This window comes from Nocardioides perillae (assembly GCF_013409425.1).
GTDB lineage: Bacteria > Actinomycetota > Actinomycetes > Propionibacteriales > Nocardioidaceae > Nocardioides > Nocardioides perillae.
Genome location: NZ_JACCAC010000001.1, coordinates 113,142 through 226,446 on the forward strand (window position 1 = coordinate 113,142; position 113,305 = coordinate 226,446).

Genomic DNA, 113,305 nt, shown 5'->3' on the forward strand with positions numbered 1-113,305 from the left:
CCGCCGCGCGGCCCTCGTCCCCTAGACTGACCGCGCGCCGGCCGGGGGCCGGGGCACACCTACCCGCGCGGCGCGCGGCGAGCGAGGGGACGAGACCCAGTGGTCGGCATCGAGCGCACCGACGACGTCCTGCGGCTCCGCGCGACGCTCGCCTCGATCGCGCCGGGCACCGCCCTGCGCGACGGCCTCGAGCGCATCCTGCGCGGCCGCACCGGCGCGCTGATCGTGCTGGGCAACGACCGCACGGTCGAGGGCATCGCGACCGGCGGCTTCTCCCTCGACGTGCCCTTCACCGCGACGGGGCTGCGTGAGCTGGCCAAGATGGACGGCGCGATCATCCTCGACCGCGACGTCACGCGCATCCACCGCGCCGCGGTGCACCTCATGCCCGACCACACGATCCCGTCGGAGGAGACCGGCACCCGCCACCGCACCGCCGACCGGGTCGCCAAGCAGACCGGCTTCCCCGTCATCTCGGTCTCGCAGTCGATGCAGATCATCGCCGCCTACGTCGGCGAGACCCGCTACGTCCTCGAGGACTCCGGGCAGATCCTGTCGCGCGCCAACCAGGCCCTGGCGACGCTCGAGCGCTACAAGCTGCGCCTCGACGAGGTCTCCGCGACGCTGTCGGCCCTCGAGATCGAGGACCTCGTGACCGTCCGCGACGTGGCGGTGGTCGCCCAGCGCCTCGAGATGGTCACCCGCATCGCGCGCGAGATCGAGGACTACGTGCTCGAGCTCGGCACCGACGGCCGCCTGCTCTCGCTGCAGCTCGAGGAGCTCGTCACCGGCGTCGACGTGGAGCGCGAGCTCGTCATCCGCGACTACCTGCCCACGGGCGGTCGCCGCACCACCTCGCCCGAGTCGCTGCTCGCCAAGCTCGAGGGCCTCTCCCCCACCGACCTGGTCGACGCCGCCTCGGTCGCGCGCAGCCTGGGCCTCGGCACCGGGGAGCACCTCGACGGCGCGGTCGCCCCGCGCGGCTTCCGGCTGCTGGCCAAGGTCCCCCGGTTGCCGGCACCCGTCGTCGACCGCCTCGTCGAGCACTTCGGCACCCTGCAGAAGCTGCTCTCGGCCGGCATCGACGACCTGCAGGCAGTCGAGGGCGTCGGCGAGCTGCGCGCGCGCAGCGTGCGCGAGGGCCTCTCGCGGCTGGCCGAGTCGAGCATCCTCGAGCGCTACGTCTGAGCCGGACGCGCCCAGGACCTCCGCGGCACGCGCGGCACCCACGGCGCGGCGTCAGCCGCGCGAGCCCCGACGTCCCGTGCCCCCGCCTCGCTTCCCCGAGGGCGACGGCGGCACCGTGCGCTCCACGACCGGCCGCTCGGGCGCGGTCAGCCGGAACTGCAGGTCGCTGGGCTCCCCGGAGAGCGCGGCGGCCTCGACGTGGTACCACCCGGGCAGGGCCCACGCGGTCAGGCGGGAGCACTCGTCGTCGGAGCGGCGGGCCGACCAGGTCACCTCCAGCACCGTGTCGACCGCCCGGCGCACCACCACCGACTCGCGCGGCAGCGCCCGGGGACACTGGCGGCTGCTCCAGATCTCGTCGTCACCGGAGCGGATGCGCAGGGTGAGCGAGTCGGGCGAGGCGTACCACCAGCACGCCTCCGACACCGTGGTGCGCAGCAGCAGCCGCACTGTCACCGGCGAGCCGCCCACGGCCTGCGGCACCTCGGGCACGACGCGCACGTCGGCGTCCTCGCAGCGACCCTCCGGCGCGGCCAGCGGCGCGGGCCGGCGCGGGCGCGCCTTGCCGCGGCCCTCCGCGGCCGTGCCGGCGCCCGCACGCTCCCGCGGGCCGCGCACCGCGGCGGGGGCGGTCGCGCTCGTCGGGCCGGGGGACTCCTGCGTCGTGGCCGACGCGGGGCGCGCGGCCTCGCGCGCCGTGTCCGCCCCGTCCGCACCGTCGCCGCCAGCGCCGAGCAGGCGGGTCAGGCCCACCACGAGCAGCACGACCGTGCCGAGCAGCACCAGGCGGCGCGTCCAGTAGACCCGGGCCGGCAGCGGGCCGCGGGGGCGCAGGCCGCGCGCGGGTCGGGGTCGACGCGTGGCAGGCATGGCCCCGACCGTAACCAGCGGGGGCCGCTCGGCGGCGGTGCCACTCCGGTGGGACCCGGTGCCGCTGCCTGCCTCTCCCGGGCGACGGCAGCCGCCTGCCTAGGATCGCCCTCGTGGAGCAGCCGCCGGACCTCGTCGAGCCGGTCCTGGCGTGGTACGACGTGCACGCGCGCGACCTGCCCTGGCGACGGCCGGAGGCCTCGCCCTGGTCCGTCGTCGTCTCGGAGTTCATGCTGCAGCAGACCCCGGTCGCGCGCGTCCTGCCGGTGCACGAGGCGTGGCTCGAGCGGTGGCCGGCGCCCGCCGCCCTCGCCGCGGCACCGACCGGCGAGGCCGTCCGGGCCTGGGGACGCCTCGGCTACCCCCGGCGGGCCCTGCGGCTGCACGCCGCGGCGACCGCCATGGTCGAGCAGCACGGCGGCGAGGTGCCGCGGGACCGCGAGGCGCTGCTCGCGCTCCCGGGCGTGGGCGACTACACCGCCGCGGCCGTCGCCAGCTTCGCCTTCGGCCAGCGCCACGTCGTGCTCGACACCAACGTGCGGCGCGTGCACACCCGCGTCCTCGGCGGCGCAGAGTTCCCCGGGCCGTCGGTCACCCGGGCCGAGCGCGACCGCGCCGCTGCCCTGCTGCCCGCCGACGAGGCCACGGCCGCCACCTGGTCGGTCGCGGTGATGGAGCTCGGCGCCCTCGTCTGCACGGCGGCGGACCCGTCGTGCCCCCGCTGCCCCGTGGCCGAGCACTGCGCGTGGCTGCGGGCCGGGCGGCCCCCGCACGCCGGGCCGCCGCGTCGCGCCCAGGCGTGGGCCGGCACCGACCGGCAGTGCCGCGGGCGGCTCCTCGGCGTGCTCCGAGACGCCGACGGCCCGGTCCACCGACAGCGGCTGGAGGCCGCGTGGGACGACGACGTGCAGCGCGAGCGGTGCCTCGCCGCACTGGTCGCCGACGGCCTGGCGGTCGCGACGTCGGGTGCGACGTACGCCCTGCCGGGCTGAGCCCGCGGACCGGACGGTGCCGGGCAGACCGGCCTCAGCGCCGCCAGGGCAGGCGGGAGCGGGAGCCGGCGTCGCCGGTGTCCCCGGCGGCGGGGACGGCCGCCTCGACGGCCGCGCGGACGGCGTCGGCGTCGGCACCCGGGCCGGGCTCGAAGACGCGCTTCGGGGCCTCGGCCAGCGCCGCGAGCCCGTCACGCAGCCGGGCGAGGCCGTCGCCCGGCACCTCGCGAGGCGCGAGGCCCCACGTCATCGGGTCGTGCTCCTCGAGCAGCCCGAGGTCGCGCAGCGCCTCGAAGTCGTCCTGGGTGGTGCGCTCGAAGATGCGCATCAGCCAGGGCCGGGCCTGCTCGGCGCTCAGGCCCTTCGCCAGGAGGGCGCGCAGCGCCACCGCGGTGGGCTCGCGCCCCGGCCGCAGGCTCACCTGCGGACCCGCCTCGAGGATGGCGGTCCACTTGCGCACGAACTCCTCGCCGTCGACCGACTCGTAGTGGAGCACGCGCAGCCAGTCGGCCTCGAAGGTCTCCTGCCGCTCGCGCGCGGCGTCGACCACCTGGTGCAGCGCCAGCCACGGCTCGACCGCGGGGCGCATCCCGACCTTGCCGTCGGTGTGGCCGTGGAAGTACGCCCCCGGCTGGGGTCGGTCGACCAGGCCCAGGGTGTGCAGCAGCACCAGGTCGTCGTGGGGCAGCTGGCGCTTGAAGTGGGTCACCTCGCCGTCCCAGCGCGGGCGGCTGACCGCCTCGAGCGTCGAGAGCCGCACGGCGCACACCTCGTCGGGCAGCGCCGCGAGCCGGTCGCGGTCGACCTGCACCACCTCGTCGGCGTCGACGTGGAAGACCCACGTCGCCCACGGCAGCCGCGAGAGCAGCGCCTTGGCGACGTTGGCGTTGATGCGCTGGCGCACGTTGAGCATGGCCGGGCGGTCACCGCGCCACCACGTCGCGTCGGTGCGCACGCAGGTGACGTGCGGGTGGGCGTCGAGCCAACCCTGCACCTCGGGGTCGTCGGCGTCGAGGAAGACGAGGAGGTGGTCGACGCCGCCGGCGAGGTTGCGGGCCACGAACCGCTCGAGGCGGGGCAGCGTGTCCTTGACCGTGCTGGCGGTGACGAGCATGCGCCGAGGGTAGCGAGACCGGCGGGCCGGCCTGGTCGGGGACGACGGAGGGGGACGACGGAGGGGCCCGCCCGCGCGCTGCGGTCAGGCCCCTCCGGGTGGTGCGGGTGCTGCGGGGTGGTGCGGGTGCTGCGGGGTGGTGCAGGTGCCGGGTCGTCCCGGTCAGTCGTCGCCGCGCTCGCGCGGGACGTCGGACGGGCCTTCGGTGCCGAGCTCTTGGCCGTCGCCCAGGTCGACGCCGCCGAGGTCGACACCGGCGCCCTCGAGGGGCGGGGCGTCGGGCAGCGCGCCGACCTTCTGGCCGTGGAAGGTGAAGGTCGCCGTCGGACCCTCGCCCTCGACGTCGACCAGGATGATCTGGCCGGGCCCGACCTCGCCGAAGAGCATCTTCTCGGCGAGCACGTCCTCGATCTCGCGCTGCACCGTGCGGCGCAGCGGTCGGGCGCCGAGCACCGGGTCGAAGCCGCGCTTGGCGAGCAGGTCCTTCGCGCCCTGGGTGAGCTCGATGGACATGTCGCGGTCCTTCAGGCGCAGCTCGACGGCGGCGATCATGTTGTCGACCATCGCCACGATCTGCTCCTGCGAGAGCGGCGGGAAGACGATGATCTCGTCGACGCGGTTGAGGAACTCGGGCCGGAAGTGCTGCTTGAGCTCCTCGGAGACCTTGCCCTTCATCCGCTCGTAGGAACCGGCGGCGTCACCGAGCTGGCTGAAGCCGAGGTTGACCGACTTGGCGATGTCGCGGGTGCCGAGGTTGGTGGTCATGATGATGACGGTGTTCTTGAAGTCGACCACCCGGCCCTGGCTGTCGGTCAGGCGACCCTCCTCGAGGATCTGCAGCAGGGAGTTGAAGATGTCGGGGTGGGCCTTCTCGACCTCGTCGAAGAGGACCACCGAGAACGGCTTGCGCCGCACCTTCTCGGTCAGCTGACCGCCCTCCTCGTAGCCGACGTAGCCCGGGGGCGAGCCGAAGAGCCGCGAGACGGTGTGCTTCTCGCCGAACTCCGACATGTCGAGCTGGATGAGGGCGTCCTCGTCGCCGAAGAGGAACTCCGCGAGCGTCTTGGACAGCCACGTCTTGCCGACGCCCGAGGGGCCGGCGAAGATGAACGACCCGCCGGGACGCTTGGGGTCCTTGAGGCCGGCGCGGGTGCGGCGGATCGCCCGGGAGAGGGCCTTGACGGCCTCCTCCTGACCGATGACCCGCTTGTGCAGCTCCTCCTCCATGCGCAGCAGGCGGGAGGACTCCTCCTCGGAGAGCTTGACGATCGGGATGCCGGTCGCGACCGCCAGCACCTCGGCGATCAGCTCCTCGTCGACCTCGGCGACCTCGTCCATGTCGCCCGAGCGCCACTGCTTCTCGCGCTCGGACTTCTTCAGGATGAGCTGCTTCTCCTCGTCGCGCAGCGACGCGGCGGCCTCGAAGTCCTGGCCGTCGATCGCGGCCTCCTTGCGCTGGCGCACCTCGGCGATCTTCTCGTCGTACTCGCGCAGGTCGGCCGGCTGCGTCATCCGGCGGATGCGCAAGCGCGAGCCGGCCTCGTCGATGAGGTCGATCGCCTTGTCGGGCAGGAAGCGGTCGGAGATGTAGCGGTCGGCCAGCGTCGCGGCCGAAACCAGCGCTTCGTCGGTGATGGTGACGCGGTGGTGCGCCTCGTAGCGGTCGCGCAGGCCCTTGAGCATCTCGATGGTGTGGGCGATCGAGGGCTCCGCCACCTGGATGGGCTGGAAGCGGCGCTCGAGGGCGGCGTCCTTCTCGAGGTACTTGCGGTACTCGTCGAGGGTGGTCGCCCCGATGGTCTGCAGCTCGCCGCGCGCCAGCATCGGCTTGAGGATGCTGGCGGCGTCGATCGCGCCCTCGGCCGCACCGGCCCCGACGAGGGTGTGGATCTCGTCGATGAACAGCACGATGTCGCCGCGGGTGCGGATCTCCTTGAGCACCTTCTTCAGCCGCTCCTCGAAGTCGCCGCGGTAGCGCGAGCCGGCCACCAGGGCGCCGAGGTCGAGGGTGTAGATGTGCTTGTCCTTGAGCGTCTCGGGCACGTTGCCCTTGACGATGTCCTGGGCGAGGCCCTCGACGACCGTCGTCTTGCCGACGCCGGGCTCGCCGATGAGGACGGGGTTGTTCTTCGTGCGGCGCGACAGGATCTGCATGACGCGCTCGATCTCCTGCTCGCGCCCGATCACCGGGTCGAGCTTGCCCTCGCGGGCGGCCTGGGTGAGGTTGCGCCCGAACTGGTCGAGGACCAGCGAGGACGACGGCGCGTCGCCACCGGAGGTCGAGGACGACGCCCCGGCCGCGGCGCTCTCCTTGCCCTGGAAGCCCGAGAGCAGCTGGATGACCTGCTGGCGCACGCGGTTGAGGTCGGCGCCGAGCTTCTGCAGCACCTGGGCGGCGACGCCCTCGCCCTCGCGGATCAGGCCGAGGAGGATGTGCTCGGTGCCGATGTAGGAGTGGCCGAGCTGCAGCGCCTCGCGCAAGGACAGCTCCAGCACCTTCTTGGCGCGCGGGGTGAAGGGGATGTGGCCGGAGGGCGCCTGCTGGCCCTGGCCGATGATCTCCTCGACCTGGGCGCGCACCGCCTCCAGGGAGATGTCGAGGCTCTCGAGCGCCTTCGCCGCGACGCCCTCGCCCTCGTGGATGAGGCCGAGCAGGATGTGCTCGGTCCCGATGTAGTTGTGGGAGAGCATGCGGGCCTCTTCCTGGGCCAGCACGACCACCCGACGGGCTCGGTCCGTGAACCGCTCGAACATGTGCGCTCCTCCAGCTGCGGGACTCCTGCGCGCGGCCCCGGGACGGGTCACGCGCACGGTCGGTCCAACTGGCTTCCCACACTACGTGTTCCCCTGTCGCGACCCCCGTCCGTCCGCTGACGGCGAACACGCCCCCCACCCGGGCGGGCGGAGGGCGTGCCGGTGCTGCGGGGTCGCGCCGGTCGGGGCGCGCCAGCGCGCGTCAGCGCGCGTCGGTGGGCGTCAGTGCGCGGCGTCGTACGCCTCGCGCACCTCGGCGGCCACGCGGCCGCGGTCGGGCACCTCCCAGCCGTTCTCGCGGGCCCAGTCGCGGATCTCCTTGGCGCTGGGGCCGCCGTTGCCGCCGCTGCTGCTGCTCGACGACGAGCCGGCCGAGGAGCGGCGGCCGCCGCCACCGCCGCCGGAGCGGCGGCCGCCCGCCTTGCGGGCGTGGCCGACGTAGGGCGCGAGGGCGTCGCGCAGCTGCGCGGCGTGCTCGTCGTTGAGGTCGATCTCGTAGGACGTGCCGTCGAGGCCGAAGGAGACGGTCTCGGTCGCCTCGGTGCCGTCGAGGTCGTCGACGAGCTGGATGTGCACCTTCTGTGCCATTGCGTTGTGCCTTTCTTCGCGCATTCTCAGCGCATCCGTCCGAATGTGCGGGAACGGAATTCCCTCCCCCGGTCAGAGAAATCCCGACGTGAGTGTGGCAGAGAATGCGCCGGCGCGCACGCGGGTGCATTCTGAGCACCCACTCCGTCTCGGGTCTTCTCGGATTTCTCCGGGGGATTCGCGAGAGCGGGTTCAGGAATTGCGCGCGAAGACCAGCTCAAGCCCGCGCAGCGTCAGCCACGGCAGGTGGTCGGTGAAGCAGCGGCACTCGTCGAGCACCCACGGGGCGAGGTAGCCCGTGGCGACCACCCGCACGTCGTCGGGGTGGGCGCCGAGCTCGTCGACCATGCGGGCCACCAGGCCCTCGACCTGGGCAGCGGTGCCGAAGAGCATCCCGGACTGCACCGCCTCGACGGTGTTGCGGGCGACGACCGAGCGCGGCCGCACGAGCTCGACCTTGCGCAGCTGGGCACCACGGCGCCCGAGCGCCTCGAGCGCCACCTCGACGCCCGGGGCGATGGCGCCGCCGACGTACTGACCCTGGGCGGTGACCACGTCGAAGGTGGTGGCCGTGCCGCCGAAGTCGACGACCACCGCGGGCCCGCCGACGTCGGTCGCGGCCGCGAGCGCGTTGAGGATGCGGTCGGCGCCGACCTCGCGCGGGTTGTCGGTGAGGATCGGCACGCCGGTGCGCACGCCGGGCTCGACGACGACGCGGGGCAGGTCGCCGAAGTGGCGCACCAGCATCTCGCGCCACTCCTGCAGCACGGCGGGCACGGTGGAGCACACGGCGATGCCCTCGGGGTGCGGCGCGCCCGAGTCGGCGAGCAGCCCGCGCAGCAGCACGGCCCACTCGTCGGCGGTGCGGCGCTCGTCGGTCGACACCCGCCAGTGCGCCAGCGGCTCGGCGTCGCGCATCAGCCCCAGCACGGTGTGGCTGTTGCCGATGTCGGCGCACAGCAGGCTCACGCGGGCCCCCCGAGGGGCGTCTCCTGCAGGTCGAGACCGAGGTCGAGGACCGCGACGGAGTGGGTGAGGGCGCCGACGGAGAGGAAGTCGACCCCGGTGGCGGCGACCTCCCGTGCCCGGTCGAGCGTGAGCCCGCCCGAGGCCTCGAGGGTGGCGCGGCCGGCGGCGACCCGGACCGCCTCGACCATGGTCGCGGTGTCCATGTTGTCGAGCAGCACGTGGTCGCAGCCGACCTCCAGCAGCGCGCGCAGCTGGTCGAGGTCGGTGACCTCGACCTCGACCCGCAGGTCGGGCCACGCCGCCCGCACCGCCTCGTAGGCGGGGACGACCCCGCCGGCGGCCACGACGTGGTTGTCCTTGACCATGACCATGTCGGAGAGCCCGAGCCGGTGGTTGACGCCACCGCCGCAGCGCACGGCGTACTTCTGCAGGGCGCGCCAGCCGGGCAGCGTCTTGCGGGTGTCGAGCACCCGCGCGCCCGTGCCCGCGACCGCCTCGACCCAGCGGGCCGTGGTGGTGGCGACGCCGGAGAGGTGGCTGGCGTAGTTGAGCGCGGTGCGCTCGGCGGTCAGCAGGCCGGGCACCGGACCGGACGCGCGGAGCACGACGTCGCCGGCGGCGACGCGGGTGCCGTCGGGCACCCGCTGGTGCACCTCGACGTCGTCGCCGAGGACCGTGCGCAGCACCAGCTCGGCCACGGCGAGGCCCGCCACGGTGCCCGGCTCCCGGGCGGCGAGGTCGGCGGTGCCGCGCTGGGCCGGGTCGAGGGTGGCCGCGCTGGTCGCGTCGACGCCCCAGGTGCCCGCGGGCGAGCCCTCCGGCGCGGGCAGGTCCTCGGTGAGCGCGTCGAGCACCTGCGCGTGCAGGCGCTCCGGGTCGAGGCCGGCGGCGGTCAGCTCGTCGAGCAGCGGCCGCGGGAGCGCGGCGTACGCCGTGGGGGTCCAGCCGGTCGCGACGGCGGCGGCTCGCGTGGTGGAGCCGGGCTCGGGGTAGGGGCTGCGGCGTCCCTCGGCGGCCGCGGCGGGGCGGGCGTCGCTCACGGGACCAGCACCTCCGGCTCCTCGGGCTCCCCGGCGGGCGCGGCCGGGCGGTCGGTCGCCGGCGCGGGGGTGAAGACGTGGGTGAGCGCGCCGCCCGCCCACCGGGTGTCGACGTGGCCCGCCCAGCGGGCGTCGTCGCGATCGGGGAAGTCCTCGCGCCAGTGGGAACCACGGGTCTCCTCGCGCAGGCCGGCGGCGGCCGCGAGCGCGGCGGCGAGCTGCACGAGGTTGGTCGTCTCCCAGGTGTCGACGCCGGGCACGGGCTCGTCGCCCCCGCCGGGGCCACCGGCGGCGAGCAGGCCCTGCAGCCGCTCGCCCGCCTCCAGGAGGCCGTCGGCCGTGCGCAGCACGCCCACGAGGCGGGTCATCGTCTCCTGCAGGTCGCGGCGCCGCTCGCCCGACACCAGGCCGGCGGGGCGCGCGTCGGCGGCGGGCTCGGACCAGGGCCGCAGCTCGCCGGGCAGCACCTCGGCGATGCGGCGCGAGAAGACGAGGCCCTCCAGCAGCGAGTTGGAGGCGAGCCGGTTGGCGCCGTGGACACCCGAGCAGGCTACCTCCCCGGTGGCGTAGAGGCCGGGCACGGAGGTGCGGCCCCACAGGTCCGTCGCGACCCCGCCCGAGGCGTAGTGGCACGCCGGGGCGACCGGCAGCAGCTCGGTGGCCGGGTCGACGCCGTGGCGCCGGCAGGTGGCCAGGATCGTCGGGAAGCGCCGCTCCCAGAAGTCGGCGCCGAGGTGGCGGGCGTCGAGCCACACGTGGGGGCGCCCGGTCTCGAGCATCCGTCGGGTGATGGCCTTGGCCACCACGTCGCGGGGCGCGAGGTCGGCGAGCTCGTGCACCCCGGCCATGATCCGCTCGCCCGCGTCGTCGACGAGGAAGGCACCCTCGCCGCGCACGGCCTCGGAGACGAGCGGCTGCTGGCCGCGCGACTCGGGCCCGAGCCACATCACCGTCGGGTGGAACTGCACGAACTCGAGGTCGCGGAGCACGGCCCCCGCCCGGAGTGCCAGCGCCATGCCGTCGCCGGTGGCAACGGCCGGGTTGGTGGTCTGGCGGAAGACCTGGCCCAGGCCCCCGCTCGCGAGCACCACCGCCCGGCACAGGACGGCGCCGACGCCGTCGCGCTGCCCCTCGCCGATGACGTGCAGCGTCGTGCCGGCCACGGCGCCGTCGGCGTCGAGCAGGAGGTCGAGGGCCAGGGCGTGCTCGATGACCTCGATCTCGGGGGCGGCCTGCACCGCCGCCACTAGGGCCCGCTGGATCTCCGCACCCGTGGCATCGCCCCCGGCGTGCGCGATGCGGTCGCGGTGGTGGCCGCCCTCCCGCGTCAGCGACAGCACCCCGTCGTGGTGGTCGAAGACGGTGCCGAGGCCGATCAGCTCGCGCACCGCGTCGGGGCCCTCGGTGACCAGCGCACGCACGGCCTCGAGGTCGCAGGCACCGGCGCCGGCCACGAGCGTGTCGCGCTCGTGCTCGGCCGGGGTGTCCTCCGGGCCGAGGGCGGCGGCGATGCCGCCCTGCGCCCACTGCGTGGACCCCGCGCTCAGCACGTCCTTGGTCACCACCACGACCTTGACACCGCTGGTCGTGGGGTCCTCCCGCAGCGCGGCGTGGATGCGCAGCGCGGCGGTGAGGCCGGCGATGCCCGACCCGACGACGACGACGTCGGCCGGCGTGGTCCAGCTGTGCTCGGGCGCGCGCAGCCGGCCCGGGTGCTGGCCGGGCTGGCCGGGCTGGCCGCGGTGGGTGCCGGGGTCCGGCGCTGGTCGCTCCATCGGGTGCAGGCTAGCGCCGCGGGCGGCGCGGGCCTGTGGCCTCAGCGCGCCGCCGGAGCGGTGCGCGGGTCGCGGGGTGCGGTGAGGTCGCCGCGCACCAGGCCGGGGCCGTCGAAGGTCTCGGCGGGGTCGAAGCCGGTGGCGAGCACCTTGTTGTCGCCGTCGACGAAGACCACCGCCGGCTTCAGCTCCCTCGCCTCGGCCGTCTCGAGCTGGGCGTAGGCGATGAGGATGACGACGTCGCCGGGGTGCACGAGACGGGCGGCGGCACCGTTGATGCCGATCACCCCGGAGCCGCGCTCGCCGGCGATGGTGTAGGTCTCGAGGCGCGCGCCGTTGGTCACGTCGACGATGTGGACCAGCTCGCCGGGGAGCAGGTCGGCCGCGTCGAGCAGGTCCTGGTCGACGGTGACCGAGCCGACGTAGTGCAGGTCGGCCTGCGTCACGGTCGCGCGGTGGATCTTGCTCTTCATCATCGTGCGCAGCATCAGCTGTCTCCCTCACGGGTGGTGCGGACGTCCGCGGCGGTGGTGCCGAGGACGAGCGGCAGGTTGTCGATGAGCCGGGTCGTGCCGACCCGGGCGGCGACGAGCACGCGGCCCTCCAGGGGGACCGTCGGCAGCTCGTCGAGCGAGGCGGTGGCGGTGAGGTCGGCGAGGCCGACGTCGGTGACCGCCAGGTAGTCGAGGTCGACGCCGTGGGCCTCGCGCAGCTCGGCGCGCGCGGCGGCGAGCGCCGCGGGCACACCCTGCGAGGCCGCCCCGGCCGCGGCAGCCAGCACCCGGTGCAGGGCGGCGGCCTGCTCACGCTCGACGGCGTCGAGGTGGCGGTTGCGCGAGCTCATGGCCAGGCCGTCGGCCTCGCGACGGGTGGGCGCGCCGACGACCTCGACGCCGAGGCAGAGGTCGGCGACCATGCGGCGCACCAGCGTCAGCTGCTGGTAGTCCTTCTCGCCGAAGACCGCGACGTCGGGGCGCACCAGGCCGAAGAGCTTCGCCACGACGGTGAGCACGCCGGCGAAGTGGCCCGGGCGCGAGGCACCCTCGAGCACGTCGGCGAGCGGGCCGGGGTGCACGGTGACCTGCGGCGGGCCGCCGGGGTAGACCTCGTCGACCGCCGGGGCGAAGACCACGTCGGCGCCCTCCCGGGCGCACACTGCGAGGTCGGCGTCGAGCGTGCGGGGGTAGCGCTCGAGGTCGGCTGCGTCGTCGAACTGCAGCGGGTTGACGAAGACCGAGACCACGACGGCGCCGTCGGGGCCGACGACCTCGCGGGCGAGGCGCACCAGGCCGGCGTGACCGTCGTGCAGCGCGCCCATCGTCGGCACGAAGGCGACGCGGCCACCCGAGGACCGCACAGGTGCGAGCACCTCGGCGAGCGCGGCGCGGGTGGCGGCGAGCGCCGGGGTGGTGCCGCCGCTCACGACACGTCCGACGGAGCCGGCGCCGCGACCGGGACGGCCGCGTCGAGGACCTCGAGGATGCGCGCGGCCCTGATCGGCAGCAGCCGGCCGTCGGTCACGACCCGGTCGAGCGTGGCGCGCCCCAGGGCGGCGTACGCCGGGAGGGCCTGCGGGGCGCGCGCCCGCAGCTCGGCGACGTGGGCGGCGACCGTGCCGACGTCGCCGCGCACGATCGGCCCGGTGAGGGCCGCGTCGCCCTGCGCCAGGGCGTTGTCGAGGGCGGCGTGCAGGAGAGGTCGCAGGGTGTCGGCGGGTGCGTCGACCCCGGCGGCGGCGAGCATCTCGCAGGCCTCCGTCACCAGGGTGACGAGGTGGTTGGCGCCGTGGGCGAGCCCGGCGTGGTAGAGCGCGCGGCGCTCCTCGGCCACCCAGGTGCAGCGTCCGCCGAGGTCGGCGACGAGGGCGGCGGCCTCGCCGCGCTCCGCGGGGCCGGCGGTGACGCCGAAGACGCAGCCGGCCAGCCGGGGCAGGTCGACCGCCGTGCCGGTGAAGGTCATCGCGGGGTGGAGCGCGACCGTGCGGGCGCCGACGGCGGCGGCGGGCTCGAGCACGGCCAGGCCGTGGCGCCCCGAGGTGTGCACCACGAGCTGGCCGGGCCGCAGCGCGCCGGCGCTCGCCAGCACGCGCACGACGTTGGGCAAGGCGTCGTCGGGCACGGTGAGGAGCAGCAGGTCGCAGCGGCGCGCGACCTCGCTGGGGCGCTCGACCGGGGTGCCGGGCAGCAGCGCGGCCACCCGGGCGCGGGAGGCGTCGGACTCGGCCGCCGCAGCGACGACCTGGTGGCCCGCGCCGCGCAGCGCGGCCGCGAGGACGGCACCGACGCGACCGGCGCCGACGACGCCGACGGTCGGCAGCGCGGTCGGGTGCGCGGGGGTGCCCGTGGTCGTCGCCGGTGGGCAGGCAGGACGGGACGCAGGGTGGGACATGGACCAGACCTCCTCGTTCCAGTCCCTCCGACCACCCCTCGCGGGGCCGGTGTGGGTACCGGACGGTTGCCCTAGCACGTGTGACGCTTGATCAACGCCGACGCTACGCCGCCGCTTCCCGCCCCGCCAGCCGAACCCCGGGTGACGAAGCGCACGTCGACGGCGCCTAGGGTGGGCCGCCATGAGCCCGTCCGGGACGCCGCTGGGGATGCCGTCGCTGCCGCCGCCCGGCGAGCCGACGTGGAAGCAGGCGTGGGACGCCGCCCTCTACGGGCCGCGCGGCTTCCTGCGCCGCCACCCGCCGGCGCTCGACCGCGACCCGGCCGCACTGGTCGCCCTGGTCGCCGCCGAGGCCCCGGAGGCCGTCGTGCTCCTCGGGTCGGCGGGGATCCTCGCGCCCGCCGTGGCGGCGGCGCTGCCGGGTGCCGACGTGCGCTTCGACCTGCCGGACGCCTTCGACGGGGTCGTGCTCGCGGTCGACTGGCTGTGCCACGTGCCCGCGCACGTCGTGGCGGTGGACGAGGCGGGCTACCCGCGCTTCGTGCACGTCGACCCCGTGTCGGGGCGCGAGCGGCTGGGGTCGCGGCTCAACGAGACGTCGGTGCCCCAGAGCATCGGGCTGTGGCTGACCGAGTGGTGGCCCGTGGCGGAGGGCGGGCCGGGCGCCCGCGCGGAGGTCGGGACGGGTCGCGACGCGGCGTGGCGCGACGTGTGCCGGCGCCTCGCGGGCGGCACCGCGCTGGCGGTCGAGCGCGGCCACACCGCGGCCGCACGACCGCGCGGCGGGTCGCTGCGCTGCCCGTCGGCCAGCCCGGACCGGGTGCCCGTGCCCGACGGGGAGCGCGACCTCGTCGCCGACGTGGCGCTCGACGCGGTCGCGGCGGCCACCGGCGGGCGGGTCGTCCTCGACGGCGAGCTGACCCGGGTCGTCTCGCGCTGAGGCCCGGGGCGGGGGCCTAGCCGAAGAACGGCCGGGGTCGCCCCGGCAGCCAGGTCTCGCGCACGTGGTCGACGACGTGGACGCCCGGCGGGGCGGTCACCTCGACCACGTGGTCGGGCACCACCCCGTCGCGCAGGCCGGTGAAGACCGCCCACTCGCGCCGCTTGCGGGCGGTGCGCACGCTCGTGGCGAAGGAGTCGCGGTCGGTCCAGTGGGAGAACTCGTCGCTGTCGAGCCACTTGAGCTCGACCACGAGCCCGTGCGGCAGGCCGATGCGGGCGTAGTGCTCCGGCGTCGTCTGCACCTCCCACTCGAAGCCCTTGGTGAAGGTGAAGTCGGGGTGGACGGGGTAGCCCCACTCCTCGGCGTTGAGCAGGCCGACGTCGAGGAAGGCGGTCTGCTCGTCGCGCACGTAGAGGCCGTGGCGCGAGACCCGGGTGACGACCGGGCGCGACCCGACCTGCCACGACAGCGCGGCCATCGAGGTCACCGCCTCGTCGGTCAGCACCATGTCGCCGTCCCACTTCCAGGAGTAGCGGGTGCGGACCTGGCTCAGGCACCAGTTGTAGTAGTAGGCCAGCGAGTGCACCGAGTGCTCGTGGACGCCGACGTGCTCGCGCCCCGCCCGCGCCACCCGGAAGGGGTAGGAGAGGGAGCGCAGCCGGTGGGAGAGCCCGCACCGCTCGGCGGTGGCCGCCGCGACCTCGGGGGTGCCGTCGGTCGAGCCGTTGTCGACGAGCACCACCTCGTCGACCGCGCGCAGCAGCGGCGGCAGCACGAAGGGCAGCGAGCGGGCCTCGTCCTTGACCCGGACGACCGCGGTCGCGCCGCTGCGTAGCCGCTCGCCCCGTGCCCAGGGCCAGGTCACGTCGAAGTCGTCGTGGCCCTCGAGGTTGCGCAGGCCCGTCGGGGTCACCCCGGCCCGGGGAGTCGCCGCCACCCGGCTCACCGGCCGCCGGGGCCGGCAGGGCCGCCGGGGCCGCCGGGGCCGCCGGGGCGCGCCTGTCCGAGGGCACGGCGTACGCCGCGGCGCACGGCGGGCGGCACGGCGGCACGGACGCCGTGGGGCACCCGGTCGACGACCGAGGTCGGGCGGGCGGTGGCTGCCGCCTCCCGGCGGGCCCGGTCGGCGGCGGCGACCGCGGTGCTGCGCGCGATGGCCTCGGACTCCTCGTAGAGCTCGGTGTAGGCCTCGAGCAGCTCGTCGAGGCCGCGGCGGGCCTCCTCGGTGTCGCCGTCGGGCTCGGCCAGGGCGCTCAGCTGCGACCAGGTCTCGCCGACGAGGGCGTGGAGGCGGCGGGGCAGCGCGAGGTCGTCGAGGTCGGCGCTGACGCGGCGCAGCCCGGGGTCGACGAAGCGGTGGACGTCGCGGATCTGCTCGTAGCCCGTCTGCTGCACGTGGCGTAGGTCGAGGTCGCGCCCGAGGCGGTCGAGCACCTTCGTCCAGTCGTCGAGCAGGTCGTGGTAGCGCACGAACACCCGGCCGTCACCGCCGCGGGTGGCGCGCTCGGTGTGCAGCAGCATGTTGACCCACGAGGCCGCGAGGTGGGCGGAGCCGAGGCGGTTGGCGTAGTACTTCTGCTTGCTGCCGACGACCTCGGCCGGCGGGCGCAGCATGGTCGCGAAGACCGAGCGCGCCCCGGCGCGGGCGGCCGCGATCTGCCACAGCGGCAGGAACCAGCTCAGCCGCGGGTCCTTGACGACGAGCTCGCGACGCTCGGCGAAGTGCGGCTCGAGCCACTGCGCGCAGCGGATGCGCTCGGGCTCGCGGGTCGCCACGCGGCCGGTCTCGAACCACGCGGTCGGGCGGGCGTCGGAGACCGTGACGCCGACCTCGGCCAGCCAGCGGTCGTGCTGCTCGACGACCCAGCGCGGCTCCCCGAAGCCCTTGGGGTTGGTCTCGTCGGCCTCCACCTCCGGCTGCGGCACGTGCAGGCCGAGGAGGGAGGCGATCCCGGCGAGCGTGCTGGTGCCGCTGCGGCCCGCGCCGGCGATGAAGAGCACCGAGCGCGGGTAGGTCGCAGGGTCCGGCGCGTCGACCTCGCGGGCGTCGGCCGGCAGGGGCGGCGGGGCGTCGGGACGGGGAGCGCTCACGGTCGGGCAGCCTAACGGCTCTGCGATACTCCGGCGGGTGACGCGGGTGGTGCTGCACGTCGGCTTGCCGAAGACCGGCACGACCTGGCTGCAGGCCCTCCTGGGCGAGCACCGCGACGTGCTGCGGGAGTCGGGGCTGCTCTACCCCTTCGTCGCGCGCGACGCGATGTTCCACGGCGCGCTCGAGGTGCGCGAGAGCCGCAACTTCTACGGCCTGCGCGCCGCCGAGGTCGCGGGGTCGTGGCAGCGCCTGTGCGACCGCGCGCGGTCGTGGCTCGACGAGCGGCAGGCCGCCGGGCTGCCCGCCACGGCGGTGCTCAGCCACGAGGTGCTCGCCGGCGCGACGCCCGCCCAGGTCGAGGGCGCCCTGCGCCCGCTCGCCGACCTCGAGGTGCACGTCGTCGTCACGGCGCGCGACCTCGGCCGCCTGGTGACGGCGCAGTGGCAGGAGCGGGTCAAGCTCGGCGACACCCGGTCCTTCGCCGCGTGGCGGGCCGAGTCGGTCGACGGTCCCTGGCGCGCCGACGCGGCGCGCTCGGCCTTCTGGCACCGCGTCGACCCCGCCGACACCCTGACGCGCTGGACCGCCGCCCTGCCGCGCGGCCGCGGCCACCTCGTCGTCGCCCCGGCACCGGGTGCGGCGCCCGGTGAGCTGTGGCGCCGCTTCGCGGAGGCGCTCGCCGTCGACCCGGCGCTCGCCCCGTCGCTGCCGCCGCCCGCCAACCGCTCGCTCGGGACGCTCGAGACCGCCCTGGTGCGCCAGGTCGGCGACGCCGTCGGCCGGCGGCTGCCTCCCGACGTGCGTCGCCGGGTCGTCAAGCGCGGCTGGGCCGAGGGCGAGCTCGCGGCCGCCCCGCCCGACCCCGCCTCGGCCCCGCTGCGCTGCCCCGCCGACCTGCTGCCGCGCCTGCTGGAGGCGACCGAGGCGTGGCTGCGGCAGGTCGAGGGGGCCGGCCACGCCGTGCACGGCGACCTCGGCGACCTCGCCCCCGTCGTCGCCGACCCGGGCGACCCCGCCCCCGACGAGGTGCCCCGCGGGCCGCTCGCCGCCCGCGGCGCCCGCGGCACCGCCGAGCGGCTCGTGCTGCGCGGCCTCGGCACCGCGCCCTCGCCTCCCCGCCCGTCGCTGGCCGACCGGGTGCGGCGCCGACCGCTCCTGAGCGTCGTCGTGCCCGCCTGGGGCACCGAGGCGTGGCTGCCCGCCTGCCTCGACTCCGCCCTCGCCGCCCGCCACCGCCACCTCGAGGTCGTCGTCGTCGACGACGGGTCACCCGACCGCTGCGGCGAGGTGGCCGAGCAGTACGCCGCGCGCGACGGCCGGGTGCGCGTCGTACGCGTGGAGAACGGCGGCCTGGGGGCCGCCCGCAACGTCGGCACGGCGCACACGAGCGGCGACTACCTCGCGTTCCTCGACTCCGACGACGTCGTCCCGCCCGACGGCTGGGCACGCCTGGTCGACTCCCTGGAGCGCAGCGGGTCGGACTTCGCCGTCGGGTCGGTGGCGCGGTGGGAGGCGGGCTCGCTGCACGAGCCGCCGTGGATGCGGCGCCTGCACGCCGAGGAGCGCCGGGGTGCCGTCGTCGGCGAGCACCCGGAGCTGCTCGGCGACGTCTTCGCGTGGGACAAGGTCTTCCGCCGCGCGTGGTGGGACGCGCAGGGGCTGTGCTGGCCCGAGGGCATCCGCTACGAGGACCAGCCGACGACGACCGAGGCCTTCCTGCGGGGGCGCTTCGACGTGCTGCGCGAGGTGGTCTACCACTGGCGCATCCGCGACGACGGCACGTCGATCACCCAGCAGCGCGCGAGCCTGGTCGACCTCGAGGACCGGTGGGAGACCAAGCGGATGTCGTGGGCGTCGGTGCGACGTCGCGGGGACGCCGCGACCCAGCAGGTCGCGCTCGACCGGGTGCTGCCGGGCGACCTCCACCGCTACTTCGCCGAGCTGCCCGGCGCGCCCGACGCGTGGTGGGAGCTGCTGCACCGGATGGTGCGGGAGCTGTGGGGCGAGCGGTCCCTGGTGCACTCCGGCCTGCTGCCCGCCGACCGGCTCGTGGGCTGGCTGGTGGAGCAGGGGCGCCGCGACGACGCGGTCGCGGTCGTCGAGCACGTCGCCGCGCACCGCGCGGCCGCCGGCGGGCCGCTCCCGCGCGCTGTCGACCCGGCGGGCCGGGTGCGGCTCGACCTGCCGGCCTCGGTGCTCGACGTCTCGACGGTCGCCCCGGCCGCCCTGGCCGTACGCCCCCACGAGGTGTGAGGGCGCACGGCGGGCGAGCCCGGTCAGGCGGGGGTCAGAGCAGGCCCTCCTGGGTGAGGAAGTCCTCGGCGACCGCCTCGGGGGTCTCGCGGTCCACGCTGACGCGGACGAGCAGCTCGGCGAGCGTCTCGTTGTCGAGCGCGGCCATCAGCTGCTCCAGCGGCTCCTGCACGGCCGGGTTGGCCTCGAGGAACTCGGTGCTGACCATCGGCACGAGGTTCTGCGCGGGCTGGATGCCGCGGTCGTCCTCGAGCAGCACGAGGCCCTGCTCTTCCAGCGTGCCGTCGAGGGTGCCGGTCTGGCCGACCTGCGCCTCGCCCGAGATCACCGCCTCGTAGGTCTGCGGGCTGGCGTAGCCCAGCGGCAGCAGCTCGGTGACGTCGATGCCGTAGGTGTCGGTGAGGCCGCCCTCGCAGTCGGGGCGGTCGGTGCAGTCAGGCGCCGCGGCGAGCACGACCGACTCGCCCTCGAGGTCGGAGAGCGTCGTGACGCCCTCGGCCTCGCTGAACTCCTGGGTGACGAAGTAGGCGTTCTGGCTGGTCGCCTCGGACGGCTCGAGGAAGGTGACGCCCTTCTCCTCCAGCAGCGGCTCGGCCTGCGCCAGGGCCTCGTCGGTGTCGGCCGCCGCGACCTCGGTGCCGTCGGAGAGGAAGTCGACGACGCCGCCGACGTACTCCGGGACGACCTGCACGTCCCCGGGGATCTCCGACATGTAGACGTCGCGGGTGTCGACGGCGTTGACGGTGACGTCGAAGCCGGCGTCGGTGAGCAGCGCGTCGTACATCGCGGTGACGAGGTTGGCCTCGGGGAAGTTCTGCGTCGCGATCGTGAGGGGTCCGCCGCCGTTCGCGGAGGGGCTGTCGGAGCCCTCGCCCTCGGCGGCGAGGTCGTCGCTCGCGCACGCGGTCAGGGCCAGCGCCGCGGCCGCGAGGGTCGCGGTGAGCCGGCCGGTGGTGCGGAGTCGCTTGTGCATGTGCTGCCTGCCTTCTGTGTCCCGTGACCGTGGTTCGGTCACGCGTGTCCGGTGGTGCGAGTGTCACCTCGGCTCGGTCGCCACCTGGGCGGCCGCGGGCGAGGTCGCCCGAGTCTGGGGAGCGGTGCGGGCACCGCGGAGCGGGTCGAGGCGGCGCTGCACCCCGGCGGAGAGCAGCTCGAGCACGACCGCGACCGCCGCGACGACGAGCGCCCCGGCGATGCCCCGACCGTAGTCGGAGTTGGCGAACCCGGCCGTGATCACCCGACCGAGGCCGGGCCCCGCCACCAGCGCGGCGATGGTCGCGGTGGCCCAGACCTGCACCAGGGCCAGGCGCACGCCCGCGGCGACGAGGGGCACGGCGAGCGGCAGCTCGATGCGGCGGAAGACCTGCCAGCCGCTCATGCCCATCCCGCGCGCCGACTCGACCACCTCGGCCGGCACCTCCCGCACCGCGGTGTAGCCCTGCGTGATGATCGGCGGCAGCGCGAAGAGCGCCAGGGCGATCAACGTCGCGAGCCCGGCACGGCCGTAGGGCCCGAGCGTGTCGTTGCCGGGCCAGTCGGCGGCGACCAGCAGCGCCAGGAGCGCGAAGGTCGGCACCGCACGCCCCACGTTGGAGACGTTGACGGCGAGGAAGCCGCCGCGACCGAGGTGGCCCAGCCACAGCGCCAGCGGCAGTCCGACGGCGAGCGCGGCGGCGAGCGCGGTGACGGTGAGGAGCAGCTGCTGCACGAGCAGCTGCAGCATCCCGCCGCGACCGGTCCAGCTGTCGGCAGCGAGGAGGTAGGCGAGGGCGTCGGACAGCACGCTCACGTGCGCACCCCCCGGGTCCAGGGCGTGAGGGCGCGCTGGGCGAGCACGACCAGCGCGTCCAGGGCGAGCGCGATGAGCACGCACAGCACGGCCGCGGCCAGCAGCTGGGCCTTGAAGTCGGTGCTGACGCCGCTGCTGATCAGGTCGCCGAGCCCGCCCCACGACACGACGGTGCCGACGGTGGTGAGCGCGACGGTCGAGACCGCGGCGACGCGGAGCCCCGCCAGCATGACGGGCAGCGCGAGCGGCAGCTCCACGCGCAGCAGCAGCCGCGCCGGCGCGTAGCCCAGGCCGACCGCGGCCTCGCGGGTCTCCGCCGGCACCGAGCGCAGGCCGTCGAGCACCGCCCGCACGAGGATGGTGAGGGAGTAGAGCGCGAGCCCGATCACCACGGTCGTGGCGCTGAGCCCGGTGAAGGGGACCAGCAGCGGCAGCAGCGCGAGCGACGGGACGGCGTACAGGCTGGTGGACAGGCCCAGGACCGCCGCCTCCAGGCGCGGCGAGCGACGGGCGAGGAGCGCCAGCGGGAAGGCCAGCAGCACGGCCAGGACCAGGGCCGCCCCGGTGATGGCGAGGTGCTCCACGGCGGCGTCGCGCAGCTGGTCGCCGCGGTCGCGGAGGTAGTCGGCGCAGACCCACTCGTTGACGAACCGGCTGTAGCAGGCCGGGCCGGTGTCGGCCTCGGCCGCCCGCGGCGCCAGTAGGGTCACGGGCATGGACGCTACAGGGCCGGTCACGGACCAGCCGGCCATCCGTCTCGAGGGCGTCGGCAAGACCTACCCCGACGGGACCGTGGCGGTGCAGGCGCTCGACCTCGAGGTCCGGCGCGGCGAGCTGGTGTGCCTGGTCGGCCCGTCCGGCTGCGGCAAGTCGACGACGCTGAAGATGGTCAACCGGCTCATCGAGCCCACGAGCGGCCGGATCCTGCTCGACGGGCGCGACGTGACGCGCACCGACCCGGTGCGGCTGCGCCGCGAGATCGGCTACGTCATCCAGCAGGTCGGGCTCTTCCCGCACCAGAGCGTGCTCGCCAACGTCATGACCGTGCCGCTGCTCCTGGGCGAGCCGAAGCGGGTGGCGCGCGAGCGCGCGGCCGAGCTGCTCGAGACCGTCGGCCTCGAGGTCGCGACCTACGGCGAGCGCTACCCCCACCAGCTCTCCGGCGGTCAGCGCCAGCGCGTGGGCGTGGCGCGCGCCCTGGCCGCGAACCCGCCGCTGCTGCTGATGGACGAGCCCTTCGGCGCCGTCGACCCGGTCGTGCGGGTGCGGCTGCAGGACGAGTTCCTGCGGCTGCAGCGCGAGCTGGGCAAGACCGTCGTCATGGTGACCCACGACATCGACGAGGCCGTGCGGCTCGGCGACCGGGTCGCCGTCTTCGCCGAGGGCGGGCGACTGGCGCAGTACGACGTACCCGCCGCCGTCCTGGGCGAGCCCGCCGACGACTTCGTGGCCGGCTTCGTCGGCGCGTCGCGCGGGCTGCGCCGGCTCGCGGTCACCCCGGTCAGCGAGGAGCACCTCGAGCCGCTCGGCGAGCGGACCGCGGGAGAGCTCGCGGGCACGCTCGACCTGGCCTCCGCCTCGCCGACCCTGGAGGACGCCCTGGGCCTGCTGATGCGCGACGACCGGGCGGTCGTCGGCGTGCGGCGGGGCGCGACCTTCCTGGGCGTGCTCACCCCGGCCGGGGTGCACCGGGCGCTGCGCGCGAGCGTGGCCGAGGGTGCCGCGACGGCGGCGGGAGCGGCGGCGGGAGCGGCGGCGCCCGCCGAGTGACGCGGTGCGCACCCCTCAGGTGGCGGTGAGGGGTGCCGGACGCGTCACTCGACCGGCACGTCCTTGTGCCACGACTCCGTGACGTAGCGGGTCTGCCAGCCCATGCTCACGTAGAGCCCGTCGGCGCCGGTCGAGGAGCTCGCGTCGACCTCGAGGCCGACGCGGTCGCGGCCGCGCGCCGCGGCGTCGGCCACCACCGTGCGCAGCAGCCCCTTGGCCACGCCCCGCCCGCGGGCGGAGGCGAGCACGCCGAGGTACTCGACGTACGAGCCGTCGGGGCCGTCCTCGGACTCGAGGTGGGTGCCGACGAGCGCACCGCACGGCTCGGGGGTGCCGCCGTGGCCGGCGCGGGCCTCGTCGTCGACGCGCTCGGCGAGCCACCAGTGGTCCCAGCGGTGGCCCGGGTCCTCCCGCAGGCGGTGGACGAACTCGCCGAAGGTCTCCTCGCGGGAGTTGAAGTGGTCGGTGAACGCCCCCTCGAGCACCTCGTGGACCGCGCGGAGGTCGTCGACGTCGGGCATCCCGGTGCGCACCCCGTCGACCTCCTCGCGGCGCACGAGGCGGAAGCGCACGCCGCGGGCCTCCCACGTCACCGGGTCGGGCACCAGGTCGGCCTCGGCCGCCTCGACCGGGCGGCTCATCTGCCACCACTCGCGCACGCGCTCGAAGCCCGCCGCGGCCAGCCACCGGTGCTGCCGGTCGTCACCGGCGAAGGCACCGGTGTCGATCTGCTGCACCGGCAGGCCGCGCGCGGCGCCGACCTCGCGCGCCTGCGCCTCGGCCCAGGCGAAGAGCACCTCCGAGCAGCGCTGCGCGACGTCGTCGCGCAGGTCGCGGGCCACGACGTGGGAGTAGAGCATCCGCCCGGCCGCGCGGTCGTGCACGCTGCCCCACGCGCGGACGTCACCGCGCCGGTCGCGGACGAGGAGGTTCTCGCGGGTGCGCACGCCCACCTCGGAGATCTCGACCAGCACCGTGTCGTCGTCGGCCGAGGCCCACCCGCGGGCCGCCTCCTCGTGGGCGCGCAGCAGGTGCACGAGCGCCGCGACGTCGGCGGGGTCACCCGGGTCGGGCGCGGCCACGGACCACCCGTCCGGCAGCCCGTGCCCGTCGGGCAGCACCTCGTCGGGGTCGGACTCGAACCGGTTCTCCGCTGGGATCGCCACGACGTTCGAACCTACCCGGCGCGCCGAGCGCGCCTCCACCCGGTCGTGGGCGCGGCGCAGGTTCGGCGCGGGCCGGGCGGGGCCAGGCGAAGGGCCGAGCACGCCGCTTGTGGCCCGACTCCTGCACTGGTGGCCCGAGTTCTCGGGGCACAAGTGCAGGAGTCACCGGTCAGCCGGGGACCCCTGCACCGAGGAGGAGGGTCAGGCGTGCTTGCGCGCGGGCTCGGCGGCGGCGGCCTGCCAGGCCTGCAGCTCGGCCCGGACGGTGTCGCGCTCGGTGCGCACTGCGTGCAGCTCGGCCTCGAGGGCGGCGACCCGCTCGGCGCCGCGCGCGGCCTCGGCCTCCAGCTGCCGCTCGGCCTCGACCTCGAGGGCCTGCAGGTCGGCCAGCGACCGCGAGGCCCGCGCCTCGGCCTGCTCGGCGCGGCGGGCCTCGGCGCCCAGGCGGCGCCGGACGTCGGCGACGGAGCGCTGGGCCTCGCCCAGCTCGCCCTCGAGCTGGCGCAGCGCGGTCTCGCGCTCCTCGACCTTCAGGGTCATGGCCTCCGCGAACGCCGCGCCCTCGAGCGCCCGGCGCTCGGTGAGGATGCGGTAGTCCTGCGCCTGCTCCGCGCGGTCGCGGGCGGCGTCGCGGCGCGCCTGCGCCAGCTCGGTGTGGGTGATGCGGGTGGCCGCGGCGCCCAGCAGCACGGCCAGGGCGGCCGCCAGCGCGACCGCGGAGAAGGAGCCGGTGGGCACGCTCGCCGCGACGACCGCCGCGGCGAGCACGAGGAGGCCGGCGGCGACGGTCAGGCGGGTGCTGCGCTGCCGACGACGAGCCGAGGAGGCCGAGGAGGCCGAGGAGGTGGTGCGCGCCGGCCGGGTCTCGACCGGGCCGTCCTGGGGGGAAGCCATGCGCACCAGGCTAGGCGTCACGGTCCTCCGGAGGGACGCGACACGCGCGCTCGAGGAGCAGGGCGACCGCGACGAGGGCCACAGCGGCGGCCGCCGCCGCGAGCGAGCGCAGCAGCTCGCCGTCGGCCCGCTCCGAGGTGAGCCCGAGCCAGCTGACGGCGTAGCCGGTGTAGCCACCGGCCGTCAGGGCCCCGACGAGCGCCGACGCGCGGGCCAGGACGAGGCGGCTGACGGCCTGGTGCGGCTCGAGCCGCTCCCCGCGCACCTGCAGGGCGCGGTGGGTGACGCGGGCGACGAGCCCCACGAGCAGCGCCAGCAGGCCGAGCGCGGCCACCTGCCGCCACAGCACCGGCGGGGCGGAGCCGAGGAGCTCGACGCCGACCGGGCGCAGCAGCCAGCCCCCGACGAGCCCGGCCCCCGCCCACGGCGCGAGAACCGCGCCGGTGGTGGGGCGCAGGGTGCCGCGCGGCGGCTCGGGGTCACCGGGCTGCCCCGGCGGCCCGGGCCGGCCCGGCGGCAGGCTCGTCACTGCAGCTGCAGCTCGAGGTCCTCGCGCAGCACCGTGCCGTGGTCGTGGGCCTTCTCGAGCAGCTCGGCGACCGGGCCGTGGTCGGGCAGCACCGCGTCGGGCTCGAGGTCGTGCCACGGGCGCAGCACGAACGCGCGCTCGGCGGCCCGGGGGTGCGGCAGGCGCAGGAAGTCCTCGTTGCTGCGGCGGTCACCGACGACGATCAGGTCGACGTCGAGCGTGCGGGGCGCGTTGCGCTCACCGGTGCGCTCGCGGTCGAAGGCGTCCTCGATGGCCAGGCAGCGGTCCATGAGCCGCTTGGCGGGCAAGGTGGTGTCGAGCAGCACGACGGCGTTGAGGAACGGCTTGGCCTCCGGCGGGCAGTCGACCGGCGTGGTCTCGTAGACGCCCGAGACCGAGGTGAGCCACACGTCGGGGGTGTCGGCGAGGGCGTCGACCGCGCCCTGCAGGCTCGCCATCCGCTCGCCGAGGTTGGACCCGAGCGCGACGACGACCCGACGGATCGGGTGCATCTCACCGGTCAGCGCGTCCGCGTCGACGATGTGCGGGTTGGGGGTCTCAGTCACGTGGTGCCTCGCGTCCGTGTGATCGTCAGCGTGACGTCCGAGAACGTCGCGTCGATGGGGGCATCCGGCTTGTGCACGGTCACCCGGCACCATTCAACACGGCTCTGCCTGAGGCAGACTCCCGCGATGCGCTCGGCCAGGGTCTCGATCAGGTCGACCGGATCGGTCTCCACGGCGGCCTTCACCGCCGCCACGAGACTTCCGTAGTCGACGGTGTCCTGCAAGTCGTCGGAGGCCGCCGCCGGAGCCGTGTCGACGCCCAGGCACAGGTCGAGCACGAAGGTCTGGCCGTCGCGCCGCTCCTCGGGGAAGACCCCGTGGTGGCCCCAGCACTCGATGCCGGTCACGCTCAGCTCGTCGCTCACGCCGCCTCCTCCGTCACGTCGTCGACCCCTCGCCCGGCCCGGTCGTCGCGCCGGGCCCCGGTGGCCGGCGGTCGTCCCCCGAGCCTGCCGCACCGGTCTGCTCGGCCGCGAGCCGGCCCACCACCGCGAGGGCGTCGCGGGTGGCGCGCACGTCGTGCACGCGCAGGCCCCAGACGCCGCGCAGCGCGAGCAGCGCCACCAGGGCCGTGTGGGCGGCCTCCCGCTCCCCCACCGGCCGGGGGGTGCCGTCGGCGCCGGCGAGCAGCCGCCCGAGGAAGGCCTTGCGGCTCGCGCCGACGAGCAGCGGACGCCCGAGGGCGGCCACGTCGTCGAGGCCGGCGAGCAGCGCCCAGTTGTGCTCGGCCGTCTTGGCGAAGCCCAGGCCCGGGTCGAGGACGACCCGCTCGGCGGGCACCCCGGCCGCCACCGCGGCCTCGAGCCGCTCGCCCAGGGCGGCGCTCACCTCGGCGACGACGCCGCCGGGCGCGTCGTAGGAGGCGAAGTCCTGCATGCGGTCGCTGTGCGCGCGCCAGTGCATCGCGACGTACGCCGCACCCGACGCGGCGACAGCGGGCAGCATGTCGGCGTCGGCGAGCCCGCCCGAGACGTCGTTGACGAGCGCGGCGCCCGCCTCGACCGCGGCGGCGGCGACCTCCGCGCGCATGGTGTCGACCGAGACCACGACGCCGTCGGCGGCCAGGGCCTCGACGACCGGGAGCACCCGGCGCAGCTCCTCGGCCAGGGGCGGCCGCTCGGCTCCCGGACGGGTCGACTCGCCGCCGACGTCGACGACGTCGGCTCCGTCGGCCACCAGGGCGCGCCCGTGGGCGAGGGCGGCCTCCGGGTCGCTCCACCGGCCCCCGTCGGAGAACGAGTCGGGCGTGACGTTGAGGACGCCCACCACCAGCGGCAGGCCGTCGCGCCCGGCCGGCAGGGTCACCGGCGCGAGTGGATCAGCGCCATGGCCTCCGCGCGGGTGGCGGCGTCGTGCATCTGGCCGCGGACCGCCGAGGTGATGGTGCGCGCGCCCGCCTTGCGCACGCCGCGCATCGTCATGCAGAGGTGCTCGGCCTCGATGACGACGATGCAGCCCTTCGCCTCGAGGATCCCCATGAGGGAGTCGGCGACCTGGGTGGTCAGCCGCTCCTGCACCTGCGGGCGCTTGGCGTAGACGTCGACCAGGCGGGCGAGCTTCGACAGGCCGGTGATCTTGCCGCTGTCGGCCGGGATGTAGCCGACGTGGGCGACCCCGGTGAAGGGCACCAGGTGGTGCTCGCACATCGACCACAGCTCGATGTCGCGCACCAGCACCATCTCGTCGTGGCCGAGGTCGAAGGTCGTCGAGAGCACCTCCTGCGGCGTCATCCGCAGCCCGGCGGTGACCTCGGCGTAGGCGCGGGCCACCCGGGCCGGGGTGTCGCGCAGGCCCTCGCGGTCGGGGTCCTCGCCGATGGCGAGGAGCAGCTCGCGCACGGCCGCCTCGGCGCGCGCGTGGTCGAAGTCGGGGACCTCCGCCGGGTCCACCTCCGGCAGACCGATGGGGTCGACCACGGTGCTCACCTCTCCTCGCCGTGGACCGGGCCGTGGCCCTGGGGCCCGCCGCTCGGGCCGCCACCGGCCGACGGCGGGGTGCCGGGGCCGGCGTGACCGCCGGGCAGCTGACCGGGGTCGCCGTGGACGTCGCCGCCGGGACCCGGCGGCGTGATGACCGCGCCGGCGTGGGCGTGCTCGCCCCGGCCGTTGGCGGCCACCCGGTCGCGGATCTCCTGCGGGATGTCGATCGGCGGGATCGCCGAGGGGGTGCGGTGCGGCGAGCCGGTCCACGCGGGTCGCTCGGGGCGGCGGCGCAGCGGCTCGAAGACCTCGGCCACCTCGGCCTTGTCGAGCGTCTCGCGGTCGAGGAGCGCGAGGACGAGTGCGTCGAGCACGTCGCGGTTCTCCTCGAGGATGTCGAAGGCCTCCTGGTGGGCCTGCGCCAGGAGCTTCTTGGTCTCCTCGTCGACGATCGCGGCGACGTCCTCGGAGTAGTTGCGGCTGTGGCCCAGGTCGCGGCCCAGGAACGGCTCGGAGCCGCTCTCGCCCAGCTTGATCGCGCCGAGGCGCTCGGTCATGCCGTACTGGGTGACCATGGCGCGGGCCAGGCTGGTGGCCTTCTCGATGTCGTTGCCGGCGCCGGTGGTGGGGTCGTGGAAGACCATCTCCTCGGCCGCGCGGCCGCCGAGCATGTAGGCGAGCTGGTCGAGCATCTGGCTGCGGGTCTGGCTGTACTTGTCCTCGTCGGGCAGCACCATCGTGTAGCCCAGCGCGCGCCCCCGCGGCAGGATCGTGATCTTGTGCACGGGGTCGGTGCCGGGCAGCGCCGCGGCCACCAGGGCGTGGCCGCCCTCGTGGTAGGCGGTGATGAGCTTCTCCTTCTCGCTCATCAGGCGGGTGCGGCGCTGCGGGCCGGCGATGACGCGGTCGATGGCCTCGTCGAGGGACTCGTCGTCGATCAGCTTGCCGTTGGCGCGCGCGGTGAGCAGCGCGGCCTCGTTGAGCACGTTGGCGAGGTCGGCGCCGGTGAAGCCGGGCGTGCGGCGCGCGACGCTGAGCAGGTCGATGTCGGGCGACATCGGCTTGCCGCGCGCGTGGACGCGCAGGATCTGGTGGCGGCCGGAGAGGTCGGGGGCGTCGACCTGGATCTGGCGGTCGAAGCGGCCCGGGCGCAGCAAGGCCGGGTCGAGCACGTCGGGGCGGTTGGTCGCGGCGATGAGGATGACGCCGCCGCGCACGTCGAAGCCGTCCATCTCGACGAGCAGCTGGTTGAGGGTCTGCTCCCGCTCGTCGTGGCCGCCGCCCATGCCGGCGCCGCGGTGGCGACCGACGGCGTCGATCTCGTCGATGAAGACGATGGCCGGGGCGTTCTCCTTGGCCTGCTCGAAGAGGTCGCGCACCCGGGAGGCGCCGACGCCGACGAACATCTCGACGAAGTCGGAGCCGGAGATGGAGTAGAAGGGCACGCCGGCCTCGCCGGCCACCGCGCGGGCGAGGAGCGTCTTGCCGGTGCCCGGAGGGCCGTAGAGCAGGACGCCCTTGGGGATCTTCGCGCCGACGGCCTGGAACTTCGCCGGCTCCTGCAGGAACTCCTTGATCTCCCCGAGCTCCTCGATCGCCTCCTCGCAGCCCGCGACGTCCTTGAAGGTCGACTTCGGCATGTCCTTGGAGATCAGCTTGGCGCGCGACTTCGCGAACTTCATGACGCCGCCGCCCCCGCCCTGCATGCGGTTGGTGAGGAAGACGAAGACCGCGATGATCAGGCCGAAGAGCAGCAGCGTGGGCAGCAGCGAGCCCAGCAGCGACGGCTGGGGGTTCTCCGAGGTGGAGCGCTCGATCGTGCCGGCCTCGAGCTGCTCCTCGACCGCCGCGAGGATGCCGCGCTGCTGGCCCTGGATGTAGTACGCCTTGACCTCGCGGCCGCCCTCGCGCTCGACGTCGGCGTCGAGGGTCGCGCGGATCTCCTGGTCGCCGTCGACGAACTCGATCTCGTCGACCTCGCCGTCCTCGACGTACTGCACGAGGCGGGAGGTGGCGATCTCGTCCTGGCCGCCCCCCGGGGCGACGTACTGGAGGAGGAGCAGGACACCGATCACGGCGACCAGGCTCCACGCCCAGGGGCTCTTGGCTATGCGCTTCACAGGCTTCTCTCACACGTGGGAAGACGGCTCACGGGCCGCAGCGGAGGGTCTCCGCAGGGGGTGTCCCCCGGGTCTCGACGGTACACGCCGCCGCCCACCCGCCGGGTGCGGATCCGGCGCCGCGGCTGCGCTCTCAGCCGCAGGTCAGCGCGCGCTCAGGCCCCCCTCAGGGGCTCAGGCGTAGACGTGCGGTGCGAGGGTGCCGATGTCGCGCAGGTTGCGGTAGCGCTCCTGGTAGTCCAGGCCGTAGCCGACGACGAACTCGTTGGGGATGTCCCACCCGACGTACTTCGGCTCGACCGGCATCGACAGCGCCTCGGGCTTGCGCAGCAGCGTCGCGATCTCGACGCTGGCGGGGTTGCGGCTCGAGAGGTTGGAGATCAGCCAGCTCAGCGTGAGGCCGGTGTCGATGATCTCGTCGACCACCAGCACGTGGCGCCCGGCGATGTCGGTGTCGAGGTCCTTGAGGATGCGCACGACGCCGCTGGACTTGGTGCCGGAGCCGTAGGACGACACCGCCATCCAGTCCATCTCCACGTGGCGGGTCATCGAGCGCGCGAGGTCGGCCATCACCATGACCGCGCCGCGCAGCACACCGACGAGCAGCAGCTCCTGGCCCTCGTAGTCGGCCTCGATGCGCTGGGCCATCTCGGCCACCTTGGCCTGGATCTCGGCCTCGGTGAACAGCACGTTGACGAGGTCGCTCTCGACGTGGGCGGCATCCATGGCCCCGAGGGTACGGCGTGCCCTCGGGCCGCGCGCCGGGCGGTGGGCCGCTGCGTCAGCGCACGCGCTCGATCACCACGACCCCGTCGCGCCGCAGGCCGCGCAGGTGGCCGGGCAGGTCGACCCAGCGCTGGCCCCGCCAAGCGGTGACGAGGTCGTCGAGCGCGAGCACGTGCACGTGGGCGAGCTCGTCGCCGGGCGCACCGGCGGCCAGCGCGGCGAGGCGCAGCACGCGGCGGCGCAGGGCGGCGGGCTCGTCGGCGAGCGCGCTCACCCGCAGCCCGCCCGGCACCTCGGGGTCGAGGGCGCGGGCCAGCGCGGCGTCGGCGAGGTCGTCGAGCAGCTCGACGTCCTCGCGCAGCAGGTCGGCGGTGCGGGCCAGCGTCGTCGCGACGCCGGGGCCGAGCTCCTCCTCGAGCACGGGCAGCACCCGCTGCCGCACCCGCACCCGGGTGAAGCGCGGGTCGTCGTTGTGCGGGTCGTCCCACCAGGTCAGCCCCTGCGCCCGGCAGGCGTCGCGGGTCTCGGCGCGGGTGAGGTCGAGGAGCGGGCGGCGGAAGCGGTCGAAGGCGCGGCGCATGCCGGCGACCGAGCGTCCGCCGCTGCCGCGGGTCAGCCCGAGCAGCACCGTCTCGGCCTGGTCGTCGAGGGTGTGGCCCAGCAGCACCACCGCGGCGCGGGTGCGCTCGGCGACCTCCTCCAGCACGGCGTACCTCGCCTGGCGGGCGGCCGCCTCGGGCCCGAGCGGGCCCGCCTGCACCGTGACCCGGGCCGTGAGCGTCTCGTCGGCGCCGAGGGCGCCCATCTGCTCGACGACCGCGGCCGCGACCTCGGCCGAGGTCGGCTGCAGGCCGTGGTCGACGGTCGCCCCGACGACCCGCCACCCGGCCGACCGCGCCTCGAAGGTGGTCGCGGCGAGGAGTGCGAGCGAGTCGGCGCCGCCCGAGCAGGCCACGACGACGACCGCGCCGGGTCCGAGGTCGCCCAGCGAGCGGCGCACGGCGAGGCGCGCGGCCGCGACGGCGGGGTGGGGCCCGCTCACCCGTGCACGCGCGCGACCCAGGCGTCGGGGTCGGCGATCTCGGCCCGGGAGGGCAGGTGGGCGGGCTCGGCCCACACGGCGTTGAAGTCGGCCATGCCGACGCGGTCGACGACGTGGCGCACGAAGCGGGCGCCGTCGCGGTACTGCGCCATCTTGGCGTCGAGCCCGAGCAGCCGGCGCAGCAACCGGTCGAGCGTGCCCAGGCCCTGGCGGCGCTGGTCGAAGGCGGACCTGATCGACGCCACGGACGGGATGACCTCGGGCCCGACGCCGTCCATGACGACGTCGGCGTGGCCCTCGAGCAGCGACATCACGCCCGTGACCCGGTCGAGGATCTCCTGCTGCTCGGGCGAGCCGAGGAGCTCGAGCAGGCTCGCGCCGCCCGGGCGGTCGGCCCCGCCGCCGGCGACGCCGCGCACGGCCCGCGAGACCTTGCCCAGGAGGTCCTCGAGCGAGGCGCCCGGCTCGACGGTCGCGGTGAGCGCCTGCATCTGGGCGAAGAGGTGGTCGCGCATCCACGGGACGGCCGTGAACTGCACCCGGTGGGTCTCCTCGTGCAGGCACACCCACAGCCGGAAGTCGGAGGGGTCGGCGCCCAGCTCGCGCTCAACGTGCACGATGTTGGGCGCGACCAGCAGCAGCCGGCCGCTCGGCTCGTGGAACGGGTCGAACTGGCCCAGCACCTTGCCGCCGAGGAAGCCGAGCAGCAGGCCGACCTCGGCGCCGGTGATGCGCGAGCCGATCGCCAGCGCGAGGCCCGTCGGCGCACCCTTGCGCTCGTTGAGCCGGTGGACCAGCGGCTCGACGAGGTGGCGGAAGCCGTCGGCGTTGGCCTGCACCCAGCCGGCCCGGTCGACGACGACGACGGGCGCGGTGCGGTCGGCGGCCACGAGGCCGGTGAAGTCGCGCACCAGGCCGGTCGAGCGCTCGGCTCCGGCGCGGAGCTCGGCGACGGCGGCGTCGGCGGTCGCCCGGTCGACGTCGGGGCCGTCCCCCGCCACGCGCGCACCGAGGCGCACGGCGAAGTCCCAGTCGACCATGCCGCTGGCCCCGCCGGTCCCGCTCCCACCCTGGCTCATGTGGCGACCCTACGGGGCGGCCGCGCAGCGGCAGGCGGCCAGCGCGGCGGCCACCTCGTCGAGCGCCGCGGCCGCGTCGAGGTCGTCGCCGAGGCGGATCCGGTCGGCGCCGAGGGCGAAGACCACCACCACCCCGTCGCGGGTGGTGGCGAGACCGGCCAGGGCCCGCACGCCGGTGAGCGTGCCGGTCTTCGCGCGCACCGCACCGAGGGCGACCGCCGGGCCGGTGTCGAAGCGGGTGGCCAGCGAGCCGGTGAACCCGGCCACCGGCAGGCCGACGAGCAGCGGGCGCAGCGTCTGGTCCGACGCGGCCGTCTGCAGCACCTCGAGCAGCGTGGTCGTCGGCACCCGGTTGCGCCGCGACAGGCCGCTCCCGTCGCGCAGCCGCAGCCCGGCCACGTCCACCTCGAGGGCGCGCAGTGCCGCCACGGTCGCCGCCGCACCGCCCGCGAAGCTCGCCTCGCGCGGCCCCCCGCGGGCGCGGCCGAGGTGGTGCGCCAGCACCTCGGAGGTCTCGTTGTCGCTGGTCTCGACGAGGTGGGCGACGAGCGCGGCCACGGTCGGCGACTCCACCGCGGCCAGGGGGGTCGCGCCGGGGCTCGCCGCACGGCGTACGACGGGCCCGACGGTCCGCAGCCCGGCGCGGCGCAGCTCGACGAGCAGCACGCGCCCGGCCTCGCGGGCCGGGTCGTCGACCCGCGCGGTGCCGTCGGCGGTGCGGCCCTGGTCGACCCACAGCGGCCCGATGGGCGTGACCACGCCCTGCGGCACGTAGTCGGCCTCCCAGGCCGGGTTGACCGCGGGGCCCGCGAAGAGGGTGTCGTCGACGGCGACGCGGACGCGCCCGGTCACCCCCCGCTCGCGCAGGGCGGCGGCGGTGGCGCGGGCCAGCGTGCGCACGTCGGCCCGGTCGGGGTAGGCGGCGCCGTCGCGCTCGGGGGTCCGGGCGAGGAGCGGGTCGCCGCCCCCCACGAGCGTGACGGCCGGCGGGGCGCCGGCCGCGCCCGCGGGCTCGAGGACGGTCGTGGTCGCGAAGGTGGTGCGTGGACCGAGCACCGCGAGCGCGGCGGCACCGGTGAGCAGCTTGGTGGTGGAGGCCGGCACGACGGGGTCCCGGCCGAGCACGACCCGCTGCCCCGCGGCCCCGCCACCGAGGGGCGCGACCGCCGCGACCACGTGCCGGCCCAGGTCGGGGTCGCGCAGCTCGCGCCGCAGCGCGCGGCGCACCGCGCCCGGGTCGAGCGCGCCCGCGTCGTCGGCGGTGACGGGGCGCGCGACCGGCACCGGCGCCGCCGGGTCGGGCAGGTCGAGGCCGCGCGGCGGGTCGACCTGCTCGGGCTCCTCGGCCGGGTCGGGCGGGCCCCACGCCTCCAGCGGGGTGCCGGCCACGAGGTCGTCGAGGGCGTCGGCCAACCGCGGGTCGAGGCGCTGGGCCCGCCAGGCGAGCGTGGTCGCGGCCGCGACGAGCAGCATCACCACCACCACGGTGACCACGACCCGCAGGGTGCGTCGGCGCCGGGTGGTCCGGGGGGCCCGTGCGGTCCGAGGGGTCGGGCCCGGGACGTGGCGTGCGTCACGTCGGGCCACGCGTCACCCTCCTGGCTGTTGAGTTGCCGACTCCATGGGCGAGACTAGGCCCGGCCTGCGGCGCGACGCGCCGGGGGCGCCCCGAGCGGGGCCCGGTGCGCGCGAGGCGCACCTCGTCGCCCCCGCCGTCGACGACGAGGAGAAGCAGTGGCTGACGCCGACCAGTCCGAGGTGTTCGAGTTCGACGTGCTCGTCGAGATCCCGAAGGGCGAGCGCAACAAGTACGAGGTCGACCACGCCTCCGGTCGCCTCCGCCTCGACCGCATGCTCTTCACCTCCACGCAGTACCCCGCCGACTACGGCTACATCGAGAACACCCTCGGCCAGGACGGTGACCCGCTCGACGCCCTGGTGCTGCTGCAGGCCCCGACCTTCCCGGGCTGCCTCATCGCCTGCCGTGCCATCGGGATGTTCCGCATGACCGACGAGGCCGGCGGTGACGACAAGGTGCTGTGCGTGCCGACGCACGACCCGCGGCTCGCCCACCTCAAGGACATCGGCGACGTCTCGAAGTTCGACCGGCTCGAGATCCAGCACTTCTTCGAGGTCTACAAGGACCTCGAGCCCGGCAAGTCGGTCGAGGGCGCGAACTGGGTCGGCGTCGAGGAGGCCGTGGCCGAGGTGCACGCCTCCTTCGCCCGCGCGAAGGAGCAGGGCGGCCACTGAGCCGCAGCCCCACCGCACGTCGACGGCGGCGGTCGCCCCACGGGGGTGGCCGCCGCCGCGTCGTTCCCGGGGGTGGCCCGGGGTGCGTCAGCCGCCCGTGCCGGAGAAGAAGGCGAAGGCCCCCGAGCGCTCGACCGCGACCTCGCGCACGCCCGCGGTCGTCAGCCAGCGGCGTACGTCGTCGCTCGAGCCGAGCGGGCCCAGCAGGCCTGCCGCCGCGCCCGCCCGGCGCAGGGGCTCGAAGCGCACGCCGGTGTCGGTCACCAGTGCGCTGCCGACGAGCCGGCCACCGGGGCGCAGCACGCGCGCGACCTCCCGCACGGCGCCCTGCGGGTCGGGGAAGCAGTGCAGGCCCGTCAGGCTGAGCACCAGGTCGAAGGCGTCGTCGTCGAAGGGCAGCGCGACCACGTCGGCCTCGCGGGTGGTCACCTGGTCGGACACGCCGCGGCGGCGGGCGGCCGCCCGGGTGCGCGCCAGCATGGCGGGGGCGAGGTCGACGGCGACGTAGTCGAGCCCCTGCCGGGGGCGCAGGCCACGCAGCGCCACCCCGCCGCCGCAGGGCACGTCGAGCACCCGGCTGCCGGCCGGCAACGCGCCCACCTCGTCGGCGGCGGCGTGCAGCCGGGCGAGGGGGCTGCCCGAGCCGAGGCGCCACAGCGCTCCGCCCACCCGGTCGTGCTCGACGAGCCAGTCGTAGACCGTCGCCCACGCGGGGTCGGTGTCCCAGCCGCCGACACCCGGCAGGGAGCGCAGCCCGGGCAGCCTCACGACACGGGGGCGGGCGACGGGGCCGCCGCGCCGGTGCCGACCGGGCCGACCAGGTCCGGCGCGCGCAGCACCTCCTCGGGCACGGCGAAGGCGTCGACCAGGTCGACCGCGATCGGGCGCAGCCGGCGGCACAGGTCGCTGATCTCGCGGCTGATGGCCTTCGAGCGCTGCGCCGAGAGGCGTCCGTGCTCGAGGAACCAGCCACGGTCGGCCTCGATCGTGGTGAGCGCGTGCAGGTCGCACAGCAGCCCGAGCGCGACCTTGGTGTCGCCGTCGGGCAGCGCCGCGACCGCGTCGGTGAAGGCCTCGAGCACGAGCCGCTCCACGTGGGCCCGCGCCATCGCGATCACGTGGTCCTGCACGCGGGAGAAGACCGCGCCCGGCTCCATGCCGTTGTCGATGCCGCGCTTGAGGCGTCGCGCGACGCCGGAGAGCATGTGCTCCTCGCGGAAGCGGAGCATGGCCAGCTGGTACTCGGTGTCGAGCAGGCCGGCCTCCTGGTCCCACTGCTCCCCGCCCGGCAGCAGGTCGCGCACCCGCTCGAGCAGCGTGTGGACGGCCGTGCGCTCGATGACGGTCTCGACGGCCAGGCCGGCGACGAAGCGGACCATGTCGAACTGGTCCATGTCGGAGAACTCGCTGGAGTAGTCGGTGAGCAGCCCCTTCGCCACCAGCTGCAGCAGGACGTGGTTGTCGCCCTCGAAGGTGGTGAAGACGTCGGTGTCGGCCTTGAGGGCGGCGAAGCGGTTGACGGCGAGGTAGCCCGCGCCGCCGCAGAGCTCGCGGCACTGCTGGATCGTGTGGGTCGCGTGCCAGGTGCCCAGGGCCTTGGTGCCGGCCGCACGCGACTCGAGGTCGCGCTTGGCGACGTCGCCGTCGGGCCCCTCCGCACCGCCGTGGGCGATCTCGTGCAGCTGCTCGCGCAGGACGTCCTGGGCGAAGTGCAGGGCGTAGGTGCGGGCGATCAGCGGGAAGAGCCGCCGCTGGTGCAGGCCGTAGTCGAGGAGCAGGTCCTCCTGGTCGTCACCGGTCGCTTCGAACTGCCGACGCCGCACGGAGTAGCGGGTGGCGATCGTCAGCGCGACCTTGGCGGCGTTGATGCCGGCGCCGCCGACGCTGACGCGGCCCTGCACGAGGGTGCCGAGCATGGTGAAGAACCGGCGGTTCGGGTTCTCGATCGCGGAGGTGTAGACACCCTCGGGCGACACGTCGGCGAACTGGTTGAGCAGCGCCTCGCGCGGCACCCGCACACCGTGGAAGGCCAGGCGACCGTTGTCCACGCCGTTGAGCCCCATCTTGAGGCCGTCGTCCTCGACCTCGACGCCCGGCAGCACCTCGCCGTCGCGGCGGATCGGCACGAGGAAGGCGTGCACACCGCGGCGCTCGCCGCCGACGTCGAGCTGGGCGAAGACCACGGCCATCTCGGCGTGCAGCGCGGCGTTGCCGATGTAGTCCTTGCGGGCCCCCTCGTGGGGCGTGGTGATCGTGAACTCCTGGGTCTCGGCGTCGTAGGTCGCGACGGTCTCGAGCGCCTGCACGTTGCTGCCGTGGCCGGTCTCGGTCATCGCGAAGCAGCCGAGGAGACGGCCCTCGACGACGTCGCGCAGGTGGGCGTCGTGGTGGCGCTCGGTGCCGAGCTGCAGCAGCGCGCCGCCGAAGAGGCCGAACTGCACGCCGACTTTCACCAGGACCGAGAGGTCGCCGAAGGCGAGGGTCTCGAAGGCCGCGACGGACGCGCCGACGTCACCGCCGCCGCCGTACTGCTCGGGGAAGCCGAAGCCGGTCTGCCCGGTCGAGGCGAGCTCGACCACGAGGTCCTTGACCCGCTCGCGGTAGTCGGCGTGGCTGAGGGTCTCGGCCTCCTCCAGGACCCCGGCGTGGGCGGCGAGGTTGCGGCGCACGAGGTCGCGCACCTCGGCGTGGCGACCGTCGAGCACGCGCGTCACCTCGGCCACGTCCACGCGGGGACCGTCGCCCGACCCGGGCTGCAGAGCCGGCTCGTCGCGGGAGCCGACCGGCGCCGCGGCGCGCACGGCGCCCTCGGCCTCGGTGGTGGCGCCCGGGTCGGTGCTGCCGGGCGTGCCCGGGCTGCCGGGGCTGCCGGGGCTGCCGGGAGTGGTCGTGGGCTGCGCGGCGTCGGTGGCCATGCCGTCCAAGTTACCCGCGGGGAACCACTGCCACTCGCGGTGCGGACGTGGCGCCGGCCTCAGGGTCGGGCGTAGAAGTTGGGCGGGATCCAGTAGTGCATCGAGACCTCCTCGACGTCGCGCCCCGTGCGCGGCGCGTGGACGATCCGGCCGCCGCCGGCGTAGAGCGCGACGTGGTAGATCGACGACGGCGACGACGAGGAGCCCCAGAAGACCAGGTCGCCGGGGCGCAGCTGCGAGCTGCGGACGGGGGTGGACTGCTCGTACTGCGCCACCGAGTAGTGCGGCAGCGCGCGACCGCCCTGCGCCCACGCCCGCATGGTGAGGCCGGAGCAGTCCCACGACGACGGGCCGGCTGCACCCCAGCGGTAGGGCTCGCCGATCTGCTGGCGGGCGAAGGCGACCGCCGCGGCCGCACCGGCGGCGGGAGCAGGCGGGTCGGGTGCGGGCTGGGGCGCAGGCTGGGGTGCGGGCTGCGGAGCCGGCTGGGGCGCGGGCTGCGGTGCGGGGGCCGGATCGGGCTGGGGTGCCGGCTGGGGTGCCGGCTGAGGTGCGGGCTGAGGTGCGGGCTGAGGTGCGGGCTGAGGTGCGGGCTGAGGTGCGGGCTGGGGTGCGGGCTGGGGTGCCGGCTGCGGCTCGGTCGCGCCGCCGGTCGGCGAGCCCGGGTCCTCCCCGGCCTGCTCCTGGAGGGCTGCCTCCTGCTCCGCGGCCTTGGCGGCGGCAGCAGCAGCGGCGGCCTCCGCCGCGGCGTCCTCGAGCGCCGACTGCCGCTGCTCGGCGAGGGCCACGGAGATGCCCTGCAGCGCTGCCAGCTCGGCGAGCAGGGCCGCCTTGCGGGTCGCCGTGTCGTCGGCGAGCACGAGGGCGGCGTGCGACGCCGACGCCGCGGCGTCGCGCCGGTCGCGGGCGTCGGCCTCGAGCGCTGCGGCGCGCTGCCGGGCCTCGGCGGCGCGTCCCGCGGACACCTCCGCGACCAGCGCGGTGGCGCGGAAGACGTCGTGGACCTCGTCGAGAGCCGCCTCGGTCTGGCGCGCGGTGGTCGTGCGCTCCACGAGCCCCGCCACGCCGTCGGCCTCGACGATCGCGCTGAGGGCTGCCAGACCGGGCGCGGAGGTGTAGGTGCCGACGACCGAGTCGGCGTACGCAGCGCGCCCGCGCTCGGCCTCGGCCCGCGCGGCGCGGGCGGCCCGGTCGGCGTCGCGGGCCTCGCGGCGCGCCTGCGCGAGGGCGTAGCGGGCACCGTTCCACGCCTCGGCGGCCTGCGCCGCGGCGACGGCGGCGTCCTGCAGGCGTTGGTTGGCCAGGACGAGGTCGGCCTGCACGGCCGCGACGTCGCGCGCCGCACCCGCGACCGCGCCGCGCGCGGCCTCGACCTCGGCCTGCGTCGGGGTCTCGTCGTCGGCGAGGGCCGGTGCCCCGGCGGTGCCGTTCAGGCCGGCGGCGAGCAGCAGCGTGGTCGCCGCCGCGGCCGCGGCGCGTCGCCCATGGGCTCCGGTCGTCCTCCTCGCACGCACGTGCCCGCCTCTCGACCCGGTGGAGCGCCACCGGTGCCGGGGCGCGACGTCACGGCGCCTCGAGCGGCTTCCCCACCGCTCGAGGCACAGCCGTCACGCTAGCCACATCCGACCCAGGAGGGAACACTTTCCTCCAATTTCTCACGACTCTCCGGCGTGTCGGCTTGCGAACCACACTGTTGTCATTCCCGTGCCGAGGGGTCATGTGCTGCGCACCCACCGAGGGGTCACGCACTGGACCGGGGCTCGCACGGCGGCCGCCGGCGCGGGATCGACGACCCCACCAGCGACCCCTCGCCGGGTCCGTGACCCCTCGCCGGGTCCGTGGCCCCTCGCCGGGTCCGTGACCCCTCGGCGAGAGCCCAGGCGGCGACCCCTCGGCGGGGGTCAGTCGTCGACGGGGACCGCGGAGGTGGTGGTGGTGGGGTGCGAGGCGAGGCCCTTGCGGTCGAACTTCTGCCCGCTCGCCAGGCCGCCGACATAGAAGGCGATGAGGGCGATGACGACGCCGCCGACGTCGTCCATCACGTAGTGCCAGCCGAAGTAGAGGGTGGCGACGACGGTGACGGCGAAGTTGACCCAGAAGACCCAGTGCACGATGCGGGAGCGGATCGTGTACTGCGCCATCAGGGCGAAGAGCAGCGTCACGCCGGTGTGCAGGCTCGCGAAGCCCGCCACCGACTGCACGGCGTCCTGCAGGTCGCGGTGCAGCACGGCCTCGCGCCCGTAGAACAGGGAGTCCATCAGCGTGCTCGTGCCCGTCTCGGCGAGGTCCTCGTAGAGCCAGGGGTACTCGAAGCCGGGTCCGAGCGTCGGCAGCAGGTAGTAGGACGCCGTCCCGAGGGTCCAGATGATCGACTGCGACGTGGCGAACCAGTAGCCGAAGGAGATGTTGCGCGACCACACGACCCAGGCCGCCATCGCCAGCGGCACCAGCGGCAGGAACCACAGGTAGATCGACGACAGCGCGTGCGCGATCGGGGCCCAGCCGAAGACCTCGTGCAGCACGACCGCCGGCTCGTTGCCGAGGAAGAGCCACTGGTCGATGAGGTGCAGCTCGCGGTCGTACTTGTTGGGCCCCATGACGAAGGGCAGCGCCGACTTGAGGTTCCGGTAGGCGACGTAGGTCGTGTAGAAGCACACGAGGCCCAGCACCACGAGCAGGATGCGGTCGCGGTTCCAGTGGGTGCGCCAGCGGTGCGCGGCGATCTCGCGCATGCGCCGTGGGTTGCCGCGCCCGCCCCACAGGGTGCGCGGCAAGAAGTCGAGCGCCAGCGCCCCGAGGATCAGCAGCGGCACCCGCACGACGGCGGGGCCGAGGAAGCCGTCGGGGTCGACGACGGGGCGACCGACCTGCCAGCCGACCAGCAGCGCCAGGGAGCCCATGGCGACGGCGATGCCGACGAGGAGGGCGTAGGCGCGGCGGTACACGCCGCTCACCATAGCCAGCGGCACCTGCCGGCTCCGAACGAGTTCAGCCCGGCAGCGCGGCGACCCTCGTCACATCGAGCGCGAGGGCGACGCGCTCGCCGGCGGCGGCGCTCGAACCGAGCGGGGCCACGGCGTCGACGGGCCCGACGCCGTCGAGCTCGACCTCCAGCCGCACCTGCTCGGGGGTCGCCCGCGCCGACAGCACGGTGCCCACCAGCCCGCCGTCCGGCCGTACGACGAGCGCGGAGCGCCGCAGCGCGAGCCCGGCGTCGCCCTTCCCCACCGTCGCCCCTCCCGCGGCCGCCGCGCGCACGCGCCGGGCGGGATCGCCGACGAGCACCCGGGCGTAGCCGAGGAAGAGGGCGGTGTCGGCGTCGGCGGGGTGGGCCCAGACGTCGGCGATCGGACCCTCCTGCACCAGTCGGCCCGCCCGCAGCACGGCGAGCCGGTCGGCGACGGTGAAGGCCTCGTCGTGGTCGTGCGTGACCGTGAGCGCCGTGGTGCCGGCCTCGCGGAGGATGGCCCGCAGGTCGAGCGCGAGGCGCTCGCGCAGCCCGGCGTCGAGCGCCGAGAGCGGCTCGTCGAGCAGCAGCAGGCGGGGGTCGGTCGCCAGCGCCCGGGCCAGCGCGACCCGCTGCCGCTCGCCGCCCGAGAGCGTGGCCGGCAGCCGGTCGGCGTGCGTGCCGAGCCCCACGAGGTCGAGCAGCTCGCCCACCCGCCGCCGCACCTCGGCGCGCGGGGCGCGGCGCAGGCGCAGGGGGTAGGCGACGTTGCGCGCCACCGTGAGGTGGCCGAAGAGCTGCCCGTCCTGGAACATCAGCGCGAAGCCGCGCCGGTGGGTCGGCACGCGGGAGACGTCGTCGCCGGCGGCGAGCACCCGGCCCGCGGCCAGCGGCTCGAGTCCCGCGACGGCGCGCAGCAGCGTCGACTTGCCGCAGCCCGACGGGCCGAGCACGGCCAGCACCTCGCCCGCCGGCAGGTCGAGCGAGACGCCCGCCAGCGCCGTCCGGCCGTCGTAGGCCACCGTCACGTCCTCGAGCCGCACCCCGACCGCCGTCCTCGCGCTGCCCACCTCAGAACGCTCCCACGCTCGGCACCCGCAGCCGCTCGACCGCGAGCACGACCACGGCGACGGTGGCGGCCAGCACGACCGACCCGGCGAGCGCGGCGCCCAGGTTGCCCTCGCCGGGGCTGCCGAGCAGACGGAAGACCACGACCGGCAGCGTTGGGCTCTCCTCGCGCGCGAGGAAGGAGGTGGCGCCGAACTCCCCCAGCGAGACGGCGAAGGCGAAGCCGGCCGCCGCGAGCACCGGTCGCCGCACGACCGGCAGGTCGACGACGAGCAGCGCGCGCCACGGGGCGGCGCCGAGTGTCGCCGCCGCCTGGCGCTGGCGGTCGTCCACGGCCGCCAGCACCGGCGCGACGGTGCGCACCACCAGCGGGAGGGCGACCAGCGCCTGGGCCAGCGGCACCAGCAGCGGGCTGTCGCGCAGGTCGAGCGGCGGCCGGTCGAGGGTGATGAGGAAGCCGAAGCCGAGGGTCACCGCGGAGACCCCGAGCGGCAGCACGAAGAGCGCGTCGAGTCCGGCGCGCACCCGCCGCTCGGCCCGTGAGCGCGACCGCCGGGTGACGAGCACGGCGACGAGCAGCCCCAGCGAGAGCGCCATCCAGGTCGCGTCGACCGCCGTGCGCAGCGACGTGGCGAGCGCCTCGGTGACCGGCACGAGCAGCGCGGGCGTGGCCTCGACCGACCCGAGCGCCCGGTAGTGCCGCAGCGTCCACGCCCCGTCGGCGCGCAGCGAGCCCGCGAGCAGCGTCGCGAGCGGCCCGGCGACCAGCACCACCACGAGCCCGGTGACCACCAGCGCCGGCGCGTCGGCCGGGCGCGGTCGCCGGGGGCGGGCGAGCTGGCGCTGACCGCTGGCCGGCACCCCCGACCGCAGCCGTTGGGCGAGCACCAGCAGCACGCTCACGACGAGCAGCTGCAGCACCGACAGCGCGGCCGCGGCCTGCAGGTCGAGCAGGTTGGTCGTCAGGAGGTAGACCTCGGTCTCGACGGTCGCGTAGCGCAGGCCGCCGAGCGTCAGCACGACGCCGAAGGCGGTCGCGCAGAAGAGGAAGACCACGCTGCCGGCGGCGACCACCGCGGGCCGCAGCGCGGGCAGCGTGACGGTGCGCAGCACCTGCCACGGCGTCGCGCCCAGCGCGGCCGCCGCCTCGGCCGGCCGCGGGTCGAGCCCCTCCCACGCCGCGCCGACGGCCCGCACGACCACCGAGACGTTGAAGAACGCGAGCGCCGCCACGATCGCGACCGGCGTGCCGTCGAGCCCCAGCCCGCCGAGCGGCCCGGCCTCGCCGAGCAGCTGGCGGAAGGCCACGCCGACCACCACGGTCGGCAGCACGAACGGCACGAGCACCCCGGCCCGCAGCGCCCGCACGCCGGGGAAGCGCAACCGGTGCAGGGCGTACGCCGCCGGCAGGCCCAGCGCCAGCGCCAGCGCCGTGCCTGCCGCGGCCGACCAGAGGGTGAACCACAGCACCCGCCGGGTGCGCGGGCGGGCGAGCACGTCGAGCACGCCGCCGAGGTCCCAGGCCCCGTCGGGACGGAAGCCGCGGTCGAGCATGCCCGCGACGGGCAGCAGGAAGAAGACCCCCAGCACCGCCACCGGCACCACCGCGAGCGCGGCGAGGCCGAGGAGCCGGCCCGCCGCGCCCTGCCCCGTCACGGGGTCACCCGGTGACGACGTCCGTCCACGTGCGCAGCCAGTCGTCGCGGTTCTCCGCGACCTCCGCCGGGTCCACCTCGTAGGGGGTCTCCGGGCGCTCCGCGAAGCGCGCCCAGTCGGCGGGCAGCTCGACGTCGTCGCGCACCGGGAAGACGTACATCGACTCCGGCAGCGCGGCCTGCACCTCGGGCGAGAGCAGCCACTCGAGCACGACCTCGGCGCCGGCGGGGTTGTCGGCGCCCTCGAGCACCCCGGCGTACTCGACCTGCAGGAAGCAGGTGTCGAGCAGGGCCGCGGTGGTCGTGCCGCCCCGGCCGTCGAGGGTGAAGGCCGGGGAGGAGTCGTAGGACACGACGATCGGGCGTGCGCCGTCGCCGCCGCCCGCGGTGAAGTCGACGTAGTAGGCGTCCGACCAGCCCGGCACGACCTCGGCGCCGTTGTCGACGAGGTCGCGCCAGTAGTCCGGCCAGTCGTCGCCGTACTCGGCCACCGTGCTCAGCAGGAAGGCCAGGCCGGGCGAGCTGGTGGGCGCGCCCGGGGTGACCAGCAGGTCGCGGTAGCGCGGGTCGACGAGGTCGTCGAGCGTCTGCGGCGGCTCGAGGCCCTCGCGCTCGAACCACGCGGTGTCGACGTTGACGCAGACGTTGCCGTTGTCGACGGGCAGCAACCGGTCGCCGCCCTCCTCCAGTGCGTAGGCCTCGGCGCCCGGCGGCAGCGCGACGGAGGACTCGGCGAAGACGCCCTCTTCCAGGGCTCGGGAGGCGAAGGTGTTGTCGACGCCGAAGGCGAGGTCGCCGGTGGGGCTGTCCTTGGTCAGCACCAGCCGGTTGGTCAGCGTGCCGGCGTCGCCGCTCGCGCGCTGGGTCAGCTGCAGGCCGCTCTCGGCCTCGAAGTCGGCGACGAGCTCCTCGGGCAGCGCGAAGGACTCGTGGGTCACGAGCACCACCTCGCCGGTCGGTCGGCCGGCGGAGCCGGTCGGGTCGGAGGCGGGCGCCGCCTCGTCACCGCCCCCTCCGGTGAGGGTGCAGGCGCTGAGCAGGGCTGCGGTCAGCAGTCCGCTGGTGAGCGTGGTCGTGGTGCGGGCGCGCGCGGGCAGGCGCATCGTGGACTCCCTTCGCCGGTGCTAGCCGGAGCAGGTTCGGAGGGTCTGCGGCTGGTCCGCACTCTCAGCACGCTCGCGCGTGCTCCCCTGTCTGTGCCGCCCAGCGTAGCCCTGCGCTCGTAGGGTGTGCGCCGTGACCCCGACCCCCGGCCCGACCGTCCGCGACGTCGGCTTCGACGACCTCGACGCACGCACGGCGTACGCCGTGTGGCGGCTGCGCCAGGACGTCTTCGTCGTCGAGCAGGAGTGCCCCTACCCCGACCTCGACGGCCGCGACCTCGAGCCCTCGACGCGGCACCTGCTGCTGGAGCGCGACGGCGGCCTCGTCGGCTACGCGCGGGTGCTCGACGAGGGCGACCACGCCCGCGTCGGGCGGGTGCTGCTCGACCGCTCGGCGCGCGGGCAGGGCCTCGCCGACCTGCTGCTGCGGACCGCGCTCGAGGGCCTCGAGCAGCGCGAGGTGCGGCTCGACGCGCAGTCGCCGCTCGCCGACTGGTACGCCGGCTTCGGCTTCGAGGTCACCGGACCGGAGTTCCTCGAGGACGGCATCGGCCACCTGCCGATGCGCCGGCCCGCTCAGCCGGCCGCGGGCACCAGCGCGTAGCCCACCGCGCCCTCCGCGTCGGTCTCGGCCGTCGCCTCGCCGCGGGCGACGAGCAGGCGCAGGTGCGCCTGGGTCTCCATCACCGCGAGGGCGCTGTCGAAGACGCCGAGGTCGGCGTACGCCGTGTCCCTGCTCGTCCACGGCAGCACCCGGGCGACCTCGAGCGCCGTGGCCGCCCCGCCGCGCACCGCCGCGGCGCACCGGGCGAGGCGCTCCTCGTGGTGGGCCAGCAGCTCGTCGACGCGCGCGTGGGCGCTGGCGACGACCGGGCCGTGCGCCGGCAGCAGCCGGGCGTCGGGCAGCCCGCGGACCTTCGTGAGCGAGGCGAGGTAGTCGCCCAGGGGCAGCTCGGCCGGCACCGGCTCGAAGCCGATCGACGGCGTGATGTGGGGCAGCACGTGGTCGCCCGCGAAGAGCAGGCCCGCCGCGCGGTCGGCGAAGACGAAGTGGCCCTGGGTATGCCCGGGGGTCGCGACGGCGTCGATCGTGCGCGAACCGACCGCGACGGTGTGGTCCCCGTCGAGCCAGTCGTCGGGGTAGGAGAAGAGGGCCTCGTCGGGCTCCTCGTCGCCGAGCACCATGCCCCAGGCGCGGGCGAGGTCGTGGGCGCCGGCGGCCCGCAGCTGCGCCGCGGCGGGGTCCTCCGACAACCCGCCCTCCGCGGCCGCGCGCACCAGGTCGAGCGTCGGCTTGTCGCCCAGCCCGAGGCTGACCCGCGCCAGGCCGAGGTCGCGCCGCACGGTCACCGCCTGCGTGTAGTGGTCGCGGTGCACGTGGGTGACCAGGAAGCGGGTGACGTCGCGCAGGTCGTGGCCGATCGAGCGCAGGCACGACTCGAGCAGCGTGCGCGACTCCGGGATCGCCCAGCCGCCGTCGACCAGCGTCAGACCCTCCTCGGTCTCGAGGACGTAGACGTTGACCGCCCGCAGGCCGTCCATCGGCAGCGGCAGCGGGATGCGGTGGACGCCCTCGGCCACCGGCCACGCGCCCGGCTCGGTCCACAGCAGCCCCGAGTCCGCGCTCACCTTCGAGGCGAGCCCGGCCGGGGTGGGGCCCGAGGCAGGGGTCGGGGCGGGGGCTCGGGCAGCGGCTGGGGCGGGGGTCGGGACGGGGTCGGGGCGCACCCGGCCGACCCTAGGCCAGCCGGTCGCGGGGGCGAGGAGGCGGCCGACCGCGTCCCGGCACCCACGACGCCGCGGGGGCACCCAGGTGCTGGCTACGGTCGCAGGCGACGAGCGGGCCACCGGGCCCGGGCGAGGAGGCGGCGGTGCGGCTCGAGGGTGCGAAGGTCCTGGTCTGCGGGGCGTCGGGGGCACTGGGGGGTGCGCTCGCCCGGGCCCTGCACGCGCAGGGGGCGCAGGTGGTGGGTGCCGGGCGCGACCCCGACCGGGTCGCCGCCGTGGCCGCCGAGCTCGGCACCGAGGGGCTGACGCTCGACGTGGTCGACACCGACGCCTGCGCGGCGACGGTCGAGCAGGCGGTGGCCGCGCTCGGGGGGTTGGACCTGCTGGTCGTGACCGTGGGCGTCGCGGGCTTCGGCCGCGCCGTGGAGGCGGACCCCGCGGTCGCCGAGGAGCTGCTCGCCGTCAACGCCCTCGGTCCGATGGCGCTGGTGCGGGCCGCCGGACCGCACCTGACCGAGGCCCCGGGCGGGGAGGGCGTCGCGGTGGTGCTCTCCGCCGTGCTCGCCGACCTGCCGACCGCGGGGATGGCGGAGTACTCCGCCGCCAAGGCCGCGCTCTCCGCCTGGCTCGACGTGGTGCGTCGCGAGGAGCGCCGCTCCTTCCGCGTGCTCGACGTGCGCCCGCCGCACCTCGACACCGACCTCGAGACCCGCGCGCTCGCAGGCGAGCCGCCGCGGCTGCCCGCGCCGTACCCGTCGTCGCGGGTGGTCGAGGTCGTGCTCGAGGCGCTCACCAGCGACGCGCGCGAGGCCCGCACCGCCAAGGCCGCGGTCGTCGAGGGCGGCGAGCTCGTCCTGCGCTGACGTCGGGCGGGTCCGCGTGCGGCGCGGCCCGGCGGGTACCTCCCGACGACGGGACCACCACGGCCCCCAGGGAAGGGAGACCCACCATGACCGCACTGACCAGGATCGCGAGCGGACTGCTCGGTCGAGGCCGCGGAGGCGCCGTCGGCGCCCGCCCGGCACGTCGCCCCGCCGGGGGCGTGGGCGGGATGCGCGGCGCCGGCACCGCGGGCACCGACGCAGCCATCGGGCGCGGCGTGCGCTCGCTGCTGCGCCGCCGCCGCTGAGGCGCGGGCGCAGCAGGCAGCGGGGAGCGCCTCGGGGCACCGCCCCGGGGCGCTCCTGTGCGTCAGGGGCAGCCGAGGAAAGCCGTGAGGTCGGAGGTCGAGCAGCGCGACGCCCCGGCGCCGCCGAGCGGGCCGCCGGGCGCCTCGGCCCAGCGCACGGTGCCGACCGCGACCAGCACCACGAGCAGGGCGGGCAGCCAGGCCCAGGCCAGCGTCCGCAGCACTCCGTCTCCCATGCCCGCCCAACGAGGCGGCGACGGGCCGGGTCACGCTCCGCGTGCGGTGGTCCGGACCGGCGTCACCCGCAGGCGAGGGCCTCGCGCACCTCGTCGGTCTGGTCCGACGGCACCGAGCTGCTGCGGTCGACCAGCGCCCCGTCGGGGCCGGTCACGAGGGTCAGCACCACGCCCGAGTCGTGCTCCCACAGCAGCTGCTCGCCGCCGTCCGAGCCCTCCGGCACGGTGCTCGTGGGCTCGCCCAGCAGCTCGACGGCCGCGTCGGCGTCGGCCAGGTCGCGGGTGTCGCACCAGTGGTCGAGCCACTCCTGCGGCACGCCGGGGCCGCCGAGGTCCTCGATCTCGCCGGGAGGCGGCGCGACCGCCCCGGGGCCGTCCTGGTCGTCGCCGCTGCAGCCGGTGAGCAGGAGGCCTGCGAGGGCGACGGCCGCGAGGGCGGCCCGGACCGGGCGGACAGGCGAGGTCGTCACCCCGCCGACCCTAGGCCATCGGCGCGCGCGCACGCGGCGGCGGGAGCGGGCTCAGGGACGGGGCGCCACGACGCCCGCCAGCCGGCCGAGCGCGAGGGCGGCCTCGCGGGGGGTGGTCGCCGGGCGGTCGAAGGGCAGGCGCAGGTCGGGGCCCGTGGCCGGGCGCAGGACCAGGCCGTGCCGGTCCACGAGCAGGGGGCGGGGCGTGCCCGCGGCCGTCGACCCCGGGCGCACCGACTCGGCGAGCGCCCGCAGCGCCTCGCCGTGGTCGCGGGCGAGGTGGGTCAGCCAGGCGGCGGCCGAGCCGATCAAGGCGTCCGCGCGGGCGGCCCGCACGTCGGCGACGGGCACCTCGCGCCACGCCGCCGCGGCCGGACCCTCGGGCACCTCGACGCGCCACTGCAGCGACGCGCTCGTCGGCTGCAGCCGCACGAGGTGCGAGAGCGGGGCGTCGCCGTCGCCCTGCAGGTGGGCGAGCAGCGCGGGGTGGACCGGCCCCGACGCGGGCCCGAGCCTGCCGGTCAGGTGCACGCGACCGCGCACGCGGTCGGCGAAGGGCAGGTCGGCCAGGTCGGTCGCGGTCACCGTCGCCTCGACGGCCGGCAGGCCGGGCATCGCCGCGAACGCGGCCGCGGCCGAGCCCTCCGGGGCCAGGAAGAGCAGCGACCCGTCGAGGTCGACCACGTGGCGGTGCACCGGGTGCTGCGCCGCGGCGACCCCGACGGTGATGCCGGTGGCCGCGGCGAGCACCGAGCGCACGCGCTCGGCGGGCGACGGGAGCGACGGCAGGTCGGCGGCGACCCGGTCGGCCCCGGCGGCGGACGCGGCGCGGCGCGAGCGGCGTACGGCGTCGCGGCGGGCGGGGTCGCGGGGCGCGGGGGTGCTGGTCACGGGTCTACCTCCGGGAGGCGTCGCAGCGGTCGGCCCGGCGAGAGCACCGAGCAGGAGAGGTAAGGCTTGCCTAACCATGCCTGAGGGCGGAGCCGTTCCGCAAGCCGTTGAGGCCAGCCTCACCTTGCTGGACAGCCCCCGCCCGCGGGGGCACCGTGGTGTCCATGACCCTCACTGCCGACGTCTCGACCTGCAGCGTCGAGAGCTGCTCCTACAACCACGACGAGCACTGCGCCGCCGACGCCATCACGGTGGGCGGCAGCAACGGCCACGCCACCTGCGCCACCTTCGTCTCCCTCGACTCCGACGGCGGGCTTCCCACGGTGCGCTCGCACGTCGGTGCCTGCCAGCGCTCCGACTGCGCGCACAACCGCGACCTGATGTGCAGCGCGGAGTCGGTGACGATCGGCTGGTCGGGCGCCGAGGCCGACTGCCTCACCTACACGACTGCCTGACCGCCTCTGCGTCGCGGCGCCCGCCGGCCCGCGGCGGGTCCACCTCACCCCTGCGGCCACCCGTCCGGCACACTCGGCGGCAGCGGGTTTGGGGCCCGGTTCCCGGCGGTACCTCCCCGACGACCCGCCCAGGTGCGACGTGGTTGGAGGAGGCGCAGTGACACGCAGCGGAGGCGCTGCGGACCGCGAGGACACCCTGGCGGCCGGCGAGGCGTTCGAGGCGATGCCCGTGGCGCTCGCACGCCTGCGCGGTGCCGACCTCCGCTTCGCCGCGGCCAACGCCGCCTACCGCGCACTGGTGGGCACCGAGGACCTCCTCGACCGGCCGGCCCGCGAGGTGCTGAGCGAGGACGGCGAGCAGCGGCTGCTCCCGGCCATCGAGCGCGTGCTCGCCACGGGGCAGCCTGCCTCGTCGGTCGAGCGCCACGTCGTCGTCGCGGGCGGGCGCGGGCTGTGGCTCGACTCCGTGCTGGCCCCCGTGCACGACGACGACGGCGCCCTGGTCGGCGTCGACGTCTACGCCGCCGACGTCACCGAGCGCGTCGAGGCCCGCCTCGAGGCCGAGCAGCGCGCGCGCCACGCCGAGTCGAAGTACGCCCGGGCGCGCGAGCTGGTCGTCGCCATGCAGGACGCCATGCTCCCCCACGGGGTGCCGATCCTGCCCCACGTCGACGTCGCCGCCCGCTACCTGCTGGCCGAGGGCGACACCCGCGCCGGCGGTGACTGGTTCGACGCCCTCGTCCTCGACGACGGCCGGGTCGCACTGGCCGTCGGCGACGTGGTCGGCCACGGCGTCGCCGCCTCCACCGTCATGGGTCAGCTGCGCGCCGTGCTGCGCGCGGCGGTCTGCGAGCACGGCGACCCGCTGCGCGCCGTCGAGTTCCTCGACCGCTACGCCCGGGCCGACCCCGCGGCCTCGTCCACCTCGCTGGTGCTCGCCGTGCTCTCCGCCGACGCCGACCGCGTCGACTACGTCACCGCCGGCCACCCGCCGCCGCTCGTCGTCCCGGCGACGGGCCAGCCGCGCTTCCTGCCCGGCTCGGGCTCCGGCACGCTCGGCAGCGGCCTGCCCTTCCACCAGGTCCGCGAGGACCTCGACCCCGGTGACCTGCTCGTCCTCTACTCCGACGGCCTGGTGGAGCGCCCCGGTCGCACCGCCCCGCACAGCTCGCTCGAGCTCGTCACCGCCGCTCGCGAGGCGCGCGACGCCGTGGGCGGGCGACACGCGCGCGGCAGCACCGGCGCCGACGCCGTGTGCGAGGAGGTGCTCGACCGGCTGACGCGCCGCACCGGCTACGCCGACGACATCTCGGTGCTGGCCGTGCAGCGTCGCGACGGCGAAGGCGGACCCGGCCCGGCGCCGCACCTCGAGCTGGTCATCGACGTCGAGGCCGGGCGCCGTCAGGACGTCCGGGAGGCGCGCGCCGCGATCACGGAGTGGCTCGAGGACCTAGGCGTCGGTGATGCCGACGCGATGGCCCTCACCCACGCCGCCCACGAGATCGTCACCAACGCCGTCGAGCACGCCTTCGCCGAGGAGGGCGAGCCCGACCACGGCCCGGTCCCGGTGCCGTCGCGCTCCGGCACCGTCACGGTGGAAGGCCGCGTGCGCCGCGACGGCCGGCTCGACCTCGAGGTGCGCGACGACGGTCGCTGGCGACCGCCCGTGGCCCGCTCGACCGCGCGCGGCGACCGGGGCCGGGGCCTGGCGATGGCGGCCGCGCTCGTCGACGACCTCGCCGTGGTCGGCCGCGAGGGCGGCACGCGCGTCGTGCTCACCCACCACGCCCAGCGCGCCGCGACCCTGCTGACCGGCCAGGGCGGCTACGACGACGAGCACGTCGGCGACTTCGACCTCGAGGAGACCTCGAGCGGCGACCGCACCACCGTGCGCGCCTACGGCGAGCTCGACCTCGCCGCCACGGCCGAGCTCGAGTCGGCCCTGCTCGCCGCACCGCGCGGCGCCGGGTCCGAGCTCGTCGTGGACCTCTCCGAGGTCACGCTGCTGTGCAGCGCGGCGGTGCAGGTGCTCAGCGAGGCGCTGCGCCGCGACGACCGCGTCGGCGTCGGGCAGACCACCCTGCTCGCCGAGGTCGGCAGCCCGGCGCAGCGGGTGCTCGACCTCGTGCGGCTCCCCCACCGCACTGCCTGAGCCCCCCGCGGGCGGCCCGGTGGGCTCGGGGCCCGCCCGCGCGCCCCCGCTCAGCCCGGGCGCTGACCGGGGATCGAGGGCAGGCCGGGCACCGGGGTGACGGGGCTGTCCGGGCCACCGAGACCGTGCTCCAGACCCCACACGACGGCCTGGGAGCGCCGCGTGACGCCCATCTTGCGGTAGGCGGTGCGGATGTAGGTCTTGATCGAGTTGATGGACAGGTAGCAGGCGCGGGCGACCTCGTCGTTGGACAGGCCGCGGCTGATCAGGTCGATGATCTGCGCCTCGCGCTCGGTCAGGCCGCCCGGCAGGTCGCGAGCCGTACGACGCCCGCGGGCGCCCCGACCGGGAGCGGCGGGAGCGCCCGGCGCGCCTCCGCTGGGTGCAGCGACGCCGGACGGGCCGGATGCGGCGCCGGGCCCGGGTCGTGCCGGGCGGCTCGACGCGGCATCGGCCTCGGCGACCCGCTCGAGCTGGGAGACCATCTGCTCGGCGTCCCAGCACTTGGAGAGCACCGGTGCGACCGCGCCGTCGCCGCGGGTGGGCTGGGGATCAGGGTTCCAGGTGAAGACGACGGCGCGCGCGCCCCGTCGGCGGGCGAGTCGCTCGACCTCCTCGCAGGCCTCGGCCGGCAGCAGGGCGGGGTCGTAGAGCACCAGGTCGACCGCCGGGCCGACCTCGTCGCGCAGGCGTGGGGAGCGCACGAGCTGCACGCGGTGGCGGTGCGCCTCCAGCATGCCGGCGAGGCCGCGGCGCACCAGCTCGCAGTCGTCCACGATGCCGACGCGCACCGGCACACCGGCTCCGGGCTCGCCGCGTCGCGCCTCGCGGGGTGAGCCGCCGGGGGTGCCGGCAGCAGCGGTCCGACCGGCAGGGTTCCGGTCGGGTCGGGACGAGGGGCGGGACGGCTCGGCGAGCGTGGGGACCATGGAGAGGGCCTTCCGTGCGGGGACCGCGCCGGTACCCCCCGCCGGGTGCCGCATGCTCCCCACCCACCACTCACCCAGCCGGGTGGGGCCTCGACGCCGTGGCGCAGTGGGTCCGCCCGACCACACCGGACCCGACCGGGGCAGAACCACCCTTTGGAGGCCCCCGCACGGGTGGACCGTGGTCTGGACCTGCGTTACGTTCGAGGTTGCCTCACCGAGGTCCGTCCACCGTGCCCACCGTGCAGAGCACCACGCCTGCCCGAGGGGAGCGCCGCACCACGGCCGGACCCTCACCCATCCTGCTGAAGCCAACGGCTGGACTCGTGCCACCCAGAGACTCGGGGTACACCATGCGCCGCACCGACACCGGCGTCGTCACCGACGTCGCTCCCCCCACTGACACCACCACGCACACCAGCACGCACACCAGCACCGACGCGGACGACACGCCGACCGGGGCCGCCCCGGCTCCGCGGGTCCTGCCGACGCGCCCGGCCGCCCGCACGCAGACGCTGCCGCGCGCCCAGCGGCGCCTGCTGACCGGTCAGCTGCTCGAGCAGGCCCACCAGGCGACCGACGAGGCCGAGCGCGCCCGCCTCGTCGACGAGGTCGTCGTGCTCAACCTCGAGGTCGCCCTCAGCCTCGCCTCCCGCTTCCGCGGGCGCGGCGTGGCCCGCGACGACCTCGAGCAGGTCGCGAGCATGGCGCTCGTGCGCGCCGCGCAGCGCTTCGACGCCTCCATGGACCACGACTTCCTGTCCTACGCCGTGCCCACCATCCGCGGCGAGCTGCGGCGCTACTTCCGCGACCACGGCTGGACGGTGCGCCCTCCGCGCCGGGTCCAGGAGATCCAGGCCATCGCGATCGAGACCCGCGACAACCTCGCCGAGCGCAAGGGCTCCGTGCCCACCGAGGCCGAGATCGCGGCCGCGCTGGGCGAGGACGAGGCGACGGTGCGCGAGGCGCTCTCTGCGGAGGGCTGCTTCACGCCGACCTCGCTCGACGTGCCGACCGGGGCCGACTCGGGCCTCTCGCTCGGCGACGTGCTGGGCGCGCCCGACCGCGACACCGAGGCTGCTGAGGCCCGCGTGGTGCTGCAGCCCGTCGTGCGCCAGCTCTCCGCGCGCGACCGCCGCATCCTGCAGATGCGCTTCTTCGACGAGTGCACCCAGCAGGAGATCGCCGACGAGATCGGCGTGACCCAGATGCAGGTGTCGCGCCTGCTGACCCGCATCATGCGCGACCTGCGCAAGGCCCTCGAGGACTCCCCCGAGGCCGAGGAGGCCGCGGCGACCGTGGCCGCCGGCCGCAGCCCGCGCCGCGTCGTCGAGCGGGCGCACGCCCGCCGCTGACCGGCACCCGCACCACCCGACGTACCCGCCCCGCCCGGGCGCGCGCACCGCGCGCATGACTCCCGGGCCGGGCGGGTACGTCGTCTCCATGTCCTCCACGGTCCCGACGTCGCGCGCGCACGCGACCGGGCAGGACCAGGCGCCGCCGGTGTGGTGGCCCCTGGTGAGCACCTTCGCCGAGCTGAGCCAGGAGCTGCTCGCCGAGAAGGACGAGCGGGCGATCTACGTCCTCATGTGCCGACGCGTGCACGCCGTCGTGCCCGCCACCGAGCTGTGCGGCATCACGATGCGTCGCCGTCGCGGACGGCTCGAGAGCGTCTCCACCTCCGACCCGCTCGCCGAGCAGGTCGACGAGCTGCAGTACACCTTGCGTGAGGGGCCCTGCATGGAGGCGGCGCTCGAGGTCGACCACTACCTCGCCGAGGACGTCGCCACCGACCCGCGGTGGCCGTCGTGGGGCCCGCGTGCCGCCGAGCTCGGGGTCCGCAGCCTGGTGAGCGTGCAGCTGCCCTCCGACACCCTCCACGACCGCCACCAGCCGCTGGGCGCGCTCAACCTCTACTCCAGCCGCGTCGGCGCCTTTGGCCCCGACCAGCTGCGGATCGCGCAGGTCTTCGCCCGCCACGCCGCCAATGCCCTCGCCGCGGCGCGGGAGCGGTCGGGTCTCGAGCAGGCCGTCGAGGCGCGGCACCTCGTCGGCGTCGCCCAGGGCGTGCTCCGGCAGCGCTACGACCTCGACCTCGACACCGCCTTCGAGGTGCTCGCGCGGTTCTCCAACGAGCGCAACGTCAAGCTGCGCGACCTCGCCGCCCAGGTGGTGGCCGAGCGCGGCCTGCCCGACGACCTCGACGCCGGCACCGCGGCCGCGGAGGCCGCCGACGCGCGCGACGACCGCGACCGCACCGGCCGCACGGCCGACGGCCCGCACGTGCCGGCGCAGGCGCCCACCCCTGACCCCCTGCCCTGACCCTCCTCCGTCCTGACCCCCCTGACACCCACCACCGACAGGAGCCCGCATGCGCCTGCCCGCTGCCCGCGGACCGATCAGCAGTGCCCTCGTGACCGCCCTGCGCACCGGCCGCACCGACGAGCTCGTGCCGCCGAGCGCGGACGACTTCGCCGGGCCGAGGACCGACGTGTGGGGCGACGACGTGCAGCTCGCGCTGTGGACCGCCTACGAGCTCCACTACCGCGGCTTCGACGACGCCGTCGAGGCGACCGCGTCCGGCTCCGACCCCGAGTGGGACCCGGCCGTCCTGGCCTTCCGGGCGCCGCTCGAGCGCGCCTTCGAGGCCGCCGTGCGCGAGGCGGTCGCCCCCGCCCTGGCCGAGGTGCCCGACCGCGGCGGCGTGGCGGAGCGGCTGGGTGCCCTGGTCGAGGCCGACGACGGCCCGCCGCTCTCGCGCCACCTGCAGCGCAAGGCCGACCGCGAGCAGCTGCTCGACTTCCTGCGCGAGCGCAGCCTCTACCACCTCAAGGAGTCCGACCCGAGCGCGTTCGTGCTCGGGCGGGTCGACGGCCGCCCGAAGGTCGCGCTCGCCGAGCTGCTCTACGACGAGTACGGCAGCGGCCGCCCGCACCGCCTCCACAGCCTGCTCTACGCCGAGGCCCTCCGCGCCGCCGGGCTCGACGCGTCGTACGGCGCGTACCTCGCCGAGACCTCGGCCGCCACGCTGGCGTCCAACAACGTGATGTCGCTCTTCGCGCTGCACCACCGGCTGCGCGGCGCCGCGCTCGGCCACCTCGCGGCCTTCGAGGCCACGAGCACGGACCCGTGCCGTCGGATCGCCGCCGGCATCGAGCGGGTCGGGCTCGGCGACGCGGTCGCCGACTACTTCCACGAGCACGTCGAGGCCGACGCGGTGCACGAGCAGGTCGTGCTCGGCGACATCTGCGGCGCGCTCGTCCAGGAGGAGCCCGACCTCCTCGACGACGTCCTGCTCGGCGCGGCGGCGTGCCTCGTGGTCGACGGCGCCGCCAACCGCGTCCTCATGGAGGCCTGGGGCGTGCTGGAACCCGCAGGACCGGCCGAGGCGACGACGGCCACGACGGCCACGGCGGCCCCGACCGGCCCGACCCTCGTGCCCTCGCAGCGCGAGGCGGGCGCCGACGAGCGGGAGCGCGTCGCGTGAGCACGGCCGGTCGGCCGCGCCGCGGCGACGGCGGGCAGGTCAGCGTCCGCCCGGTGCCGGGCGGGCCGCTGCTGGTGCGCGGGGCCGACTCGGTCGCCGACCCCGACGGCGTGGAGCACGCGGTGGAGCGTCCGGTCGTCGCGGTCTGTGCGTGCGCCCGCAGCCAGCGGCTGCCCTGGTGCGACGGCACGCACCGCTACGTGCGCCGCGACTGAGCCCGGCGCAGCCGGCCCCGGGCCGGTCCCGGGCCGGTCCCGGGCCGGCCCCGGGTCGACCGGTCCCACGGTTCAGGGGCGGGCGACGGGGCAGCCGCCGGGCACCCGCGGCGGGATGCGGCGGTGGTCCACGCCGGCGCCGAAGCCGCGCGCACCTGCGGGGGCGAGCGCGCCGGGCGTCGGCGCGAGCCCGGCCTCGGCGAGCCGCTCGAGCGTCACCCGCACGAGCCCGACGGTCAGCGGCTCGCCCGGGCAGCGGTGCCCGTCGGCCGGGTCGCCGCCGCCCTGCGGCACGAAGGCGAACGGGTCGGGCGGGGCGCCGTGGTAGCGCTCGGGAGCGAACGCCCCCGGGTCGGTCCACCACGCCGGGTCGAGCATCGTGCCGGGCACGTCGAGGACGATCCGGTCGCCTGCGCGCGCACGCACCCCGTCGTGCTCGACGTCGGCGCGCAGCCGCCCCGCCAGCGCGGGCACGAAGGGGGTCAGGCGGCGTGCCTCGTGCACCGCCCCCCAGCGACGCTCGTCCTGCTCCGACGTCGCGGGGCCGGCGAAGGCGTCGAGCGCACCCGGGTGGCGTGCCACCTCGAGCACCGCGAGCGAGGCCGGCCAGGCCGACGCGACCGTGGGCCGCAGGACGTTGAGCAGCTCGACGCCCGCGATCGACGCGGGCAGGCCGGATCCGCCGCCGAGCGCGACGGCGTGCAGCGCGGTGTCCTCGGCGACCGCCACCTCGCCGGCCCGGACCCGGCGCACCAGGTCGGCGGCCCAGCGGTCGAGCCGCACCCGCTGCACCCACGCGCGCGCGTAGGCCGCTCCCGCGAAGCCGAAGCCGTCGACCACCTCCGCCAGGCCGCGCGCCCGTCGCCCGGCCTCGCGGTCGGAGGCGGGCACCCCCGCCCACGCCAGGACCGCCCGGCCGTAGACGTCGACGAGCTCGTCGAACAGCGGCCGACCGTCCGCGCCGTCGTCGGCCCAGGCTGCGAAGCGGCGGGCGAGCTCGTCGGACACCTGGGCCACGAGCGGCTCGGTCCGCGCAGGTCGCAGCACCTCGAGGAACACGCCCTTGCGTGCCCGGTGCTCGTCCCCGTCCAGCGCGTGCACGGCACCGCGGCCGAAGAGCAGGGCGCCGAGCGGAGGCGGGACGGCGTCGCGACGGCGTACGCGGGTCTCGTCGTAGAACAGCTCGGCCCCGCGGCGACCGCGCACCACGAGCGTGCGGCGACCGAGCAGCCGGGTGGTCCAGGTGTCGGCGCCGCCGTGGCGAGCACGCCCGACGTCGAGGGCGTCGTACCCGTGGCGGAGCAGGTCGAGGGCGAGGTCCATGACGACGGGTACCCGCTGCGCCTCATGCGACCCCCGGGGCACGGGTACGGGACCTCTCGAGCACGACCGGACCCACGAGCACGACGAGGGAGCAGACGTGAAGGCAGTGACCTGGCAGGGACAGCGCGACATGCAGGTGGTCGAGGTGCCCGACCCGCAGATCGAGCAGCCGACCGACTGCGTCGTGCGCATCACCTCGACCGGCCTGTGCGGCTCCGACCTGCACCTCTACGAGGTGCTCGGGCCGTTCATGACCAAGGGTGACGTCGTCGGCCACGAGCCCATGGGCATCGTCGAGCAGGTCGGCAGCGCGGTGGAGACGCTGGAGGTGGGCGACCGCGTCGTCGTGCCCTTCAACGTCAGCTGCGGCACGTGCTGGATGTGCGACCGCGGCCTCTTCAGCCAGTGCGAGACGACCCAGAACCGCGAGCACGGCACGGGCGCCAGCCTCTTCGGCTACAGCAAGCTCTACGGCCAGGTCCCCGGGGGCCAGGCCGAGATGCTGCGCGTCCCCTTCGCCGACAACCTTCCGATCAAGGTGCCGCACGGGCCCTCGGACGACCGCTTCCTCTTCCTCTCCGACGTGCTGCCGACCGCCTGGCAGGCCGTCGAGTACGCCGACCCGCCCACCGACGGCTCCGTCCTCGTCGTGGGGGCCGGGCCGATCGGCGACATGGCGGCGCGCATCGCCCGCCGCCGCGGACTGCAGGTGATGGTGGTCGACCGCGTGCCCGAGCGGCTCGAGCGCGTGCGCGCCCACGGCTGCGAGGCGATCGACATGTCCGAGGTGAACGACGTCGGTGCCTACGTGCGCGAGCGCACCGACGGCCGCGGCGCCGACTCCGTCATCGAGGCGGTGGGCATGGAGGCCCACGGCTCGCCCGGTCCGGAGCTGCTGCAGAAGGCCGTCGGGCTGCTGCCCGACAAGGTCGCCGAGCCGCTCATGATGAACGCCGGCGTCGACCGGATGGCGGCGATCATGACCGCGATCGATGCGGTCCGCCGCGGCGGCACGGTGTCGATCTCGGGCGTCTACGGGGGCGCCACCGACCCGATGCCGCTCTTCCAGATGTTCGACAAGCAGGTGCAGCTGCGCATGGGCCAGGCCAACGTGCGCCGCTGGAGCGACGAGATCATGCCGCTGCTGCTCGACGAGGCCGACGCCCTCGGCACCGAGACCTTCGCGACGCACCACCTCCCGCTGGAGGCGGCGCCGGACGCCTACGCCACCTTTCAGAAGAAGGAGGACGGCATGGTGAAGACGGTGTTCACCCCGTGAGCGCCCACACCCCCGAGGTCGGGCCCTCGGCCGACGGCGTGCCCGCGGCCGAGGGCCTCGACGAGCACGCCGTCGCCGAGGCCGTCGAGCGGGACCCGGAGTCGCAGCGCAACCACACCGACCCGGCCAAGGAGCCCACCGAGGACGACACTGCTCCCGGTCGCCGCGGCACCGAGGCGCACCGCCGCGACTGACCCCTCCCCCGCGCCGAGGGGTCGCGCGTTGGGCTGCGGCCGAGGGTCACGCGTTGGGCTCGCGTCGAGGGGTCACGCGCTGGGCTCGCGTCGAGGGGTCGCGCGCTGGGCTTGTGTCGAGGGGTCGCGCGCTGGGCACGCGCCGAGGGGTCGCGCGTTGGGCTGCGGCCGAGGGGTCACGCGCTGGGCTGGCGTCGAGGGGTCACGCGCTGGGGCGCTCGGGTCGTCCGGGGAGGCCCGCAGAGGCCGCCCCGAGCCAGCTGGCAGAGCCTGGACTGCGCCACTTCCCGTCCACAGGCGACCGTCGTGAATCCGTTGTCCACAGCGCGATCCGAGCAGTCCTCGAGGCGGGCGGGACTGTCGGTGGCAGGTGGTTGAGTACGTCTCATGGCAGACCACCGCGACCACTCCCGGCAGCATCCGCTGCTGGTCGCGCTCGCCTGCCTCGACACCGACCTCGACCACGCCGCGGGTACGCCGACCTGGTCACTGACCCCGAGTGAGGCGGAGGCGGCGCTGATCGGGCTGGCGAAGTGTCGTGCCCGCCTCGCCGCACTGGAGCTCACCACCGTCGCCGCCGCCGACCGTGCCGGTGTCGGTGACGCCACGGGCGCGACCTCGACGGGGGCGCACTGGGCCAAGCTGACCCACCAGACACGCGCCAAGTCCGTCGCGACCGTCCGCCACGCCGCGGCGCTCGAGGCACGCCACGGCACCGTGCTCGCCGCGATGGCCGCCGGGGTGGTGCTGCCCGAGCAGGCCGAAGTCATCACCCGCGCGGTCGACGCCCTGCCGGTGGACCGGGTCGGGATCGCAGTCGTCGACACCGCCCGCACCCACCTCCTCCAGTTGGCCGGCTCCTTCGACGCGGTCGAGCTGAAACGCCTCGGCGACCGGATCCTCGACGTCGTCGCCCCCGAGATCGCCGACGACGTCGAACGCGACCGCCTCGAACGCGAAGAAGCAGCAGCCGCCGCGGCAGCCAGCTTCACGATCACCCGCGACGGCCACGGCAAGGCCCACGGCCGGTTCACCATCCCCACCGCCGAAGCCGACATGCTCACGGCCGCTCTCGACGCACTCACCGCACCCCGACACCACCACGCCACCCACGGCACCGAACCGGTCCCGGTCGATCAGCACGGCAACCGGGTCCCCCGACCGCTACGGCGCGGGCAGGCGTTCTGCGAATACATCCGCACCCGCCACGGCGGACACCGGGCCGCGGGCGAGGCAGCACCGGGGACTGGGGTGCAAGCCGGTGGTGTGGACGCCACCGTCACCGTCACCCTGGATCTGGCGCAGCTCACCGGCACCGGCCCCGGCGCGGACGCGCCCGTGTCGTTGTCGACCGGCACCCGGATGACCGCCGCGAAAGCCCGCCTGTGGGCGTGCGGCGCCGGGATCGTCCCCGTCGTGCTCGGTGGCGCGTCGCAGCCCCTCGACGTCGGACGCACCCGGCGCTACTTCACCAAGACCCAACGCCTCGCCCTCGCCCGCCTCCAAGGCGGCTGCACCGCCGACGGCTGCGACTGGCCGCCCTCGATGTGCCACGCCCACCACCGCACCCCCTGGCATGCCGGCGGCAAGACAGACCTCGCCGACGGCTACCTGCTGTGCCCCAGACACCACGCCAGGGCACACGACCCCGCCTACGAGACCACCTACCACCGCCACCGCGTCACGTTCGCCCGCACCCGACCCATACGGACCTGAGCCGAGGCGACGCCACCAGACCCACCCACACCGCCCGGCACCGCGTACCTGCGCACGGCTGTGCGAACGGTCCGATCCGGCACGGGCCTACGACCCCCTAGACCACCAGCCCGCTGCCAGCGCGCGACCCCTCGACACGAGCCCAACGCGCGACCCCTCGGCGTCTGCGCAGCGCGCGACCCCTCGGCAGTCTGGACACGCGGCCCGGGGCTCGCGGCTCGAGCAGCGGGGGCGGGCGGCCGGGACACGGCGGGCTAGGGTCGGGAGCACGGGTGGCGTGACGACCGCCCGCCGGACGAGGGAGCCGTACCCGGACAGCGACAAGACGGCCACGGAGGTGGGCGTCGTGGCGTGGTTGGTGCTGGTGGTCTCGGGGTGCTTCGAGGCGGTCTGGGCAGTGGCGCTCGGCCGCTCGGAGGGGTTCACCCGGCTCGTGCCGTCGCTGGTCTTCGCCGTGGCCGCGGCGGTCAGCATGGTGGGGCTCGCGTTCGCGATGCGCACGCTGCCGACCGGCACGGCGTACGCCGTGTGGGTCTCGATCGGCGCGGCCCTCACGGTGGCCTACGGCATGGCGACCGGGACGGAGCCGACGAGCGTCCTGCGGCTGCTGCTGCTCGTCGGGCTCGTCGGCTGCGTCGTCGGGCTGAAGCTCACCCACTGACGGACGCCGCGAACGCGACCGCACCGCGGGCCCCGCTCACGGCCCCGCCCGTGGGCCAGGCCCGGGGACCGGCCCGCCCGCCCGCCTCCAGCACGACCACGGACACCCGGGGCGCTGGACAGCGACGCGACGACCGGTCGGCGACGGCGACGTCAGGCGCCGAGGCGACCCGCGACCCGCGGCTCGACCGGCACCGCACGCTCGACCGGCACCGCGCGCTGGGCCGGGACGAGCGGGACGACCGGCGTGACCGGGCGTTCCACGACCACGCCACCCCGAGGAGCGCGGCCCGTCGTGTGCACCTCCCACCCGGCAGCGGTCCAGGCGGCCTCGTCGAGGACGAGGCGGGCGTCGAGGACGCGGGGGCAGGCAGCCAGGTCGGCGAGGACGGCCGGGTCGAGGGCGCGGAACTCCGGCCACTCGGTCGCGACCAGCAGCAGGTGGGCGCCCGCGACCGCCTCCTCCGCGGAGTCGACCACGTCGAGGCCGGGGAAGCCGCGCCGCACGTTGTCGCCGGCCGCAGGGTCGAAGACGCGCACGAGCAGACCCTCCTCGAGCAGAGCCGTCGCCACGTCGAGCGCCGGGGAGTCGCGCACGTCGTCGGAGCCGGCCTTGAACGCGCCGCCGAGCACCCCGACCACCGGCGCCCCGCCGACACCACCGCCGACACCACCGCCGACACCACCGCCGACACCGCCGCCGACGGCCCCGTGCCGGTCGAGCGCCGCCCCCGCGAGCGCGGCGCCCTCGAGGGCCAGCCGCAGGGCTCGGCGCGTGGTGCGCTCCCGCTGCCAGCCGTTGACCGCGTCGACCGCGGTCAGCAGGTCGAGCGGCTGCTCGACGCCCAGCTCGCGCGCGCGGGCGGCGAGGCCCCGGATGTCCTTGGGCAGGCACCCGCCGCCGTAGCCGAGGCCGGGCTGCAGGTGCTGGGCCCCGATGCGCGGGTCGAGGCCGAGCACCTCGGTGAGCCCCTCGACGTCGGCGCCGGCGGCCTCGCAGACCTCCGCGAGGAGGTTCACGAAGGAGATGCGGGTCGCGAGCATGGCGTTGGCCGCGACCTTGGCCAGCTCGGCGGTGGGCAGGTCGGTGCGCACGACGGGGCAGCCGGTGGCGACCACGTCGGCGTAGACGTCGTGGAGCAGCTGCTCGTCGGCGTCGCGCTCGACGCCCAGCACGAGGCGAGAAGGCCGCAGCGAGTCCTCGACGGCGTTGCCCTCGCGCAGGAACTCCGGGTTCCACGCGAGGCCCACGGCGTCGCCGGCGGGCGCGAGCGCGCGCAGCTCGTCGCGCAGCCGCTCGGCGGTGCCGACCGGGACGGTCGACTTGCCGACTACCAGGGTGGGTCGCCGCAGGTGCGGCGCCAGCGCGCGCACGACGGCGTCAAGGGCCGAGACATCCGCCCGGCCGTCGGCGTCGGCCTGCGGCGTCCCGACGCACACGAAGTGGACGTCGGCGTCCGCGGCCTGGGCCACGTCGGTGGTGAAGGTGAGCAGGCCGGCGGCGAGGCCCGCCTCGAGGAGCTCGGGCAGGCCGGGCTCGTGGAAGGGCACCCGGCCCGCGCGCAGCGAGGCAACCTTGTCGGGGTCGACGTCGACCGCGACGACGGTGTGGCCGAGCGCGGCCATGCAGGCGGCGTGGGTGGCACCGAGGTAGCCGGTGCCGAGGACGGAGACGATCACGGCTGCGGGTGCCCCTTCTGTGCGTCGACCAGTCCTCGCCCGACGGCCCCGACGGCCCCGAGCGCCCCGACGGCCCCCGTCAGCGGCGACCCGGCGACGAAGTGCGCCAGCGCTCCGCGCTCCCGGACGCGGCAGTCCACGAGGCGCAGCCGCGGCGCGAGCGCGTCGAGGTCGGCGGCGATCCGGTCGACCTGGCCCTGGTCGCCGACCTGCAGCACCAGGACGCCGTCGTCGAGCAGGTGGGCCTCGGCGACGCGCAGGCACAGCCGCGCGAGGGCGGTGCCGTCGTCACCGCCGTCGATGGCGCGCACCGGGTCGTCGGGGAAGTCCCCGATCCGTGCCCGCTCGACCCACGGCGGGTCGGCCAGCAGCAGGGCGAAGCGCTCGTCCTCGCCGAGCGCCTCGTCCATCGAGGCGGTGCGCACGTCGGTGGCGATGCCGTGGCGAGCCGCGTTGGCGCGGGCGAACTCACCGGCGACGGGGTCGACGTCGACCTGCACCAGCGGGCGCCCGGTGAGGTGCGTCAGCAGCAGACCGAGGTGGCCCGCGCCGGAGCACAGCTCGAGGGCCGGGCCCGGCGGTGCGTCGACGGCGAGCTCGGCGAGCCACTGCGCCTGCTCGGCCGTCCACGGGCGCGGCTCGAGGACGCGGCGGTCCCAGGCGATGGCGAGGCCGCCGATGTCGGTCTCAGGCACGGGGCACCTCGCGGGTCGACGGGGTCACCGCGCCGCGGTGGTGCGGCGCGAGGTCGTGGAGGGCGGCGGGCACGTCCTCGGCGCTGCCGACGACCGCGAAGGCGCCGGCGTCGAGCAGCTCGGCCTCGGAGAACCCGCCGGTCAGCACGCCCAGGCACGCGCCACCGAGGGCACCGGCGGTGCGGACGTCCCAGACGGTGTCGCCCACCAGCAGCCCGGCGCTCCCCCCGGCCCGCTCCACACACAGCCGGGCGATGTCGGCGGCGGGCTTGGTCGTGTCGACGTCGGGCCCGGCGACGACCGCGTCGAGGCGGTGCGCGTCGGGGAGCAGCTCGAGCGCGGTGGCGGTCTGCTCCCGCGTGCCCGAGCTGGCCACGCCGACGCGCCAGCCCTGCTCGAGCAGGGTGGTGACGAGGTCCTCGGCCCCCGGCAGCGGGCGCACGGTGCGCACGACGCGCTCGTAGGCCTCGTCGTGGACCTCGCGCAGCCGGTCGCCGACACCGCGCTCCACCGCGTCGCCCGCGACCGCCGCCACGAGGCGGTCGCCGCCCATGCCGATCGCGCGGTGGACCTGCCACAGCGGCACGTCGACGCCGACCTCGGCGAAGGCGTGCTGCCAGGCCCACACGTGGTGGTAGACGGAGTCGACCAGGGTGCCGTCGACGTCGAGCACGACCGTGTCGGCCGTGCCGGGCTCGGGGCGGCGCGCGCGGGCGCCGTCGTCGGGGGTCTGCATGCGCGGACGTACCCACCCCGGCGGGTGGCCATGCCCGCGGCGGTGAGACCCGTCGTACGCGGGCGCGAGGCATGAGCCCGGTACGGTCGGGGCACCGTCGGGGCCCCTGCCCGTCCCTCCGGAGGTCGTCCGTGACCGAAGTCGTCCACGCGCCCGCGTCGCCCCCCGGCGACCTGGTCGGCGGCCGCTACGAGCTGCTCGAGCTGGTCGGCACCGGCGCGATGGGTGCGGTCTTCGTCGCGCACGACGCCCGCGACGACCGCGTCGTCGCGCTGAAGCGGCTGCACACCCGCGACCCCGGTGACGAGGTCGCGCGGGCCCGCTTCCGCACCGAGGCGGCGTGCCTGGCCTCGCTCGACCACCCCGGGCTGCCGCGCATCCACGACTACGGCGAGCAGGAGGACGGCCCGGCCGTCCACCCCTACCTCGTGATGCAGCTCGTGCTCGGCGACCCCCTCGACGAGCTGCTCGCCGACGGCGAGCCGCTGCCGCAGGCCGTCGCCGCGGGCGTGCTCGCGGGACTCGCCGAGGCCCTCGCGGTCGTGCACGCGCACGGGATCGTGCACCGCGACCTCAAACCCGGCAACGTGGTGGTGCGCCCCGACGGCACACCGGTGCTGCTCGACTTCGGCATCGCCAGCCCCGACGGCGCCGAGCCGCTGACCGCGACCGGCGAGATCCTCGGCACCCTCGACTACATCAGCCCCGAGCAGGTGACCGGGCGCCGCGCGACGACCGCGTCCGACGTCTACTCCCTCGGCGTCGTGGCGCACGCCTGCCTCACCGGCGACCGGCCCTTCCGCCGCGAGACCCCGCTCGCCTCGGCGCTCGCCCACGTGCACGAGCCCGTCCCGGCGCTGCCCGCCGACGTCGACGCGCGTCTGCGCGAGCTCGTCACCGCGATGCTCGACAAGGACCCCGACGCCCGCCCGGACGCCGCCGAGGTCGCGCGGCTCGCCCGCGCGGCGACCGGCTGAGCCTGAGGCGCCACCGCGACACGACGACGGCCCTCCCGCAGCGCGGGAGGGCCGTCGTGCCGACGTGCTGGGGCGGGTGTCAGCCGCGCAGCCGGGCCAGGCCGCGCACCTGCTCGCTGGCGCGCTGCTGCTCCCCGGCGTAGGAGCTGGTGACGACGAGCGCGCCCGTCATCGCCGGCACGAGCCACTGCAGCGCGGCGAGCTTGCGCTGCGCGGCCGCGACGTCCTGCGGGGTGTGGGCCTGGGGCTGCGTGCCCGACGCGGCGGGCACGGAGCCGGCCTGCGAGACGGTGCGCCCCAGCGAGCGCGAGTACGCCGTGACGCCCAGCGCCGCGGCCGTCAGCGCGGTCTTGGCGAGCGCGGTCGTGCCGACGCCGCGCTGGCGGGCGACGCGACCGGAGTCGCCGACGAGCTGGCCGACGGCGCCCGCGAGGTGCAGGCCGATGGCGGCCGCGTTGACCGGGGTCCAGCGGTCCCAGCCGGCGTTGGCGACGGCGCCGGTGCGGCCGTCCTGGCCGGCCTCGGCCGCAGCGGGGTTGAGCGCGACGGCGTTGGCGAGCGTCCCGCCGAACCAGGCCGCCAGGCCGACGTCGTGCAGGGAGCGGGACAGGGTGAGTCGGGCCACGGTGGGTCTCCTCGGGATCGGTGGTGCGGGTGGGTGTGCGTGCAGGCCGCCGGCGTGGGTGCGGCGACCGGAGGGAGGGCGTCAGAGACGCTCGAGGCACTCCTGCATCTGCTGTGCGGCCTTGTCGCCGAGCACCTTCAGGCCGGGGGCCATCAGCGGGGTCGCGAGCTTCGCGGCGCCGGTGGGCGTGAACTCCGCGACGTAGCGCACCGACGTGCCGGTGCCCTCGGGCTCGACGGTCAAGGTGTCGTGCAGCTCCATCGACGACGTCGAGGCGCGCAGCTCCATGCGGTGTCCCTCGACGTAGTCCGTCACGTGGTAGTCGACCTCGGTCTCGCTGCCGAGGAACTTCGTGACGTTGTGGTAGACGGTGCCGACGCCGCCGTCGCCCGCCGTGCGCGTCGTCGAGACCGTCGGCGGGTCCCACTCCTCGGTCTTCGTGAAGTCCGAGAGGTAGTCCCAGACCACCGAGGGGGACTTGTCGACGGTGACGGTGCGGTCGATCGTGGGCACGGGGCCTCCGGCAGGTCGCGACGACCGCGGGGCGGTCGAGGTGGTCAGGGACCACCCCGGTAACCGCGCGGCGGGGGCACCATGCCCGCGGCGCCGCTCCCTCAGGCGACTCTCAGGCTCGCGCCACGAGGTGGCGCGCCACCTCCGCCTGGTCCTCGCGCACCCCGTGGATCGCCTCCTGGGTGACGTCGATGCACCGGGTGATCTCCTGCAGCGCCTCGACGACGCCGGCCACCTGCTCCTGGATGGCGGTGACGCGGGTGTCCACGTCGGTGGTCGCACCCGAGGTCTCCGCCGCGAGCTCCTTCACCTCGCCGGCGACCACGGCGAAGCCGCGGCCCGCCTCGCCCGCCCGGGCCGCCTCGATCGTGGCGTTGAGGGCGAGCAGGTTGGTCTGGGCCGCGATGCCGCGGATCGCCTTGACCACCTTGCCGATCTCGGCGCTCGACTCGCCGAGCTGGCCGACGAGCCGGTCGGCGCGCTCCGCGACGCTGCGGCCCTCCGCCGCGGACGTGTCGGCCGCCTCGACCCTGCGCTCGACGGCCTGCACGGAGGCGCCCAGGTCGCGCGCGGTCAGCGCGACGCGCTCGGCGGCGTCGACGCGCTCGAGGGCCTGGCCGACGAGGAAGGCGGTGTTGCGCAGCGCGTCCTCGCGGCTCTGCGAGAGGCAGACGGTGGTGGTGACGAAGAAGTCCATCGTGCCCACGACGCGACCGCCGGCCACGATCGGCAGGCACACGCCGGAGCGGACGCCGGCGCGCTGCGCGGCCGGGCGGCGCACGCAGTCGGTCACCTCGCCGAGGTCGCGCACGAACACGAGGTCCTCGCGCGCCCACGCCCGGCCCGAGAGCCCCACCCCCCGGGCGAAGCTCGCGCTCAGCGTGACGGCACGGAACTCCTCGCCGGCCGACCCCGACTCCTGGCCGAAGCGGAGCACGCCCGCGGCCTCGTCGACGGCCCAGAAGGAGCCGTAGGCCCAGCCGAAGCCGGTGCGGATGCCGTCGAGCGCCAGCTGCAGGGCGGACGCGCGGTCGGTCGCGGTCGAGACGCTGCGGAGCACGTGGTTGACCGCGGCCATGTCGAGGTCGGCCTGGGCGCGGCGCTCGGTGTCGGCGACGCGCTCGCAGGCCTGGGAGACCAGCACCCCGACGCTGCGCAGCGCCGCCAGGCGCTGCTCGGTCGGCTCGAGGGTCTCGGTGGTGAAGAAGTCCATGGTGCCGACGACCTCGCCGGCCTCGAGCAGGGGGAAGCAGACGCCCGACTTCACCCCCGCGCGCTGGGCAGCAGGGGCGCGCACGCAGTCGGTGACCTGCCCGATGTCGGGCACGAAGACGAGGTCGCGGCTGCGCCAGGCGCGCCCGCTGAGGCCCTCGCCCTCGCCGAAGCTCGCCGCGAGGGTGACCTCGCGGAACTCGGGGCCGGCGGTCCCGACCTCGCGCTCGAAGGTGAGGCGCTGGGTGTCCTCGTCGAGGCGCCAGTAGGACCCGTAGGCCCAGCCGAACGCCTCGCGCACCACCCCCAGCGCGGCCTCGACGGCCTCCTGCGACGTGCGCACCCGGGCCAGCGCCGCCACGACGGCGTTGACCGCGTCCATGTTCGCGCGTGCCTCGGCGAGCTCCTGCGCCGCCTGCGGGACCTGCTGGCTCTGGTCGAACCTGCCCACTGCAACCACCTCCGACCGGGACCATCGGCGCCGTCGTGGGGGACCTGAGTCCTCGGTCCTCGGCGCGGTCGCGCCGGTCGAGACCACCCCACGCGGGGGCGTACGCCGGGGCGCGCGGCCGGTGTGGCGGGCGCTGGCACGCTGGCGGGCGTGAGCACCCCCGCCGACGACCGTCCCACCACCGCCCCGCGCGCGACCGCCGCACCCTCCGCCGACGCCCCCGTCGTGGTGGTCGGCGCGGGCCTCGCCGGGGTCGCCTGCGCCCGGGCCGTGGCCGCCGCGGGCCACCCGGTCGAGCTGGTCGACCGGGGCCGCCGCATCGGCGGTCGGATGGCGAGCCGACGCTTCGACGGCCGTCCGGTCGACACCGGGGCGTCCTACTTCACGGTGTCCGACCCGCGCTTCGCCGCCGTCGTGGACCGGTGGGAGGCGGCGGGCCTGGCCCGTCCCTGGACCGACACCTTCCACGTGCTGGAGGCGGGCGCCCCGCCGCGCCTGGCCAGCGGCCCGGTGCGGTGGGCCACGCCGGGCGGGCTGCGGACGCTGGTGGAGGACCTCGCCGCGCCCTTCGAGGTGCGGCAGGCGGAGGTCGAGCGGGTCGACCTCGCGGCGGCGGACCACGGGGCGCACGACGGCGCCGGCGAGGGGGCCGCGGCCGGGCTGCTGGTCGACGGCCGCCCGGCGTCGGCGGTGGCGCTCGCGATGCCCGACGAGCAGGCCCGGCGCCTGCTCGGGACCGGGCTGGCGGCGGAGGCCGAGCAGCTGCGGCGGCCCTCCGAGCCGGTGCTGGCGCTGGTCGCCTGGTGGCCCGAGCGCTGCTGGGGCGACGACCTGCTGGCCGCGACCGGCCGCCCGCTGGACGGGGCCTTCGTCAACGGCGACCCCGACGTCGCCTGGATCGCCGACGACGGGCGGCGCCGCGCCGACGACGCCCCCGTGCTGGTCGCCCACACCACGCCGGAGCGCGCTGCGCGGCACCTGGCCGACCCCGCGTCGGCCGGCCCCGCCGTGCTCGCGGCGCTCCAGCGGCTCCTCGGCATCCCTGACGAGCCGGCCGGCCACCACGTGCACCGCTGGTCGCTGGCACGGCCGGTCGGCGAGCGGGACGCGGCGTACCTGCTCTCGAGCCGCAGGCTCGGCGTGTGCGGCGACGGCTGGGGACCGGTCTCGAAGGTCGAGGGGGCGTGGCTCTCGGGCACCGCCCTCGGGGAGGCGCTGGTCGCCGCGCTCCCCTAGTCCTCGAGCGGGTCGTGGCCCCAGTTCATCAGCGAGTAGCGCCAGCGGCTGTGCTCGACGTCGTCCTGCGGCCCCTGCGCGAGGTGGCGCTTGACGTAGCCGACGACCTTGCGCATGTGCTGGGCGTCGTCCTCGGTCAGGTCGGCCTTCTTGGTCTGCAGGATCTCCACGATCCGGCGGCCCGACTCGTGCCCCGTCGACTCGCCCTCGCCCTGCCCGACGCTCTGGGACTCGTCGGTCGCCAGCCAGTCCTCGAGCTGCTTGGCGGTCATGTTGACCGCCTCGCGCCAGTCGTCCCACACGTCGCTGACGGCCTCGTCGGGCCCGTTGCTGCTCTCCGCCATGACCGGGAGGTACCCACCCCCGCGACGACGACGCGGCCCGGATCGGCGGGGTGACGCGGCTTTCCGGCCGTTCGTGGCCTAGTGTCGCGGCTGATCGGTTCCCCACACCTACGAGGAGACCCCACGTGAACCGCACCGAGCTCAAGGAGACCGTCGCCCGCGAGAGCGGCCTGAGCGGCGCCGACGCCGACCGCGCGATCAGCGCCGTCCTGGAGGCCGTCGTGGCCACCGTCGCGAAGGGCGAGAAGGTCTCGCTGGCCGGCTTCGGCACCTTCGAGGCCCGCGAGCGCGCGGCCCGCACCGGCCGCAACCCGCAGACCGGCGAGGAGATCGCCATCAAGGCGAGCACCGCCCCGGCCTTCAAGCCCGCGACCGCCTTCAAGGACCGCGTGTCCAAGAAGGGCTGACGCCCAGCACGACGCACGACGACGACGGGCCGGTGGGGACTCCCCACCGGCCCGTCGTCGTGTGGCCTCAGGCCGGCACGGCCTCCTCGGCGAGCAGCTCGCGCACGCGCGGCGCGACCTCGCGGCCGTAGAGCTCGATGCACTCGAGCAGGTGGGCGTGCGGCAGCGGACCGTTGGAGTACTTCAGGTCGAAGCGCGAGAGGCCCAGCGTGCGCACCGTGTCGGCGATCTTGCGGGCCACCGTCTCCGGCGAGCCGGCGAAGACGGCGCCGTGCGCCACCTCGCCCTCGAACTGCGCCCGGGTCGTCGGGCCCCAGCCGCGCTCGCGGCCGATGCGGTCGCGGTTGGCCTTGAAGTGGGGGAACATCCGCTCCTTGGCCTCCTCGTCGGTGCGCGCGACGAAGCCGGGCGCGTGCACGCCGATCGGCAGCTGCGGCTGACCCAGCTCGTCGAGGGCGCGGCGGTAGAGGTCGGCGTACGGCGCGAAGCGGGCGGGCTGCCCGCCGATGATCGCGAGCACCATCGGCAGCCCGTGGCGCGCCGTGCGCACCACCGACTCCGGCGAGCCGCCGACACCCACCCAGACCGGGAGCGGCCCGTCCTCGACGCGGGGGTGCACCTCGGCGTCGAGCGGGGCGCGGTGGGTGCCCTGCCAGCGGGTGCGGCCGCCGCGGCGGATCGCGGCGAGCAGGTCGAGCTTCTCCTCGAAGAGCACCTCGTAGTCGGCGAGGTCGTGGCCGAAGAGCGGGAAGGACTCGGTGAACGAGCCGCGGCCCACGGTGATCTCGGCGCGGCCGCCCGAGAGCGCGTCGAGGGTGGCGAAGCGCTGGTGCACCCGCACCGGGTCGTCGCTGCTCAGCACGGTCACGCCGGTGCCGAGCCGGATCCGACGGGTGCGGCCGGCGAGGGTCGCGAGCACCACGTCGGGCGCCGAGACGGCGTAGTCGTCGCGGTGGTGCTCGCCCACGTTGAAGACGTGGATCCCGACCTCGTCGGCGACCACGCCCTGCTCGACGACCTCGCGCAGCGTCTGCGCGGCGCTCTGCGGGCGGCCGTCGGTGTCGACCGTGACGTCGCCGAAGGTGTCGAGGCCGAGCTCGACGTCGCGGGGGGCCGCGGCCGGCGCGCGGCCGGACCGGGTCGGGGGGCGGTGCTCGCTCACGGTGCCTCCAGAGGTGGTTGAAGCGTCAACGTCCCGTCCAACGCGTGGGCGGGTGCGCCTTGTTCCCGCGCGGGCCCGACCTCGGCGGCGAGGCCGTCAGTAGGGTGCGGCCGTGAGCCGCCCCAGCCCCTGGCGCCAGGTCACCCGCGCCCGCCGCACCGCCACCGAGGTCGCCCGACTCCTCACCCGGGAGCCCGCGCTGGTGCGCGACGTCGCGGTGGGCCTGCTGCCCGACCCCGTACGCCGCGTCGCCGGGCTCGGCGCACCCGCCGGCGCCGCCTCGTCCCCCGTCGCGGGCGGCGACCCCGACGCGGGCGCGCCGGAGCACGTCACGCCCGGCGAGGTCACCGGCCACCTGCGCGCGGTCTCGGCCCGGGCGCTGCTGCCGCTGGCCCAGGACGCCGCGCGCGACCTCGTCGGCGACCTGGGCCGGCAGGCTGACTGGCTGACGCTGCACGCCGCCTGGCGCGGTGAGGCGCCCGGCCACGCCGTCGAGGGCGGCACCCACGGGCAGCAGCTCAAGATCATGGGCATCCCGGCCGAGGTCGCCTGGACGATCGCCCGCGCCGACGACAGCGTCGTCGCCCTCACCGGCACCGGCCCGATGGGGTTGCGCCTGGCGCTCGCCGCGAGCGTCGCGCCCGCGGCCGGCGGCGCCCGCGTCGTGCTCGACGCCGGTCTCTCCGGCGACCCCGTGGCGGGGCCGCTGGGGGCCTCGGTCACCCGCAGCATCGGCGAGGCGCTCGAGGCCTCGCTGGGCCGCCTCGTGGCGCTGGCCGCGGGGGCCGGCCCGACGGGCGGGGAGCAGGCCGGCAGCCGCGGCCGGACCGCTCCGGTCCTCCACCACGCCTCCGGGCGGCGGCTCGACCCGCGCACCCCGGTCGTCGTGGGTGTCGGCCAGGTGGTGCAGCGCACCCCCACCGCCCCGTGGCGCGAGCCCGCGGACCTCGCCGTCGAGGCGCTGCGCCGCGCCGCCGACGACAGCGCGGCAGCCGACCGCCCCGGCCTGCTGGCCGCGGCCGACCTGGTCTGCGCGGTCGCGAGCGCCAGCTGGGTCTACCGCGACCTGGCCGCCGAGGTGGCCGCCCGCCTCGGGGCCGCACCGGCCGCCACGGTGCAGACGGCCCGCTTCGGCGGCGACGGCGGCCAGCTGGCGGTCAACGAGGCCGGGCGTGCCGTGGCCGCGGGCGAGGCGTCGGTCGTGCTGGTGCTGGGGGCCGAGTCGGGGGCCACGCTGGCGACGGCGCAGAAGGCGGGCGAGCAGCCCACCTGGACCGAGCAGCCCGCCGACGTCGCACCGACGCGGACCCTCGGCTCCGACCGCGAGCCCAACACCGCGCTCGAGGGCGAGGTCGGCCTGGGCGCCCCGGTCTACGCCTACGCGCTGGTCGAGTCGGCCCTGCGCGCCCGCGCCGGCGCGACCCCGGAGGAGCACCGCGCCCGCATCACCGGCCTGTGGTCCCGGCTCTCGCGGGTCGCCGCGGACAACCCGGCGGCGTGGCTGCCGCGGGCCTTCACTGCCGAGGAGCTCGCCGCGACGGGGCCGGACAACCGTCCGGTCAGCTCGCCCTACCCCAAGCTGCTCTGCGCCAACCTGCAGGTCGACCTCGCCAGCGGCCTGGTCGTCACGAGCGTCGCGGCGGCCGAGGCCGCGGGCGTGCCGCAGGAGCAGTGGGTCTTCCTGCACGCGGGCGCGGCCGCGAGCGACGAGTGGTTCGTCTCCGAGCGCGGCGACCTCGCGGCCTCCCCCGCCATCCGCGCGGTCGGGCGGGCCGTGCTCGAGCACGCCGGGCTGCGCATCGACGACGTGCGGCTGGTCGACCTCTACTCCTGCTTCCCTGCCGCCGTGCAGGTGGCCGCGCACGAGCTCGGCCTGCCGCTCGACGACCCCGACCGCCCGCTGTCGGTCACCGGCGGCCTCACCTTCGCCGGGGGGCCCGGCAACGCCTACGGCGGCCACGCCGTCGCCACGATGGTGCAGCGGCTGCGCGAGGACCGCGACGCGGTCGGGCTCACCACCTCGCTGGGGTGGTACCTCACCAAGCACGCCGCCGGCCTGCTCTCCGCGCGGCCGCCGGAGCGGGCGTACGCCGCGCTGGCGCCGGTCGTGCCCCCCGAGCCGCGGCGCACCGCCACCGGCTCGTGGGAGGGCCCGGCCGTCGTCGAGGCGTGCACCGTGCCCTACGACCGGGCAGGCGAGCCCGAGGCGGCCGTCGTGGCGGCGGTGACGCCCGACGGCACCCGCGCGCTGGTGCGGGTCACCGACCCGGCGACCGTGCGCCGCCTCGACGCGGGCGACCCGCTGGGCTGGACCGTCGCGCTGCGCGACGGCGAGCTGGTCGTGCTCGAGGAGGGCCGCGCGCCCGTGCCGCCGCCCCCACCGCTGACGGTGCGGACCGAGGACCACGGCCCGGTGCGGGTCGTCACGATCGACCGGCCGCACCGCCGCAACGCGGTCGACCTGCCGACCGCCGAGCTGCTCGAGCGGGTCTTCGACGGCATCGAGGCCGACCCCGGCGTGCGGGTGGCCGTGCTCACCGGGGCCGGCGGGTCGTTCAGCGCCGGCATGGACCTCAAGGCCGCCGCGGCGGGGCAGCTCCCGATCACCGAGCGGGGCGGCCCGCTCGGCATCACCGCGCGGACCTTCCGCACCCCGCTCATCGCGGCGGTCGAGGGCCACGCGCTCGCCGGCGGCTGCGAGCTCGCCCTGGTGGCCGACCTGGTGGTCGCGGCCTCCGACGCGACCTTCGGCCTGCCCGAGCCGAAGCGCGGCCTCGTCGCGGCAGCAGGCGGGGTGCTGCGCCTGACCCAGCGGCTGCCGCGGGCGGTCGCGCTCGAGATGGCGCTGACCGGCGACCCCCAGACCGCCGAGCGGATGCACGCCGTCGGCCTGGTCAACCGGGTGGTCGAGCCGGGCGGGGCGCTCGATGCCGCGCTCGACCTCGCGCGCCGCATCGCCGCCAACGCGCCGCTCTCGGTCGAGGTCAGCCACGAGATCGCCCTCGCCACGCCGTCGTGGTCCGACGAGGAGGCCTTCGACCGCCAGTCCGACCTCGCCGCCCGCGCCCTCGGCTCCCACGACGCCGCCGAGGGCGTCCTCGCCTTCGCCGAGGGGCGCGAGCCGGTCTGGCAGGGGCGCTAGGCCGGGGCCCAGCCCCGCAGGAGCGGGACGTCGAGGCGGGCGGCGAGCTCGTCGTACGTCGTGCCGGCGAGGTCGCGCACGACCAGGCCGTCAACGGTGACGTCGAAGGTCGCGAGGTCGGTGTAGACGCGGTCGACGCAGCCGACCCCGGTCAGCGGGTAGGTGCACTCCGGCACGATCTTGGGGCTGCCGTCCTTCGCGAGCAGCGTCATCACCACGAAGACCGACTTCGCGCCGATGGCGAGGTCCATCGCGCCGCCGACGGCGGGGATCGCGTCGGGAGCGCCGGTGTGCCAGTTGGCCAGGTCGCCGCGTGCCGAGACCTGGAAGGCGCCCAGCACGCAGACGTCGAGGTGGCCGCCGCGCATCATGGCGAAGGAGTCGGCGTGGTGGAAGTACGCCGCGCCCGGGAGCTCGGTGACCGGCACCTTGCCGGCGTTGGTGAGGTCGGGGTCGAGCGGGTCGTCGGGGCCGCCCGTCGCGGCGGGGCCCATCCCGAGCATGCCGTTCTCGGTGTGCAGGACCACCCCCGAGCCGGGAGGCAGGTGGTCGGCGACCAGCGTGGGCTGGCCGATGCCGAGGTTGACGTAGGAGCCCGGCGCGATGTCGGCGGCGACGGCCGCGGCGACCTCGTCCTTGCTGCGTGGGCGGTCCTGCACGGGCTCGGTCACGCGACCCCCTCCACCTCGGCGGGGCCGACCGCGACGACGCGGTCGACGTAGATGCCGGGGGTCACGACGACCTCCGGGTCGATCGAGCCGACGTCGACCACGCGCTGCACCTGCACGACGGTGGTGGCGGCGGCGGTGGCCATGACGGGGCCGAAGTTGCGGGCGGTCTTGCGGTAGACCAGGTTGCCGGCGCGGTCGGCGAGGTGCGCGCCGACGAGGGCGAGGTCGCCGCGGATCGGCGTCTCGAGCACGTAGGTGCGCCCGTCGATCTCGCGGGTCTCCTTGCCCTCCGCGAGCGGGGTGCCGACCCCGGTCGGGCAGTAGAAGGCGCCGATGCCGGCGCCGGCGGCCCGCATCCGCTCGGCCAGGGTGCCCTGCGGCACGACCTCGAGCTCGATGCGGCCGGCGCGGTAGAGCCCGTCGAACACCCACGAGTCGTGCTGGCGAGGGAAGGAGCAGACGATCTTGCGCACCCGCCCCGCCGCCAGCAGCGCGGCGAGGCCGGTGTCGCCGTTGCCCGCGTTGTTCGACACGACGGTGAGGTCGCGCGCGCCCTGATCGACGAGGGCGTCGACGAGCGCCACGGGCATGCCGGCCATGCCGAAGCCGCCCACCAGCACGGTCGCGCCGTCCTCGGTGCCGTCGACCGCCTCCGCGGCGGTCTCGCAGACCGTGACCATCAGGCGCCGCCCGCCCGGGTGGCGGTCGCGTTCTCCAGGACCACGGCCAGGCCCTGCCCGACGCCGATGCAGATCGCGGCGAGGCCCCACCGCTGGTCCTCCTCGACCAGGCGCTTCGCGAGGGTGCCGACGACGCGGGCGCCGGAGGCGCCGAGCGGGTGGCCGATCGCGATCGCGCCTCCCCGCGCGTTGACCAGCTCGGCGTCGGCCAGGCCGTCGGCGAGCCAGGCGTCGACGCAGGCGAGGGACTGCACCGCGAAGGCCTCGTTGAGCTCCACGGCCCCGACGTCGCGCCAGCCGATCCCGGCCCGGGCCAGGGCCTGCGCCGCGGCCGCCACCGGGGCGTAGCCGAACCGCTGGGGCTCGAGGGCGGCAGCACCGCGTCCGGCGACCCGGGCCACCGGGTCGAGCCCGACCGCACCGGCGGCCTCACCCGAGCCGAGCAGCAGCGCCGCAGCGCCGTCGTTCAGCGGGCTGGCGTTGCCCGCGGTGATGGTGCCGTTGGGCCGGAAGGAGGGCGTGAGCCCGGCGAGCGACTCCGGGGTGGAACCGTCGCGGATGCCCTCGTCGCGGTCGAGGTCGACACCGTCGACCGGCACCACCAGGTCGTCGTAGAAGCCCTCGGCCCACGCTCGCGCGGCCTGCTGGTGCGAGCGGGCCGCGAAGGCGTCCTGCCGCTCCCGCGCGATGCCGAACTCGTCGGCGAGCTGCTCGTTGCACTCGCCCAGCGAGGCGGTCCACTCCTGCGGCATCCGGGCGTTCACCAGCCGCCAGCCCAGCGTCGTGGAGACCGCGGTGGCGTTGCCGGCCGGGAAGGCACGCTCGGGCTTGGGCAGCACCCAGGGCGCCCGGGTCATGGACTCCGACCCGCCCGCGACGACCACGTCGGCGTCGCCGACCTCCACCGCCCGCGAGGCCTGGAGGGCGGCGTCGAGCGAGGAGCCGCACAGCCGGTTGACGGTCGTGGCAGGGACGGAGACCGGCAACCCGGCGAGCAGCACCGCCATCCGGCCCACGTTGCGGTTGTCCTCCCCGGCGCCGTTGGCGGCGCCCCACCAGACGTCGCCGACCGCGGCGCGGTCGAGGCCGGGCGCCTTGTCGAGCACCCCGGCGAGCGCCGTTGCGGCGAGGTCGTCGGGGCGCACGCCGGCCAGGGCGCCGCCGAAGCGGCCGAAGGGCGTGCGGGCGGCGGCGTAGACGAAGCAGTCGGTCACCCGGCCACCGTAGGCCCGCCCCGTCGATCAGATCCAATACCGGATCGGGCGGCGTTGATAAGATGGCGTGATGGAGCTGCGGCACCTGCGGTCGTTCGTCGTGCTCGCCGAGGAGCGGCACTTCGGCCGCGCCGCCGCGCGGCTCCACATCGCCCAGCCCGCGCTGTCGCAGCAGCTGCAGCAGCTCGAGCGCGAGGTCGGCGTGCGCCTGGTGGACCGCTCCACCCGTCGCGTCGAGCTGACCGAGGCGGGGCGCCTCCTCGAGGGCCGCGCCCACGAGGTGCTGGGCACGGTGGCGCGTGCGGTCGACGAGCTCGCACTGCTGGCCGCAGGACGCCTCGGCCGGGTGACGGTCGGCCTCGTCGGCACCGCGACGTACGACGTGCTGCCGCGGCTCGCGCACGAGGCCCGGCGGCACCTGCCCGAGGTGGACCTCGACCTGCGCGGCGAGGTGCTGGCCCCGCGACTGCTCGCCGACGTGCAGTCCGGCGTGCTCGACCTCGCCGTGCTGCGCCCGGGCCCCGGCGCCGCCGCACCTGACCTGGTGGTCGAGACCCTGCGCCGCGAGCCGCTGGTCGCCCTGCTGCCCGCGGCGCACCCGCGGGCAGGCCAGGCCGAGGTCGCCCTCGCCGACCTGGCCGACGAGCCCTTCGTCGTGCACCCGAGCGGCGCGCGCTCGACCATGCACGCCCGCGTGCTGGAGGCGTGCGCGCGGGCCGGCTTCCGCCCGCGCGAGCTGCGCGAGGTCGCCGAGACCGCCACGCTCGCCGTCGTCGTCGCCGCCGGCGACGGGGTCGCGCTCGTGCCCGCCTCCGTGCAGGCGCTGCGTCTCGACGGGGTCGTGCCGCTCCCCCTCGCTCCGGGTCCCGAGGGCCCCGAGTGCGTCGACCTGGCCCTCGCGCGCCGCCCCGACGCCTCCCCCGCCACCCTGCAGGTCGCGCGGCTGCTGCGGGAGCTGCTCGACGCCTGACCTCCGCCCACCCGAGCCGTCGGCTCGCGCGGGACCGGCGCGGCGTGCGGCAGGTCACGGTGTCGCGGACGGCCCACGGGCTACCTACCGCGAGTACGTCACCTACCGTGAGGAGCACCGTGCTGAGCTGGTCGCGTCGAGAGCCGTCTGTCGGGGCCGGGTCGGGCCGAGGCGGCACCCTGGGCACCCCGGCGCTGACGCTGGCCGAGTCGGGCCCGTCGGTGGACCAGGAGGCCAACGCCGTCGTGAGCGGCGGCGGCCTCGTCGGCGCACGCGACGACCGCGGCCCGAGCCGGGCGGCCAGGCTCTCCCCGTCGGCGCAGGCACCGCGGCGGCGCCGCACCGGTCACTGACGGCCCTCGGGCTCGAACCCCCGGAGCGCCTGCTCCACCACCCCCGCCAGCGACGCCGGTGCGCCGGCCAGGAACGCCGCGTGCAGCAGCGCCTCGCGGACCTCGGCCTCGGTGAGCCCGTGGCGCCGGGCGAGACGCACCTGCGCCGCGAGGTCGTCGTGGGCGCCCGACGCGACCGCCGCGGCCAGCACGACGGCCGAGCGCGTGCGGCGGTCCAGCCCGGGCCGGTCCCACACCGTGCCGGCGGCGTGGTCCGCGGCGAGTGCGGCGGCGGCACGGTCGAGCTCTCCGGGCTCCCCCAGCGCGTGGCCGCGGACGAGCCGCGCGACCTCCTCGCGCGCCTCCGACGGCGCGAGGCGCCCGACGCCGTCGAGCACGACGAGGCGGCCGTCGCGCACCCCGCTCGCGACCTCCTCGAGGAGCGAGGGCGGCGCGGCGACGTCCGCACCCCCTGCTACCGCCAGCACCGGGACGCGCACCTCGTGCAGGCGCTCCCGCACGTCGAAGCCGGCGAGCGCACGGCGCACCGCGGCGTACGCCGTCGCGTCCGCCTCGGTGGTCTCCGACCGGCGCTGCCGGCCCGCGTCGCCACCGAGACGGGCACCGGTGCCCAGCAGGGTCGCGGAGGCCACGCGCTGCGGCGCGTCGAGGAGCAGCTGCAGGGCCACGGCGCCCCCGACCTCGACGCCCACGACGTGGAAGCGCGGCGGGTCGAAGCCGCCCCCTCCCAGGGCGTCGACCACCGCGAGCACGCCGCGCGCCAGGCCCGCGACGCTGACCGCGTCGGGCGGCACCTGCCCGTCGGGGCCGGCCTCGGGCACCCACGGGTTGCTGCCGTGGCCGGGCAGGTCCCACGCCACGACCTGGAGGTCCGCGGCGAGCCGCGCGGCCGCTGCCGACCACAGCGCGCGGGCCGACGTGCCGAGCGCCGGCCCGAGCACGAGCAGCGGCTGGTCGGGACGCCCGCCGAGGCGGACGGCGCTGACGTGCACGGTCGGCGGGACGGTCACGGGGCTCCTCGCGGCGCGGTCGGTCCGGAGCCCGGCACGCTACGCCAGCCGACCCGCGTCAGCCGACCCGCGTCAGCCGACCTCGACCAGCACGAGGGCGACGTCGTCGCCGCCGCCGCTCACGTGACCGTGGCCGAAGGCGTGCAGGCGCACGAGCAGCTCGTCGAGCGCGGCGTCGAGGGCACGGCCGCGCAGCGCACCGGCCTCCTCGAGCAGCGGGAAGAACGTGCCGCGCTCGTCGCGGTGCTCGACCAGGCCGTCGGTGTAGAGCAGCACCCGGCTGCCCGGCGGCAGCGGGTGCCGGTCGACGGCAGGGCGCGGGTCGAGGCCGAGCGGGGTCGTGGCGTGGTCCGTCTCGAGCAGCCAGGCGCCGTCGGGTGCGACGACGAGCGGCGGGTGGTGGCCGCAGGACGCGACGGCCGCGGTCGCGGCGCCGGGGGTGGCGTCCAGCTCGACGAAGAGCGCGGTGACGAACTCCTCCTCCTCGAGCAGGCGTCCGACCAGGTCGTCGACCGTGGCGGCGACCGCGGCGGGGTCGGGCTCGCCCAGCGCGGCCTGTCGCCACGCGGCGAGCACGGCTCCGGCGGTCTGCACCGCCTCGAGCCCCTTGCCGCGGACGTCACCCACCACCAGCCGCAGGCGGCCGTCGGCGGTGAGCGCCACGTCGTACAGGTCACCACCGACGGTGGTGTCCCGCGCTGCGGAGAGGTAGCGCGTGGCGACCCGGAAGCGCCCCACGACCGGCGGCACCGGCCGCAGCAGCGCGCGTTGGGCGGTCTCGGCGATGGTGCGCAGGCGGCGCAGGCGCGCCTCGCGGCGCTCCCGGACGGTCGCCGACGTCACCGCCAGCGCGGCCAGCACGACGCACATGAAGGTGCGCACCAGCCACTCCCGCTCGCCGAGGTTGCCGCTCCACACGCCGCCGGCCAGCGAGACCACCACGGCGACGACGCCCACCGCGGCGGTGCGGCGGGCCGAGGCCACCATGCCGGCGACGATCGCGCCGGTGGCGTAGGCGCCGGTGAGCTGCACGCGCGCGACGACGTCGAGGCCCGCGACCGCCGCGACGACCCCGAGCCCCAGCCACACCCCGCGGTCGCGCCACCACGGCTCGACCCGGTCCCCGACGACCTGCACCGTGCAAGCGTCGCAGGTCGCGGCCCTGGGCACAGGTGCCGCGCACGGCGGGACCAGACCACCCGACCACCCCCTAGGGTGGCCGCTACCCGCTGAGGGGACCCCCGACCCGAGGAGCAGCACCGTGCACCGCGTCACCATCCAGTACGCCGTCCCCGCCGACCCCGAGGCCTTCGACGCCCACTACTTCGGCACGCACGTGCCGCTGGTCGGCCCCCTGCCTGGCCTGCAGCAGTTCGCGTGGTCCAAGCCCCGTCCGCTCGGAGGCGAGGCGACGGTCTACCTCGTCGCCCAGCTCGACTTCGCCGACGAGGAGGCGATGACCACCGCGCTCCGCTCCCCCGAGATGGCCGCCGCCGCCGAGGACGCCGCGCGCCTCGGCACGCCGATGACGATGTTCACCGGCGAGGTCGTCGTCGGGCTGCCCAGCACCTGACCCCTCGGCGCGAGCCCAGCGCCTGACCCCTCGGCGCGAGCCCCACGCGCGACCCCTCGGCGCGGGCCCAACGCGCGACCCCTCGGCGCGGGCCCAGCGCCTGACCCCTCGGCGGTGCGCCTCAGACGTCGGTGACGCGGATGCCGGCGTGCGCCTTGTAGCGGCGGTTGACGCTGATCAGGTTGGCCGTCAGCGCCTCGACCTGGTGGGCGTTGCGCAGCCGACCGCCGTAGACGCCGCGGACGCCGGGGATGGTGCCGCAGAGGTCCTGCACCAGGTCGGTGGCCTCCCGCACGTCGCCGAGCACCAGCACGTCGGTGCCGAGGTCGTCGACCTCGGGGTCCTCCAGCAGCACCGCGGAGACGTTGTGGAAGGCGCCCACCACGGTCGCGTCGGGCAGCAGGCCCTGCGCCTGCTGGGCGGCGGAGCCCTCCTCGACGGGGAGGGCGTAGGCGCCCTGCTTGTCGAAGCCCAGCGGGTTGACGCAGTCGACGACGACCTTGCCGGCCAGCTGCGGCGCGAGCGCGGCCAGCAGCTCGGCGTGGCCGTCCCACGGCACGGCCACGACGACCACGTCGCCGGCGGCCGCGGCGTCGGCGTTGTCGGCGCCGCTGACCTGGCCGCCGGTGGCCTCGGCGAGGGTGGCGGCGGTCTCCTGCGCGCGCTCGGCGCTGCGGCTGCCGAGCACCACCGGCAGCCCGGCCGCGGCGAAGCGCCGCGCCAGCCCGCGGCCCTGCGGACCGGTGCCGCCGAGGACCGCGACGGTGGTGGAGGCGAGCGAGTCGGGCAGGGCGGGGACGCCGGGGGCGCCAGTGGGGGTGGTCACGAGGAGAGCTCCTTCAAGGTGGCGACGTCGGCGACGCGCTGCTCGTGGGTGCGGGCCAGCGGCGCCGCGTTGAGGGTGGTGACGCCGACCTCGCGGTAGGCCCCCACCCGCTCGGCCACGTGCTCGCGCGAGCCGATGAGCGAGATGCCGTCCACCAGCTCGTCCGGCACGGCGGCCGCGGCCTCGGCCTTCTGGCCGCCGAGGAAGAGGTCCTGGATGCGCGCCGCGGCCTCCTCGAAGCCGAAGCGCACGGCGAGGTCGTTGTAGAAGTTCTTGCCCCGCGCCCCCATGCCGCCGACGTAGAGGGCGAGGTGCTCGCGCACCTCCTGGCGCGCGGCCTCGACCGCGTCGGCGTCGTCGGAGACGAGCAGGCGGGTGTCGACGGCGATGTCGAGCGGCGGCAGGTCGGCCGAGCGCTTGGCCCGACCCTCGGCCAGCGCGTCGCCGAAGGCGTCGTGCGCGCGCTCGGGCAGGTAGAAGATCGGCTCCCAGCCCTCGAAGAGCTCCGCGGCGAGGGCGACGTTCTTCGGGCCGAGGGCCGCGAGCACCATCGGGATGTCGGCGCGCAGCGGGTGGTTGATCAGCTTCAGCGGCTTGCCGAGGCCCGAGCCGCCGCGCTCCGGGGTCAGCGGGACGTCGTAGAACTTCCCGTGGTGCTCGAGCTTCTCGCGGCGCCACACCGAGCGGCAGATGTCGACGACCTCGCGGGTGCGCGCGAGCGGGGCGTCGTACTTCACGCCGTGGAAGCCCTCGACGACCTGCGGGCCGGACGCGCCGATGCCGAGCACGAAGCGGCCGTCGGAGACGTGGTCGAGGCCGGCGGCGGTCATCGCCAGCAGCGCGGGGGTGCGGGAGTAGATGTTGAGGATCGACGTGCACAGCTCGACCCGCTCCGTCTTCGCGGCGATGTAGCCGATCTGGCTGACCGAGTCGAAGGTGTAGACCTCCGGCAGCAGCACCGCGTCGAGCCCGGCGGCCTCGTAGTCCTGCAGCTCGGCCACGGTCTCCTTGAAGCCGCCGGCGTAGGCGATCGGCATGCCGATCTTCATGGGTGCCACCTCTCGGGGTGTACGTCAGGGGGTCGCCTCGGACCGTACCGCCAGGCCGCGACCGCGCCGCTGTGCGCTGCGTCACGACCAGGCCCTTGACGCCGACGCTCCCGCGGGGTTGGCTCGCCGGGCGCCGGTCGCTCGGGAGCCGGCCCGACCCAGGGAGCACACCGTGGCCCACCCCCGCCACCTCACCCGGCGCGCCCGCGCCGCCGCCGTCGCCGCGAGCGGCACCGCCCTCGCCGCCGCCCTGCTGGCGGCCCCCGGACTCGGCAACGCGGCGGTCCCGGCCGCCGACGTCCTCGCCGCGCCCTCGCCAGGCGCCGCCGAGTGCGAGGAGGACAGCGGCGCCCGCGTCGGCAAGGGCGCGACGGCCCAGGAGCCACCGCTCTACGCCGCGAAGGACGCGAAGAAGTACGGCGTCATCAAGGACTCGCCGCGCCTCGCGGACGGCTCCGTGCGCGTCGAGACCGTCTTCCACGTCATCACCGACGACGCCCCGACCGCGCAGGAGCGGGCACGGATGGAGGGCATGATCGCCGCGCAGATGCAGGTGCTCAACGACGCCTTCGCCGGCACCGCGCCCGGCGCGGAGGCCGACGCCTCCGACACCCCCTTCCGCTTCGACCTCACCGAGACGACCTGGACGGAGGACGCCGCGTGGGCCCACGTGGCGCCCGGCAAGGTCGAGCGCGAGATGAAGGCCGAGCTGCACCAGGGCGACTCCGAGACGCTCAACGTCTACGCCGCCGACATCGGCGGCGGCCTCCTCGGCTGGGCCTACTTCCCGAAGGGCTACAACGCGGGCCGCGACTACGTCGACGGCGTGGTCATCCTCGACGAGTCGATGCCGGGCGGCGCCGCCGCGCCCTACAACCTCGGCGACACCCTCACCCACGAGGTCGGCCACTGGCTGATGCTGGAGCACACCTTCGCCGGGGCCTGCTCGGCCAGCGGCGACGGCGTCGCCGACACCCCGCGCGAGGCCTACCCCCAGTTCGGCTGCCCCGAGGGTGTCGACTCGTGCACCGCCCCGGGCACCGACCCGGTGCACAACTTCATGGACTACACCGACGACGAGTGCATGGACCACTTCACCGCCGGCCAGGCCGACCGGATGAGCGACGCGTGGGTCGCCTTCCGCGCCGGCGGACAGGGCTGAGGCACGCGGCAGCGGCGGGGCGCGGCGTACCCTCCTCGGCGTGAGCAGGGTGCGCCGCGCGTGCGTCGCGACCGTCCTCGTCGTCGTGCTGTCGGGCTGCAGCGCGCTGACCCCGGGACCCCCGGGCGCCAGGGACGGCACGAGCGCGACCAGCGGCGCGGCGGCCACGGGTGGCTTCGGGCCGGCACCCGGCGAGCTGCGGACGGCACGGGTCCTGCCGGGCCGGGTGGTGGCCACGCTGGGCGTCGTGTCGTTCAACGCCTACCGCCACCTGCCGCGGGCCCGTGCCCGGGCGGACTGGCAGCGCCTGACCGCCCGCGACGACGTCGACCTGGTCGGGTGGCAGGAGGCGAAGTCGCCCGCCTTCCGTGCCCTCGCGCCCCGCTACCGCGCCCGCGGCTTCGAGACCTGGCGCTGGCCGGACCCGGACGGCCCGATCTCGCTGGCCTTCAGCTGGCGTCCCGCGGTGCTGACGCTGCTCGACGTCGACGTCGAGAAGGTCCACCGGGGTGGCTACCCCCGCGAGACCGACGACCCCTTCCCGGCGCGGTGGGTCGTGACCGCGCAGTTCCGGCACCGCGGGACCGGGCTCGCGGTCACCCTCCTGAACACCCACGTCAACCAGGGCATCGAGACCGGCGACGGCTTCGCCGACAACCTCAACGCCCGCTTCGCCCGCCGCCACCTGGCGCGCCTCGCCGCGCTCTGGCCCACCGCGCCGGGCGACGTCGTCGTCGGCACCGGCGACTACAACTTCGACCACGTCGACGACCGGGACGCCCGTCCGGTCGGCGGGATCGCGCGTCGCTTCGCCGGCCGCGCCACCTCCTCCTACGACGCGCTGGGGCTCGAGGGGCTGCTGCCGACCCGTCGCACCCGGTGGATTGACTACGTCTGGCTGGCCGACCGCACCCTGCGCCGGCGCGCGGGTGGTCGGTGGACCGGCACCGCGCAGTTCGCCCGCCACCGCGTCCTGTCCGGCTACGCCTCCGACCACCGCCCGGTGCTCGCCCGCGTCCGCCTCTACGCCGACTGACGGACGGCACACCCCGCCGGCGGGTCGCTGCGGCAGGCTGGGCCCGTGACCAGCAACCCCCGCGAGTGGGACGCCCCGGCGTACGACGCGCTGCCGCTGCCGCACCTCGCCTGGGGCCGCGGCGTGCTCGACCGCGCCGCGCTCGTCGGGCACGAGCGCGTCCTCGACGCCGGCTGCGGGACCGGCCGCGACGCGGCGGCGCTGCTCGAGCGGCACCCCGACGTCGACCTGGTCGTGCTCGACGGGTCGCGGCGCATGCTCGAGGCCGCGCGCGGCAAGCTGGGCGCCCGCGCGACCTACGTGCACGCGGACCTCGCCCGCCCGCTGCCGACCGACGGCCCGCTCGGCCTGCCGGTCGACGTGGTCGTCAGCGTCGCGGCCTTCCACTGGCTGCCCGACCACGACGCGCTCTTCACCCACCTCGCGGCGGTGCTCGCACCCGGCGGTCGGCTGGTGAGCGACTGCGGCGGGCGCGGCAACGTCGCCGCCGTCGACCGTGCCGTGGTGCAGGTGCTGGGCCGCGACGCCGCGACGCCGTGGCACTTCGCCGGGCCCGACGAGACCCGCCGGAGCCTCACCCGCGCCGGCTTCGACGTGGCCGACGTGCGGCTGCGCCCGGACCCCTTCCACTGCCCCGACCCGGCCGTGCTCGAGCGCTACCTCGCCACCGTCGTGCTCGGCGCCCACCTCGAGGGCCTCGAGGCGGCCGAGGCCGCGACCGTGGTCCGCGAGGTGCGGCTCGCGCTGCCCGCGCCCGTCGTGGACTACGTGCGGCTCGAGGTCGAGGCGTCGCTGCCGGCCTGAGCAGCCTGGGCGGCCTGGGCGGCCTGGGCGCGGCGGTCACCCGGTGGGGTAGAGGTCACGCCCGGACCCCCGGGGGGTGCGGATAGGACGACGGTGCACGGGATACCTGCACGGCACGAGGAGCACCCACGCCGCACCGGGCGCTCCGTCCACCCGAACGAGCCGAGCAGTCATGGGGGTGCTCCGTGGTCGTACGCGTCCTGCTGGTCGACGACGCCGCCGACGCCCGCGCCGAGGTGGTGCGCGCCCTGGGCGTCCACGGGGGCTTCGCGCTGGTCGGGCAGGCCGCCGACGTCGCCGAGGCCGTCGCGTGCGCCCGGCAGGCCCGCCCCGACGTCGTGCTGCTCGACGTGGGGTTGCCCGACCTCGTGGGCCGGGAGGTCCTCACCCGCATCCGGGAGGCGACCCCGCACTCGCGCGTCGTCGTCTTCAGCGGCCACGAGGACGACGACTGGTTCGGACAGCACGCCGAGGGTCTCGCGCCCCCCGGCACGACCGCGGAGTACCTCGTGACCCTCCTCGACAAGGTCGGCCGCCACGGCCGGCAGACCGTCCGTGAGCACTTCGACGGCGACCCGGCCAGCGTGCCGCGAGCGCGCCGCTTCGTCACCCGCGAGCTCGGGCAGTGGCAGATCGACGCCGTGCGCGACGAGGCGGCCCTCGTCGTCACCGAGCTGGCCGCCAACGCGGTCGACCACGCCCACTCCGACTTCGAGGTCCGCCTCGCCCTCACCGACCGCGCCCTGCGCGTCGAGGTCCTCGACAACGGCCACGGCACGCCCGACCCCCGCCCGCCGACGGCCGGCTCCGAGCGCGGCCGCGGGCTGCTGCTGGTCTCCGCGATGTCGTCGGCGTGGGGCGTCGACGACGTCGTCGACGACGGCAAGGTCGTCTGGGCCGAGCTCGCCCTCGAGCCCGCCTGACCCTCAGGCGGCTCGACGACCCCGGGTGGGCCGGACGGTCGCCCGGTCGCGCGCGACCCGGTCGGAGAAGCGCCGGCGACGGTCGGGCCACCAGGTGTCCTGCGCCCGCAGCACCAGCCGCATCAGCACCCGCACCGCCGCGGCCGCCGCCGGGCGAGGCTCCCCGGTGCGGTGCACCGCGCGCACCCGCGCCGGCATGACGACCAGCGCCTGGGCGCGGCCGAACCACCTCATCGGCGGCGGGAAGAACCGCGACGCGTAGTGCTCGACCATCGCCCGCGTCAGCTCGCGGCCGGTGTCGGTCGGGGGCCACGGTCGGGCCTCGTAGTCCTCGACGAGCCGCAGCATGCCGGCCATGTCCTGCGGGAAACCCGCGACCGGCCCGCCCGTGCTGCGGAAGTGGTCCGCGAGGTCGCGCAGGAAGTGGTGCCACGCCACGTCGAGCGCCGGGTCCTGCGGAGCCAGCCCGAGCGTCGCGCGCATCCTCGGCAGGAAGGTGCCGACCGCGCACAGCTGGTAGACGAAGTCGAGGTCGTCGTCGAAGGCGCCGGGGTGCTTGCGCGCGAGCCCGAGGTGCAGCCGGTTCAGCCGCTCGACGGAGGCGCGTGCCTCGTCGCTGCGCGGGCCGTGCACCAGCCAGGTGAGCAGGTGCCCGGTGCCGTCGGCGAGCCGCTGGTCGGGACGGTCGAGCAGCTTGCGGGTCGCGACGAGCGTCGCCGAGGCCGCGGGCGGCAGGGCGGCCTGGGCGTTGGTGACAAGGAGCGTGAGCGCCACCGCAGGGCGGGTCAGCCGGTGCTCGGCGAGCAGCCGCAGCACCTCGGCGTACTCCGTCTCGGGGTCGAGCGCGGCGATGCGCGCGTCGAGCCAGCGCCCGGGGAGCCTCACCCGGTCAGTGTGACCGCTGCGGCCAACCGGCCCGGCTCCCCGGCGCCCCTGCGTCCTCGCCCCCGCACGAGCCCCGCGCTCCCTTGGCGGCCCCTGCGACGATGCAGCCATGGCCCGGGGAGGCAGGCGCCGCGGGCGCGTGGTGGCGGGCGCCGTGGCGCTCGTCGTGCTGGTCGCCGCCGTGCTGGCGTGGCGCCCGTGGTCCGCCCCGCTGCCGACCGTGCCGGTCGAGGAGCTCCGCGTCGACGTCGGCCCCGAGCCCGACGGCGAGCCGGTGGCGCTCGACGCCTCGGTGCACACCCCGCCGCCCGGCACCCCGGGCGCCGACGCCGACGGGCGCCGCGCCGCCGTGCTCCTGGCGCACGGCTTCGGCGGCAGCGAGGCCGACCTGGCCGGGCAGGCCCGCGACCTCGCGCGGGACGGGTACGTCGTGCTGACCTGGTCGGCGCGCGGCTTCGGCGAGTCGGGCGGCCGCATCCACCTGGTCTCGCCGGACTTCGAGGTCGCCGACGTCTCCCGCCTCCTCGACCTCCTCGCGGCACGCGACGACGTGCGCCTCGACGCCGGTGGCGACCCGGTCGTGGGCGTGGCGGGCGCGTCCTACGGCGGCGCGACCGCCCTGCTCGCCGCGGCCTACGACGACCGCGTCGACGCCGTGGTGCCCGCGATCACCTGGCACGACCTGGACGAGGCGTTCTTCCCCCAGGCGGCGACCGGCGCGCCCGACGCCGCGCCCCCCGGCGTCTTCAAGCAGCGCTGGGCCTCGCTCTTCTTCGCCTCCGGGCTGCGCCCCGCCGCCGGCGACGCGGCGAGCCCGGCGGGGCCCTGCGGCCGCTTCGACCCGCAGGTCTGCGCGCTCTACACCCGCGCCGCGACGACCGGCGAGGTGGCGCCGGCCGGGCGCGCGCTGCTCCGCCGCTCCTCGGTCGCCCCCGTCGTCGAGCGGGTCGGCGCGCCCACGCTGCTGGTGCAGGGGCAGCAGGACTCCCTCTTCGGCCTCGACCAGGCCGACGCGACCGCCCGCGCGCTCGCCGCCGCCGGCACCGAGGTCGCCGTGCGGTGGGTCGACGGCGGTCACGACGCCGGCGCCGCGCCGGCCGCCGACGACCTGCTCGACCCCGCGCTGGCGTGGTTCGACCACCACCTGCGCGGCGGGCCCGACCCCGGGGACGACTTCGAGCTCACGCTGCCGGCCTCCCCCTTCGGCGAGGACCGGCCCGAGCGACTCGTCGCCGAGGACTACGCCGCGGAGGTGCCGCGCAGCCTGCCGCTCACCGGCCCGCCGCAGCCCGTGCTCGCCCCGCCCGGCGGCGAGCCCGCGGCCGTCACGTCCCTGCCCGGCACCGGTCCGCTCCTCGGCGCGACCACGCTCGTCGGCGGCGCCGCGCAGGCCCTCGGGGTGCTCCCCGGGCAGTCGGCGGTCTTCACCACGCCGCCGGTCACCGAGCCGCTCACCGTCGCGGGCGCGCCGCAGGTGGGGCTGCGCATCACCTCGACCGCCTCCGACGCCACGCTCTTCGCCGCCGCGTGGGTCGTCGCCGCCGACGGCACCACGACCCTGCCCCGAGCGCTCGTCGCCCCGCTGCGGCTGAGCGGCCTGACCCCGGGAGAGCCCCGCGAGGTCACGGTGGCCCTCCCCGCCTCGGCCTACCGCCTCGAGACCGGGCAGCGCCTCCAGGTCGTCGTCAGCAGCACCGACGCGGCGTACGCCCTCCCGACCGACGCGCGCACCTACGAGGTCGCGCTGGCGGGCGACGCCACCCTCACCCTGCCCGTCGTCGACGCCGAGCGTGCGGGCGGCGGGCCGGACGTCTCCCCCGTGCTGCTCGGCGCCGTCGCCGCGGCCCTCGCCGGGGCGCTCGCGCTGGCCCTCGTGACCGCGCTGCGCCGGCGCCGCGACGAGCCCGTCGACCCCGACCTCGCCGAGGTGCCGCTCGCGGTCGACGGACTCGTGAAGTCCTACCGCAACGGCTTCCGCGCCGTCGACGGCGTCACCTGGCGCGCCGAGCGCGGCCAGGTCGTCGGCCTGCTCGGGCCCAACGGTGCCGGCAAGACCACCACGATGCGGATGCTCGTCGGGCTGGTGCGCAGCGACGCGGGCACCGTGCACGTGCTCGGTCGCCGGGTCGCGCCGGGCGCGCCCGTGCTCGCGCGCGTCGGCGCCCTCATCGAGGGCCCCGGCGCCCTGCCGCACCTCACGGGTCGGCAGAACCTCGAGGCGGCCTGGGCCGCCACCGGGCGCCCGCGGGACGAGGCGGACCTCGAGGAGGTGCTCGCGATCGCCGCCCTGGGCGCCGCGGCGGACAAGCCCGTGCGCTCCTACAGCCAGGGGATGCGCCAGCGGCTCGGCATCGCGCAGGCGATGCTCGGCACCCCGGAGCTGCTGCTGCTCGACGAGCCGCTCAACGGGCTGGACCCGCCCCAGATCCGTGCGCTGCGCGACGTGCTGCGCGACTACGCCGCCGGCGGGCGCACGGTCGTCGTGTCGAGCCACCTGCTCTCCGAGGTGCAGCAGACCTGCAGCCACGTCGTCGTGGTGCACCGCGGCCGCGTGGTGCTCGACGGCGCCGTCGACGACCTGTTGGCGGGCCACCGCCAGCTCGAGGAGGTCTTCATGGAGCTCGTCGGCGACGGTGGACCGGCCCAGCTCGAGGACGCCCCCGCCGCGGGGAGGCACCGGTGAGCACGCGCACCCGCTCCCCGCTCCCCGTGCGCGCGGAGGTCCGGCGCCAGCTGCAGCGGCGCCGCACGCTGGTCTCCTTCGGCCTGCTGCTGGCGCTCCCGCTGATCCTCGTCGGCGCCTTCGCGCTGGGCGACGGCTCGGGCGAGGACGACCCGGCACCGAGCTTCGTCGACCTCGCGCAGGTCGGCGCGGCCAACTTCACCGTCTTCACCCTCTTCGCCTCGACCGGATTCCTGCTGGTCGTGCTGGTCGCGCTGTTCGCCGGCGACGCGGTGCCGGCCGAGGCCAGCTGGTCGTCGCTGCGCTACCTGCTCACCACGCCCGTGCCGCGCGTGCGGCTGCTGACCGTCAAGCTCGCGGTCGCACTGCTGACCACCCTGGCCGCACTCGTCACGCTGCCCGCCTGGTGCCTCGCGGTCGGAGCCGTCGCCTACGGCACCGACCCCTACCGCGGGCCGACCGGCGAGCAGCTGGCGTGGGGCGACTTCGCGCTGCGGCTGCTGGTCATCGTGGGCTACCTCGCGGTCTCGCTGCTCTTCGTCGCCGCGCTCGCCTTCCTGGTCGGCACCGTCACCGACGCCCCGCTCGCCGCGGTCGGCAGCGCCGTGCTGGTCACAATCGTCTCGAGCATCCTCGACACCATCGAGCCGCTCGGCGCCGTGCGCGAGGCGCTGCCGACCCACGAGCAGTTCGCCTGGGCCGACGCCCTCCAGCGCGAGGTCGCGTGGGCGGGCATGGCCGACGGAGCGCTGTGGGCCCTGCTGTGGTCGACGCTGCTGCTCACCGCGGCCTACGTCGTCTTCGCGCGCAAGGACGTGCTGAGCTGACTCAACGGCGCAGCAGCCGGGCCGCGGGGCCGCGGAGGCCGACCACGTAGAAGCCGGAGTTGCCGTCGGAGAACCACACCTGACGACGCGCGACGTCCCAGGCCGGCCGCGACATCGCGAAGGCCCCGGCGGCCGTGGGCTGCACCGTGCCCGCGCCCGGCAGGACGGGCCGGTTGAAGTAGGCGACCTCGCGGGGGCGGCGCAGGTCGGAGATGTCGAAGAGCCGCAAGCCGGAGAGGATCATCGAGCAGGCCACGATCTCCGGGTCCCGCGCGTAGGGCACCGAGCAGTAGTGCGCGGCGTAGCCCTGCACCGGCAGCTGTGCCCCGGGATCGAGGTTCTGCTCACCGCTCCGGGCGGCGGGCTGGTGCACCGCGAGGCGCAGGTGCGAGACCACGCGTGGGCGGCGGCGGTCCTGGACGTCGATGATGCGCGCGGCCCCGACCTCCTGGTCGCCGCCGAAGTCGGCGAACTCGTCGGTCTCGAGCAGGTAGCGGCGCCCGCCGCGCGTGAACGGCTCGGCGGACTGCGGGATCGAGACCTCGCCCCAGGTGAGGTCGGAGACGATGCGCACCCGCGGGTCCCGGCGACGCTCCTGCACCTGCGACACGTCGAGGATGCGCAGGCCCGCGGTGTCCATCGCGCCCTCGCGCCCGCCGATGTTCGCGACGTACATCGTGCGACCGTCGGGCGACAGGCGCAGGCCGTGGTAGTTCACGCCCGTCTGCTCGAAGACCTTGCGGGGCCGGCGGGGGTCGGTGATGTCGACGGCCGTCAGGTTGCCGCCGCCGGTGCCCGCGACCCAGAAGGTGCGGCCGTCGGGGGCCATGCCGCTCTCGTGGCCGTACGCCGCGGAGCGCGTCGAGGAGAGCAGTCGCGGCCGGCGGCAGTCGGTCGCGACGTCGTAGAGGTCCACGATGCCCACGTTGGTGTACGGGTTGCCGAGCACCGCGGCGAGGATCCCCCGCTTCCGGTTGACCAGCAGCGACTCGTGCGGGCTGAGCATCGCCGGGCTGGTGAGGGTGGCGGTCTGGCGCGGGCGGCGCGGGTCGCTCATGTCGAGCGCGATGACCCCCAGCCCCTCGACGGCGTTGAAGAGCACGTCGCGCGGGAAGAGCAGGGTGGAGTCGTAGTAGGCGCAGGTGCGGCCGCGGCGGTCGGTGTAGCGCTCGACCTTGAAGCCGCCCGACGTGCCCTGGTGGGCGACCTGCACGGCGTTGCACTGGTAGCCCTGCAGCACCCGACCGGAGACGTAGTCGGCCAGGGGCACGCGGCCCTGGCGGCCGGTCTCGGGTCGGTCCTGCGGCGAGACGCAGCGAGCCTGCGGGGTGGCGCCCGGCTTGGCCGGGCCCGCGGCCGTGCCGAGGTCGGCCAGGCCGAGCCCCCCGGCCACGAGCAGCAGGGCGAGCAGGCTCACGGTCAACTGGCGGACCGCCGGGCGAGCGGTGCCGGCGCGGGTGCCGGCGTCGGTGCCGCCGGTGGTGCCGACGGCGCCGACGGTGGTGGTGTCGGCTGCGGGGTCGAGGGGGCGCACCCCGGCACGTTACCTGCCGGTAGTGATCGGCGTCACGGGTTCGTCCGATGTCCGGTCGAGGTCACCCGGTCGGCCTCCGCGCCCGGCCGCTCGGGGTGCGCGGCCGGCAGGTCGAGCGTCACGGTGGCGCCCACCCCCGGGCGACCGTCGAGCCGCAGCCGGCCGCGGTGGGCCTGCACCACCTCGTCCACCAGCGCGAGGCCGAGGCCGAGACGACGCGTGGCCGGGGGGGCGGACGCCGCGCCGGACGCCGCGCCGGACGCACCGCCGGACGCACCGCCGGACGCACCGCCCGCGTCCGGGCCGCGGCGGAACCGCCCGCCCAGCCGGGCGGCCGCCGTCGGGTCGAGCCCGTCGCCGTCGTCGGCGACGCGCAGCAGCACCCGGTCGCCCGACCGCTCGACGGCGAGCCGCACCGAGCCGCCCGGGCCGACGTGGTGGAGCGCGTTGTCGACCAGTGCGACGACGGCGCGGCGCAGCGCGGTCGAGGACCCGTCGACGACGGCACCCGTCCCCGTCGGGCCGGGCCCGGGCGGGTCGACGCCGAGAGCGCAGCCGGCGGCCTCGGCGGTGACCGCGAGGGAGCCCGCGACGTCGTGGGCCAGCCGGACCAGGTCGACCGGCTCGCGCACCGTCGGGCGGTGCTGCAGCTCGGCGGAGAGCAGCATGTCGTCCACGACGTCGCGCAGCACCCGCACGTCGTCGACCAGCTGCGCGAGCTCCTCGCGCTGTGCGGTGTCCTCGGTGGTGCGCTGCAGCAGCTGTGCGCGGGTCATGACGACGGCGACCGGCGTGCGCAGCTCGTGGCTGGTGTCGGCGACGAAGCGGCGCTGCGAGGCCAGCGCGTCGCCCAGCGGGCGCACCGCCCGGGTCGCGACCGCCCACCCGAGCCCCGCGGCGAGCAGCACCCCGACGAGGCCGACGAGGACGGACAGCTGGGCGAGCCGAGCGGTCTCCTCCTGCTGCTCGACGGTGCTGCGCACGGCGCGGGCGCGCAGCCCGTCGTCGTCCTCCCCGACGAACACCACGACCGGCGTGCCGCACACCTCGGTGCGTGTCGCCCCGAGCGGAGCGGCGTCGGCCACCCGCACCACGACGGCCCGACTGCACGAAGCGGGGAGGCCGTCGACGAGCAGCCGGTCGCGCGGGTCGAGGCTGCCGTCCTCGACGGCGCGCCCCAGCGAGGCCTCCGCCTTGCGCTCGGCCGCCGCGATCCGCTCCTCCAGGCTGATCGCCCACACCGCGGCCACGACGGCCGCGACCACGAGCGCGGCGGCGACGCCGGTCTGCAGCGCCACCACGGCGGTGGTGGCGCGGCGCAGCAGTCGGCGGTCGGCGGCGGCCACGGAGCCGGTGCGGGGCGGCGTGCGCCGTCGGGGGCGGCTCACGCCGACCCCATCTGGTAGCCCAGCCCGCGCACGGTGCGCACGACGCCGCGGCCGAGCTTGCGGCGCAGGTAGTAGACGTAGGTGTCGACCGCGCCGGGGCTGTCGGCGTCCTCGAAGACGCGACGGCGCAGCTCGTCGCGGGTGAGGACGTGGCGCGGGTGGCTGGCGAAGAGGTGGAGCAGCTGGCACTCGCGGCCCGACAGCTCCACCGGGCCCTCGGCGCCACCGACGACGCGGCGTCCGGCGACGTCGAGCCAGCGCTCGCCGAGGTCGAGGGTCGGCGGGCCGTCGTCGTGCCGCCGCAGGAGCGCGCGCACCCGGGCGAGCAGCTCGTCGACCTCGAAGGGCTTGACGACGTAGTCCTCCGCGCCCGCGTCGAGCCCTCCACGCGGTCCTCGGTCGTGCCGCGCGCGGTCAGCAGCAGCACCGGCGTCGCGACGCCCTTGGCCCGCAGTCGGCGCACGAGGTCGACGCCCTCGACCGCCGGCAGCCCGCGGTCGACGACGAGCGCGTCGTAGCGCCGCGTGAGCCCGAGGTGCAGGCCGGTGTGGCCGTCGGCGGCGGTCTCGACCGCGTGGCCCTCGCCGACGAGCAGCCGCTCCAGCAGGCCGCTCAGCCGGGCGTCGTCCTCGACCAGCAGCACGCGCGGGCGGGCACCGTCGCGCGCCGTCGGCCCGGGTGCGGGGGCCGCAGCACCGCGGTCCAGGGCCTCGCTCACGACCTCAAGCGTGGCGGACCACCTCTGAGGAAGCTCTGAGATCCGCTGCGGACAGTGGAGGAGGCAGGCTTCCCCACCGCCCAGGAGGGCCGATGACCGTCCACCACCCGCTCGACCGCCGGTCCGTGGCACGCCCCGGCGACCCGGACGCCCCGCGGGTGCCGCGGGCGCGACGGGCGCAGCGCACCGATGGCGCACCGTTCGTGGAGGTCGTCCCGCTCGGCGAGGCCCACCACCGTTGGGTCGCCGACCTGCACGTGCGAGCTGCCGCACGGGCTCTTCCCCCGCCTGGGTCGCCGCTTCGTGCACCGGTGGCACCGCGCCCACGTCGCCTCCTCCTTCGGCGTGGGCGCGGTGGCCCTCGAGGACGGTGTGCCCGTCGGCTTCGTGCTCGGCAGCACCGACCGGCGCGCCCACGTCGCCTGGCTCCTCGCCCACCGGCGCCGCGAGCTGGTGCTGGCAGGCGCGCTCGCGCTGGCGACGCGTCCCGCGGTGCTCGCGGAGTTCCTGCGCACGAGGGCCGGGCGCTACGCCCGGCGGCTCCTCCGGCGCGCCCCGCGGGGCACCGCGGCGCCTGCGACGGCGGGGCAGGCCGTCGACGGCCCGGGCGGCGACAGGGGTGCCGGCAGGGGCGACGGCCCGGTCGCCGTGCTCGAGGCGGTCGTGGTCGTCCCGGGCGCCCGCACCCGCGGCATCGGCACCCGCCTGACGGCCGTGGTCGTCGACGCCGCCCGCGAGGCCGGCGCCGACCGGGTCGAGCTGGTGACCAAGGCGGGCCAGGGCGGCGCGGCCGGCTTCTACGAGCGCGGCGGCTGGCAACGCGTCGGCAGCCACGTCGACCGCGACGGTGACGAGGTGCACACCTTCCGCCTGCCCCTCACCGCACACTGGACGGCATGACGCAGGAGCGACGACTGCGGCTCGGCCGCCGTGCGGTGCTGCTCGGCGGCGCCGGCGTCCTTGCTGCGTGCGCCGGTGGTGGCGACGAGGCGGGGGCACCGCGCCCCTCGGGCACGGGCCGCGCGTCCGGCACCGCCGGGGCGGGCTCCCCCACCCCGAGCGCGTCGCCCACGACCCCTACGACGCCGGCGCTGCCGCAGCCCGAGCCCTGGCGCGCCGTGCGCTCCGAGGTGGAGCCGCAGGTCAAGCTCGCCGCGACCCGGCTCGTCGAGCGCGCCGAGGGGCCGCTGCGCCCCGACGCCCCCCCGGGCGCGGCGGTGGCGACGCGGGTCGTCTACCCGCAGTACGGCGGGCTGACGGCCACCGACGCCAGCGTCATGGTGGTCGCCGAGCAGGCCTGGGTGGTAGACGACGAGGTCCGGCGCCGCGGGATCACCGTCGACGTCCGCCTCGTGCGGCGCGACGGCCGGTGGGAGGTCGTCGAGGTGCGCCCGGGCGACCGGGTCGACCCCGACCGGGTGCGCCTGCGCGGGGCCGAGCAGCGGCTGCTGGCCTCGCCGCGGGTCGACCTGCCCGACGCCGCCGTCGCCGACCTCGCCGCAGGCCGCACCGACCCCCGCGTCGTCGACGTGCTGCTGCGGGCGTCGCGCCGCTGGCGGCTGTCGGTGAGCGTGCTGCGCTCGGGCCACCCGGTCAACGTCTTCGCCACCGACCGGGTGAGCAACCACACCCGGGGCCGCGCCGTCGACCTGTGGGCCGTCGACGACCGGCCCGTGGTCGAGCTGCCCCTCGACAGCCCCTTCCTCGCCGAGGTGCTGGCGACCTTCCGCGGGCTCGGCCCCGCCGAGGTCGGCGGGCCCGTCGACCCCGACGGGCCCGGCGGGGTGCACTTCGCCGACCTGGTGCACCGCGACCACGTGCACGTCGGCTTCTCCGCCCGCTGACCCCGCTGGCCCGCCGCTCCTCCTGCGCGCGCCCACCTGGCGCGGGTCAGTCGACGACGGGCTCGGCCGGGCGGGCGCGCAGCCGCTCCACCGCGGTCATGCCGTGGAAGACGACGAGCGCGGCGACGGTGCCGAGCGCGATGCCGGTGACCGCGACGCTGCCGCGCTGCAGGGTCAGGTCGCCGATGCCGACGACGAGCGCCACGGCCGCGGTGAGCTGGTTGACCGGCCGGGAGAAGTCCACGCCGTTGTCGACCCAGATCTTCACGCCGATGACACCGATCAGGCCGTAGAGCGCCACCGTCACGCCGCCGAGGACGCCCGCAGGCACGGTGTTGACCAGCGCCCCGAACTTCGGCGACAGGCTGAGCACGATCGCCACCGCCCCGGCGACCCAGTAGGCCGCGGTGCTGTAGACGCGCGTGGCCGCCATGACGCCGATGTTCTCGCCGTACGTCGTGGTGCCCGAGCCGCCGCCGGCGCCCGCGAGCGTGGTGGCGAGGCCGTCGGCGAGCAGCGCCCGGCCGGTGCGGCGGTTGACCTCCGGGTCGCCGGTGAGGTGGGCGACGGTGCGCACGTGGCCGACGTTCTCGGCGACGAGCACCAGCACGACCGGCAGGAAGGCCGGCAGCACCGACCACGTCGGGTCGGGGGCTGCGAAACCGGGGAGGCCGACCCACGCCCCGTCGCGGACCGGGGCGAGGTCGACGGCCCCCGCCAGCGCCGCGAAGACGTAGCCGACCGCCACCCCGAGCAGGATCGAGAGCCGCGCGGCCAGGCCGCGGAAGGCGACCGCCACGAGCAGGACGGCGGCCAGCGTGACCGTCGCCGTCCAGGGCGCCGCCTCGTAGTTGGTGACCGCCGCACCGGAGAGGTTGAGGCCGATGAGGGCCACGATCGCGCCGGTGACGACCGGCGGCATCAGCACGTCGATCCACCCGGCCCCCGTCACGGTGACCACGAGGCCGACCAGGGCCAGCAGCGCACCCGTCGCCAGCACGCCGAAGAGGGCCGCGCCCGTGCCGCCGCCCTCGGCCCCGGTGGCCGCGGCGATCGGGGCCAGGAAGGCGAAGGAGGAGCCGAGGTAGCTCGGCACCCGGTTGCCGGTGATCGCGAGGAAGAGCAGCGTGCCGACGCCGGAGAAGAAGAGCGTCGCGGTCGGCGAGAAGCCGGTGAGGATCGGCACCAGGAAGGTGGCACCGAACATCGCCACGACGTGCTGGGCGCCGAGCCCCGCGGTGCGGGGCCAGCTGAGCCGCTCCTGCGGCAGCACGACGGCGTCGTCGGCGACGGTCCGGCCGTCGCCGTGCAGGGTCCAGAGGGTGCGCATGCCCGCATCCTGGCGGAGCGCCCGCAGCAGGCTCGCACCGACCCGCAGGCGCCCCTGCCGCACCCACCTGCCGGCGGAGGTCCCGGAACGCCGGACAGCGCCGCTCTCCACCCCTTAGGGTGGACCAGCCCGCGGGACCACGGTCCCGGCGGGCCGCCAGGCGCCGGGCCGGGAGGAGCGAGGACAGGTGGAGCGCGAGCAGACCAGGACCCGCACCCGGGCACCGCACCCGCGCGCCGCGCCCGCCGCCCCCCTGCCGACGCCGCGCCCCGCGCCGGGGGACCTCGAGGACCTCGAGGCGCTGCGCGCGGCCGCGCTGGCGGCGTACGGCGTGCTCGGCGAGGAGCACGCGTCGCGCGCCGACCTGCGCGCCCTCGTCTCGCTCGCGGCCGCCGCCTGCGGGGTGTCGATGGCGACGCTCAACCTGCTCACGGAGGACGCCCAGCACCAGGTCGAGAGCGTCGGCTTCGAGGGTGCGGTCACGCCGCGCTCGTCGTCGATGTGCGCGGTGGTGGTCGACGAGCCCGAGCCGGTCGTGCTGCCCGACGCCCGCCTCGACCCGCGCTTCGCCGACAACCCGTGGGTCACCGGAGACGCCGGGGTGCGCTTCTACGCGACCTTCCAGCTGCGCACGCCCGCCGACGTCGCGATCGGCTCGCTGTGCGTCTTCGACCCCGAGCCGCGCGCCCTCGACGCGGCGCAGCAGGCCCGCCTGCGCACCCTCGCCGCGCAGGTGGTCGACGTGCTCGAGCTCGAGCTCAAGGCGCGCCGGCTGCGCGCCGACGTCGCCGAGCTCGAGGCGACGCAGCGGCGGCTGACGCAGACCAACGCCCGCCTCGCGAGCTTCGCCTCGACCGTCGCCCACGACCTGCGCAACCCGCTCACGACCGTCGAGCTCGCGCTGGGCTTCGCGGGCGACTCGCTCGCCGCCGCCCCCGAGTCGCCGGCGCGCGCCCGGCAGATGGTCGAGCGCGCGCAGCGGGGCTGCCGACGCATGTCGCAGACCGTCGACCGCATGCTCAGCGGCGTGGACGACCTGGCCACCGACCTCGAGACCGTCTCCCTCGACCGCGTGCTCGACGAGGTGCTCGAGGACCTCGGCCGCGCCCTCGTCGGCGTGCACCTCGACGTCGCCGCTCCCCTGCCGTGGGTGCAGGGCGACGCCACCGGGCTGCGCCTCGTGCTGCAGAACCTCCTCGTCAACGCCGCGAAGTACGCCGCGCTCGACGACCCGCGCGTCTCGGTCGGGGCCACGCGCCACGGGGGCTGGTGGGAGGTCCGCGTCGTCGACCACGGCCCCGGCATCCCGGCTGCCGACCGCGAGCGCGTGCTCGCCCACCGCGAGCGCGGGGCCGGTGTCGGCACGACGGTCGGCTCGGGCATCGGCCTGGCCACCTGCCGCCAGGTCGTCCACCAGCACGGTGGCTCGTTGGCCGTCGAGGACACCCCGGGCGGCGGTGCGACCTTCGTGCTCCGCCTCCCCGCGCTGGCGACCTGAGGCTCCCGGGCGCCGGCGTGCCCCGGGTCACGCCGACGAGGGGTGTGCGCCCTGCCCTGAGGGGAACCTGAGAAGACCGACGCTCGAGCCAGGGGCGCACCTTGCCGGGGAGCTCCCCGGCACCACAGCCTAGGAGTTCGCGCATGTCCACCACCCAGAGCACCGCACCCGCCAGCTACGCCACGCCGACCCGCCGACGCATCAGCACCGAGACCAAGGCGTCGTTCAAGACGACCGAGCTGATCGCCTACGTCGTGGCGGTGCTCGGTGTCCTCGTCGCCTCGGCCGTCGTCGACGCCCGCGACTTCGGCGCGCAGGAGGCGTGGTTCTACGTCACGCTGCTGACCATCGGCTACATGGTCTCCCGCGGCCTCGCCAAGTCCGGCAGCCGCGACTTCTTCGACGACGAGATCGACGCCGGCCACCGCGGCCAGCACTGACCGTCGCCCGGCCCTCGCCGGGCACCCACCGTCCAGCTGCCCAGCGCCCCGACCCGCCCCGCGGGTCGGGGCGCTGCTGCGTGCGGTGCGATGAGTCTCGGACCTCGGCACGGTCAGCACCTCCGACCGCACCCCGAGCGCCCTGGAGGACCCGTGCCCACCACCACCTACCCCTGTCTCTGGTTCGACGGCGACGCCGAGGAGGCGGCGACCTTCTACGCCTCCGTCGTGCCGGGCAGCAGCGTCGACAAGGTCTGGCGCTCCCCCGCCGACACCCCGTCCGGTCCGGCGGGCGACGTGCTCGTCGTGGACTTCACCCTCGCCGGGCAGCGCGTGCAGGGCCTGAACGGCGGGCCGGAGTTCCGCTTCACCGAGGCGGTCTCGATGGTCGTCGAGGTGGACGACCAGGCCGAGGTCGACCGGTTGTGGGAGGCGCTGACCGCCGACGGCGGCGAGCCCGGGCCCTGCGGCTGGTGCAAGGACCGCTGGGGGCTGTCGTGGCAGGTCGTCCCGACGCGGCTCAACGAGCTGCTCGACGACCCCGACCCCGAGCGGGCCCGACGCGCCATGGAGGCCATGCTGCAGATGCAGAAGATCGACGTGGCCGCCCTCGAGCGCGCCGCCGACGGCGGCTGAGCGGCAGCCCTGGCCTACGCTCTGGTCGCGTGAGCGCCACCCTCGTCGCGAAGGACCTCTCCGGCGGGCACGGTCACCGCGTCCTCTTCGAGGGCCTCGACCTCGTGGTCGCGCCGGGCGACGTGGTCGGCGTCGTCGGCGCCAACGGCGCCGGCAAGTCCACGCTGCTGCGCCTCCTGGCCGGGGCGACCCCGCCGTTGGCCGGTTCGGTGACCTGCGCCCCGACCGACGCGTTCGTCGGGTGGCTCCCGCAGGAGCACGAGCGCGTGCCGGGCGAGACCGTCGACCACTACCTGGCCCGCCGCACCGGCGCCGCGGAGGCCACCGCGGGCATGGAGGCGACCGCCGCCGACCTCGGCTCCGGCGCGCCCGGCGCCGACGAGGCGTACGCCGTGGCCTTCGACCGCTGGCTGGCCAGCGGCGCGGCCGACCTCCACGACCGGGTCGGCCCCGTGCTCGCCGACCTGGGCCTCGACGTGGGCGCCGACGCGCTCATGACCTCGCTCTCCGGCGGGCAGGCGGCTCGGGTCGCCCTGGCCGCGCTGCTGCTGAGCCGCTTCGACGTCGTGCTGCTCGACGAGCCCACCAACGACCTCGACCTCGACGGGCTGGCCCGCCTCGAGGCCTTCGTGCAGGGCCTGCGCGGCGGCGTCGTGCTGGTCTCGCACGACCGTGAGTTCCTCGCCCGGTGCGTCACCCGCATCGTCGAGCTGGACCTCGCCCAGCACCAGGTCACCGTCTTCGACGGCGGCTACGACGCCTTCCTCGAGGAGCGCGCGATCGCGCGCCGCCACGCCCGCGAGGCCTACGAGCAGTATGCCGAGACCAAGGCCGACCTCGTCGCCCGCGCCCGCACCCAGCGCGAGTGGAGCAGCCAGGGCGTGCGCAACGCGGTGCGGAAGTCGCCCGACAACGACAAGATCCGCCGCAAGGCCGCGACCGAGTCGTCGGAGAAGCAGGCGCAGAAGGTGCGGCAGATGGAGTCGCGCATCGCCCGGCTCGAGGAGGTCGAGGAGCCGCGCAAGGAGTGGGTGCTGCAGTTCAGCGTGGCCGCAGCGCCGCGCTCCAGCGCGGTGGTCTCCACGCTCGACCGGGCCGTGCGCCGGCTCGGCGACTTCACCCTCGGCCCGGTGTCGCTGCAGGTCAGCGCCGGCGACCGGATCGGCATCACCGGGCCCAACGGCGCCGGCAAGACCACGCTGCTGCGGCTGCTGCTCGGGCGCGACGAGCCCGACGAGGGCCGAGCCTCGCTCGGCGCCTCGGTCGCGGTGGGCGTGATCGACCAGGCCCGCACCGGCCTCGACGAGGACTCGCCGCTGGGCGCCGCCTTCGAGGCCGTGGTCCCGGAGATGACCCAGGCCGAGGTGCGCACGCTGCTGGCGAAGTTCGGGCTCAAGGCCGACCAGGTCACCAGCCTGGTCGCTCGTCTGTCCCCCGGCGAGCGCACCCGCGCGGCGATGGCGCTGCTGCAGGCGCGCGGGGTCAACCTGCTCGTCCTCGACGAGCCCACCAACCACCTCGACCTGCCCGCGATCGAGCAGCTCGAGCAGGCGCTGGAGTCCTACGACGGGGCGCTGCTCCTGGTCTCCCACGACCGCCGGCTGCTGGAGTCCGTGCGGCTGCACCAGCGGTGGGAGGTCGACGCGGGCCGGGTCGCCGTGCGCCAGGTCTGAGCCGGGCCCGTCAGCCGCCCTGCAGGACCGTCGCGCTGTAGCCCGCCGGGTCCGGCTCGACGACGTCGTCGTCACCGCCGACGACCCGCACGCACCGCGTCGGCTGCTCCAGGCGCCACGCCACGACACCGGCCAGCACCGTCGCGCAGCCGAGGAGCCACCCCTCCTCGTCCGTGCGCACGCTGACGCCGACCTCCGCCGGGTAGTCCTCCCGCAGCGCCCACCAGGCGTCGACCTGGTCGACCTCGCCGGACGCGACCGCCGCGCGCGCCCCGTCCAGCGTCGTCACGTCGACCCGGGCGTCGCGGTAGACGTCGCGGTGGTCCGCGGCCGCCTGACGGGCGTACGCCGTGGCGCGCGACTCCGCCCACCACCCCGAGCCCGCCCACGCGGCGACGGCGAGCACGACGAGCGCGACGACGACGGCGGCGCGCCGCACGCCTACTCCACCACCGTCACGGCGTCGTCGAGGGACGCCCGGCTCGTGCGGAAGCCGTTGGCGGGGTGGTCCTCGTCGGCCCACCCGAGCGAGACCGCGCAGACGACCTGCCGCTCGTCGCCGACACCGAGCCAGCCGCGGACGAAATCGGAGTACATCGCGATCGCCGCCTGCGCGATCGTGGCGACGCCGTGGGCGGTGGCGGCGTTGAGCAGGTTGGCGACGTAGCCGCCGCAGTCGACCGCGCCGTAGACGCCCTGCTCGCGGTCGGTGGTGACCACCGCGACGTGGGGTGCGCCGAAGAAGTCGAAGTTGCGCAGCATCTGCGCGAGCCGGCCGTCGGAGTCGGTGCGGTCGATGCCGAGGGCGGAGTAGAGCGCGTAGCCCGACTCGCGGCGCCGCTCGGCGTAGACGCCGGAGTAGCCCGCCGGCCCCGGGAGGTCGGACGCGGGCGCACCCGCGAGCACGTGCGCCGACAGCGCCTCGCGCAGCCGAGCGGTCGCCTCCCCGGTGACGAGGTGCACCTGCCAGGGCTGGGTGTTGCACCACGACGCGGTGCGCTGGGCGAGCGCGAAGACCTCGCGCAGCGTCTCGGCCGGCACCGGCTCGTCCCGGAACGCCCGGCAGCTCCACCGTCGCGCCAGCACCTCGTCGAGATCCACCCGGTCCTCCTCGCGCCACCGCGGGGCCCGGCAGTCCCGCGCTGCGAAGGCTAGACGAGCGACGTGTGCCGGGCTCGGGCGCGGGCCGCGGCGGACAGGCGTACCCTCGAGGTCACAGGGCCACCCAGGCTCCCTACCGAGACCTCCGGGCCTCGACCGACCGGAGGCCCACTCGTGTCGTCCTCGTCGTGGCCGCGTCGCCACCTCGCCAGCAGCCCCTTCCACCCGGACCCCGAGGTCGTCGTCGAGCACTTCGACCGTGGCGACCTGGTGCAGCACGACGTCCACGGCATGGGCTCGGTGGTCGCGGTGGACCCCCTCGGGGTCACCGTGGACTTCGGTGCGCAGACCGTGCGCGTCGCCAGCCCCTTCGCGCGCATGGAGAAGCTCTAGCCGTGACGAGCAGGCGGCCGCGCCGCAGGGGGGCCGCCGCAGGGGGGCCGCCGACTGACCGTCCGCTGACCGTCCGCTGACCGTCCGCTGACCGGTCGCCGGCGGTCCGCTGAGCGGTCGCACGGCTGGGCCGCGCGGGACCTCCGTCCCCCGCGGGGCAGGACCGGTGCCCCCTCCTGCTCCCCGACCGGCCACGTCCGCCGCGGACCGGTCGCACCTCACGTCGCCCGACCGCAGGCTGGACGGGTCGCGCAGCTGGCGCGGCAGCCGCCCGCTCGCAGCCACCGGCGTCCCGCGGCTCCCAGTCCCGGACGTGACGTGACCCCTCGCCCCCTGCGCGCGCTGGTGCACGCGCTCCCGCTCCCCGCGGCCGCCCTGCTGTCCCTCGGGGTGCTCACCGCACCCCCGGTGCTCCCCGTGCTCCCCGCCGCCGCGATCCCCGACGCCGCGATCCCCGCCGCAGGGGCCGCACCCGCCGCTGCTGCCGCCGGTCGCACCTTCTACGTCGACCCCGCCCGCGGCTCGGACACCGCACCCGGCACGTCGCCGACCACCCCGTGGCGCACGCTGACCCGCGCCAGCGTGGCCGCCCTGCTCCCGGGCGACACCCTGCGGCTGCGGCGCGGTCTGCGCCACCGCGGCTCGCTCGAGGTCACCGAGGACGGCACGGCCGCGCGCCGCATCCGCGTAGCGACCTACGGCCGCGGGACCCGCCCGGTGCTCTCGGACGGCCCCGAGTGCGTGCGGGTGACCGGCGACCACGTCACCGTCGCGGGCCTCGCCGCCCGCGGCTGCGGACGGGCCGGCTTCACCCTCGCCGGGGCCCACGACGTGGTCGTCCGCGTCGAGGCCACCGGCGCGGTGGTCGGCGTGTGGGTCCACGACGACTCCCGCCACGCGACGGTCGCGCGCAGCGACGTCCACCACAACACCCGCATGGCCCCCGGGACGACCGGCAGCGACGACGACTGGGGCGCGATCGGCGTCGACGTGCACGGCGACCACGCCCGGGTCGTCGGCAACCGCATCCGAGGCCACGTCGCGGCCTCGCCCGACTACGGCACGGACGGCTCGGCGGTCGAGGTCTACGAGGCGTCCTACGCCACCGTCACCCGCAACCGCGCGGCCGGCAACCTCACCTTCACCGAGCTGGGCGGTCGTGGGTCGAGCGGCAACCGCTTCACCGCCAACGTCGTCACCGGGGCCGTGCGCAACGGCTCCTTCCTCATGACCCGGGGCCCCGGACAGCACTGGGGCCCGGTCGTGGGCACCACCGCCACGCGCAACGACGTCCGGCTCACCGGACCCGGCTCCTTCGGCTTCGGCTGCTACGGCGGCTGCACCGCCACGCACCTCGTGATGCGCGACAACACCGTCTCCGCGCGGCGCTACGTCGGGTGGGTCGACGGCACGTTCGCCTCCTCGGGCAACGTGTGGTCCGACGAGGTCTGGTTCCCGCTCGGCCCGGGCGACCGCGTGACCGCACTCCCGCGCTGAGGCGCCGGGCAGGTCTGTCACCATGCGGGGTGTGAGCCCCGAGACCGTCACCCGCAGCGCCTGGACGCCCGACCTCCTCGGCGAGGGCTACGAGCAGCGCACCCTCGAGCTCGGACCGGACCCCGACGGCGAGGGCGACCTCGCCGCCGTCCTGGTGCGCCGCACGGTGCGCCCGGGCGAGCGGGTCACGGGCGCCGTGCTCTACGTCCACGGCTTCTCCGACTACTTCTTCCAGACCGACCTCGCCGACCACCTCGCCGCGCGCGGCCTGGCCTTCCTGGCGATCGACCTGTCGAAGTCCGGCCGCGCACGCCGCCCCGGCCAGACGGCGCACCACACGACCACCCTCGAGCGCTACGACGCGCAGCTCGACGCCGCTCTCGACGTCGTCGCCGAGGACCACGGCGACGTGCCGGTCGTGGTCCTCGCCCACTCGACCGGGGGGCTGGTCACGCCGCTGTGGCTCGACCGGCGCCGTCGCGCCGGCCGCACCGCCCCGGTCGCGGGGCTGGCCCTGAACAGCCCGTGGTTCGACCTCCAGGGCAAGCCGGTCATGCGCGGCCCCCTCACCTGGGCGATGCGGGCGCTCGGCCCGCTGCGGCCCTTCCGCGCGCTCGACCTGCCCGAGGGCACCTACGGCCACACCCTGCACACCAGCGGCGCGGGCGAGTGGGACTACGACCTCGAGCTCAAGCCCATGGCCGGCTTCCCCGTCACCGTCGGCTGGCTCAACGCAGTGCGTCGCGGTCACGCGCGCCTGCACCGCGGGCTCGACGTCGGCGTGCCGTCGCTCGTGCTGCGCTCGGACAAGACGCACTTCAGCCGCACCTACTCCGAGGCCTCCGACCGCGCCGACACGGTGCTCGACGTGCGGCAGATCGCCCGCTGGTCGGGCTGCCTCGGCGCCGAGACGACGGTGGTGCCGGTCGCCGACGCCCGCCACGACGTCTTCCTCTCGCTCGCCGAGCCCCGGCGCGCGGCGTACGCCGCCCTCGACGCCTGGCTCGACCGGCACTCCCTGGGCCGGCCGCCGGGCTGAGCCCGGGTCAGGGCAGGCGCGCGTCGCTGGCCGGGTCGACGAGCACCTTGGCGTGGGCCTCGGGGTCGCGCAGGGCCTCGAAGGCCGCGGCGACGCCGGCGAGGCCGACGGTCCCCGTGACCAGCGGCGACAGGTCGACGCGCCCCTCGGCCAGCAGGTGCAGGCTGTCGCGCAGCTCGAGCGGGGTGTAGCCGAGCACGAAGCGGAGGTCGAGCTCCTTGTTGACCGCCATCGTCGGGCGCAGGGTGTCCTCGCCCATGCAGACGCCGACGACGACGACCCGCGACTGCACCGGGGCGGCGCTGAGCACGTGCTCGAGCATCCCGGGCACGCCGACGCACTCGAAGACGACCGGGCGCCTCACCTCCGCGGCGCCCAGCGCCTCGGCGGCGCGGTAGAGCGGCACCCAGCCCGGCAGCCGCCGGAGACCCTCCATGGCCGAGACCGCGAGCTCCAGGAGCTGCGGCGCGCTTCGGACCCAGCGCTGCCCCTCGGCGGCGACGTCCCACGGGGAGCCGGCCGTCGGGTCCACGACCAGGTCGGCGCCGCAGCGGGTGGCCAGCGCGCGTCGCCCCGGAGAGGGGTCGGAGGCCACCACGGCGCGCACCCCGCGCGCCTTGAGCAGGCTCACCACCGCCAGGCCCACCGGGCCGCAGCCGAGCACCACCGCGACGTCGCGCGCGGCCACCTCGCTGCGCCGCACGGCGTGGTGGGCGACGGCGAGCGGCTCGGTGAGCACCGCGACCTCGGCGGGCAGCCCGTTGGGCACCACCAGGCTCATCGCCGCCTCGACGACGACCTGCTCGGCGTAGCCGCCCGGGGCCTGCGGGGAGAGGCCGACCAGGTGCACGTCGCCGCCGCGCCCGCCGGCGCGGACGAGCGGGAAGGAGACGACCAGGTCGCCGACCCGCGGGCCGCGACCGGCGCCGCGCCCGCGCTCGACCACCTCGCCGCACAGCTCGTGCCCCAGCACGGTGGGCCGGTCGGGCCGCACGGAGTCGTGGTAGCCCAGCTCGACCATCACCTCGTCGAGCGCGTCGCCGTGGTCCTTCGCGTGCAGGTCGGAGCCGCAGATCCCGCAGCGGCGCACGTCGAGCACCAGCTGGCCCCGGCCGGGCCGCGGGTCGGGCAGGTCGGCGACCTCGAGCGCGCCGTGCGCGCAGACGACGGCCCTCACGGCCGCGCGGTGGAGGCAGGGGCCGCGGCGAGGGCAGGGGCCGAGTCGGGGACGAGAGCGGGCGCAGGGGTGGCGGCAGTCACCCGGGCAGTCTGCCGGTCGCGCAGGGCGCCCCGCCATGATGTCGCCGTGGCGTACTTCGAGAGGACCGGCCCCACCACCTTCCGCCCCACCCCGCACGTGGGCGGGGCCTGGGGCCCCGACGAGCAGCACGTCGCACCCGCCCTCGGGCTGCTCGCGCACGTCGTCGAGCTCGACCTGCGCGAGCGACGCGGCGGCGACCTCGTCGTGGCGCGGTTGTCCTACGACATCCTCGGCCTGCTGCCGCTCGAGGAGGTCGAGGTCGCGGTCGCGGTAGTGCGGCCGGGCCGCACCGTGGAGCTCGTCGAGGCGACCGCGAGCCACGGAGGTCGGTCGGCGGTGCGGCTGCGGGCGTGGCTGCTGCAGCGCAGCGACACGGCCGGCCTGGCGGGCGCGGCGCACCCCCGCCTCGACCCGCCGGAGGAGCTCGTGCGCTGGGACGGCACGGTGCTCTGGCCGGGCGGCTTCATCGCATCGGTGGAGGTACGCCGCTCGCTCGTGCGTCCGGGCCGGGCCACGTCGTGGGTCCGCACGCCGCACCCGCTCGTCGAGGGCGAGCCGGTCAGCGACCTCGCCCGCACCGCGGGCCTGCTCGACATCGCCAACGGGCTCGCGGTCCGCGTCTCGCCGGAGGAGGTCGCCTTCCCCAACGTCGACCTCACCGCGCACCTGTTCCGCCACCCGCGCGCCGGCTGGACCGGCTTCGACACCAGCGTGTCCTTCGGCCCCGACGGCGTCGGCGTGACCAGCAGCGTCCTGCACGACGCCGACGGCCCCTTCGGCACGCTCGCCCAGGTGCTCACGGTGCGTCCGGGCGCCGTGCTGCCCGCGGTGCCGGTCGACGGGCGCGGCCCGACCCGCTCCTGACCCGCGCGCCCCGCTCCGTCCCGCCGGCCACCGGGCTAGACCAGGAGGCGATCTTGCGGAAACCCTGCACCCTCCTCCGGGGTCGCGGATACCGTCCCCCGCGAGGACAGACGACGACAGGGGCTGACGTGACCAGGACCGGGGGATCCACCGCACCGTGCGGGTGCGGCCACGAGGGCCGGGCGCACGAGCACCTGCGCCGCGGCTCCGACTGCGCCCTGTGCGAGTGCCGCCGCTTCCGCCTCGACCGCGCCGCGGAGCGCGTCTCGGCCCGCGAGCAGCGCCGCCTCGCCACTCCTGCGCCGCGCCTGCGCCACGCACTGGCAGCGGTCCTCGGCCGGTTCTAGCCCGGTTCTAGCCCGGGTCGAGGCCGGTCCGGGCCGGATCTGCGCCGGGTGGGTCCGGCGCGGCCTCAGTCGCGTGCGCGGACCGCGACGACGGCGACGTCGTCGTCGGTGCGCTGCGGGAGCAGCCGGACGAGGAGCTCGTCGCAGAGCCGCTCGAGCGGCAGCCCGGCGGCCACCAGCTCGGTGACCACGCCCGTCAGCCGCGCGAGACCGTCGTCGATGGTCTGCCGGCGACGCTCCACCAGCCCGTCGGTGTAGAGCAGCACCGTCGCGCCGGGGGGCACCAGGACCGTGTGCTCCGCGCGCTCCAGCGACGGGTCGAGCCCCAGCATCGGGCCGTTGCCGCCCCACAGCACCTCCGCCACGGGCCCGCCGATCCCGTCGGCGGCGGGCCGCACCAGCACCGGGGGCGGGTGGCCCGCGCCCGACCAGCGCAGCACCGCGGAGCCCGGCTCCGCGTCTGCGGGTGCGGGGCCGAGGTAGGCGACCGTCGCGGTCGCGATCGTGTCGACCTCCAGGGTGAGCATGGCTCCGTCGACGCGACGGAGCACCTCCGCCGGCCCCTCGCCGGAAGTGACGGTCACCCCGCGGACCAGCGAGCGCAGCTGACCCATCGCGGCCGCGGCCTCGAGGTCGTGGCCGGTGACGTCGCCGATCACGAGCGCGAGCGAGCCGTCGGGCAGCGAGAACGCGTCGTACCAGTCGCCCCCGACCTTGGCGGTCTCCGAGGCCGGCTCGTAGCGCACGGCGACCTGGTGGGAGCCGGTCGACGGGGGCGCCGTGAGCAGGCTGCGCTGGAGCGCCTCGGCGAGCTCGCGCTGCCCGGCGTACATGCGGGCGTTGTCGAGGGCGAGGCCCGCGCGGCCGGCCGCGTCGGCCAGCGTCTGCAGCTCCTCGTCGTCGAAGGGCGCCCGCTCGACGCCGCGAAAGACGGTGACGAGGCCCGCGGCCAGCCCACCGCGCCCCGGCAGCGGCATGACCACCGCCGAGGCGGGCGCCAGCCGCTGCAGCACGTCGCGCGCCTCGCCGGGCCCCAGCACCGACGCCACGGCCCCGGTCGCGCCGTGGTCGAGCACGGTGGCCTCGCCGGTCGTCACCACCCGCGCGACGAAGCTCTCATCGGTCAGCGCGGCGATGCGGGTGCGGGAGTATGCCTCGACGAGCGGGCGCAGCTCGTCGTCGGCGTGCCACCAGCCGACGTCGCGCAACCGGGCGCGCCAGCCCGAGCCCTCCAGGGGACCCAGCGGCGGGTCGCTGCCGTCGACGAGCGTGACGACGCACCAGTCGGCGAGCACTGGCACCAGCAGCTGGGCCAGGCGGCGCACGGCGACCTCGGGGTCGAGCGTGTCGGTGAGGGCACGGGTGACGTCGGCCAGCAGGGTGGCGCGCTGGGCCGCCGACTCGACGGCGTCCTGGGCGCGGCGACGGTCGGTCACGTCGACGAAGTAGACCGACAACCCGTCGGGGGTCGGCCAGGCGCGCACCTCGTAGTGCGCGTCCAGCGGCGGGGGGTAGTAGGCCTCGAACGCGACCGGCCGACCCGACGCCGCGGCACCGCGGTAGTGCCGCTCGAAGTCGCTGCCGACCGCGGCGGGGAAGAGCTCCCAGATGACGTGGCCGACCACGTCCGACCCGATGCCGCCGAGGAGGCGCTCGGCCTCGGGGTTGGCGTAGGTGAAGCGCCACTGCGGGTCGAGGTGGAAGAACGCCGTGGGCATGGCCTCGAGCGCACGAGCCACCCGGGCCTCGGCCTCCTGGGTCGCGGTCGTGTCGTAGGCAGCCCCGATGAAGCGGACCGCGCGGCCGTCGGGCCCGGGCAGCGCCTGGCCGCGCGCTGCGATCCAGCGCAACGCGCCGTCGGGGCGCACGATGCGGTACTCCGACTCGAAGTGCCCGACCGACTCGACCGCGGCGTTCAGCGCACGGTGCACCCGCTCCAGGTCGTCGGGGTGGACCCAGGCGTCGAAGGAGCCGAGGGTCCCGCCGAACGCCTCCCGCTCGAGACCGAAGAGGTCGAGGAGCCGCTCGTCCCACCGCAGCTCGCCGTTCTCCAGGTCGAGGTCGAAGGCGCCCACCCCCGCCGCGTCGACCGCGAGCTGCCAGGCGAGCCGGTCGTCCTCGTGCGCCCGGGCGAGAGCGGAGAGCTCCAGCTCGGTGAGCACGGGCTGGGCGAGCTGCTCGAGCAGCGCGGCGTCCGCCACGGTCCAGGCGCGCGTCTCGGGGCCGAAGACGCACAGGGCACCGACGGCCACGTCGTCGACCACCAGCGGGACGCCGAGGTAGGACCGGACCGCGCCGGTGGTGACGGGGGGCAGCCCGCGGACGCGCTCGTCGGCCCGAGCGTCGTCGACCAGGAGCGGCCCGCCCGCCATCGCGGTGACCGTGCACAGCGAGTCGCCGGCCGGGCTGGTGCGCCCGACGGTCGACTCGGCCTGACCGGCGCCGCCCATGACGACCTGGTCCTGGCCGACGAGCGAGACCTGCCCGGACGGGGCGCCGAGCAACCGGGCCGCGAGCGCCGCGAGCCGGCTCAGCGCGGCCGCGCCACCGGGGTCGGCCGTGAGCCGACGGACGTGGGCGTCGCGGAGGGCCACGAGGTCGGGCTCGTCGCCGAAGGGGCTGGATCCGGCGCCGGTCGTGCCCAGACGTGCTGCTTCGCGCTCCAGTGCCCCGACCCTCCTGGTCCCGCAGCCCGAGCCACGACCGGCCACGGTGACCGGCGCCCATGGTCCCACGCGCCACACCCGCAGGGGAGTCCACGTCGGGGTGAAGGTCTCGCGACCCTGTGGTTGAAAGATGGACCACCCCGGCGTACGATGATGTTTCAAAGTTTGAACACTTCCACCGGACGGACACCCGTGCTCTCCCACCCGCTCCCCGGCACCACCACCGCCGCGGCCGACGCGACGCTCCCCGCCGGCCACCCCTTCGCCGCCCACCTGCGCCACGCGGCCGCACGCGCGGCCGCGGAGGAGCACCGCACCTGGACCCCCGACGACGGCGCCATGCCGGCGCTCTTCGTCAGCCACGGCGCGCCGCCCACCTTCGAGGACGCCGCCTGGATGCGCCGGCTGCACGACTGGGCGCACGACCTGCCGCGCCCGCGCGCGGTGCTGATCGTCAGCGCGCACTGGGAGTCCGACGAGCTCGGCCTCACCAGCACCGCGCCGACCGAGCTGGTCTACGACTTCGGCGGCTTCGCCGACCACTACTACCGGATGCGCTACGACACCCCCGACAACCGCGCGCTCGCGCAGCAGGTCGTCTCGGTGCTGCCCGACACCCAGCGGGTCTTCGAGCACCGCGGCCGCGGGCTCGACCACGGGGCCTGGGTGCCGCTGAAGATCATGTACCCCGAGGCCGACGTGCCCGTCCTGCAGCTGTCGATGCCCACGCACGACCCGGCCGCGCTGTTCGCGCTGGGCCGTCGGCTGCGCCGGCTCAAGGAGGAGGGCGTGCTGGTGGTCGGCTCGGGGTTCATGACCCACGGCCTGCCGTACGTCGACTGGCGCCGGCCCGACGTCGTGCCCGGGTGGTCGGCGGACTTCGACGCCTGGGCCGCCGACGCGCTCGCCCGCGGTGACGTCGAGGAGCTGCAGGACTTCGCCCACCGCGCACCGGGGCTGCCCTACGCCCACCCGACGGTCGAGCACTTCGCGCCGCTCTTCGTCACGCTCGGCGCGGCCGCCGACCCGACCGCCGGGGTCAGCACGCCCGTCAGCGACTGGATGGTCGGCCTCTCGACCCGCTCGGTGCAGGTCGCGTGAGCGAGCCGCGCTGGCTCGACGAGGAGGAGATGGCGGCCTGGCTGCCCCTGATCCGGCTGGTCTACCTGCTGCCCCAGACCCTCGACCGGCAGCTGCGGGCCGAGGCCGGCGTCAGCCACGCCTACTACCAGGTGCTGGCCGTCCTCTCGGCGGCGCCGGGCGGCGAGCTCACCATGGGCGAGCTGGCCCGCCGCACGGTCACGAGCCCCTCGCGGCTCAGCCACGCGGTCGGCTCGCTCGAGCAGCGGGGGTGGGTCGAGCGGCACCCCGACGCCGACGACCGTCGTGTGCAGCACGCTGCGCTCACCGACGCCGGGCGCGCGGAGCTCACCCGTGTCGCCCCCACCCACGTCGCACACGTGCGTCAGCGGGTCTTCGACCGGCTCACCGCCGACCAGGTCACGCAGCTGCGCGACATCGCGACCCACCTCGTCACCGGGCTGGACGAGTGAGGCGCACGTCACACCCGGCCTCGTAGGCTGGCGGCGTGCGCACCGAGGACCCGGCCTACGCCGCCGAGCTCACGGGCTCGAAGCTGCGCGTGCGCGGGGAGCTCGACAGCGGCGCGGTCGACCTCTTCGCGCGCGACCTCGACGCCGCCACCGACGGCGGTCGGCGCTCGGTGGTGGTGGACCTCGCGGCGACGTCCTTCATCTGCAGCCGCGCCATCGCCCACCTCGTCGCGGCGCGGCGCGCCTGCCTGCCCCACGGCGCCGACCTCACCGTCGTCAGCGAGGCCGACGGCTTCGTGGCGCGCGTGC

Annotated in this window: 111 protein-coding genes, 2 pseudogenes and 2 riboswitches (2 of these 115 only partly in view); of the genes and pseudogenes, 48 read left to right on the forward strand and 65 right to left on the reverse strand. The window is 76.3% G+C overall.

Annotated features, from left to right (window positions below):
- Both radA and disA read left to right on the forward strand, forming a co-directional pair.
- On the forward strand, positions 1-30 hold the end of the coding sequence (radA, locus tag BJ989_RS00555) for a DNA repair protein RadA (protein WP_179516563.1). It extends 1,425 nt beyond the left edge of the window; the window shows 30 of its 1,455 coding nt (coding positions 1,426-1,455); the start codon falls outside the window, past its left edge; the stop codon is at positions 28-30.
- A gap of 69 nt (positions 31-99) precedes the next feature.
- A complete protein-coding gene (gene disA / locus BJ989_RS00560; RefSeq protein ID WP_343048954.1) occupies positions 100-1,188 on the forward strand; it encodes a DNA integrity scanning diadenylate cyclase DisA in 1,089 nt (362 codons plus the stop codon).
- Positions 1,189-1,239: 51 nt separating this feature from the next.
- Here disA and BJ989_RS00565 read toward each other — a convergent pair whose 3' ends face one another.
- The gene (locus BJ989_RS00565) at positions 1,240-2,058 is read right to left on the reverse strand and encodes a hypothetical protein (RefSeq protein WP_179516564.1); all 819 of its coding nucleotides are present in this window, start codon (positions 2,056-2,058) and stop codon (positions 1,240-1,242) included.
- Between the two features lie 113 nt (positions 2,059-2,171).
- On the opposite strand from BJ989_RS00565, the gene BJ989_RS00570 reads away from it, so the two are divergent.
- On the forward strand, positions 2,172-3,050 hold the full coding sequence (locus BJ989_RS00570; RefSeq protein ID WP_343048955.1) for an HhH-GPD family protein: 879 nt from the start codon (positions 2,172-2,174) through the stop codon (positions 3,048-3,050).
- 34 nt (positions 3,051-3,084) lie between these two features.
- On the opposite strand, the gene BJ989_RS00575 is transcribed toward BJ989_RS00570, so the two are convergent.
- The 9 genes from BJ989_RS00575 to BJ989_RS00615 all read right to left on the reverse strand — a co-directional run bounded on the left by BJ989_RS00575 (position 3,085) and on the right by BJ989_RS00615 (position 13,678).
- Entirely contained in the window at positions 3,085-4,164 is a 1,080-nt protein-coding gene (locus BJ989_RS00575) for a glycosyltransferase family 2 protein (protein ID WP_179516565.1), read from the reverse strand.
- Between the two features lie 162 nt (positions 4,165-4,326).
- A complete protein-coding gene (locus BJ989_RS00580; RefSeq protein ID WP_179516566.1) occupies positions 4,327-6,918 on the reverse strand; it encodes an ATP-dependent Clp protease ATP-binding subunit in 2,592 nt (863 codons plus the stop codon).
- Positions 6,919-7,140: 222 nt separating this feature from the next.
- Positions 7,141-7,506, reverse strand: a complete 366-nt coding sequence (locus tag BJ989_RS00585; RefSeq protein WP_179516567.1) for a histone-like nucleoid-structuring protein Lsr2 — start codon at positions 7,504-7,506, stop codon at positions 7,141-7,143.
- A gap of 192 nt (positions 7,507-7,698) precedes the next feature.
- A complete protein-coding gene (locus tag BJ989_RS00590; RefSeq protein ID WP_179516568.1) occupies positions 7,699-8,475 on the reverse strand; it encodes a type III pantothenate kinase in 777 nt (258 codons plus the stop codon).
- Positions 8,472-9,383: a carboxylating nicotinate-nucleotide diphosphorylase gene (gene nadC, locus BJ989_RS00595; RefSeq protein ID WP_179519235.1), complete on the reverse strand. Its 912-nt coding sequence runs from the start codon at positions 9,381-9,383 to the stop codon at positions 8,472-8,474. The genes BJ989_RS00590 and nadC overlap by 4 nt, the downstream gene beginning before the upstream one ends.
- Positions 9,384-9,511: 128 nt before the next feature.
- Positions 9,512-11,290, reverse strand: coding sequence for an L-aspartate oxidase (locus BJ989_RS00600; RefSeq protein ID WP_179516569.1), 1,779 nt, complete (start codon positions 11,288-11,290; stop codon positions 9,512-9,514).
- 41 nt (positions 11,291-11,331) lie between these two features.
- On the reverse strand, positions 11,332-11,778 hold the full coding sequence (gene panD / locus BJ989_RS00605; protein ID WP_179516570.1) for an aspartate 1-decarboxylase: 447 nt from the start codon (positions 11,776-11,778) through the stop codon (positions 11,332-11,334).
- The gene (panC, locus tag BJ989_RS00610) at positions 11,778-12,713 is read right to left on the reverse strand and encodes a pantoate--beta-alanine ligase (RefSeq protein WP_179516571.1); all 936 of its coding nucleotides are present in this window, start codon (positions 12,711-12,713) and stop codon (positions 11,778-11,780) included. Before panC ends, panD begins: the two co-directional genes overlap by 1 nt.
- Positions 12,710-13,678: a Rossmann-like and DUF2520 domain-containing protein gene (locus BJ989_RS00615; protein WP_179516572.1), complete on the reverse strand. Its 969-nt coding sequence runs from the start codon at positions 13,676-13,678 to the stop codon at positions 12,710-12,712. The genes panC and BJ989_RS00615 overlap by 4 nt, the downstream gene beginning before the upstream one ends.
- Positions 13,679-13,859: 181 nt before the next feature.
- Here BJ989_RS00615 and BJ989_RS00620 point away from each other — a divergent pair, with 181 nt between their 5' ends.
- Entirely contained in the window at positions 13,860-14,618 is a 759-nt protein-coding gene (locus BJ989_RS00620; RefSeq protein WP_179516573.1) for a hypothetical protein, read from the forward strand.
- A 16-nt stretch (positions 14,619-14,634) separates the two neighbouring features.
- Here the strand turns inward: BJ989_RS00620 and BJ989_RS00625 are convergent, their stop codons facing one another.
- Together BJ989_RS00625 and BJ989_RS00630 are read right to left on the reverse strand one after the other, a co-directional pair.
- A complete protein-coding gene (locus tag BJ989_RS00625; protein ID WP_179516574.1) occupies positions 14,635-15,534 on the reverse strand; it encodes a hypothetical protein in 900 nt (299 codons plus the stop codon).
- Between the two features lie 29 nt (positions 15,535-15,563).
- The gene (locus BJ989_RS00630) at positions 15,564-16,712 is read right to left on the reverse strand and encodes a sulfotransferase family protein (protein ID WP_343048956.1); all 1,149 of its coding nucleotides are present in this window, start codon (positions 16,710-16,712) and stop codon (positions 15,564-15,566) included.
- A gap of 37 nt (positions 16,713-16,749) precedes the next feature.
- On the opposite strand from BJ989_RS00630, the gene BJ989_RS17040 reads away from it, so the two are divergent.
- Positions 16,750-18,966: a glycosyltransferase family 2 protein gene (locus BJ989_RS17040; protein ID WP_343048957.1), complete on the forward strand. Its 2,217-nt coding sequence runs from the start codon at positions 16,750-16,752 to the stop codon at positions 18,964-18,966.
- A gap of 34 nt (positions 18,967-19,000) precedes the next feature.
- Here the strand turns inward: BJ989_RS17040 and BJ989_RS00640 are convergent, their stop codons facing one another.
- The 3 genes from BJ989_RS00640 to BJ989_RS00650 all read right to left on the reverse strand — a co-directional run bounded on the left by BJ989_RS00640 (position 19,001) and on the right by BJ989_RS00650 (position 21,465).
- A complete protein-coding gene (locus tag BJ989_RS00640; protein WP_179516575.1) occupies positions 19,001-19,939 on the reverse strand; it encodes an ABC transporter substrate-binding protein in 939 nt (312 codons plus the stop codon).
- A 63-nt stretch (positions 19,940-20,002) separates the two neighbouring features.
- Complete coding sequence (locus BJ989_RS00645; RefSeq protein ID WP_343048958.1) at positions 20,003-20,755, reverse strand: ABC transporter permease; 753 nt, start codon at positions 20,753-20,755, stop codon at positions 20,003-20,005.
- Positions 20,752-21,465 (reverse strand): ABC transporter permease, encoded by a 714-nt coding sequence (locus BJ989_RS00650; RefSeq protein ID WP_343048959.1) that lies wholly within the window; start codon positions 21,463-21,465, stop codon positions 20,752-20,754. Before BJ989_RS00650 ends, BJ989_RS00645 begins: the two co-directional genes overlap by 4 nt.
- Before the next feature lie 4 nt (positions 21,466-21,469).
- Between BJ989_RS00650 and BJ989_RS00655 the strand changes: the two genes are divergently transcribed.
- Positions 21,470-22,525 carry an ABC transporter ATP-binding protein gene (locus BJ989_RS00655; RefSeq protein ID WP_179516577.1) on the forward strand — a complete coding sequence of 352 codons (1,056 nt, stop codon included), beginning with the start codon at positions 21,470-21,472 and terminating at the stop codon, positions 22,523-22,525.
- A gap of 44 nt (positions 22,526-22,569) precedes the next feature.
- On the opposite strand, the gene BJ989_RS18470 is transcribed toward BJ989_RS00655, so the two are convergent.
- The 12 genes and pseudogenes from BJ989_RS18470 to dacB form a co-directional block, all read right to left on the reverse strand.
- Positions 22,570-23,691, reverse strand: coding sequence for a GNAT family N-acetyltransferase (locus BJ989_RS18470; RefSeq protein ID WP_218848643.1), 1,122 nt, complete (start codon positions 23,689-23,691; stop codon positions 22,570-22,572).
- A gap of 201 nt (positions 23,692-23,892) precedes the next feature.
- Entirely contained in the window at positions 23,893-24,585 is a 693-nt protein-coding gene (locus BJ989_RS00665; protein WP_179516578.1) for a hypothetical protein, read from the reverse strand.
- A gap of 10 nt (positions 24,586-24,595) precedes the next feature.
- Positions 24,596-25,114 carry a DUF3180 domain-containing protein gene (locus tag BJ989_RS00670; RefSeq protein WP_343048960.1) on the reverse strand — a complete coding sequence of 173 codons (519 nt, stop codon included), beginning with the start codon at positions 25,112-25,114 and terminating at the stop codon, positions 24,596-24,598.
- Positions 25,111-25,680 carry a 2-amino-4-hydroxy-6-hydroxymethyldihydropteridine diphosphokinase gene (gene folK / locus BJ989_RS00675; RefSeq protein ID WP_179516579.1) on the reverse strand — a complete coding sequence of 190 codons (570 nt, stop codon included), beginning with the start codon at positions 25,678-25,680 and terminating at the stop codon, positions 25,111-25,113. Before folK ends, BJ989_RS00670 begins: the two co-directional genes overlap by 4 nt.
- Entirely contained in the window at positions 25,677-26,045 is a 369-nt protein-coding gene (gene folB / locus BJ989_RS00680) for a dihydroneopterin aldolase (protein ID WP_179516580.1), read from the reverse strand. Before folB ends, folK begins: the two co-directional genes overlap by 4 nt.
- 103 nt (positions 26,046-26,148) lie before the next feature.
- Positions 26,149-26,985 (reverse strand): annotated as a pseudogene (gene folP, locus BJ989_RS00685) (dihydropteroate synthase); the annotation flags it as partial.
- A complete protein-coding gene (folE, locus tag BJ989_RS00690) occupies positions 26,982-27,596 on the reverse strand; it encodes a GTP cyclohydrolase I FolE (RefSeq protein ID WP_425489976.1) in 615 nt (204 codons plus the stop codon). The gene folE and the pseudogene folP, both read right to left, overlap by 4 nt.
- A gap of 5 nt (positions 27,597-27,601) precedes the next feature.
- On the reverse strand, positions 27,602-29,719 hold the full coding sequence (ftsH, locus tag BJ989_RS00695; RefSeq protein WP_179516581.1) for an ATP-dependent zinc metalloprotease FtsH: 2,118 nt from the start codon (positions 29,717-29,719) through the stop codon (positions 27,602-27,604).
- Positions 29,720-29,893: 174 nt separating this feature from the next.
- Entirely contained in the window at positions 29,894-30,445 is a 552-nt protein-coding gene (gene hpt / locus BJ989_RS00700) for a hypoxanthine phosphoribosyltransferase (RefSeq protein WP_179516582.1), read from the reverse strand.
- A 55-nt stretch (positions 30,446-30,500) separates the two neighbouring features.
- Positions 30,501-31,487 carry a tRNA lysidine(34) synthetase TilS gene (gene tilS / locus BJ989_RS00705; protein WP_179516583.1) on the reverse strand — a complete coding sequence of 329 codons (987 nt, stop codon included), beginning with the start codon at positions 31,485-31,487 and terminating at the stop codon, positions 30,501-30,503.
- Positions 31,484-32,566, reverse strand: coding sequence for a zinc-dependent metalloprotease (locus BJ989_RS00710; protein WP_246283373.1), 1,083 nt, complete (start codon positions 32,564-32,566; stop codon positions 31,484-31,486). The genes tilS and BJ989_RS00710 overlap by 4 nt, the downstream gene beginning before the upstream one ends.
- A 9-nt stretch (positions 32,567-32,575) precedes the next feature.
- Positions 32,576-34,060, reverse strand: a complete 1,485-nt coding sequence (dacB, locus tag BJ989_RS00715) for a D-alanyl-D-alanine carboxypeptidase/D-alanyl-D-alanine endopeptidase (protein WP_179516584.1) — start codon at positions 34,058-34,060, stop codon at positions 32,576-32,578.
- A gap of 240 nt (positions 34,061-34,300) precedes the next feature.
- Between dacB and BJ989_RS00720 the strand changes: the two genes are divergently transcribed.
- Entirely contained in the window at positions 34,301-34,819 is a 519-nt protein-coding gene (locus BJ989_RS00720) for an inorganic diphosphatase (RefSeq protein WP_343048962.1), read from the forward strand.
- An 87-nt stretch (positions 34,820-34,906) separates the two neighbouring features.
- Here the strand turns inward: BJ989_RS00720 and BJ989_RS00725 are convergent, their stop codons facing one another.
- From BJ989_RS00725 to BJ989_RS00755, 7 genes are all read right to left on the reverse strand, one after another.
- Entirely contained in the window at positions 34,907-35,587 is a 681-nt protein-coding gene (locus BJ989_RS00725; protein WP_179516585.1) for a methyltransferase domain-containing protein, read from the reverse strand.
- The gene (locus BJ989_RS00730) at positions 35,584-37,734 is read right to left on the reverse strand and encodes an acyl-CoA dehydrogenase family protein (protein ID WP_179516586.1); all 2,151 of its coding nucleotides are present in this window, start codon (positions 37,732-37,734) and stop codon (positions 35,584-35,586) included. Before BJ989_RS00730 ends, BJ989_RS00725 begins: the two co-directional genes overlap by 4 nt.
- Before the next feature lie 59 nt (positions 37,735-37,793).
- Positions 37,794-39,248, reverse strand: coding sequence for an NlpC/P60 family protein (locus tag BJ989_RS18475; RefSeq protein ID WP_179516587.1), 1,455 nt, complete (start codon positions 39,246-39,248; stop codon positions 37,794-37,796).
- Positions 39,249-39,635: 387 nt separating this feature from the next.
- Positions 39,636-40,679, reverse strand: coding sequence for a phosphatase PAP2 family protein (locus tag BJ989_RS00740; RefSeq protein WP_343048963.1), 1,044 nt, complete (start codon positions 40,677-40,679; stop codon positions 39,636-39,638).
- Between the two features lie 43 nt (positions 40,680-40,722).
- Positions 40,723-41,751, reverse strand: coding sequence for an ATP-binding cassette domain-containing protein (locus BJ989_RS00745; RefSeq protein ID WP_179516588.1), 1,029 nt, complete (start codon positions 41,749-41,751; stop codon positions 40,723-40,725).
- 1 nt (position 41,752) lies between these two features.
- A complete protein-coding gene (locus BJ989_RS00750) occupies positions 41,753-43,405 on the reverse strand; it encodes an ABC transporter permease (protein WP_343048964.1) in 1,653 nt (550 codons plus the stop codon).
- A 4-nt stretch (positions 43,406-43,409) separates the two neighbouring features.
- Complete coding sequence (locus BJ989_RS00755) at positions 43,410-44,507, reverse strand: thiamine ABC transporter substrate-binding protein (protein ID WP_179516589.1); 1,098 nt, start codon at positions 44,505-44,507, stop codon at positions 43,410-43,412.
- Positions 44,498-44,606, reverse strand: a riboswitch (TPP riboswitch). Its footprint overlaps the gene before it by 10 nt.
- A 34-nt stretch (positions 44,607-44,640) precedes the next feature.
- Between BJ989_RS00755 and BJ989_RS00760 the strand changes: the two genes are divergently transcribed.
- Positions 44,641-45,111, forward strand: coding sequence for a GNAT family N-acetyltransferase (locus BJ989_RS00760; protein WP_179516590.1), 471 nt, complete (start codon positions 44,641-44,643; stop codon positions 45,109-45,111).
- Here the strand turns inward: BJ989_RS00760 and BJ989_RS00765 are convergent.
- Positions 45,084-46,235, reverse strand: coding sequence for an MBL fold metallo-hydrolase (locus tag BJ989_RS00765; RefSeq protein ID WP_343048965.1), 1,152 nt, complete (start codon positions 46,233-46,235; stop codon positions 45,084-45,086). The two genes, BJ989_RS00760 and BJ989_RS00765, sit on opposite strands and share 28 nt — an antisense overlap.
- Before the next feature lie 143 nt (positions 46,236-46,378).
- On the opposite strand from BJ989_RS00765, the gene BJ989_RS00770 reads away from it, so the two are divergent.
- Positions 46,379-47,098 (forward strand): SDR family NAD(P)-dependent oxidoreductase, encoded by a 720-nt coding sequence (locus tag BJ989_RS00770; protein WP_179516591.1) that lies wholly within the window; start codon positions 46,379-46,381, stop codon positions 47,096-47,098.
- An 86-nt stretch (positions 47,099-47,184) separates the two neighbouring features.
- Complete coding sequence (locus BJ989_RS00775) at positions 47,185-47,364, forward strand: hypothetical protein (protein ID WP_179516592.1); 180 nt, start codon at positions 47,185-47,187, stop codon at positions 47,362-47,364.
- 62 nt (positions 47,365-47,426) lie between these two features.
- On the opposite strand, the gene BJ989_RS00780 is transcribed toward BJ989_RS00775, so the two are convergent.
- The 3 genes from BJ989_RS00780 to BJ989_RS00790 all read right to left on the reverse strand — a co-directional run bounded on the left by BJ989_RS00780 (position 47,427) and on the right by BJ989_RS00790 (position 48,961).
- Entirely contained in the window at positions 47,427-47,600 is a 174-nt protein-coding gene (locus BJ989_RS00780) for a hypothetical protein (RefSeq protein ID WP_179516593.1), read from the reverse strand.
- Between the two features lie 62 nt (positions 47,601-47,662).
- Positions 47,663-48,070: a hypothetical protein gene (locus BJ989_RS00785; protein ID WP_179516594.1), complete on the reverse strand. Its 408-nt coding sequence runs from the start codon at positions 48,068-48,070 to the stop codon at positions 47,663-47,665.
- A gap of 51 nt (positions 48,071-48,121) precedes the next feature.
- The gene (locus BJ989_RS00790; RefSeq protein WP_179516595.1) at positions 48,122-48,961 is read right to left on the reverse strand and encodes a DUF2470 domain-containing protein; all 840 of its coding nucleotides are present in this window, start codon (positions 48,959-48,961) and stop codon (positions 48,122-48,124) included.
- A 164-nt stretch (positions 48,962-49,125) separates the two neighbouring features.
- On the opposite strand from BJ989_RS00790, the gene BJ989_RS00795 reads away from it, so the two are divergent.
- Entirely contained in the window at positions 49,126-49,416 is a 291-nt protein-coding gene (locus BJ989_RS00795; RefSeq protein ID WP_179516596.1) for a DUF1540 domain-containing protein, read from the forward strand.
- Between the two features lie 157 nt (positions 49,417-49,573).
- Positions 49,574-51,568: a SpoIIE family protein phosphatase gene (locus BJ989_RS00800; protein WP_179516597.1), complete on the forward strand. Its 1,995-nt coding sequence runs from the start codon at positions 49,574-49,576 to the stop codon at positions 51,566-51,568.
- A gap of 50 nt (positions 51,569-51,618) precedes the next feature.
- On the opposite strand, the gene BJ989_RS17295 is transcribed toward BJ989_RS00800, so the two are convergent.
- Positions 51,619-52,359, reverse strand: coding sequence for a response regulator transcription factor (locus tag BJ989_RS17295; protein ID WP_343048967.1), 741 nt, complete (start codon positions 52,357-52,359; stop codon positions 51,619-51,621).
- Between the two features lie 488 nt (positions 52,360-52,847).
- On the opposite strand from BJ989_RS17295, the gene BJ989_RS00810 reads away from it, so the two are divergent.
- The 4 genes from BJ989_RS00810 (at position 52,848) to BJ989_RS00825 (ending at position 56,196) form a co-directional block, all read left to right on the forward strand.
- The gene (locus BJ989_RS00810) at positions 52,848-53,849 is read left to right on the forward strand and encodes a sigma-70 family RNA polymerase sigma factor (protein ID WP_246283375.1); all 1,002 of its coding nucleotides are present in this window, start codon (positions 52,848-52,850) and stop codon (positions 53,847-53,849) included.
- 88 nt (positions 53,850-53,937) lie between these two features.
- Complete coding sequence (locus BJ989_RS00815; RefSeq protein ID WP_179516599.1) at positions 53,938-54,816, forward strand: GAF and ANTAR domain-containing protein; 879 nt, start codon at positions 53,938-53,940, stop codon at positions 54,814-54,816.
- A 49-nt stretch (positions 54,817-54,865) separates the two neighbouring features.
- Complete coding sequence (locus tag BJ989_RS00820; RefSeq protein ID WP_179516600.1) at positions 54,866-55,981, forward strand: iron-containing redox enzyme family protein; 1,116 nt, start codon at positions 54,866-54,868, stop codon at positions 55,979-55,981.
- Positions 55,978-56,196: a CDGSH iron-sulfur domain-containing protein gene (locus tag BJ989_RS00825; protein ID WP_179516601.1), complete on the forward strand. Its 219-nt coding sequence runs from the start codon at positions 55,978-55,980 to the stop codon at positions 56,194-56,196. Before BJ989_RS00820 ends, BJ989_RS00825 begins: the two co-directional genes overlap by 4 nt.
- A 72-nt stretch (positions 56,197-56,268) precedes the next feature.
- On the opposite strand, the gene BJ989_RS00830 is transcribed toward BJ989_RS00825, so the two are convergent.
- A complete protein-coding gene (locus tag BJ989_RS00830) occupies positions 56,269-57,519 on the reverse strand; it encodes a cytochrome P450 (RefSeq protein WP_179516602.1) in 1,251 nt (416 codons plus the stop codon).
- A 97-nt stretch (positions 57,520-57,616) separates the two neighbouring features.
- Between BJ989_RS00830 and BJ989_RS00835 the strand changes: the two genes are divergently transcribed.
- From BJ989_RS00835 to BJ989_RS17305, 4 genes are all read left to right on the forward strand, one after another.
- Positions 57,617-58,798 carry an alcohol dehydrogenase catalytic domain-containing protein gene (locus tag BJ989_RS00835; protein WP_179516603.1) on the forward strand — a complete coding sequence of 394 codons (1,182 nt, stop codon included), beginning with the start codon at positions 57,617-57,619 and terminating at the stop codon, positions 58,796-58,798.
- On the forward strand, positions 58,795-58,992 hold the full coding sequence (locus tag BJ989_RS00840) for a hypothetical protein (RefSeq protein WP_179516604.1): 198 nt from the start codon (positions 58,795-58,797) through the stop codon (positions 58,990-58,992). The genes BJ989_RS00835 and BJ989_RS00840 overlap by 4 nt, the downstream gene beginning before the upstream one ends.
- 387 nt (positions 58,993-59,379) lie before the next feature.
- Positions 59,380-60,708: an HNH endonuclease signature motif containing protein gene (locus BJ989_RS17300; protein WP_246283376.1), complete on the forward strand. Its 1,329-nt coding sequence runs from the start codon at positions 59,380-59,382 to the stop codon at positions 60,706-60,708.
- 269 nt (positions 60,709-60,977) lie between these two features.
- Positions 60,978-61,042, forward strand: a riboswitch (guanidine-III (ykkC-III) riboswitch).
- A 12-nt stretch (positions 61,043-61,054) separates the two neighbouring features.
- On the forward strand, positions 61,055-61,369 hold the full coding sequence (locus BJ989_RS17305) for a DMT family transporter (protein WP_343048968.1): 315 nt from the start codon (positions 61,055-61,057) through the stop codon (positions 61,367-61,369).
- 152 nt (positions 61,370-61,521) lie between these two features.
- Here the strand turns inward: BJ989_RS17305 and BJ989_RS00850 are convergent, their stop codons facing one another.
- The 3 genes from BJ989_RS00850 to BJ989_RS00860 are packed head-to-tail and all read right to left on the reverse strand — an operon-like array spanning position 61,522 to position 64,479.
- Complete coding sequence (locus BJ989_RS00850; protein WP_179516606.1) at positions 61,522-63,048, reverse strand: nucleotide sugar dehydrogenase; 1,527 nt, start codon at positions 63,046-63,048, stop codon at positions 61,522-61,524.
- On the reverse strand, positions 63,045-63,743 hold the full coding sequence (locus BJ989_RS00855; protein ID WP_179516607.1) for a methyltransferase: 699 nt from the start codon (positions 63,741-63,743) through the stop codon (positions 63,045-63,047). Before BJ989_RS00855 ends, BJ989_RS00850 begins: the two co-directional genes overlap by 4 nt.
- On the reverse strand, positions 63,736-64,479 hold the full coding sequence (locus BJ989_RS00860) for an HAD family hydrolase (protein WP_179516608.1): 744 nt from the start codon (positions 64,477-64,479) through the stop codon (positions 63,736-63,738). Before BJ989_RS00860 ends, BJ989_RS00855 begins: the two co-directional genes overlap by 8 nt.
- A 131-nt stretch (positions 64,480-64,610) precedes the next feature.
- On the opposite strand from BJ989_RS00860, the gene BJ989_RS00865 reads away from it, so the two are divergent.
- Positions 64,611-65,456, forward strand: a complete 846-nt coding sequence (locus BJ989_RS00865) for a protein kinase domain-containing protein (RefSeq protein ID WP_179516609.1) — start codon at positions 64,611-64,613, stop codon at positions 65,454-65,456.
- 79 nt (positions 65,457-65,535) lie between these two features.
- Here BJ989_RS00865 and BJ989_RS00870 read toward each other — a convergent pair whose 3' ends face one another.
- From BJ989_RS00870 to BJ989_RS18045, 3 genes are all read right to left on the reverse strand, one after another.
- Positions 65,536-66,081 carry a hypothetical protein gene (locus BJ989_RS00870; RefSeq protein ID WP_179516610.1) on the reverse strand — a complete coding sequence of 182 codons (546 nt, stop codon included), beginning with the start codon at positions 66,079-66,081 and terminating at the stop codon, positions 65,536-65,538.
- An 81-nt stretch (positions 66,082-66,162) separates the two neighbouring features.
- Positions 66,163-66,594, reverse strand: coding sequence for an SRPBCC family protein (locus tag BJ989_RS00875; protein WP_179516611.1), 432 nt, complete (start codon positions 66,592-66,594; stop codon positions 66,163-66,165).
- 112 nt (positions 66,595-66,706) lie between these two features.
- Positions 66,707-68,257: a GAF domain-containing protein gene (locus BJ989_RS18045; protein ID WP_218848646.1), complete on the reverse strand. Its 1,551-nt coding sequence runs from the start codon at positions 68,255-68,257 to the stop codon at positions 66,707-66,709.
- Positions 68,258-68,407: 150 nt separating this feature from the next.
- On the opposite strand from BJ989_RS18045, the gene BJ989_RS00885 reads away from it, so the two are divergent.
- On the forward strand, positions 68,408-69,493 hold the full coding sequence (locus tag BJ989_RS00885) for an FAD-dependent oxidoreductase (RefSeq protein ID WP_179516612.1): 1,086 nt from the start codon (positions 68,408-68,410) through the stop codon (positions 69,491-69,493).
- Here BJ989_RS00885 and BJ989_RS00890 read toward each other — a convergent pair.
- Positions 69,490-69,837 (reverse strand): DUF3140 domain-containing protein, encoded by a 348-nt coding sequence (locus BJ989_RS00890; RefSeq protein ID WP_179516613.1) that lies wholly within the window; start codon positions 69,835-69,837, stop codon positions 69,490-69,492. The two genes, BJ989_RS00885 and BJ989_RS00890, sit on opposite strands and share 4 nt — an antisense overlap.
- Before the next feature lie 50 nt (positions 69,838-69,887).
- Between BJ989_RS00890 and BJ989_RS00895 the strand changes: the two genes are divergently transcribed.
- On the forward strand, positions 69,888-70,244 hold the full coding sequence (locus BJ989_RS00895; RefSeq protein ID WP_179516614.1) for an HU family DNA-binding protein: 357 nt from the start codon (positions 69,888-69,890) through the stop codon (positions 70,242-70,244).
- A gap of 67 nt (positions 70,245-70,311) precedes the next feature.
- Here the strand turns inward: BJ989_RS00895 and BJ989_RS00900 are convergent, their stop codons facing one another.
- Positions 70,312-71,406: an Atu2307/SP_0267 family LLM class monooxygenase gene (locus BJ989_RS00900; protein ID WP_179516615.1), complete on the reverse strand. Its 1,095-nt coding sequence runs from the start codon at positions 71,404-71,406 to the stop codon at positions 70,312-70,314.
- A gap of 112 nt (positions 71,407-71,518) precedes the next feature.
- Here BJ989_RS00900 and BJ989_RS00905 point away from each other — a divergent pair, with 112 nt between their 5' ends.
- Positions 71,519-74,548 carry a crotonase/enoyl-CoA hydratase family protein gene (locus BJ989_RS00905; protein WP_218848648.1) on the forward strand — a complete coding sequence of 1,010 codons (3,030 nt, stop codon included), beginning with the start codon at positions 71,519-71,521 and terminating at the stop codon, positions 74,546-74,548.
- Here the strand turns inward: BJ989_RS00905 and BJ989_RS00910 are convergent.
- From BJ989_RS00910 to BJ989_RS00920, 3 genes are read right to left on the reverse strand one after another with little or no spacing between them, the layout of a single operon-like run.
- Positions 74,545-75,219 (reverse strand): 3-oxoacid CoA-transferase subunit B, encoded by a 675-nt coding sequence (locus BJ989_RS00910; protein ID WP_343048971.1) that lies wholly within the window; start codon positions 75,217-75,219, stop codon positions 74,545-74,547. The two genes, BJ989_RS00905 and BJ989_RS00910, sit on opposite strands and share 4 nt — an antisense overlap.
- Complete coding sequence (locus tag BJ989_RS00915; RefSeq protein WP_179516616.1) at positions 75,216-75,899, reverse strand: 3-oxoacid CoA-transferase subunit A; 684 nt, start codon at positions 75,897-75,899, stop codon at positions 75,216-75,218. The genes BJ989_RS00910 and BJ989_RS00915 overlap by 4 nt, the downstream gene beginning before the upstream one ends.
- Complete coding sequence (locus tag BJ989_RS00920) at positions 75,899-77,113, reverse strand: acetyl-CoA C-acyltransferase (RefSeq protein ID WP_179516617.1); 1,215 nt, start codon at positions 77,111-77,113, stop codon at positions 75,899-75,901. The genes BJ989_RS00915 and BJ989_RS00920 overlap by 1 nt, the downstream gene beginning before the upstream one ends.
- A gap of 70 nt (positions 77,114-77,183) precedes the next feature.
- Between BJ989_RS00920 and BJ989_RS00925 the strand changes: the two genes are divergently transcribed.
- A complete protein-coding gene (locus BJ989_RS00925; RefSeq protein ID WP_179516618.1) occupies positions 77,184-78,083 on the forward strand; it encodes a LysR family transcriptional regulator in 900 nt (299 codons plus the stop codon).
- 107 nt (positions 78,084-78,190) lie between these two features.
- The gene (locus tag BJ989_RS00930) at positions 78,191-78,436 is read left to right on the forward strand and encodes a hypothetical protein (RefSeq protein WP_179516619.1); all 246 of its coding nucleotides are present in this window, start codon (positions 78,191-78,193) and stop codon (positions 78,434-78,436) included.
- On the opposite strand, the gene BJ989_RS00935 is transcribed toward BJ989_RS00930, so the two are convergent.
- Complete coding sequence (locus BJ989_RS00935; RefSeq protein WP_179516620.1) at positions 78,430-79,446, reverse strand: alpha/beta fold hydrolase; 1,017 nt, start codon at positions 79,444-79,446, stop codon at positions 78,430-78,432. The genes BJ989_RS00930 and BJ989_RS00935 overlap by 7 nt on opposite strands.
- 72 nt (positions 79,447-79,518) lie before the next feature.
- A complete protein-coding gene (locus tag BJ989_RS00940; RefSeq protein WP_179516621.1) occupies positions 79,519-80,583 on the reverse strand; it encodes a SpoIIE family protein phosphatase in 1,065 nt (354 codons plus the stop codon).
- A gap of 124 nt (positions 80,584-80,707) precedes the next feature.
- Between BJ989_RS00940 and BJ989_RS00945 the strand changes: the two genes are divergently transcribed.
- On the forward strand, positions 80,708-81,019 hold the full coding sequence (locus BJ989_RS00945; RefSeq protein ID WP_179516622.1) for an EthD family reductase: 312 nt from the start codon (positions 80,708-80,710) through the stop codon (positions 81,017-81,019).
- A 121-nt stretch (positions 81,020-81,140) separates the two neighbouring features.
- Here BJ989_RS00945 and npdG read toward each other — a convergent pair whose 3' ends face one another.
- Both npdG and BJ989_RS00955 read right to left on the reverse strand, forming a co-directional pair.
- The gene (gene npdG / locus BJ989_RS00950; protein WP_343048972.1) at positions 81,141-81,845 is read right to left on the reverse strand and encodes an NADPH-dependent F420 reductase; all 705 of its coding nucleotides are present in this window, start codon (positions 81,843-81,845) and stop codon (positions 81,141-81,143) included.
- Positions 81,842-82,894 carry an LLM class F420-dependent oxidoreductase gene (locus BJ989_RS00955; protein ID WP_179516623.1) on the reverse strand — a complete coding sequence of 351 codons (1,053 nt, stop codon included), beginning with the start codon at positions 82,892-82,894 and terminating at the stop codon, positions 81,842-81,844. Before BJ989_RS00955 ends, npdG begins: the two co-directional genes overlap by 4 nt.
- A 172-nt stretch (positions 82,895-83,066) precedes the next feature.
- Here BJ989_RS00955 and BJ989_RS18480 point away from each other — a divergent pair, with 172 nt between their 5' ends.
- From BJ989_RS18480 to BJ989_RS00975, 4 genes are all read left to right on the forward strand, one after another.
- Entirely contained in the window at positions 83,067-84,056 is a 990-nt protein-coding gene (locus BJ989_RS18480; protein WP_343048973.1) for a zinc metalloprotease, read from the forward strand.
- Between the two features lie 40 nt (positions 84,057-84,096).
- Positions 84,097-85,092 (forward strand): exonuclease/endonuclease/phosphatase family protein, encoded by a 996-nt coding sequence (locus BJ989_RS00965; protein WP_179516624.1) that lies wholly within the window; start codon positions 84,097-84,099, stop codon positions 85,090-85,092.
- 45 nt (positions 85,093-85,137) lie between these two features.
- Positions 85,138-85,896 (forward strand): methyltransferase domain-containing protein, encoded by a 759-nt coding sequence (locus BJ989_RS00970; RefSeq protein WP_179516625.1) that lies wholly within the window; start codon positions 85,138-85,140, stop codon positions 85,894-85,896.
- Between the two features lie 185 nt (positions 85,897-86,081).
- Positions 86,082-86,819 (forward strand): ATP-binding protein, encoded by a 738-nt coding sequence (locus tag BJ989_RS00975; RefSeq protein ID WP_179516626.1) that lies wholly within the window; start codon positions 86,082-86,084, stop codon positions 86,817-86,819.
- A gap of 3 nt (positions 86,820-86,822) precedes the next feature.
- Here BJ989_RS00975 and BJ989_RS00980 read toward each other — a convergent pair whose 3' ends face one another.
- Complete coding sequence (locus BJ989_RS00980; protein ID WP_179516627.1) at positions 86,823-87,704, reverse strand: hypothetical protein; 882 nt, start codon at positions 87,702-87,704, stop codon at positions 86,823-86,825.
- Between the two features lie 109 nt (positions 87,705-87,813).
- Here BJ989_RS00980 and BJ989_RS00985 point away from each other — a divergent pair, with 109 nt between their 5' ends.
- On the forward strand, positions 87,814-90,387 hold the full coding sequence (locus BJ989_RS00985; RefSeq protein ID WP_179516628.1) for an alpha/beta fold hydrolase: 2,574 nt from the start codon (positions 87,814-87,816) through the stop codon (positions 90,385-90,387).
- Positions 90,384-91,214: an ABC transporter permease subunit gene (locus BJ989_RS00990; RefSeq protein ID WP_179516629.1), complete on the forward strand. Its 831-nt coding sequence runs from the start codon at positions 90,384-90,386 to the stop codon at positions 91,212-91,214. The genes BJ989_RS00985 and BJ989_RS00990 overlap by 4 nt, the downstream gene beginning before the upstream one ends.
- Before the next feature lies 1 nt (position 91,215).
- Here BJ989_RS00990 and BJ989_RS00995 read toward each other — a convergent pair whose 3' ends face one another.
- The 4 genes and pseudogenes from BJ989_RS00995 to BJ989_RS18495 form a co-directional block, all read right to left on the reverse strand.
- Positions 91,216-92,748: an LVIVD repeat-containing protein gene (locus BJ989_RS00995; RefSeq protein ID WP_218848649.1), complete on the reverse strand. Its 1,533-nt coding sequence runs from the start codon at positions 92,746-92,748 to the stop codon at positions 91,216-91,218.
- Positions 92,749-92,780: 32 nt separating this feature from the next.
- Positions 92,781-94,136, reverse strand: coding sequence for an ATP-binding protein (locus BJ989_RS18485; RefSeq protein ID WP_179516630.1), 1,356 nt, complete (start codon positions 94,134-94,136; stop codon positions 92,781-92,783).
- Positions 94,133-94,453, reverse strand: coding sequence for a winged helix-turn-helix domain-containing protein (locus BJ989_RS18490; RefSeq protein WP_343048975.1), 321 nt, complete (start codon positions 94,451-94,453; stop codon positions 94,133-94,135). Before BJ989_RS18490 ends, BJ989_RS18485 begins: the two co-directional genes overlap by 4 nt.
- Positions 94,454-94,575: 122 nt before the next feature.
- A pseudogene (locus BJ989_RS18495) lies at positions 94,576-94,752 on the reverse strand (response regulator); the annotation flags it as partial.
- On the opposite strand from BJ989_RS18495, the gene BJ989_RS18500 reads away from it, so the two are divergent.
- The 3 genes from BJ989_RS18500 (at position 94,672) to BJ989_RS01020 (ending at position 96,698) form a co-directional block, all read left to right on the forward strand.
- Positions 94,672-94,893, forward strand: coding sequence for a hypothetical protein (locus BJ989_RS18500; protein ID WP_179516468.1), 222 nt, complete (start codon positions 94,672-94,674; stop codon positions 94,891-94,893). The pseudogene BJ989_RS18495 and the gene BJ989_RS18500 overlap by 81 nt on opposite strands.
- Before the next feature lie 264 nt (positions 94,894-95,157).
- Positions 95,158-95,754, forward strand: a complete 597-nt coding sequence (locus BJ989_RS01015; RefSeq protein WP_179516631.1) for a GNAT family N-acetyltransferase — start codon at positions 95,158-95,160, stop codon at positions 95,752-95,754.
- On the forward strand, positions 95,751-96,698 hold the full coding sequence (locus BJ989_RS01020) for a hypothetical protein (RefSeq protein WP_179516632.1): 948 nt from the start codon (positions 95,751-95,753) through the stop codon (positions 96,696-96,698). The genes BJ989_RS01015 and BJ989_RS01020 overlap by 4 nt, the downstream gene beginning before the upstream one ends.
- Before the next feature lie 46 nt (positions 96,699-96,744).
- On the opposite strand, the gene BJ989_RS01025 is transcribed toward BJ989_RS01020, so the two are convergent.
- The gene (locus BJ989_RS01025) at positions 96,745-98,028 is read right to left on the reverse strand and encodes a uracil-xanthine permease family protein (protein WP_179516633.1); all 1,284 of its coding nucleotides are present in this window, start codon (positions 98,026-98,028) and stop codon (positions 96,745-96,747) included.
- Positions 98,029-98,215: 187 nt separating this feature from the next.
- On the opposite strand from BJ989_RS01025, the gene BJ989_RS01030 reads away from it, so the two are divergent.
- The 4 genes from BJ989_RS01030 (at position 98,216) to BJ989_RS01045 (ending at position 102,275) form a co-directional block, all read left to right on the forward strand.
- Entirely contained in the window at positions 98,216-99,526 is a 1,311-nt protein-coding gene (locus tag BJ989_RS01030; protein WP_179516634.1) for an ATP-binding protein, read from the forward strand.
- Between the two features lie 143 nt (positions 99,527-99,669).
- On the forward strand, positions 99,670-99,966 hold the full coding sequence (locus BJ989_RS01035; protein ID WP_179516635.1) for a hypothetical protein: 297 nt from the start codon (positions 99,670-99,672) through the stop codon (positions 99,964-99,966).
- Positions 99,967-100,119: 153 nt separating this feature from the next.
- Positions 100,120-100,602 (forward strand): VOC family protein, encoded by a 483-nt coding sequence (locus BJ989_RS01040; RefSeq protein ID WP_218848652.1) that lies wholly within the window; start codon positions 100,120-100,122, stop codon positions 100,600-100,602.
- A gap of 29 nt (positions 100,603-100,631) precedes the next feature.
- On the forward strand, positions 100,632-102,275 hold the full coding sequence (locus BJ989_RS01045; protein WP_179516637.1) for an ATP-binding cassette domain-containing protein: 1,644 nt from the start codon (positions 100,632-100,634) through the stop codon (positions 102,273-102,275).
- A gap of 10 nt (positions 102,276-102,285) precedes the next feature.
- Here BJ989_RS01045 and BJ989_RS01050 read toward each other — a convergent pair whose 3' ends face one another.
- The gene (locus BJ989_RS01050) at positions 102,286-102,714 is read right to left on the reverse strand and encodes a hypothetical protein (RefSeq protein WP_179516638.1); all 429 of its coding nucleotides are present in this window, start codon (positions 102,712-102,714) and stop codon (positions 102,286-102,288) included.
- Between the two features lie 2 nt (positions 102,715-102,716).
- The gene (locus BJ989_RS01055) at positions 102,717-103,376 is read right to left on the reverse strand and encodes a nitroreductase family protein (RefSeq protein WP_179516639.1); all 660 of its coding nucleotides are present in this window, start codon (positions 103,374-103,376) and stop codon (positions 102,717-102,719) included.
- Positions 103,377-103,550: 174 nt separating this feature from the next.
- Here BJ989_RS01055 and BJ989_RS01060 point away from each other — a divergent pair, with 174 nt between their 5' ends.
- The 3 genes from BJ989_RS01060 (at position 103,551) to BJ989_RS01070 (ending at position 106,305) form a co-directional block, all read left to right on the forward strand.
- Positions 103,551-103,769, forward strand: a complete 219-nt coding sequence (locus BJ989_RS01060) for a hypothetical protein (protein WP_179516640.1) — start codon at positions 103,551-103,553, stop codon at positions 103,767-103,769.
- Positions 103,770-104,087: 318 nt separating this feature from the next.
- The gene (locus tag BJ989_RS01065; protein WP_179516641.1) at positions 104,088-105,266 is read left to right on the forward strand and encodes a right-handed parallel beta-helix repeat-containing protein; all 1,179 of its coding nucleotides are present in this window, start codon (positions 104,088-104,090) and stop codon (positions 105,264-105,266) included.
- Positions 105,267-105,297: 31 nt separating this feature from the next.
- On the forward strand, positions 105,298-106,305 hold the full coding sequence (locus BJ989_RS01070) for an alpha/beta hydrolase (protein ID WP_343048976.1): 1,008 nt from the start codon (positions 105,298-105,300) through the stop codon (positions 106,303-106,305).
- 7 nt (positions 106,306-106,312) lie between these two features.
- Here BJ989_RS01070 and BJ989_RS01075 read toward each other — a convergent pair whose 3' ends face one another.
- Entirely contained in the window at positions 106,313-107,482 is a 1,170-nt protein-coding gene (locus BJ989_RS01075; RefSeq protein ID WP_179516643.1) for a zinc-binding dehydrogenase, read from the reverse strand.
- A 129-nt stretch (positions 107,483-107,611) separates the two neighbouring features.
- Here BJ989_RS01075 and BJ989_RS01080 point away from each other — a divergent pair, with 129 nt between their 5' ends.
- Positions 107,612-108,430 carry an acyl-CoA thioesterase domain-containing protein gene (locus BJ989_RS01080; RefSeq protein ID WP_179516644.1) on the forward strand — a complete coding sequence of 273 codons (819 nt, stop codon included), beginning with the start codon at positions 107,612-107,614 and terminating at the stop codon, positions 108,428-108,430.
- A 128-nt stretch (positions 108,431-108,558) separates the two neighbouring features.
- A complete protein-coding gene (locus BJ989_RS01085; RefSeq protein ID WP_179516645.1) occupies positions 108,559-108,777 on the forward strand; it encodes a hypothetical protein in 219 nt (72 codons plus the stop codon).
- 65 nt (positions 108,778-108,842) lie between these two features.
- On the opposite strand, the gene BJ989_RS01090 is transcribed toward BJ989_RS01085, so the two are convergent.
- Positions 108,843-111,371: a SpoIIE family protein phosphatase gene (locus BJ989_RS01090; protein ID WP_179516646.1), complete on the reverse strand. Its 2,529-nt coding sequence runs from the start codon at positions 111,369-111,371 to the stop codon at positions 108,843-108,845.
- Between the two features lie 264 nt (positions 111,372-111,635).
- Between BJ989_RS01090 and BJ989_RS01095 the strand changes: the two genes are divergently transcribed.
- The 3 genes in view from BJ989_RS01095 to BJ989_RS01105 are tightly spaced (at most 35 nt apart) and all read left to right on the forward strand, a layout consistent with a single transcriptional unit that may run on beyond the window.
- Positions 111,636-112,544 carry a dioxygenase family protein gene (locus BJ989_RS01095; RefSeq protein ID WP_343048977.1) on the forward strand — a complete coding sequence of 303 codons (909 nt, stop codon included), beginning with the start codon at positions 111,636-111,638 and terminating at the stop codon, positions 112,542-112,544.
- Positions 112,541-112,996 carry a MarR family winged helix-turn-helix transcriptional regulator gene (locus BJ989_RS01100; RefSeq protein ID WP_343048978.1) on the forward strand — a complete coding sequence of 152 codons (456 nt, stop codon included), beginning with the start codon at positions 112,541-112,543 and terminating at the stop codon, positions 112,994-112,996. The genes BJ989_RS01095 and BJ989_RS01100 overlap by 4 nt, the downstream gene beginning before the upstream one ends.
- A gap of 35 nt (positions 112,997-113,031) precedes the next feature.
- On the forward strand, positions 113,032-113,305 hold the 5' portion of the coding sequence (locus tag BJ989_RS01105) for an STAS domain-containing protein (protein ID WP_179516648.1). 35 nt of this gene lie beyond the right edge of the window; the window shows 274 of its 309 coding nt (coding positions 1-274); its start codon is at positions 113,032-113,034; its stop codon lies off the right edge, out of view.

What these genes read in the sequence shown, in the direction of transcription:
- BJ989_RS00565 (WP_179516564.1), bottom strand. Translation starts at nt 2,058, where the DNA reads ATGCCTGCCACGCGTCGACCCCGACCCGCGCGCGGCCTGCGCCCCCGC.
- BJ989_RS00575 (WP_179516565.1), bottom strand. Translation starts at nt 4,164, where the DNA reads ATGCTCGTCACCGCCAGCACGGTCAAGGACACGCTGCCCCGCCTCGAG.
- BJ989_RS00580 (WP_179516566.1), bottom strand. Translation starts at nt 6,918, where the DNA reads ATGTTCGAGCGGTTCACGGACCGAGCCCGTCGGGTGGTCGTGCTGGCC.
- BJ989_RS00585 (WP_179516567.1), bottom strand. Translation starts at nt 7,506, where the DNA reads ATGGCACAGAAGGTGCACATCCAGCTCGTCGACGACCTCGACGGCACC.
- BJ989_RS00600 (WP_179516569.1), bottom strand. Translation starts at nt 11,290, where the DNA reads ATGGAGCGACCAGCGCCGGACCCCGGCACCCACCGCGGCCAGCCCGGC.
- panD (WP_179516570.1), bottom strand. Translation starts at nt 11,778, where the DNA reads ATGCTGCGCACGATGATGAAGAGCAAGATCCACCGCGCGACCGTGACG.
- BJ989_RS00615 (WP_179516572.1), bottom strand. Translation starts at nt 13,678, where the DNA reads ATGTCCCACCCTGCGTCCCGTCCTGCCTGCCCACCGGCGACGACCACG.
- BJ989_RS00620 (WP_179516573.1), top strand. Translation starts at nt 13,860, where the DNA reads ATGAGCCCGTCCGGGACGCCGCTGGGGATGCCGTCGCTGCCGCCGCCC.
- BJ989_RS00640 (WP_179516575.1), bottom strand. Translation starts at nt 19,939, where the DNA reads ATGCACAAGCGACTCCGCACCACCGGCCGGCTCACCGCGACCCTCGCG.
- BJ989_RS00655 (WP_179516577.1), top strand. Translation starts at nt 21,470, where the DNA reads ATGGACGCTACAGGGCCGGTCACGGACCAGCCGGCCATCCGTCTCGAG.
- BJ989_RS00665 (WP_179516578.1), bottom strand. Translation starts at nt 24,585, where the DNA reads ATGGCTTCCCCCCAGGACGGCCCGGTCGAGACCCGGCCGGCGCGCACC.
- hpt (WP_179516582.1), bottom strand. Translation starts at nt 30,445, where the DNA reads ATGGATGCCGCCCACGTCGAGAGCGACCTCGTCAACGTGCTGTTCACC.
- BJ989_RS00710 (WP_246283373.1), bottom strand. Translation starts at nt 32,566, where the DNA reads ATGAGCCAGGGTGGGAGCGGGACCGGCGGGGCCAGCGGCATGGTCGAC.
- BJ989_RS00730 (WP_179516586.1), bottom strand. Translation starts at nt 37,734, where the DNA reads ATGGCCACCGACGCCGCGCAGCCCACGACCACTCCCGGCAGCCCCGGC.
- BJ989_RS00755 (WP_179516589.1), bottom strand. Translation starts at nt 44,507, where the DNA reads ATGCGCCTGCCCGCGCGCGCCCGCACCACGACCACGCTCACCAGCGGA.
- BJ989_RS00775 (WP_179516592.1), top strand. Translation starts at nt 47,185, where the DNA reads ATGACCGCACTGACCAGGATCGCGAGCGGACTGCTCGGTCGAGGCCGC.
- BJ989_RS00780 (WP_179516593.1), bottom strand. Translation starts at nt 47,600, where the DNA reads ATGGGAGACGGAGTGCTGCGGACGCTGGCCTGGGCCTGGCTGCCCGCC.
- BJ989_RS00795 (WP_179516596.1), top strand. Translation starts at nt 49,126, where the DNA reads ATGACCCTCACTGCCGACGTCTCGACCTGCAGCGTCGAGAGCTGCTCC.
- BJ989_RS00810 (WP_246283375.1), top strand. Translation starts at nt 52,848, where the DNA reads ATGCGCCGCACCGACACCGGCGTCGTCACCGACGTCGCTCCCCCCACT.
- BJ989_RS00815 (WP_179516599.1), top strand. Translation starts at nt 53,938, where the DNA reads ATGTCCTCCACGGTCCCGACGTCGCGCGCGCACGCGACCGGGCAGGAC.
- BJ989_RS00820 (WP_179516600.1), top strand. Translation starts at nt 54,866, where the DNA reads ATGCGCCTGCCCGCTGCCCGCGGACCGATCAGCAGTGCCCTCGTGACC.
- BJ989_RS00830 (WP_179516602.1), bottom strand. Translation starts at nt 57,519, where the DNA reads ATGGACCTCGCCCTCGACCTGCTCCGCCACGGGTACGACGCCCTCGAC.
- BJ989_RS17300 (WP_246283376.1), top strand. Translation starts at nt 59,380, where the DNA reads ATGGCAGACCACCGCGACCACTCCCGGCAGCATCCGCTGCTGGTCGCG.
- BJ989_RS00860 (WP_179516608.1), bottom strand. Translation starts at nt 64,479, where the DNA reads ATGCAGACCCCCGACGACGGCGCCCGCGCGCGCCGCCCCGAGCCCGGC.
- BJ989_RS00890 (WP_179516613.1), bottom strand. Translation starts at nt 69,837, where the DNA reads ATGGCGGAGAGCAGCAACGGGCCCGACGAGGCCGTCAGCGACGTGTGG.
- BJ989_RS00915 (WP_179516616.1), bottom strand. Translation starts at nt 75,899, where the DNA reads ATGGTCACGGTCTGCGAGACCGCCGCGGAGGCGGTCGACGGCACCGAG.
- BJ989_RS00925 (WP_179516618.1), top strand. Translation starts at nt 77,184, where the DNA reads ATGGAGCTGCGGCACCTGCGGTCGTTCGTCGTGCTCGCCGAGGAGCGG.
- BJ989_RS00955 (WP_179516623.1), bottom strand. Translation starts at nt 82,894, where the DNA reads ATGAAGATCGGCATGCCGATCGCCTACGCCGGCGGCTTCAAGGAGACC.
- BJ989_RS00985 (WP_179516628.1), top strand. Translation starts at nt 87,814, where the DNA reads ATGGCCCGGGGAGGCAGGCGCCGCGGGCGCGTGGTGGCGGGCGCCGTG.
- BJ989_RS01020 (WP_179516632.1), top strand. Translation starts at nt 95,751, where the DNA reads ATGACGCAGGAGCGACGACTGCGGCTCGGCCGCCGTGCGGTGCTGCTC.
- BJ989_RS01025 (WP_179516633.1), bottom strand. Translation starts at nt 98,028, where the DNA reads ATGCGCACCCTCTGGACCCTGCACGGCGACGGCCGGACCGTCGCCGAC.
- BJ989_RS01035 (WP_179516635.1), top strand. Translation starts at nt 99,670, where the DNA reads ATGTCCACCACCCAGAGCACCGCACCCGCCAGCTACGCCACGCCGACC.